This is a genomic window from Streptomyces sp. NPDC034037, assembly GCF_055575715.1.
On record NZ_JBVISC010000013.1, the window covers coordinates 115,343 to 199,686 of the forward strand.

The window sequence follows — 84,344 nt, forward strand, 5'->3', positions numbered from 1 at the left end:
CGGCGATGACCTCGCCGAGGTTGTGCGGCGGCATGTTCGTCGCCATGCCGACCGCGATGCCCGAGGCGCCGTTGACCAGGAGGTTCGGGTAGGCCGCCGGGAGGGCGGTGGGCTCCATCTCCTGGCCGTCGTAGTTCGGCTCGAAGTCGACGGTGTTCTCGTCGATCGACTCCGTCATCAGGGAGGTGGCGTCGGCCATCTTGCACTCGGTGTACCGCATGGCGGCCGGCGGGTCGTCGTTGCCGAGCGAGCCGAAGTTGCCGTGGCCGTCCACCAGCGGGAGGCGCATGGAGAAGGGCTGGGCCATGCGCACCAGCGCGTCATAGATCGACGCGTCGCCGTGGGGGTGCAGCTTGCCCATGACCTCGCCGACCACGCGGGCGCACTTCACATAGCCGCGGTCGGGGCGCAGACCCATCTCGTTCATCTGATAGACGATCCTGCGGTGCACCGGCTTCATGCCGTCGCGGGCGTCCGGCAGGGCCCGGGAGTAGATGACCGAATACGCGTACTCGAGGAAGGAGCCCTGCATCTCGTCGACGACGTCGATGTCGAGGATCCGCTCCTCGAACGAGTCGTCGGGCGGCGGGGTCTTCGTGCTGCGGCGGGCCATCGCTGCTGCGGCTCCTTCACCAACAAGTGCGGGTTCTGACGCCGACCATTGTGGACCGTCCCACTGACAACGCCGACCACGACCCGTGCGGCGGCGACGTCACGGCCGGGACTACGCCCTGAGCGGACCGGGAACGTCGTCAGGTGTCAGCACGCTTGCATACAGTGGCAGGACTGGCAGCAACGGTTCTGATCCAGCGAAGATCCAGCGATCGAAGGGACGTACATGCCCATGGGTCACACGGCCACAGCCGAGGCCGGCTCCGGCGGCCTGACAGCGACCGAGCACCGGCTGGCCAACGGCCTGCGCGTGGTGCTCTCCGAGGACCACCTGACCCCGGTCGCCGCCGTCTGCCTCTGGTACGACGTCGGCTCCCGCCACGAGGTCAAGGGGCGTACCGGCCTGGCTCACCTCTTCGAGCACCTGATGTTCCAGGGCTCGCAGCAGGTGCCGGGGAACGGACACTTCGAGCTGGTCCAGGGAGCGGGCGGCTCGCTCAACGGCACGACGAGCTTCGAGCGCACCAACTACTTCGAGACGATGCCCGCCCACCAGCTGGAGCTGGCCCTGTGGCTCGAGGCCGACCGGATGGGCTCGCTGCTCTCCGCGCTCGACGAGGAGTCCATGGAGAACCAGCGCGACGTCGTCAAGAACGAGCGCCGGCAGCGCTACGACAACGTCCCGTACGGCACCGCCTTCGAGAAGCTGACCGCCCTCTCCTACCCGGAGGGCCACCCCTACCACCACACGCCGATCGGCTCCATGGCCGACCTGGACGCGGCCACGCTGGAGGACGCGCGCGCGTTCTTCCGTACGTACTACGCGCCCAACAACGCGGTCCTCTCGGTCGTCGGCGACATCGACCCCGAGCAGACGCTCGCCTGGATCGAGAAGTACTTCGGGTCGATTCCCTCGCACGACGGCAAGCAGCCGCCGCGCGACGGCTCCCTGCCCGAGCGCATCGGGCGGGAGCTGCGCGAGGTCGTCGAGGAGGACGTCCCGGCCCGCGCCCTGATGGCCGCCTACCGCCTGCCCGAGGACGGCACGCGCGCGTGCGACGCCGCCGACCTCGCGCTGACCGTCCTCGGCAGCGGCGAGTCCTCCCGGCTCTACAACCGGCTCGTGCGCCGCGACCGCACCGCCGTCGCCGCGGGCTTCGGGCTGCTGCGCCTGGCCGGTGCCCCCTCGCTCGGCTGGCTGGACGTGAAGACCTCCGGCGACGTCGAGGTCCCGGTCATCGAGGCCGCCGTCGACGAGGAGCTCGCCCGCTTCGCCGCGGAGGGCCCCACCCCGGAGGAGATGGAGCGCGCCCAGGCACAGCTGGAGCGCGAGTGGCTCGACCGGCTCGGCACGGTCGCCGGCCGCGCGGACGAACTGTGCCGGTACGCGGTCCTGTTCGGCGACCCGCAGCTCGCCCTCACCGCCGTCCAGCGCGTCCTCGACGTCACCGCCGAGGAGGTCCAGGAGGTCGCCAAGGCCCGCCTGCGCCCCGACAACCGCGCGGTGCTCGTCTACGAACCCGTGGCCACCGCGGACGGGCCGGCCGAGGACGCCATGGAAGAGGACGCCGAAGAAGAGGAGGCGGCGAAGTGAGCGAGGCCGCGACGATGCAGTTCCACCCGCAGCCCCAGGCCGGCACGGCCAAGCCGTGGGCCTTCCCCGCCCCCGAGCGAGGCGCCCTGCCCAACGGCCTCACGGTGCTGCGCTGTGACCGCCCCGGCCAGCAGGTCGTCGCCGTGGAGGTGCACCTGGAGGCGCCCCTGGACGCCGAGCCCGAGGGGCTCGACGGCGTCGCCACGATCATGGCGAGGGCCTTCAACGAAGGCACCGACAAGCACTCCGCCGAGGAGTTCGCCGCCGAGCTCGACCGCTGCGGTGGCACGATGGACGCGCACGCCGACCACCCCGGCGTCCGGGTCTCCCTCGAAGTCCCGGTCTCCCGCCTCCCGAAGGCGCTCGGCCTGCTCTCGGACGCCCTGCGCGCCCCCGCCTTCGCGGACAGCGAGATCGAGCGCCTCGTGCGCAACCGCCTGGACGAGATCCCGCACGAGGCCGCCAACCCGGCGCGCCGCGCCGCCAAGGAACTCTCCCGGCAGCTCTTCCCGGCCGGCACGCGCATGTCCCGGCCCCGCCAGGGCACCGAGGAGACGGTCAGCGCCATCGACTCGGCGGCCGTACGCGCCTTCTACGAGAAGCACGTCCGCCCCGCGACGGCCACCCTGGTGATCGTCGGCGACCTCACGGGCACCGATCTGGACGCCGTGCTCGCGGACACCGTCGGCACCTGGACGGGCGGCACGGCGGAGCCCCGCCCCAGCCTTCCGATCACCGCCGACGACACGGGCCGCGTCGTCATCGTGGACCGCCCCGGAGCCGTCCAGACGCAGCTCCTGATCGGCCGCATCGGCCCGGACCGGCACGACCGGGTCTGGCCGGCCCAGGTCCTCGGCACCTACTGCCTCGGCGGCACCCTCACCTCCCGGCTGGACCGCGTCCTGCGCGAGGAGAAGGGATACACCTACGGAGTGCGGGCGTTCAGCCAGGTCCTGCGGTCCGCTCCGGACGGCACGGGCGCCGCGATGCTCGCCATCAGCGGATCGGTCGACACCGCCTCCACGGGCCCCGCGCTCGACGACCTGTGGAAGGTCCTGCGCACGCTCGCCGCGGAGGGCCTGACGGACGCGGAGCGCGACGTGGCGGTGCAGAACCTCGTGGGTGTGGCCCCGCTCAAGTACGAGATGGCCGCCTCCGTCGCCGCGACGCTCGCCGACCAGGTCGAGCAGAACCTGCCGGACGACTTCCAGGCACAGCTGTACCGGCGGTTGGCCGCCACCGGCACCGTGGAGGCCACCGCGGCCGTCGTGAGCGCCTTCCCTGAGGACCACCTGGTGACGATCCTCGTCGGCGACGCCGCGCAGATCGAGGAGCCCGTCAGGGCGCTCGGCATCGGCGAGGTGAGCGTGGTCAGCGGCTGAACGACAGGTTGCGGCTGAACGAGAGGTTGCGGCTGAACCAGAGGCTGTGGCTGACCAGAGGTTGTGGCCGAATGTGAGCCGCGGCTGAGCGGGAATCAGCGCGTTTCGAGGCCCCGGTGACCGGTTCGGTCGCCGGGGCCTCATATGTCCGCCTTTGTGTGGCGGTTGCCCGTCTGCCGTGTGGCGTGCGCAACAAAAGTGTCGATCCGTTTGTCGATTGAAAGAGGGGGCGCTTAGCTTCGATCCGGCTGTCCGTCACACACCACGTCGCACCCGCGGCACCGGGCAGTCATCGCCGAGTCCCCGTACGGCGCGAGCCAGGGGAGCCGGGGACCCACAGTCCCTTGGGGTGAATCGGGCACCTTGCCGTCAGGTGAGGGGCTCGTAGGAGACCTTCCTGCTCCGAACCCGTCAGCTAACCCGGTAGGCGAGAAGGAAGGAAAGGATCAGCCGCTTCATGGCGTTCACCCGTGCCACCGGGAAGCACCGTCGTCCCAGCCGCCTCACCCGCACGACCGCGAACGTCGCGGGCGTCGCCGCGCTGACCACCACCGGCGTCATCGGCGGCATGGCCGCTCCGGCGCTCGCCGCCGTCGACGAAGGGGCCGTGGAGCACACCGGCCTCACCCAGGCGATCTCCGTGGGCGGTTCGCTCGCCGAGACCATCGACGCCCAGGCCGCCGCGCAGCGCCAGGCGGCCGAGGACGCCGCCGCCGCCAAGCTGGCCGAAGCGGCCGCCAAGAAGAAGGCCGCCGAGGACAAGCGCAAGGCCGAGGCCGAGGCCAAGGTGAAGGCCAAGGAGGAGCGCGAGGCCAAGGAGCGCGCCGCCCGCGCGGCCGAGCGCAAGCGCCTGAACGCCTACGTCTCCCCGATCTCCGGCTCGTACGTCTCCACGGGCTACCAGACCGGTGGCGCCATGTGGTCCTCCGGCAGCCACACCGGCGTCGACTTCCACGCCGCTTCCGGCACCCCGGTCCACGCGGTCGGCGCGGGCACCGTCGTCGAGGCCGGCTGGGGCGGCGCGTACGGCAACAACGTCGTCATCAAGATGAACGACGGCACGTACACCCAGTACGGCCACATGTCCTCGCTCGGTGTCACCGTCGGTCAGACGGTCACCCCGGGCCAGCAGATAGGCCTCTCGGGCTCCACCGGCAACTCCAGTGGCCCGCACCTCCACTTCGAGGCCCGCACCGGCCCCGAGTACGGCTCGGACATCGACCCCGTGGCGTACCTGCGCTCGCACGGCGTCAACGTCTGACCTCCCGGCACACCGAAGGCCCCGGCTCCTGCGAGCCGGGGCCTTCGCGCTTTTCCGGTCCTTCCGCGCTTGGCCAAAAGATATCCATGGATTGCGGCCCGCCGTCGGTAATTCCGGCACTCTGCAATAGAGTTGCCGAACGAGCGTCGGTCGACCGCGTTTCGCGGGGATTAAGGCGGAGGTCCGGTCATGCGTATTCCCGCGCATTCGGTGTGCACGGCCATCCGGGACGACATTGTCTCCGGTGTCCATGAAAGGGGCGGCCGGCTCACCGAGGAGCTTCTGGCCCGCCGCTACGGCGTCTCGCGCGTTCCGGTGCGCGAGGCACTGCGCACCCTGGAGGCCGAGGGGTTCGTCGTCACGCGCCGACACGCTGGCGCCTGCGTCGCCGAGCCCACGGAGCAGGAGGCGGCCGACCTCCTGGAACTGCGCATGCTGCTCGAACCGCTCGCGGCCGCCCGCGCGGCCCGGCGCCGCACCGAGGCGCACCTCAAGGTCCTGCGCGGCCTCGTCAGGCTCGGCCAGGAGCGCGCGCGGCGGGGGCAAGGGGAGGATCTGCGGTCACTGAGCGGCTGGTTCCACGAGACGCTCGCCCAGGCCTCCGTCAGCCCCGGCCTCATCGCGCTGCTCGCCCAGCTCCGGCACAAGATCGCCTGGATGTACGTGGTGGAGCCGCCGGCGGCGCCGTTCGACGCGTGGGCGCAGCGCGCGGCGATCGTGGACGCGGTGGGCCGCGGGGACGGCGAGCGGGCCAGGGCGCTCACCTGCGACCACATGGAGCGGACCGCGGGCGCGCACCGATTGCGCCGTTCGGCGAGCGCGGGCCGTGTGAGGGAGCCGCAACATCCCGTCAACACGGTGAGCCTTCGGAATTAACGCGCGTGCCGTATACAAGTCGTAGGGCGCCTTTACTCGGGGCGGCGCTATTCGGGGACATCTACTCGGGGCGGCGCTATTCGGGGACATCAATTCTGCGTGAATTTTGGAACGCGGGGCACGCGCCGCACGCGCCGGATCACACCGAACCGCGCCGGATTTCCTTTAAGAGCTCGTCACACGATTACGAACCGGGCTTCTTGGGCGTGTCCACGCATACGCGGGTCGTTGGTGGTGCGCGCCCCGAAGGCGCGGTGTCCTTCGGGGCGCGGGGCAGGGGTTCGGGTTCAGGCGTTGTAGCCGCCGTGGGCGTCCAGCACTGCGCCCGTGACGTACGACGCGGCGGGGCTCGCCAGGAAGGCGATCGCCGCGGCGATTTCGTCGGGGTGCCCCATGCGTTGCAGGGACAGCGAGCTGACCAGGGCCTTGAGGGTCTCGGGGTCCGGCGGTTGCATGCCGCCCTCCATCAGTCCGGCCTCCACGACGTTGGCCGTGATGTTCCGGGGCCCGAGGTCGCGTGCGACGCCCATGGTGTACCTCTCGATCCCGGACTTGGTCGCCGCGTAGTCGGCAAGGCCGGGGGCGCCGACCCGGGAGCCCAGTCCGGAACTCACCGTGATGATGCGACCGCCCGTACGCAGCACTCGGGAGGCGGCCCGGATGACGGCGATCACGCCGAGGTAGTTGGTGGCGTGCATCCGGTCCAGTGCGGTGGTGTCGGCATCGGGGTCGTCCACCGTGCCGGCCACGGAGATCGCCGCGTTGTTGACGAGGATGTCCAGGCCGCCGAAGTGCGCGATCACGTCGTCGATCAGCGCTGGCGCCCGGCTCGTGTCCGCCTGGTCGGACTGGAAGGCGACGGCCTTGGCTCCCTTGGCGTGCACCTCGTCGACGACGGCCTGCGCCCGTTTCTCGGAGCTGACGTAGGTGAAGGCGACGTCGGCGCCCTGCTCGGCCAACAGTCGTACGGTCGCGGCTCCCAGTCCGCGCGACCCCCCGGTGACCAGGGCGACTTTGCCCGTGAGTGGTTTGCTCATTCTTCTCACCTCGTTGATTGACCCTTCCCGGCAGTCGCAACGTTAATTGTTACGACAGGCTGTTGCAACCTTCACTGTTACGACTGCGGGTAACATGGAGCGTCGCGACCGAGAGGAGGAGTCCATGAGCGCCAACAGCAGGCTGACCATCGCCGCCCACGCGCTGGTCTGGATCGGCCTCTACCAGCGCCAGGGCCATGAGGTCGCGACCTCCGAGCAGATCGCGACCAGCGCGAAGACCAATCCGGTGGTGATCAGACGGCTGCTCGGCGAGCTGCGCGGGGCCGGGCTCGTGGAGTCCCGGCGGGGCGTGGGCGCGGGCTGGTCGCTGGCGCGCGAGCTGGAGTCGATGACCCTGCTCGACGTGTACGAGGCAGTGGAACCCGGCCCGCTGTTCGCAATGCACCGCACCACCCCGGACCAGGGATGCGTGGTGGGCCACGGCATCCAGCCGGCGATGCGCAGCGTCTACGAGGGCATCGAGGAGACCCTGAGGCACGAGCTGGCCCGCGTCACGCTCGCGAACGTACTCCGGGACGTACTCGCGGCACCTCGCTAGCCTCCCCGTTGCGCCCTGACATCACCAAGGCCCCCATCCATGCCCAGGCCGACGAACAGCCATCTGCTGGAGACGCCTCAAGAAGGCCCATCCACGATCGCGTTACGAGCTCTAAGGGCCGCCCTGAACAAGGCGAAGGGCCCGCCCCGTGTTCCGGAGCGGACCCTTCAAAGTGCTGCGCGATCAAAGGCGCTGTGTGGCTCAGACCGTCTCCGGAAGCTCCTCGAGGCCCTCCGCGACCAGCTTCGCCAGACGGTCCAGGGCGGCATCCGCACCCTCGGCGTCGGAGGCGAGGACGATCTCCTCGCCGCCCTGGGCGCCGAGACCGAGCACCGCGAGCATCGAGCCGGCGTTGACCGGGTTGCCGTCGGCCTTGGCGATCGTCACGGGGACGCCGGCGGCCGTGGCCGCGCGGACGAAGATGGAGGCGGGTCGGGCGTGAAGGCCCTCGGCCCAGCCGACGTTGACGCGGCGCTCAGCCATGTGTTGCTGCCCTTCCAGGTGTCTCACACTTGTCTAGACCATTGTCGCATGCCGTCGCGGGTGCTCCGTCGGCCGGACGCCGGTCCTCCTCGACCGTACCCGGACCGGGCGGCCCCGCGACCCGTACGCTGGCCCCATGCAGACCCCGTCGGATCAGCAGGATCGGCATCGGCAGGACCGGCACGACTACCCGTCGCACTGGGAAGCCGACGTGGTGCTGCGCGACGGGGGCACCGCGCGGATCAGGCCCATCACGGTCGAGGACGCGGACCGCCTGGTCAGCTTCTACGAACAGGTGTCCGACGAGTCGAAGTACTACCGCTTCTTCGCGCCCTACCCCCGGCTGTCCGCCAAGGACGTGCGCCGCTTCACCCACCACGACCAGGTGGACCGGGTGGGACTCGCGGCCACGGTGGGCGGCGAATTCATCGCGACGGTGCGCTACGACCGCATCGACGAGCGCGGCATGGCCGCCAGTGCGCCGGCCGACGAGGCCGAGGTCGCCTTCCTCGTGCAGGACGCCCACCAGGGCCGTGGCGTGGCCTCCACGCTCCTCGAACACATCGCGGCGGTCGCGCGGGAGCGGGGCATCCGCCGGTTCGCCGCCGAGGTGCTGCCCGCCAACACCAAGATGATCAAAGTCTTCACGGACGCGGGCTACCGGCAAAAGCGCAGCTTCGAGGACGGTGTCGTCCGCCTGGAGTTCGACCTGGAGCCGACCGACCGCTCCCTGGCCGTGCAACGCGCCCGCGAACAGCGCGCCGAGGGGCGCTCGGTGCAGCGGCTGCTGACGCCGGGGTCGGTCGCGGTGATCGGCGTGGGGCGCACCCCCGGCGGCGTCGGCCGCAGCGTGCTGCGCAACCTCCGGGAGGGCGGATTCACCGGGCGCCTGTACGCGGTGAACAGCGCCTTCGACGAGGGCACGGAGATCGACGGCGTCCCCGCGCACCGCTCCGTGACAGCCATCGAGGAGTCCGTGGATCTCGCGGTGATCGCCGTGCCCGCGGAGAAGGTGGCCCACGTCGTCGCCGACTGCGGCGAGCGCGGCGTGCGCGGCCTGGTGGTGCTCTCCGCCGGGTACGGCGAGAGCGGCCCCGAAGGGCGTGCGCGCCAGCGGGAACTGGTGCGCCAGGCGCGCTCGTACGGCATGCGCATCATCGGCCCCAACGCCTTCGGCGTGATCAACACCTCGCCCCGGACCAGGCTCAACGCCTCGCTCGCCCCGGAGCACCCCGCGCGCGGGCGCATCGGTCTGTTCACCCAGTCCGGCGCCATCGGCATCGCGCTGCTGTCCGGGCTGCACCGGCGGGGCGCGGGCCTGTCCACGTTCGTCGGCTCCGGCAACCGCGCCGACGTGTCCGGCAACGACCTCCTCCAGTACTGGTACGAGGACCCCGACACCGACGTCGCGCTGATGTACCTGGAGACCATCGGCAACCCGCGCAAGTTCACCCGCCTCGCGCGCCGGGCCGCGACCGCGAAGCCGCTCGTCGTGGTCCAGGGCGCCCGGCACAGCGGGATCGCGCCCACGGGGCACGCGGTACAGGCCACGCGTCTCCCGCACGCCACGGTGTCCGCCCTGCTGCGCCAGGCGGGGGTGATCCGCGTGGACACCGTCACCGAGATGGTCGACGCGGGGCTGCTGCTCGCCGGGCAGCCGCTGCCGGCCGGGCCCCGGGTCGGCATCCTCGGCAACTCCGAGTCGCTGGGGCTTCTCACGTACGACGCGTGCGTCGCCGACGGACTGCGGCCGCTGCCGCCGCGCGACCTCACGACCGGCGCCGCGCCGGCCGACTTCCGCGCCGCTCTCACTGAGGCGCTGTCGGACGAGGGCTGCGACGCGGTCATCGTCAACGCGATCCCCTGGGTGCGCGAGGACGGGGTGGCCGCCGACCCGGAGACGCTGGCCACGGAACTGCGCGCGGCGGCCGCGGGGTGTCCCGCGAAGCCGGTCGCCGTCGTCCACGTGGAGCTGGGCGGCCTCGCCGAGGCGCTGTCCGCCGCCACAAGCACCGGGCCCGACGCCCCGCCGAAGCCGCCGACGGACGCCACGGACACCCCCCGCCGCCCGCCCACGGCGACAAACGGACCGGAGGCCCCCGCAGCCCCTATGCGGGCCACAGGAACCACCGCGCAGGCCACCACGGCCACCACCCCGGCTCCCGCAACCACCGCGCAGGCCGCTGCGGCCACGACGCAGGTCACAGGAGTCACGACGCAGGCCCCCACAGCCACCCCGCAGGCCACCGCCGCCCCCACAGCCACCCCGCAGGCCACCGCCGCCCCCACAGCCACCGCCCAGGCCACCGCCCCCGCCCCCGCCGCTGAGGCCACCGCCACCGCCACCGCCCCCGACCAGTACCGCATCCCCGCCTACCCCGCCGCCGAGCGAGCCGTCCGGGCTCTCGCCGAAGCCGTCAAGTACGCGCAGTGGCGCCGCGAGGCCGCCGAGCCCGGCAAGGTGCACGAGTACGACGACATCGACGAGAGCGGCGCCGCCGACCGCATCGCGGCGCTGCTGGCCAAGGACGACGACCCGCGTGGCGCCACCCTCGCCCAGGCCGACGCCCACGAACTGCTCAGGCACTACGGCATCCGCGTACGCCGTGCGCTGCCCGCCCCCGACCCGGACGCGGCGGCGCACGCCGCGCGCACCCTCGGCTACCCCGTGGCCCTGAAGACCACGGCCCCGCACCTGCGCCACCGCGCCGACCTCGGCGGAGTGCGGCTCGACCTCGCCGACGAGGAGCAATTGCGCCGCTCCTACCAGGAGTTGACCGACGCCTTCGGCAAGCCCGCCGAGCTGCGCCCCGTGGTCCAGGGGATGGCGCCGCGCGGAGTCGACACCGTCGTCCGCGCCGTCATCGACCCGGCGGCCGGGGCCGTGCTCTCCTTCGGGCTCGCGGGAGCCGCCTCCGAGCTGCTCGGCGACACCGCCCACCGCCTGATCCCGGTCACCGACCGGGAGGCGGCCTCCCTGGTCAGATCCATTCGGACCGCCCCCCTCCTCTTCGGCTGGCGCGGCTCGGCCCCGGTGGACACCCCGGCCCTCGAAGAGCTGCTCCAGCGGGTCTCCCGGCTCGTCGACGACCACCCCGAGGTGGTCGGCGTCACGCTGGAGCCCGTGGTCGTCGCCCAGCGCGGACTGTCCGTCCTCGGCGCCTCCGTCAGGCTCGCGCCGCCGCCCGCCCGCGACGATCTCGGCCCGCGTACGCTCCCCGGATACTGAAGGGCGTACGCCCCGGGCACGAGCGCGCCATGGGGGCACCGTGCGCCCCCCGCCGGGCCGTAGGATGGACGGCATGGCAAAGACCGGTACGACGACCCAGGGGCTGCGCGCGGCGATCGAGCGCAGCGGCTACTACCCGGCCCTCGTGGCCGAGGCGGTGGAGGCCGCGATCGGCGGCGAGGCCATCGGGTCGTACCTGGTCCACCAGGAGACGACCTTCGACGCCAACGAAGTGCGCCGGCACGTGACGGTCCTCGTCCTGACCGGGACGCGCTTCATCGTCAGCCACACCGACGAGCAGGCGGCGGACAGCACGTCCCCCGCGCCCTACGCGACGACCTCCACGGAGTCGGTCAAGATCGGCCGGATCTCCTCCGTCGTGCTCAGCCGCGTCGTCGCCAACCCGGAGAAGTACGTTCCGGGCACGCCGCCCCGCGAGGTCGTCCTGACCATCGGCTGGGGCGCCGTCTCCCGCATCGACCTGGAGCCCGCGGCCTGCGGCGACCCCAACTGCGAGGCGGACCACGGCTACACGGGCAGCTCGACCGCCGACGACCTGAGCCTGCGCGTCAGCGAGGCCGGCGACGGCCCCGACGCCGTGCGCCAGACCCTCGCCTTCGCCCAGGCCCTGTCCGAGGCGACCGCGGACACCGCCCGCTGATGTCCCTGCCCGCCTGGGACGACGTGGAACCGATCGCCCTCGACACGGCCCCCGTGCCGGCCTACGGCTCGGGTTCGCTCGCCGACCTGCTGCCCACGCTCGTCGCCCACCAGGGCGTGCCCGGCTACGAGAACCCGGCCATCGCCGAACTCGCCCCCGCCGACCGCAACTGCGTCTTTCTGATCGACGGTCTCGGCTGGGAGCAGCTCAAGGCGCACCCGGACGAGGCGCCTTTCCTGCACTCGCTGCTCCCCAGCTCGCGCGGCGGCACCGGAGCGCCCATCACCGCGGGCTTCCCCGCCACCACGGCGACCTCGCTGGCCTCCGTCGGCACGGGCCTGCCGCCCGGCTCGCACGGCCTGCCCGGCTACACCGTGCGCAACCCCGCCACCGGCGAGCTGATGAACCAGCTCCGCTGGAACCCCTGGACCGATCCCCACGCGTGGCAGCCCTACCCGACGGTCTTCCAGCAGGCCCACGACGCGGGTGTGCACACCGCCCAGGTGTCGTCCCCGACCTTCGAGAACACCCCGCTCACCAAGATCGCCCTGAGCGGCGGCACCTTCCGGGGCAAACTCTCCGGAGAGGACCGCATGGACCTCGCCGCCCGGCAACTGGCCGCGGGGGACCGGTCCCTGGTCTACACGTACTACGCGGAAGTGGACGGCAAGGGCCACCGCTTCGGCGTCGACTCCGACGCCTGGCGCGGCCAGCTCATGTACGTCGACCGGCTCGCCGAGCGGCTCGCCGAACGGCTGCCGCCGCGCAGCGCCCTGTACGTCACCGCCGACCACGGCATGCTCGACATCCCCTTCGACGACGCCTCCCGCATCGACTTCGACGAGGACTGGGAGCTGCGCGCCGGCGTCGCCCACCTCGGCGGCGAGGGCCGCGCCCGCCACGTCTACGCGGTGCCGGGTGCCGTGAACGACGTCGTGACGGTCTGGCGCGAGGTGCTCGGCGAGCAGTTCTGGGTCGCCTCCCGCGACGAGGCGATCGCCGCCGGATGGTTCGGTCCACACATTGATCAACGTGTGTACGAGCGTCTCGGCGACGTCATCGCCGCCGCGCGGGACGACGTCGCGATCATCGCCTCGGAGCGCGAGCCCAAGGAGTCCGCGCTCGTCGGCATGCACGGCTCCATGACCCCCGTGGAGCAGCTCGTCCCCCTCCTCGAAGTACGCTCGTAGACATACGCCCTTGAGGCGCCCCCGCCGGCGCGCCGACTCCGCACGCCCCCGAAAGGTCCGCAACCCCCCATGCCCGAGCTGGTGTTCTTCTCCGGAACGATGGACTGCGGAAAGAGCACGCTGGCTCTGCAGATCGAGCACAACCGCTCGGCCCGCGGACTCCAGGGGATGATCTTCACGCGGGACGACCGCGCGGGCACGGGAAAGCTCTCCTCACGCCTCGGCCTGGTCACCGACGCCATCGAGGCCGCGGACGACTTCGACTTCTACGCCCATCTCGTCGATCACCTCTCCCAGGGCGGCCGGGCCGACTACGTGATCGCGGACGAGGCGCAGTTCCTCGCGCCCGAGCAGATCGACCAGCTCGCGCGGGTCGTCGACGACCTCGGCCTGGACGTCTTCGCCTTCGGCATCACCACCGACTTCCGCTCCAAGCTCTTCCCCGGCTCCCAGCGCCTGGTCGAGCTCGCCGACCGCGTCGAGGTGCTCCAGGTGGAGGCCCTCTGCTGGTGCGGCGCCCGCGCCACCCACAACGCGCGCACCGTGGGCGGCGTGATGGTCGTCGAGGGCGCCCAGGTCGTCATCGGCGACGTCGACCAGTCGTCGGACGTGGGGTACGAGGTGCTGTGCCGCCGCCACCACCGGCGCCGCACGACGGCGGCCACCGCACGGGCGGGCGCCCTCTCCCCGGACGTCCTGCCGGTGGACACGGCGGCGACCGCCCGCGCCTGACCTCAGGCCCCGGCGCGGGAACGCACGACGGTGAAGACCGCGCCCTCCGGGTCGGCGACCGTCGCCACCCGGCCCCGGGAACTGTCACGGGGCGGTTCGACGGTCCGGCCGCCGAGCTCGGCCACCCGGGTCACCGCCTCCTCCACGTCGGCGACCTCGAAGTACGTCATCCAGTGCGGGCCCCGGTCACGCGGCAGCGCGTCGCCCACGCCGCGCACGGACGCCACCGGACGGCCGCCGACATGCAGGGTCAGACAGTCCGAGTCGGCGGATCCGGCGGCCTCTTCGGTGAAGCCGAACACGGCCCGGTAGAACGTCACGACGCTCGCGGTCTCCCGGGTCACCAGCTCGTTCCAGGCCGGCGCGCCCGGCTCCCCGACCACCGCGCTGCCCAGGTGCCGCGCCGCCTGCCAGAGCCCGAACACGGCGCCCGTGGGGTCCGAGGCGACGGCCATCCGGCCCGCCTGGCCCGCGGTGATCGGCCCCACGCCGACCGTGCCGCCGCAGTGCCGCACCGTCTCGGCCGTGGCGTCCGCGTCGTCCGTCGCCAGATAGGGCGTCCAGGCGATGGGCAGATGCCGGTCCGCCGGCAGCTGGCCGATGCCGGCGACCTCCCGGCCGTCCAGCAGCGCCCGCACATAGGGGCCGAGCTGCTGGGGGCCCGGCTTGAACTCCCAGCCGAAAAGCGCTCCGTAGAACTCCTGGGTCGCTGCCAGGCCATGCGCCATCAGGCTCACCCAGCAGGGTGTGCCGGGGGCGCTCCGACCGGCTCCCGCGCCGTCGCGCCGCCCTGCGGACGCCTGTGCCTCGGTCATCGTCACCCTCTCCTCGGCCCTCGTGGTGGCCGCTCTCTTCTGATTTTCCGAACGCGCGTACCTTCGCCGCGCGCCGGCGCGCCCCTGCAGATGCTCGCACCACCTGCCGCACCGCGCGCCCCGGCCGTGCCACCCGGCTTCTCGCGGAGGATGCCCGTTTTGCGGTGTCTCACCCCTTGTCGCGGGAGGGCCGTGCGGTGTCCGTCCATCGCACGAAGCGTGCGGGGTCCCATACGCCCCGTGTTCGGGCGTCGTCCGGCGGAGCAGGGTAGCCGGACCCGGCCCGGACGGCCACCCCATGCGCGAGGATGGGCCCCATGAACGCCATCATCTCCGCATCCGAACTCGCGAGCGACCTGGCGGGCGAGAATCCGCCGGTCCTCCTCGACGTCCGCTGGCAGCACCAGGGCTCGCAGCCCGCCGCGTACGAGGAAGGGCACATCCCGTCCGCCGTCTTCGTCGATCTGGACGCCGACCTGGCAGGACCCGCGGGATCCGGTGGCCGCCACCCGCTCCCCGACCTGGACCACTTCGGGGCCGTGATGCGGGCGGCCGGGGTCTCCCCGGACCGGGACGTCGTGGTGTACGACGGTGGCCAGAACTGGGCGGCCGCACGTCTGTGGTGGATGCTGCGCTGGACGGGACACACCTCCGTCCGCGTCCTCGACGGCGGCCTGGCCCTGTGGACCGGCCCCCTGGAGCGCGGAGCCGGGCAGAGCCCGCGGCCCGGATCCTTCGAGCCGGCTCCGAACAGCACGGACTTCCTCGACGCCGACTCGGCCGCCGCCCTGGCCCGCTCGGGACTCCTCCTGGACGCCCGGGCGGCCGAGCGCTACCGCGGTGAGGTCGAACCGATCGACAAGGTGGCCGGGCACATCCCCGGCGCGGTGTCGGCGCCGACCACGGAGAACGTCGCCGCGGACGGCCGCTTCAAGCCCGCCGCCGAGCTGGCCGCCCGTTTCGAGTCACTCGGCGTCTCGCGGGCCGGGGAGGTCGGCGTCTACTGCGGCTCGGGTGTCTCGGGCGCCCACGAGGTGCTGGCCCTGGCCGTGGCCGGAATCCCCGCCGCGCTGTACGTCGGCTCGTGGTCGCAGTGGTCGGCCGACGGCTCGCGCCCGGTCGCCACGGGCCCCGACCCGCAGTAGGGCGCGCGCAGACGAGGGAGGGGCCCCGCATCCGACGGATGCGGGGCCCCTCCCTCGTGCCCGGGCGTACCCGGGGTGCTACTCCTGCTTCTTGCGGCGCGTGCCGAAGACGATCTCGTCCCAGCTGGGCACCGCGGCGCGGCGCCCCGGGCGCACTCCGTCGGCCTCGGCCTGACGGTCCGTGGAGCCGACGAGTCGGTCGCGGTGGCTGGCCACCGAGCGCGGCATGAGTACGTCCGCGTACGCCGAACCGGCGCCGGCCGATGCCGCCGGGGCCTCTTCGGCGTCGGTCTCCTGCTCGCCCTCCTCCGCGGCGGGTGGCGCCAGTTCCGCGGTGACCACGGGGCGCTCCGGGACGACCATGTCGCCGCGGAAGCTGGGCACGGCCTCCAGGAGGCTGGTCAGCGAGTCGCGCTCCTGCTCGGCGGCGACCACGGTGCCCGCGTCCTCGCCGTCCTCCGTGGCGTCGCCGGGAGCGGGCGGGATGCTCTGCCGTTCCAGCTGGCGGTCCAGGGCGCGGTCGAGCGGGCGCTCCGGCGGGCGGTCCCGGGGGAGCCGGGCGATGCGCGGCACGAACGGGAAGCTGGGCTCGGGCGCGGCGATGTCGTCGCTCTCGCCGATCAGCGAGCGCGCCTCGTCGTCCACGGCCTGGACGAGCCGCCGGGGCGGGTCGTACGTCCAGCTCGCGGAGTGCGGTTCGGTCGCCACGCGGTAGACGAGCAGGACCTCCCAGGTGCCGTCGTCGCGGCGCCAGGAGTCCCACTGGACGGAGTCCTTGTCGGCGCCGCGCAGCAACAGCCGTTCCTGGACGGCGTCGCCGAGCTGGGGGCCGGTGTTCTCGCCGGGGCGGCGGACAGGGGTCTTCCTGGCGCGCTCGGCCATGAAGGCGCGCTCGGCGAGCACGGGGCCTTCGAAGCGCCGCACGCGATCGACGGGGATGCCGGCGAACTGGGCCACTTCTTCCGCGGTCGCACCGGCACGTATCCGTGCCTGGATGTCGCGGGGGCGGAGGTGGCTCTCCACCTCGATCTCGATCTGGCCGAGTCGGGGCCGGTCGCCGCGGACGGCCGCACGCAGCCGTTCATCGATCGGAAGCGTGTACTCCGTGCTGTCCGCAGCTTTCAGCACCAGCCGTGTGCCGTCGTTGCTGACGGCCACGACACGCAGTTCGGGCATGGGGACCTCCCGGGTGGTGCCTGCCGACGTCACGTGCGTCGCTGCTTCCGCTAGTCGAGTGTGGCCTGCCCGGGTGCAGCCTGCCACAACCTTGCCGAGTTGCCCGGCGTGTCGGGCAGGGGCCCTGGATCGCCGTTATGACACGGTCACCTCTTCGCAACTCCAAGTGACGACGTTCGTCACCCTGTGCAGTGAGCCCCCCACCCGGCGGTCCTGGAAGGCCCCGGGCACCCTGGCGGGAGACCGGACCCAGGGCTCGCAACAGTACTCCATTCGGGCCACGCGGGTGGACCGCCGCGCCGCCGAACTTCTCCCCGAGGAAGGGAGTTGGTCGCCTTTTCCGGTCCGGTGACCGGCGCATGGGTGGCGCACTTCACGGAAACAGCAGAAACGGAACTAATCGTTTCGGCCATACGTCCCCCTCTCGTGTGGTGAGCCGAAAAGGTGAGAAAGGCAGGCAAGGGTCGAAGATGCGAGTAAAGCCGGATTCCGGCCAGGAGTCGAAGGACCAGGAGGAGCCACAGGAGAAGCGGCGCCTCGATCTCAGCGTGCCGCAGGTGGCGGGGAGCGCCATCGCCGCGGTCGTGGCGGCGAAGCTGGCCTCGAACCTCGGCGTCTACGGGACGATCCTCGGCGCCGGTGTCGTGAGCGGCATAGCGACCTGTGGCGGCACGATCTTCCAGCACTTCTTCAAGCGTACGGGTGAACAGATACGCGTGGTGGCGGTGCAGGCCAAGCCCAAGGCGCAGCAGGTGCCCGTCCCCAGGGGGCACCAGGCGCCCGTGACCGCATCGCCGGCGGTGCCCGAGACCTTCAGAACCGCCTCCTACCCGGGAGCCGTGTCCGCCACCGGGCCCGTGACCACCACGTGGGGCAGGCCGCAGACCACCGGCGCCACCGCCCCCGGCGGTGAACCGGCCGCGACGACGGCGCTGCCCGGCGCGGCGGACGCCGATCCCACGACCGTCATGCCCCTCGCGGCGGACGCGGACCCGACCGCCCCGGTGTCCGGAGCCGCGGACGCGGACCCGACGACCGTCCTGCCGTCGGTGGCCTGCGACCTCGACGCCGACAGGACCCAACTGCTCGGCCCGGCCGACGCCACGCGGTTGCTGCCGGGCGACGACGCCACCCGGCTCGTCCCCCGCGAGGACGCCACGCGCGTGCTCCCCGTCGGCGCCCCGGCGTCGCCCCCGGGCGTGCCGATCGAACCGCCGCTCCCGTCGGACGAGTTCACCGAGGGCACCACGCACCGCGCGCGGATCCGCAGCTGGAAGCGGCCGTTGATCGCGGGTGCCGTCGTGTTCGGGGTCGCCATGGCGGGGATCACCACGTACGAGCTGGTCTCCGGCAAGGACTTCAGCGGCGGCAAGGGCACCACGATCAGCAACCTCACGGGGAACGACTCCTCCCGCAAGGAGCAGCCGTCCACGCCCCCCACCGGTCCGTCAGGCGTGCCCTCGGACAACGGCACTTCGGGGACGGGCGACCCCGATTCCCCCGAGGGCGACGGCGGCGCGACCCAGGATCCGGGCGGGGCCGGCGGCCGGACGCCCGGTCAGGGCGAGGGCACCGGCCCGACGGCCGACCCCGACAAGAGCACCGGCACGGACACCGACAAGGACGACGGCACCGACTCCGGAGACGACGGTTCCAAGACGGACCCGACGCCGACGCCGCCCCCGGCCCCCACGCCGTCGAGCGGCACCGGGACCGGCAGTGGCAGCGGCACGGGCGCCGGTGGCGACGCGCAGCAGGGCGAGACCACCAGCCCCTAGAAGTCAGTCGCCGAGAACCCGCCGCAGATAGGCGTTGCCGAACAGACGGTCCGGGTCGAGGCGGTCGCGCAGGGCGGTGAACTCGCCGAAGCGGGGGTAGGCCTCGGCGAAGTACTCCGCGTCGCGGGTGTGCAGCTTGCCCCAGTGCGGCCGCCCCTCGTGCGCGGTGAAGATCCGCTCCGCCGCCGCGAAGTACGCCTGATAGGGCGTGCCCTTGTACATGTGGACGGCGATGTACGCGCTCTCCCGGCCCGAGGCCGTGGAGAGCGCGATGTCGTCCGCGGGCGCCGTGCGGACCTCCACGGGGAAGCTGATCCGCAGCCGCGAGCGGTCCACCATGGCCTTCAGCTCGCGCAGGGTCTCCACGAGGGCCTCGCGCGGAACGGCGTACTCCATCTCCATGAAGCGCACCCGGCGCGGGCTGGTGAAGACCTTGTAGGGAATGTCCGTGTACGTACGGGCGGACAGGGCCTTGCTGGAGACCTTGGCGATGCCGGGGATGGTCGCGGGGAAGGCCCGGCCGAGGGAGTTGACCACCTGGAAGAGGCCGTTGGAGAGCAACTCGTCCTCCACGAAGGCGCTGATACGGCCGGGCGGGGCCACAGGGCCCGGACTGCGGTTGTTCCGCTTGGTGGTGCAGTTGCCGGTGTGCGGGAACCAGTAGAACTCGAAGTGCTCGTTCTCCGTGACGAGCGCGTCGAAGTCGCTCGTGACCTCGTCGAAGGTCATCGGCTCCTCACGGGCCGTCAGGAAGAAGACCGGCTCGACGGCGAAGGTGATCGCGGTGATGACACCGAGCGCGCCCAGCCCGATACGGGCGGCGGCGAAGACCTCGGGGTTCTCCTCGGCGGAGCAGGTCAGCACCGTGCCGTCCGCGGTGACCAGTTCGAGCCCCTTGATCTGCGCGGCGATCGAGGCCGAGTCACGGCCCGTGCCGTGCGTGCCGGTGCTGACGGCTCCGGAGACGGTCTGCTCCATGATGTCGCCCATGTTGGTGAGCGACAGGCCCTCGCGGGCGAGCGCCGTGTTCAGGCGCTTCAGGGGGGTGCCGGCCTCCACGGTCACGGTGCCCGCCGCCCGGTCGACGGCGCGGATGCCGGTGAGGAGGCCGGGGCGTATGAGCAGGCCGTCGGTCGCGGCGGCCGCCGTGAAGGAGTGACCCGTGCCGACCGGCTTCGCCTTGAGGCCGTCGGCCTTCGCCGCGCGCAGGGCCTCGGCGAGTTCGTCCACCGTGGCGGGCGTGACCTCCCTGGCCGGCCGCGTGGCGACGTTGCCCGCCCAGTTACGCCACGTCGCTGTGCTCTTCCCGCTGCCCGTGCCCGTTGCCGTGCCCATGGGTCCCTCCCCGTCGCGGAACCGGCCGCTTCAGCCGGCGGTAGCCGAGGAACCCGACCACGACCGCGGCGGCTCCGGAGATCCCCGGAACCGCATACCCGGCGTCCGGACCCGCGGCGTCGATCACCCAGCCGGCCGCGGAGGAGCCGAGCGCGACACCGACCGCGAGCCCGGTGCTCACCCAGGTCATGCCCTCGGTCAGTTTCGCGCGAGGTACGTGCTGCTCGACGAGGCCCATCGTCACGATCATCGTCGGCGCGATGGACAGGCCCGCGAGGAACAGCGCCACGGCCAGAAACAGCAGGTTCCCGACCAGTTGAAGCGGGATCATACTCACGGCCATCGCACAGACACCCAGCAGCCACCTGCGGGCCGGCGCCCCCTTGAAGTGCAGCAGCCCGAAGACCGCTCCGGCGAGGCAGGAGCCGAGCGCGTAGAGCGCGAGCACCAGGCTCGCCGCGGACTTGTGACCGTGGTCCTCGGCGTACGCCACGGTGACCACGTCGATCGACCCGAAGATCGCGCCGGTCGCGACGAACGTCGCGACGAGGACCTGGAGCCCGACCGAGCGCAGCGCCGAGCCCCTGGTGTGGTGCTCGCGCGGATGCGGCACCGGCTCGGTGGCGTGCTGGGCCGTCAGCCAGAACACGCCCACGGCGAGAAAGGCACCGGCGAGCAGCGGCCCCGCCTCGGGGAACCACACCGTGGAGAGGCCGATCGAGATGATCGGCCCGAAGATGAAGCACGCCTCGTCCACCACGGACTCGAAGGAGTACGCGGTGTGCAGCTGCGGGGTGTCGCGGTAGAGCACGGCCCAGCGGGCCCTGATCATCGAACCCACGCTGGGCACACAGCCCACCAGGGCGGCGAAGACGAACAGCGTCCAGTCGGGCGCCTCGAACTTGGCGCAGAGCAGCAGCCCCGTCACCGCGGCCAGCGAGACCAGGGTCGCCGGCCTGAGCACCCGGCGCTGGCCGTGCCGGTCCACGAGCCGCGATATCTGCGGGCCGATCGCGGCCGCGGACAGCGCGACGGTCGCCGACAGCGCGCCCGCCAGGCCGTACCGCCCGGTCAGCTGGGACACCATCGTCACGATGCCGATGCCCATCATGGATATGGGCATGCGGCCGAGGAACCCGGCGGCGGAGAACGCCTTGGTGCCGGGGGCGGCGAAGATGGCGCGGTAGGGGCTGGGCACGTGGACTCCGCTGGGGCGCCGGCGCCGCGTGCCGGGAGGGACGCGGGCTCCGGTAAGGCGTAAAGGTGGCTGATACAGCTTACGGCTCCCCGGGTGCCGGACGCACCGTGCTGAGCGTGTCGGACGCGGCGTGCGCTCCGTGCCGGACACACCGGGGTTTTCCGGCTGTCGGTGGCGGGTGGCAGGATCGGTCGCATGTCCGATGCGCGCGATCCCTCTCCCTACGACGCCCTGCTGCTGCTCTCGTTCGGCGGCCCCGAGGGCCCCGACGACGTCGTGCCGTTCCTGGAGAACGTGACACGGGGCCGCGGCATCCCCAAGGAGCGGCTCAAGGAGGTGGGGCAGCACTACTTCCTGTTCGGCGGGGTGAGCCCGATCAACGACCAGAACCGCGCCCTGCTGGACGCCCTGCGCAAGGACTTCGCGGAGCACGGCCTCGACCTGCCGGTTTACTGGGGCAACCGCAACTGGGCGCCCTACCTCACCGACACCCTGCGCGAGATGGCTACCGCCGGCCACCGCCGCGTCCTGGTTCTCGCCACCAGCGCGTACGCCTCGTACTCGGGCTGCCGCCAGTACCGCGAGAACCTCGCGGAGGCCCTCGCCGCGCTGGAGGCCGAGGGACTGGAGCCGCCGAAGGTCGACAAGCTCCGGCACTACTTCAACCACCCGGGTTTCGTTCGCCCCATGATCGACGGCGTCCTGAAGTCCCTCGCCGAGCTGCCCGAGGAGGTCAGGGACGGCGCCCACCTGGCCTTCACCACGCACTCGATCCCGAACGCCGCGGCCGACACCTCCGGCCCGGTCGAGGCCCACGGCGACGGCGGCGCCTACGTCGCGCAGCACCTGGACGTCGCCCGGCTCATCGCCGCGGCGGTGCGCGAGGAGACCGGCGCCCCGCACCCCTGGCAGCTCGTCTACCAGTCGCGCAGCGGCGCCCCGCACATCCCCTGGCTGGAGCCCGACATCTGCGACCACCTGGAGGAGCGGCACGCCGCCGGGGCCCCCGCGGTCGTCATGGTCCCGATCGGCTTCGTCTCCGACCACATGGAGGTCCTGTACGACCTCGACACCGAGGCGAAGGCCAAGGCCGCGGAGCTGGGTCTGCCGGTCCGCCGCTCGGCGACGGTCGGCGCGGACCCGCGGTTCGCCGCCGCGATCAGGGAGCTGGTCCTGGAGCGCGCGGCGCGCGAGAGCGGCGCGGCCGTCACGCCGTGCGCCCTGGGAGCGCTGGGCGCGAGCCATGACGTGTGCCCGGTCGGCTGCTGCCCCGCCCGCGCCCCGAAGCCCGCGGCCGCCGGCGCCGACAGCCCCTGCGCATGACCCCGAGATCGCGGAGCACAAGGAGCACCATGACGGACCCGCTGAAGGCGCTCAAGGCCGAACTCCTCGACGTCGCCCTGGAGGCCGCGCACCGAGCCGGGACGTTCCTGCGCGACGGCCGCCCGGACGACCTGGGCGTGGCGGCGACCAAGTCGAGCGCCGTGGACGTCGTCACCGAGATGGACATCGCCTCCGAGAAGCTCATCACCGAGTTCCTCGCCGAGCGCCGCCCGGCCGACGGCGTGCTGGGCGAGGAGGGCGCGAGCCTGGCGGGCACCAGCGGCGTGCAGTGGGTCGTCGACCCGATCGACGGCACCGTGAACTACCTGTACGGACGCCCCGACTGGTCCGTGTCCGTCGCCGCCCGCAAGGACGGCGAGACCCTCGTGGGGGTCGTACACGCGCCGATGCGCGGGGAGACGTACCGCGCGGTCCTCGCTCAGGGCGCCTTCGTCGGCGACCGGCCCGCGCACGTCCGCCCGGCGCCGCCGTTCGAGCAGGCCCTGGTGGGCACCGGCTTCGGATACCTCACCGAGCGCCGGGAGCGGCAGGCCGAGGTCGCCCGCCGGCTCGTCCCGAGGGTGCGGGACATCCGGCGCGGCGGGTCGGCGGCGATCGACCTGTGCGACGTCGCGACGGGCAGGCTGGACGCGTACTACGAGCGCGGACTGCACCCCTGGGACTTCGCGGCCGGTGACCTCATCGCCCGGGAGGCGGGCGCGCTGACCGGTGGCCGCCCCGGAGAGCCCCTCTCGGGCGAGCTGGCCATCGCGGCCCCACCCGGCCTCTTCGAGGTCCTCCAGGGCCTCCTGGAGGACCTCGGCGCCTGGCACGACTGACCGCACGCCACGACCACAGCACAGGGCCCCGGCATCGCGTCCAGATGCCGGGGCCCTGTGCTCTGTGCTGAGCCGTGCGGGAGCGCTCAGGCGGGCACGGCGCCTACTTCGACTCCGTGCTCGGCCGCCAGACGGTGGAGGTCCTCGAGCTCCGCCTGCTCGACCTCGGCCAGGAAGTCGTCTCCCGTCTCACGGGCCATCGTGAGGTCGGACTCCGTGGCCTTTATGCGCTGCAGGAGACCTGCGGTGAATGCGTCCATGGTTGCGCCCCCTCGGCTGGGTCGTGGGTCGATGGCACGGGGGTGTGCCCTCAAGAAGGGGCGATCACGTCTCAAGCCGCCCTGGAGAAAGCGGGTTGGTGGTACGCCACATGCAAGCGTGATCGCGGGTGTAAAGCCGTCCTCCCCCCGCTCCCCTCCGCAGAAACCTCGGAGGGCGGAGAAAATCCCGCGTTCCAGGGGCCGACGACCGCCTTACAGCCGGTTTATGGCCGAAAGGGGCAGGATGGAGGCCTACCCCAAGACAGACCTGCCCGCAGGGGCACAGCGGAAGGACAGCGACGTGCGCGTACTCGTCGTCGAGGACGAGCAGCTGCTCGCCGATGCGGTGGCCACCGGACTGCGCCGGGAGGCCATGGCCGTCGACGTCGTGTACGACGGGGCGGCCGCCCTGGAGCGCATCGGCGTCAACGACTACGACGTGGTGGTGCTCGACCGGGACCTCCCGCTCGTGCACGGCGACGACGTCTGCCGCAAGATCGTCGAGCTCGGCATGCCGACCCGCGTCCTGATGCTCACCGCGTCGGGCGACGTCAGCGACCGCGTCGAAGGGCTGGAGATCGGCGCCGACGACTACCTCCCCAAGCCCTTCGCGTTCAGCGAGCTGACCGCACGCGTGCGTGCCCTCGGCCGGCGCACGAGCGTGCCCCTGCCGCCGGTCCTGGAGCGCGCGGGGATCAAGCTCGACCCCAACCGCCGCGAGGTCTTCCGGGACGGCAGGGAGATCCAGCTGGCCCCCAAGGAGTTCGCCGTCCTCGAAGTGCTGCTGCGCAGCGAGGGCGCGGTCGTCTCCGCGGAGCAGCTCCTGGAGAAGGCCTGGGACGAGAACACCGACCCGTTCACGAACGTGGTCCGGGTGACCGTCATGACGCTGCGCCGCAAGCTCGGTGAGCCGGCCGTCATCGTGACGGTGCCCGGCTCCGGCTACCGGATCTGACCCCGGTGGCCGCGACCCCGGCGCAACCAGCCGCGCCCCCCAAACCGACATGGGACCCGAGGAAGGTCGAAGCGCCCTTCCCGTGGCTGCGTCCCACCATCCGCATACGGCTGACGCTGCTGTACGGCGGCATGTTCCTGATCGCGGGCATCGTGCTGCTCTCGATCATCTACCTGCTCGCCGCCCAGGCGTTGAACGTGGGCAGCGACCTGCCGTTCCGGGTCACGGGCAGTTCCTCGGTGAGCAGCGAGAGCTGCGCGAACTTCCGGCTGCTGCCCGCGCACCCCACGGAGACCCAGCTCAACTCCGCGCTGAACGAATGCGTCAACCAGATGCGCCGGAACGCCCTGGACAATCTCCTCAGCCGCTCACTTCTGGCCCTCCTCGGGCTCGCGGTGATCGCGTTCGCCTTCGGGTACGCGATGGCGGGCCGTGTCCTGTCGCCGCTCGGCCGCATCACCCGTACCGCCCGCAGGGTGGCCGGCACCGACCTGACCCGGCGCATCGAGCTGGACGGCCCGGACGACGAGCTGAAGGAGCTGTCCGACACCTTCGACGAGATGCTGGACCGCCTGGAGCGGGCCTTCACCGCCCAGCAGCGGTTCGTCGGCAACGCCTCGCACGAGCTGCGCACGCCGCTGGCGATCAACCGCACGCTCCTCGAGGTGCATCTCTCCGACCCCCAGGCGCCGCCCGAGCTCCACCAGCTCGGCAAGACGCTCCTGGCCACCAACGAGCGCAGCGAGCAGCTCGTGGAGGGCCTGCTGCTGCTCGCCCGCAGCGACAACCAGATCGTCGAGCGCAAGCCCGTCGACCTGGCCGAGGTCGCCGACCACGCCGTCGACCAGGTGCGCTCCGAGGCCGAGGCCAAGGGCGTGGAGATCCGCGGGCAGCGGGCCGAGGCCGTCGTGCAGGGCAACGGCGTGCTCCTGGAGCGCATCGCCCTGAACCTCGTCCAGAACGCCGTCCGGTACAACGTGGCGGACGAGGGCTGGGTCGAGGTCGTCACGGAGGCCCAGCACGGCCAGGCGGTCCTGGTGGTGTCCAACACGGGGCCGGTGGTCCCCGCGTACGAGATCGACAATCTCTTCGAGCCGTTCCGCAGGTTGCGGACCGAGCGGACGGGCAGTGACAAGGGCGTCGGGCTCGGCCTGTCGATCGCCCGGTCGGTGGCGCGGGCCCACGGGGGCCGTATCATCGCGGAGCCGCGTGAGGGGGGTGGACTCGTGATGCGTGTCACGCTCCCCATCTGAGACGCTGCCGTGAACGTGTCGGCGTGTTCGCTTTGCGCGGAATTCTCGGGGCTCGACCCCTTGGAGTTCGTGTGTGATCGATCACAAAGGCGATTTATCGGCTCTCTACTCTCCGTGATCGCGAAAGTCGTCGGAAAGCCGGGAAAATCCGGGTTTTCAGGGGTCTTGATCACGGGAAGTACACGGGGTGGCGCCCGTGAGTGCGACATTCGGACCGTGTACGGTCCCGATCGCCATCCAAGCCGATCACCTCTTCAGGGGTGCGGTTGGGTGTCGATTGAGTAACAGACCTTGATGTGAGGCAAAATCTCCGCCTCGGGCCGGGCACAAGCCCGGCCTCTCACGCGTTACGTGCGCTGAGACACCGCAGACACCCAGAGGGGGAGAGCGACATGGCAACGGACTACGACACCCCACGCAAGACCGATGACGACCTCAACGAGGACAGCATCGAGGAACTGAAGGCCCGGAGGAACGACAAGTCGACTTCGACTGTCGACGTCGACGAGTTCGAGGCCGCCGAGGGCCTTGAGCTGCCCGGCGCGGACCTGTCCAACGAGGAGCTCGCCGTCCGGGTGCTCCCGAAGCAGCAGGACGAGTTCACCTGCATGAGCTGCTTCCTGGTGCACCACCGCAGCCAGCTGGCCAAGGAGAAGAACGGCCAGCCGATCTGCCGCGACTGCGACTGAGGCGGGGTCGGCCATGACTGGCTCGACCCCGTTCAGGAAGCGCCGTCTCCGCAACCGCGGAGCGGACGAAGCCGGCGCCCTCGGCGACGGCGTGCGTGACGACGAGCGGGGCTCTTCCGCCAGCGGATCAGCCTCGCTCGAACCGGCGAACGCCCTCGAGGTCGCGTCGGACGAGACGGCGGCCGGCAAGGCCTCCGGGACCACTCGGACACCCGGGTCCCGGAGCCGCGTTGCCGCCGTCACGGACGGAATGAAAGAAGGCGTGCGCAAGGGCGGGCGCGCCGGCCGGGCCGGCATCGGCTATCTCGCCGACCGGCTCATCGAGAACGCCCCGCGGATCCCGGTCCGCGATCTGGCGACCCTCCGCAAGCAGTTCCCGGGCCTTGGCCCCGAGCAGCTGGCGGACAAGCTCGTCTCCGGCGCCGCCAACGCCTCGTCCACGGTGGGCGCGGGAGTGGGCGCGGCGGCGATGATGCCCGTGCCGCCCGCGATGCCGGCGGAACTGGCGGCGGAGATCACCGGCGTCGCCGCGGTCGAACTGAAGATGATCGCCGAACTGCACGAGGTCTACGGCCGACGGCCCGAAGGCAACCTCAAGCAGCGCAGCACGGCCTATCTGACCTCCTGGACGCAGGAGCGCGGCGTGGACGTGGGCAAGCCCTCGACCCTGAACGCGGCGCTGGGCGGCCAGGTCAAGCGGGAACTGCGCCAGCAGATCATGAAGCGCATGGTCCGCAACCTCCCGAACCTCATGCCCTTCATGGTGGGCGCGGCGGTCGGGGCGGTGATGAACCGCCGGGACACCAAGAAGCTCGCCGAGAAGATCCGGGCCGACCTGCGCAAGCGGCAGGTTTCGTGGGACGCGCTGCCGGAGCTGGCGCCCCTGGAGACGCCGGACGATCCTCTGCGGGTGGCCGGCGGCCCCAAGGAGCTGGAGAGCTGACCGGCCGGCCGTCCGGCCGGTCTACGGGGTGTTCTGGCGCACCGCGTCCAGGGCCTTCGCCAAGGCCTCCGGGTGCCGCGTCGAGACGTACGCGTACGGCGTCGGGTCGGCCGGGTCCGTGATCGGCACCCGCAGGGCCGTCGGGATGTACGCGCGCAGCAGCATGAAGGCGCGCGGGTCGGCCTTGTAGGAGCGCCAGGCACGGGTCTCCTCGCCCCTGAGGACCTCTGCCTCGCCGAGGGCGGAGACCGGGATCCTCGCGTCGCCCGCGACCAGCGAGCCCGCGACCACGCGGATCCGCACCGAGCCGTACGCGCTGGTGACGACCGCCGCCACCGCCGTACCGCCGACCAGGCCGCCGAGGAGCGGCAGCGTGCCGAACGGCAGCATGATCAGGCCCATCGCCACACCCACCAGGACCGAGGCGAACCACCACGAACGGGGCGCGGTGAGGCGTTCTTCGTAAGGCTGCATGGAACCAAGCTTGGCACGGGGAGCTGTGAGCGCCGACGCGGAGGTAAGGTCTGCGCCTGTGAGTGGTACATCTGCGGCTCTGAAGCCCCCGGCCGACGCCATGGCGCCCGTCCGGCACCCCGACGCACCCGCCCCCGGCGAGCTGATCGGCGCACACTACGAACACTGTTTCGGCTGCGGCGACGGGCAGGCACATGGGCTGCACCTCGCCGCGCGGGCCGGGGACGGTGTGACCGTCACCGCCGAGTTCACCGTGCGCGAGGCGCACCAGGGCGCCCCGGGCCTCGCCCACGGCGGCATCCTCGCCACCGCGCTCGACGAGACGCTCGGCTCGCTGAACTGGCTGCTGCGGGTGATCGCGGTGACCGGCCGCCTGGAGACCGACTTCGTGCGGCCCGTGCCGCTGGGCACCGTGCTGTTCCTGGAGGCCGAGGTCACGGCGGTCGCCGGACGGAAGATCTACTCGAGTGCCACCGGCCGGATCGGCGGCCCCGAGGGGCCCGTGGCGGTCCGCGCCGACGCCCTCTTCATCGAGGTGAAGGTCGACCACTTCATCGACAACGGCCGCCCGCGGGAGATCCGGGCGGCCATGAACGACCCGGACCAGATCCGGCGCGCCCGCGCCTTCGAGGTGAACCCGTGACGTCCCACACCCCTTCCGGCGAACTGAACGTGCTGATCAGGCGCGTCGACCCCGAAGTACCCCTGCCGTCGTACGCGCGGCCCGGCGACGCCGGCGCCGATCTGTGCACGACACAGTCCTGCGAGCTGGCGCCCGGCGAGCGGGCCGTGCTGCCCACCGGGGTGTCCATCGCGCTCCCGGAGGGGTACGCGGCCTTCGTGCACCCCCGTTCGGGGCTGGCCGCGCGCTGCGGTGTCGCTCTGGTGAATGCCCCGGGGACGGTGGATGCCGGGTACCGTGGAGAGATCAAGGTGATCGTGGTGAATCTCGATCCGCGCGAGAGCGTGCGGTTCGAGCGCTTCGACCGGATTGCCCAACTGGTCGTCCAGCAGATCGAGAAGGTGCGCTTCCAGGAGGTGGCGGAGCTTCCCGCGTCGGCGCGGGCCGAGGGGGGCTTCGGGTCCACCGGTGGCCATGCCGCCGTGGGCGTCGGCCCGGGCGAGAGCGCGGGCGAACCGGCGGGCACGGGCGGACAAACGGGTGGGAATCGATACGCATCGGTCGTATCTGACCGGGAAGGACAGTGACGTGTTCGGACGTCGCAAGAAGGACAGTGCCGCCGAGGACGCGGCAGGCGCGGACGAGCAGGTCGTCGACGGCGTGGACAGCAATGACCAGCCCGGCGTCGCGCGCTCGCGCGTGAGGCTGGAGCCGGAGCCCCGTCCCGACGGTCCCTGGGACATCTCCGAGGTCCGCGAGCCCGGCGAGGGCCGGGTCGACCTCGGCGGACTCTTCGTGCCGGGGGTCGAGGGCATGGAGCTGCGGGTGGAGGTCGCGGGGGACGCCATCGTCGCCGCCACCGTCGTGCTCCAGGACAGTGCCATCCAGCTCCAGGGCTTCGCCGCCCCGAAGAAGGAGGGCATCTGGGGCGAGGTCCGCGAGGAGATCGCGGGCGGCATCACGCAGCAGGGCGGTGTCATCGACGAGGTCGAGGGCCCCCTCGGCTGGGAGCTGCGCGCCCAGGTCCCCGTGCAGCTGCCGGACGGCACGGGCGGCGTGCAGGTCGTGCGCTTCGTCGGCGTCGACGGGCCGCGCTGGTTCCTGCGCGGGGTGATCTCCGGGCAGGGCGCGGTGCAGCCGCAGGCGGCCGGTCTCCTGGAGCAGATCTTCCGGGACACCGTCGTGGTCCGCGGCGAGGGCCCGATGGCGCCCCGCGACCCCATTGTCCTGAAGCTGCCGGACGACGCGCAGATGGTCGCCGAGAGCAGCGTCCAGCAGGACCAGCAGGAAGGCTCGCGCTTCTCGGGCGGCATGGGGCAGCTCCAGCGCGGCCCCGAGATCACCGAGGTGCGCTGACGCCGTCGGCGTCCTGACCGCCTGACGGCAGCGCAACTGCCGTGTGGCCCGCAGTGGTTCCGGTTCGTCCGGACCGCCGCGGGCCACTTTCGCATGCGCCCGTGCGGATCCGCCGCCGTCTCTTGACGGCAGGCAGGTCCGTACCTATGGTCACGGGCCAACGCGCGCGTTCAGAAAGGCACGTGAAGTTCACATACGAGAACGTACGAGAACCCACGAGAACGTACGAGCCAAGTCGAACGGATGGTCCCCCCCCATGCCGGATGCCTCCTCTCCCGTACGCCGCCACCGCCGCCCCAGAACCCGTCGCTCCCTCGGCGCGGCCCTCGCCACGGCCGCCGCCCTCGTCGCCGCGCTCCTGTCCTGGCCCGGAACCGGGAAGGCCGAAGCCGCCCCCACGACCTTCGTCCACCCCGGAGTCACCGTCTCCCGGGGCCAGTTGGACTTCACCCGCACGAAGGTCGCCGCGGGCGCCGAGCCCTGGAAGTCCGCCTACGACCAGATGATGGGCAGCCGCTACGCCTCCCTCTCCCGTACCCCCAAGCCCCGGGCGGTCGTCGAGTGCGGCAGCTACTCCGACCCGAACCACGGCTGCACCGACGAGCGCGAGGACGCGATCGCCGCGTACACCACCGCCCTGGCCTGGTACCTCACGCGTGACGAGCGCTACGCGAAGAAGTCCATCGAGCTGATGGACGCCTGGTCGGCCGCCATCGAGGACCACACCAACAGCAACGCCCCCCTCCAGAGTGGCTGGGCCGGCTCCAGCTGGCCGCGCGCCGCCGAGATCATCAAGTACACCTACACCGGGAACTGGGCGAACTCCGGGCGCTTCGCGACGATGCTGCGCACCGTCTATCTGCCCGAGGTCATCAACGGCTCGAACTCCAACGGCAATTGGGAGCTGTCGATGATGGAGGCCGCCATCGGCATCGCCGTCTTCCTGGAGGACAAGGCCTCCTACGACAAGGCGATGGCCACCTTCCGCACCCGCACGGCCGCCTACGTCTACCTCGCCTCCGACGGACCGCTGCCCCGGACCGTGCCCCGGCAGAACCTCGACACCCGGGAGAAGATCGTCAAGTACTGGCAGGGGCAGGGGACGTTCACCACCGGCCTCGGCCAGGAGACGTGCCGCGACTTCACGCACACCGGATACGGCCTCTCCGCGATCTCGCACGTCGCCGAGACCAGCCGCATCCAGGGCCAGGACCTCTACACGACGGACGTCGGGGAACGGCTGCGCCAGGGCCTCGGCTTCCACGCCAGGTACGAACTGGGCGAGGCGCCCCCCGCCACCCTCTGCGGGGGCACGGTCCACCGGGGCCTCGGACCCGTCACCGAGGTCGGCCACAACGCCCTCGCCGGACGCCTCGGCCACTCCATGCCCCGCACCCGGGACCTCACCGAGCGCAACCGTCCCGCGGGCTCCAACAACCTCTTCGTCGCCTGGGAGACCCTGACGCACGCGGACAATCCGCGCTGATCCCGGCCGCGCCGGGCCGTCGGCCCGCATCAGGGTTCTGTCAAGGACGCGGACCGCACGCCCCCTTGTCCGTAATGCCGTAATGGTGCGCCGTAAGGTCGATGCTGCGTACACAGTTGTTTCGGGAAGACAATGGGGCCATGGCACGCGGCAAGCTTCGGATCTACCTGGGCGCGGCACCGGGCGTCGGCAAGACGTACGCGATGCTCTCCGAGGCCCACCGGCGCGTCGAGCGCGGCACCGACTGCGTGGTCGGCTTCGTGGAGCACCACGACCGGCCACGCACCGAGGTGATGCTGCACGGCCTCGAACAGGTGCCCCGCAAGGACCTGGAGTACCGCGGCACGGCCTTCACCGAGATGGACGTCGACGCGGTCCTGGAGCGCGCCCCCGCCGTCGCCCTGGTCGACGAACTCGCCCACACCAACGTCCCCGGCTCCCGCAACGCCAAGCGCTGGCAGGACGTCGAGGAACTCCTCGCGGCGGGCGTCGACGTCGTCTCCACGGTCAACATCCAGCACCTGGAGTCCCTCGGCGACGTCGTGGAGTCGATCACCGGCGTACGCCAGCGCGAGACCGTGCCGGACGAGGTGGTGCGCCGCGCCGACCAGATCGAGCTGGTCGACATGTCGCCCCAGGCGCTGCGCCGGCGCATGGCGCACGGCAACATCTACCAGCCCGACCGCATCGACGCCTCCCTCTCCAACTACTTCCGCCCCGGCAACCTCACCGCCCTGCGCGAACTGGCGCTCCTGTGGGTCGCCGACCGCGTCGACGAGTACCTCCAGCAGTACCGGGGCGAGCACGACATCCGCTCCACCTGGCAGGCCCGCGAGCGCATCGTCGTCGGACTCACCGGCGGCCCCGAGGGCGGCACGCTGATCCGGCGCGCCTCCCGGATGGCGGCCAAGGGCTCCGGCAGCGAGATCCTCGCCGTCTACATCGCCCGCAGCGACGGCCTCACCGCCGCCTCGCCCAAGGAACTCGCCGTCCAGCGCACCCTGGTCGAGGACCTCGGCGGCACCTTCCACCACGTCATCGGCGACGACATACCGGCCGCCCTGCTGGACTTCGCCCGCGGCGTCAACGCCACCCAGATCGTCCTCGGCTCCTCGCGCCGCAAGACCTGGCAGTACGTCTTCGGGCCCGGCGTCGGCGCCACCGTCGCCCGCGACTCCGGTCCCGACCTGGACGTCCACATCGTCACCCACGGCGAGGTCGCCAAGGGGCGCGGCCTGCCCGTGGCCCGCGGCGCGCGCCTCGGCCGCTCCCGGATCATCTGGGGCTGGCTCGCCGGCGTCGCGGGACCCGCGCTCCTGACCCTGCTGCTCACCCACGTCGACGCCGACCTCGGGCTCGCCAACGACATGCTGCTGTTCCTGACGCTGACGGTCGCCGCCGCGCTGCTCGGCGGCCTCCTGCCGGCCCTCGCGGCCGCGGCGTTCGGCTCGCTGCTGCTCAATTACTACTTCACGCCGCCGCTGCACCTGTGGACGGTCTCCGACAACAAGAACATCCTCGCGATCGTCGTCTTCGTGGGTGTCGCCGTCTCCGTGGCCTCCGTCGTGGACCTCGCCGCCCGGCGCACCCACCAGGCCGCCCGGCTGCGCGCCGAGTCGGAGATACTCTCCTTCCTCGCCGGCAGCGTGCTGCGCGGCGAGACGAGCCTGGAGGCACTCCTGGAGCGGGTCCGCGAGACGTTCGCCATGGAGAGCGTGGCGCTCCTGGAACGCGCGGGCGACACCGCTCCCTGGACCTGCGCGGGCAGCGCCGGCGACGGCCGCCCGGCGGGCCGCCCCGAGGACGCCGACGTGGACATGCCGGTCGGCGACCACATGGCCCTCGCCCTGTCCGGCCGCGTGCTGCCCGCCGCGGACCGCCGGGTCCTCGCCGCGTTCGCCGCGCAGGCCGCCGTCGTCCTGGACCGCCAGCGCCTGAAGTCCGAGGCCGACCAGGCCCGCGCCCTCGCCGAGGGCAACCGCATCCGCACCGCGCTGCTCGCCGCCGTCAGCCATGACCTGCGTACCCCGCTGGCGGGCATCAAGGCGGCCGTGACCTCGCTGCGCTCCGACGACGTCGACTGGTCCGAGGAGGACGAGGCCGAACTCCTCGCGGGCATCGAGGACGGCGCCGACCGCCTGGAACACCTCGTGGGCAACCTCCTCGACATGTCCCGCCTCCAGACCGGCACCGTCACCCCGCTGATCCGCGAGATCGACCTGGACGAGGTCGTCCCCATGGCGCTCGGCGGCGTCCCCGACGGCAGCGCCGAGCTGGACATCCCCGAGACGCTGCCGATGGTCGCCGTGGACAAGGGCCTGCTGGAGCGGGCGGTCGCCAACATCGTCGAGAACGCCGTGAAGTACGCGCCCGAGGGCGAGCCCGTCAAGGTCTCCGCCAGCGCCCTCGGCGAGCGCGTCGAGGTCCGTGTCGTGGACCGGGGCCCCGGCGTCCCCGATGCCGCCAAGGACCGCATCTTCGAGCCCTTCCAGCGTTACGGTGACGCTCCGCGCGGCGCGGGCGTGGGCCTCGGCCTCGCCGTCGCCCGCGGCTTCGCCGAGGCCATGGGCGGCACCCTCGCCGCGGAGGACACCCCGGGGGGCGGCCTGACCATGGTCCTCACCCTGCGGGCGGTGGCCGGGCGGCCGCCGGAGCGCACCGCCCTCCCCGAGCTTCCCGCCCAGGTCACCCGGTGACCCCGAACCAGAAGTCAGAAAGGCAGGCCGGCATGACCAGGGTGCTGGTGGTCGACGACGAGCCGCAGATCGTGCGCGCCCTCGTGATCAACCTCAAGGCGCGCAAGTACGAGGTGGACGCGGCCCCCGACGGCGCCACGGCGCTGCAACTGGCCGCCGCCCGCCACCCCGACGTGATCGTGCTCGACCTCGGACTGCCCGACATGGACGGCGTGGAGGTCATCCGCGGCCTGCGCGGCTGGACGCGCGTGCCGATCCTCGTGCTGTCCGCCCGGCACAGCTCCGACGAGAAGGTCGAGGCCCTGGACGCGGGCGCCGACGACTACGTCACCAAGCCCTTCGGCATGGACGAGCTGCTGGCCCGCCTGCGCGCCGCCGTCCGCAGGGCCGAGCCCGTCGGCGCCGGCGAGGGCGACGTCATGGTCGACACCGAGGACTTCTCCGTCGACCTCGCCGCCAAGAAGGTCAACCGCGACGGGCGCGACGTACGCCTGACCCCGACCGAATGGCACCTCCTCGAGGTCCTGGTCCGCAACACCGGCCGCCTGGTCAGCCAGAAGCAGCTGCTGCAAGAGGTGTGGGGGCCCTCCTACGGCACCGAGACCAATTACCTGCGCGTCTACATGGCGCAGCTGCGCCGCAAGCTGGAGGCGGACCCGGCGCATCCGCGGCACTTCATCACGGAGCCCGGCATGGGGTACCGCTTCGAGCGGTGAGCTGTGCGGTGAGCTGTGTGCGACGAGCTGTGCGGCGAGCTGTGCGGTGAGCGGGCATGAGCGCAGGTGAGCGCACCGCTTTCCGGTGCGTCGGCGGCCCCCGGTAGGCTTTCTGTATGAGTGCTGTTCCTGGTTCCGAAAAGCCGGCGGGCCGTTTCCGGCGCATGCTCGACCGGCTGTCCTCCTCCCAGGAGGACCTGGAGTCCGAGGAGCTGCGCGAGGACGCCGACACCGCGGGCTGCGTCCGCATCGGCGACTGCCAGGACCGCCAGATAGTGACCGTTACTGGTACCTTGCGCACGGTCACCCTGCGACCACGCGCCGGGGTTCCCGCCCTGGAGGCCGAGCTGTTCGACGGCTCCGCGGCGCTGGACGTGGTGTGGCTCGGCAGGCGCTCCATCGTGGGCATCGAGCCGGGGCGCAAGCTGCTCGCGTCGGGCCGGATCTCGATGAGCCGGGGCCGCCGGGTGCTGTTCAATCCCAAATACGAACTCAGACCGCTCGGACGGGAGTAGCCGGTGACGTCCCTCGACAAGCCGACGGACCAGGGGAAGACGGATCAGGACGCCGATTCCCGGGCCGTGACCGAGGCAGCGCTCTTCGAGGCCTTCGGCGGCGTGCGGGGCATGGTGGAGACGGTCGTTCCCGGCCTGCTCTTCGTGACCATCTTCACGATCAACAAGGACCTGCACATGTCGGCCATCGCGGCCCTCGCGGTGTCCCTGGTGCTCGTGGTGGTCCGCCTGGTCAGGAAGGACACCGTCAAGCACGCCTTCAGCGGCGTCTTCGGCGTCGCCTTCGGCGTGGTCTTCGCGATGATGACCGGCAACGCCAAAGACTTCTACCTGCCGGGCATGCTCTACACCCTCGGCCTCGCCCTGGCCTACATCATCACGACCCTCGCGGGCGTCCCCCTGATCGGCCTGATCCTCGGCCCGGTCTTCAAGGAGAACCTCTCCTGGCGCACCCGCAACCCCGGCCGCAAGGCGGCGTACGCCAAGGCGAGCTGGGCCTGGGGCCTGATCCTGCTCGCCAAGTGCGCGGTCCTCTTCCCGCTGTACTGGTGGGCGGACACCACGCAGTTCGGCTGGGTCCTGATCGCCCTGAAGATCCCGCCGTTCCTGCTCGCCGTCTACCTCACCTGGGTCTTCCTGGCGAAGGCCCCGCCGCCGATCGACGTCTTCGCGGAGATGGAGGCCGCCGAGAAGGCGGAGGAGGAGCGCAAGGCCGCGGAGCGCGCCCCGTAAGGGGTGCGGGGAACCGCGCGCCCGGCCACGAAGGCCCCGCAGCGGACGTGTACGAGAGGGGGCGCCCGGTAAGTCACCGGGCGCCCCCTCCACGTAAGAGCCCCGGGGCTAGCTCTCGCGCCGCACGGAGAGCAAGTCCTCCAGCTGCTCCTCCCGCGCCTGCGCGGCCACGAAGAGCAGCTCGTCGCCCGCCTCCAGGGAGTCGTCCGGGGACGGCGCGAGGACGCGCGTACCGCGGATGATCGTCACCAGCGAGGTGTCCTCGGGCCACTGCACGTCGCCGACCAGCGTGCCCGCGAGGGCGGACTCGGGCGGCAGCGTCAGCTCGACGAGGTTCGCGTCGCCGTGGCTGAAGCGCAGCAGCCGCACGAGATCGCCGACGCTCACCGCCTCCTCCACGAGCGCGGACATCAGGCGCGGCGTGGAGACCGCGACGTCGACGCCCCAGGACTCGTTGAAGAGCCACTCGTTCTTGGGGTTGTTCACGCGGGCGACGACGCGCGGGACGCCGTACTCCGTCTTGGCGAGCAGCGAGACGACGAGGTTGACCTTGTCGTCGCCGGTCGCGGCGATCACGACGTTGCAGCGCTGGAGCGCGGCCTCGTCCAGGGAGGTGATCTCGCAGGCGTCGGCGAGCAGCCACTCGGCCTGCGGGACGCGCTCGACGGAGATGGCCGTCGGCGCCTTGTCGACCAGCAGGACCTCGTGGCCGTTCTCCAGCAGCTCACCGGCGATGGAGCGGCCCACGGCGCCGGCTCCGGCAATGGCGACCCTCATCAGTGACCGCCTTCCTCGGGGCCTTCGGCGAACGCCGCCTCGACCTTGTCGACCTGGTCGGTGCGCATCATCACGTGCACCAGGTCGCCCTCCTGCAGAACCGTCTGCGAGGTGGGCAGGACCGCCTCGCCCAGCCGGGTGAGGAAGGCGACGCGGACGCCGGTCTCCTCCTGGAGCCGGCTGATCTTGTGCCCGATCCAGGCCTGGGACGCGTGCACCTCGGCGAGCTGCACGCCGCCGGTGGGGTCGCGCCACAGCGGCTCGGCGCCGGAGGGGAGCAGACGGCGCAGCATCTGGTCGGCGGTCCAGCGGACCGTGGCGACCGTGGGGATGCCGAGGCGCTGGTAGACCTCGGCGCGGCGCGGATCGTAGATGCGGGCCGCGACGTTCTCGATGCCGAACATCTCGCGGGCGACGCGCGCGGCGATGATGTTCGAGTTGTCGCCGCTGCTGACGGCGGCGAAGGCGCCCGCCTCCTCGATACCGGCCTCGCGCAGGGTGTCCTGGTCGAAGCCGACGCCGGTGACGCGGCGGCCGCCGAACCCGGAGCCCAGGCGGCGGAAGGCCGTGGGGTCCTGGTCGACCACGGCGACCGTGTGCCCCTGTTGTTCCAGGGTCTGCGCGAGAGCGGAACCGACTCTCCCGCAGCCCATGATGACGATGTGCACGACCGTCCTTCCGGCTGTGTCAATACTCTGTGCTCAGGCTGAACGGTAAAAGCGTCTCAGACCGGAGCCCAAGCTACACACGCGCGGTCGGCGCGGGGCACCCCCGTGCACCTGTCGGACGGGTCGCCCGCGGCTCAGTCCACGCTGCGCAGCAGGCCCTCCACGGTCTGCAGCCGGTGGCCCAGCTCGACCAGCTGCAGGCGGGTCGCCTCCTGCTCCGACCTGGCACGTTCGGCCACCTCGCGGTACTGCTGCATGGCCTCGGCGTACTGCCGGTCGCGCTCGCGGTTGCGCTGCGACTGGAAGTAGGCGACGGCGACGACCGCGCCGGCGAGTATCAGGAAAAATGCGATCGGAATGATCACGTCTTCCACTAGGGCGTCCCCTTTGCTGAGTGCTGTTCGTCCTCGCCCGTCCGGTCCGACGGATCCGCGGGGCTCGCTTGGTCCGCCGCACCCCGCCGGGCGGCCGCGGTGATCGTATCCACGTTCAACCGCACGTCGAAGGGCGCCAGTTTGAAGTACTTGAGTGCCTTGCCGTCGTCGGAGAGCTCCAGCCGGCCGACGACGAGGCCGGCCTTCTCCATGCGTTCGAGGTGCATGTAGAGCAAGGGGCGTGACACGCCGAGCCGCCGGGCCAGCTCGCTGACGTAGAGCTGGCCGGACGCGAGCTCGCTGATGATCCGGATGCGCTGGGCGTGGCCGACGGCCGCGAGAAAGGCCAGGAGCTCCTCGCTGTCCATGGTCCGCCCTCGCGTTGGTCCCCACACCTGTCCCTACCTGTCAGTCAAGGCTTACGTATGGCGGGTTCCGCTGTCAATCCACGTCCCGACGCCTCGGCATAACAGTTGACGGTTCATTCCTTCACCTGTCAGTCTCCACTTACACATGACAGGCAAGGTCGAATTGGTGGGGGCGGGACGGACATGAGAAAGCGATCGGTCACGGTGCGCGTGGCCCGGTGGAGCGCGCTGCACCCATGGCGGGCGATCATCGGATGGCTCGTCTTCGTGGTGCTGTGCCTGGGCGGCGGGATCGCCGCCGGCATGAACAGCGCGACGTCGCAGGACTTCCGCGTCGGTGAGGCGGGCCGGGCCGAGGCCCTGGCCGTCGAGGGCGGCGTCCAGCTCAGGTCCACGGAACAGGTACTCATCCGGGCCGCGTCGGGCCCGCTGGACGAGACGGCCGCCGACGCCGCCGTCAAGGACGTCACCGCCCGGATGAAGGCCCTGCCGGAGGTCGCCTCGGTGGCGGAGCCGGTGCGCTCGGCGGACGGGCGCGTCCTGCGGGTCCAGGTGGAGCTCAACGGCTCCGAACAGGAGGACCAGGAGAACGTCCCACCGCTGCGGGCCCAGACCGAGGAGGCCGCGAAGGCCCATCCGGACCTGGTCATAGAGGAGGCCGGCGACGCCTCCGTGAGCGCGGGCGTGGACGGCCAGCGCAACGACGACCTCAAGTTCTCCGAGGCGATCACGCTGCCCATCACCCTGATCACGCTGGCGGTGGTCTTCGGCTCGGTCGTCATGGTCGGCGTACCGCTGCTGCTCGCCGTCACCTCGATCATGGCGACCATGGGCCTGGCGATGGTGGCCTCGCATCTGCTGCCCGACACCGGCGTCGGGATGAGCATGATCCTGCTCATCGGCATGGCCGTCGGCGTCGACTACACGCTCTTCTACCTCAAGCGGGAACGCGAGGAGCGGGCGCGGGCGGGCGGCCGTCTCACCTCCGAGGCGCTCGTCGAGGCCGCCGCCGCGACGGCGGGCCGCGCGATCGTCGTCTCCGGGCTCGCCGTGATCGTCTCCACGACCGCGCTCTACCTCGCCGGTGACGTCATCTTCGACTCGCTCGCCACCGGCACGATCCTGGTCGTCGCCGTCGCCGTGCTCAGTTCGGTGACCGTCCTTCCCGCGCTGCTGGTCAAGCTGGGGCGCCGCACCGAGCGCCGGGCCCAGCGCCGCGCCACCAAGCTCCGCGACCAGGGCAAGCCCGTACGGACGTACGAGGAGAAGAAGCCCGGCAAGGTCTGGCGTGCCCTCCTCACACCCGCCCGCAAGCACCCCGCGCTCACCCTGGGCCTGTCGGTCCTGGTCATGCTGGGGCTCGCGCTGCCCGCGCTGAACATGACCCTCAAGAACCCGGCGCGCGACAGCTTCTCGCGCGAGATACCGGCGATGAAGGAGTACGACCGGCTGCTCGACGCCTTCCCGGAGCAGCGCGTCCGCCACCTCGTCGTGGTGCGCGCCGAGGCCTCGCGGGCCGGCGAGGTGACGGCGGCGCTGCGCGAGCTGGCCCGCGAGGCGCAGGCGGACCCGCTCTTCTCGAAGCGCTCCGGTGCCCCGCTCATCCGCACCTCCGACGACCGCGGGACCACGACCCTGGAGCTCAACACCCCGCATCCGACGTACTCCGAGGAGGCCGAGGACTCGCTCGAACACCTGCGCGCCGACTACCTGCCGGCGACCGTCGACACCCTGCCCGGCGTCGAGACGGCCGTCACCGGTGAGGTGGCACGCGGCGTCGACTACGTGGCGCATCAGAACGACAAGCTGCCGATCGTCCTCGGCTTCCTGCTCCTGATGACCTTCCTCATGACGCTCTACGCGTTCCGCTCGGCCGTCCTCGCACTGCTCGGCGTCGGGCTCAACCTGCTCTCCGCGGCCTCCGCGCTCGGACTGCTCGTCCTGGTCTTCCAGGGCCGGTGGGCCGAGGACCTGCTGTCCTTCGTCTCACTCGGCGGGATCTCCTCGCGCGTACCGCTGTTCCTCTTCGTGATCCTCTTCGGGCTCTCCACGGACTACCAGGTCTTCGTGGTCAGCCGGATCCGCGAGGCCGCCCTGAACGGCGTGCCCACCCGGCAGGCGGTCCTCGACGGCATCGCCTCCTCCGCCAAGATCGTCACCAGCGCGGCGATCGTCATGGTCACCGTCTTCGCGAGCTTCGTGATGCTGCACATCCTGGAGATGAAGCAGATGGGCTTCGTCCTCGCGGCGGCCGTCCTGCTCGACGCGTTCGTGATCCGCGTCATGATCCTGCCCGCCGCGCTGCTGCTCCTGGGCCGCCTCACCTGGTGGCCGTCCGGTGCGGTCCGCCGTGCGCAGGAGCGGTCGGCCGGCCGCTTCGAGGGGCCGGGCGGGGGCTTCGAGGGGCCGGGCGGGGGTTTCGCCGCCGAGGGCGCCGGGGAGGGCCCCGACGACTGGTTTGAGCGGCGCTCTAAAGAAGGCAGCCTCCCACACAGCGGATAACCGAGGCGGATGGGGGTGGTGGGTGGGCGGGTGTCCTTGCGAACGCTTACGATCCTCTGCGTGTCCAAACTGACCGACGTGCCCAAACGGATCCTCATCGGGCGCGCACTGCGCAGTGACCGGCTCGGAGAAACGCTCCTGCCGAAGCGCATCGCACTCCCCGTCTTCGCGTCCGACCCGCTCTCCTCCGTGGCCTACGCGCCTGGAGAGGTCCTCCTGGTCCTCTCCATCGCGGGGGTGTCGGCGTACCACTTCAGCCCGTGGATCGCCGTCGCGGTCGTGGTGCTGATGTTCACCGTCGTCGCGTCGTACAGACAGAACGTGCACGCCTACCCGAGCGGTGGCGGCGACTACGAGGTCGCCACCACCAACCTCGGGCCCAAGGCGGGGCTCACCGTCGCGAGCGCCCTGCTCGTCGACTACGTCCTGACCGTGGCCGTGTCGATCTCCTCGGGCATCGAGAACCTCGGCTCCGCGGTCCCCTTCGTGGTCGAGCACAAGGTCCTGTGCGCGGTCGCCGTGATCATCCTCCTCACGCTGATGAACCTGCGCGGCGTGAAGGAGTCCGGGAAGCTCTTCGCCATCCCGACGTACGTCTTCGTGGCCGGCGTCTTCATCATGGTCGCCTGGGGCGCCTTCCGGGGGATCGTCCTGGGCGACAGCATGCGGGCGCCCACCGCCGACTACGAGATCAAGCCCGAGCACCAGGGCCTCGCCGGCTTCGCGCTGGTCTTCCTGCTCCTGCGGGCCTTCTCCTCCGGCTGTGCCGCGCTCACCGGCGTCGAGGCGATCAGCAACGGCGTCCCGGCGTTCCGCAAGCCGAAGTCCAAGAACGCCGCGACGACCCTCGCCCTGATGGGCGCCCTGGCCGTCACCATGTTCTGCGGCATCATCGCGCTCGCCATGGTCACCAAGGTCCGCATGGCGGAGACCCCGGCCAAGGACCTCTTCCACAACGGCGTCCCGGTCGGCGCGGACTACGTCCAGAACCCGGTCATCTCCCAGGTCGCCGAGGCCGTCTTCGGCCACGGCAGCCTCCTGTTCATGATCCTGGCCGCGGCCACCGCGCTCGTGCTGTTCCTCGCCGCCAACACCGCGTACAACGGCTTCCCGCTGCTCGGCTCGATCCTCGCCCAGGACCGCTACCTGCCGCGCCAGCTGCACACCCGCGGCGACCGCCTCGCGTTCTCCAACGGCATCGTGCTCCTCGCGGGCGCGGCGGCCCTGCTCGTCGTCATCTACGGCGCCGACTCCACCCGCCTGATCCAGCTCTACATCGTCGGCGTCTTCGTTTCCTTCACGCTCAGCCAGATCGGCATGGTCCGGCACTGGAACCGCCACCTGGCCGCCGAGAAGGACCCGAACAAGCGCCGGCACATGATCCGTTCCCGTGCGATCAACACCTTCGGCGCCTTCTTCACCGGCCTCGTGCTGGTCGTCGTGCTCATCACCAAGTTCACGCACGGCGCCTGGGTCGCGCTGCTCGGCATGTGCATCTTCTACGTGACGATGACGGCGATCCGCCGCCACTACGACCGCGTGGCCGAGGAGATCGCCGCCCCGGAGACCCCCTCCGACGACAACATGCGCCCCTCCCGGGTCCACTCGATCGTCCTGGTCTCCAAGATCCACCGCCCGACGCTGCGCGCCCTGTCGTACGCGAAGCTGATGCGCTCGCACACCCTCGAGGCGCTCAGCGTCAACGTCGACCCGGCCGAGACCAAGGCGCTCAAGGGCGAGTGGGAGCGGCGCGGCATCACCGTGCCGCTGAAGGTCCTCGACTCGCCCTACCGCGAGATCACCCGGCCGATCATCGAGTACGTGAAGAGCCTGCGCCGGGAGAGCCCCCGCGACGTGGTCAGCGTGATCATCCCCGAGTACGTGGTCGGCCACTGGTACGAGCACCTGCTGCACAACCAGAGCGCCCTGCGCCTGAAGGGCCGCCTGCTCTTCACACCGGGCGTGATGGTGACCTCCGTCCCCTACCAGCTGGACTCCTCCGAGGTCGCGAAGAAGCGGGCCCGCAGGCGCCAGGAGTGGAACGCGCCGGGCGCGGTGCGGCGGGGGCCGGTGGAGAAGCCGAGGCGCGCCAAGGACAAGGACCGGGAGCCGAGCAAGAAGGCCTGAGCCCTCGGCCCCCTGGCCGGGGCGAACGGCCGGCTGAGCGGTCGGCGCCGTGGTGAGCGGCTGGCGCCGTGGTGGGCGGTCGGGCGACACCCACGTAGACTGGTGGGCTGTTGTCCGGCTGTTCCCCTTTTACGTTGTGGAGTCACCCCGCCATGCAGGCAGAACCGAAGAATTCGCAGGCGGGGGACGTGTCGGCCGAGCCCGCCGGCGAGGCCGTCTCCCTGGTCGGCCAGGAGCACGAGGTCGAGGTCGGCCCTGTCGCGCACGGTGGCCACTGCGTGGCCCGCACCGCCGAGGGCCAGGTGCTCTTCGTGCGGCACGCGCTGCCCGGCGAGAGGGTCGTCGCCCGGGTGACCGAGGGCGAGGAGGGCGCGCGCTTCCTGCGGGCGGACGCGGTTCAGGTGCTCGAGGCGTCCAAGGACCGCGTCGAGGCGCCCTGCCCCTACGCCGGCCCCGGCCGCTGCGGAGGCTGCGACTGGCAGCACGCGAAGCCGGGCGCGCAGCGCCGCCTCAAGGGCGAGGTCATCACCGAGCAACTCAAGCGCCTGGCCGGGCTCACCCCCGAGGAGGCGGGCTGGGACGGCACGGTCATGCCGGCCGAGGGCGACAAGCTGCCGCCGGGCGAGGTCCCGGCATGGCGCACGCGGGTGCAGTACGCGGTCGACGCGGACGGCAACGCGGGCCTGCGCCGCCACCGCTCCCACGAGGTCGAGCCGATCGACCACTGCATGATCGCGGCCACCGGGGTCTCCGAACTCGGCATCGAGAGCCGCGACTGGTCCGGGATGGCCTCCATCGAGGCGATCGCGGCGACCGGCTCCCAGGACCGCCAGGTGATCCTCGCCCCGAAGCCGGGCGCGCGCCTGCCGATCGTGGAGCTGGACAAGCCGGTCTCGGTGATGCGGGTGGGGGAGAAGGACGGGGGCGTCCACCGCGTCCACGGCCGCGCCTTCGTCCGCGAGCGGGCGGACGGCCGCACGTACCGCGTCGGCAGTGGCGGCTTCTGGCAGGTCCACCCGAAGGCGGCGGAGACGCTGATGCTGGCGGTCATGCAGGGCTTGCTGCCCCGCAAGGGCGACACGGCCCTCGACCTGTACTGCGGCGTCGGCCTCTTCGCGGGCGCGCTCGCGGACCGGGTCGGGGAGCAGGGCGCGGTCCTCGGCATCGAGTCCGGCAAGCGCGCGGTGGAGGACGCCCGGCACAACCTCGCGGGCTTCGACCGCGTCCGCATCGAGCAGGGCAAGGTCGAATCGGTCCTCCCGCGCACGGGCATCACCGAGGCGGACCTGATCGTCCTGGACCCCCCGCGCGCGGGCGCGGGCAAGCAGACGGTCCGCCACCTGACGGGCCTGGGCGCCCGCCGCATCGCCTACGTGGCGTGCGACCCGGCGGCGCTGGCCCGTGACCTCGCCTACTTCCGCGAGGGCGGCTACCGGGTGCGGTCGCTACGGGCGTTCGACCTGTTCCCGATGACCCACCATGTCGAGTGCGTCGCGATCCTTGAGCCCGCCGCAAAGGGTGTCTGACCTGCGGTTTCGTCGAGTGTGCGTTATGTGCGCTGTGGGCGTTACGGGCGATATCTTGACGCATATTCGACGCACGTTGGGCCCTTCTGACGCACGTTTGACGCACGTTCTGATGAGGTGCCAGATGCCCGTTTCTGCAGGTGACGGTGTGTCGAGTACGGCTTGAGGGGGCTCCCTCTTTGCCGCTTCTTGGTGAAGCCGTGCTCGATATGGCCTGATTTGAGGATCAGTAGGAACGGGGTCCGTAAGGGCTCCAGTGGCCGAGGAAAGGCTTGAGGTCGTCGCCGCTCGGCTTGGGTGGGGTGGGCAGCTTCGGGGCTGCGGCGGATTCGGTGAGGTGCTGGAGCCGGGCGTCCGTGAAGGCGAGCCACGCCTCGATCTCTGTCCTTTCCTGTCCGGGTGGCAGCGATGTGGCGTGGTCGCGTACTGCTGTGACGTATTCGGTCAGGCGCTTGGTCTGGTGCCAGGCGTCTGCTTGTTCTTCGAGGTGCTTGACGCGATAGGCGTAGGCGTATGCGGTGCGCGCGTCCTCCATGGCGGTTTCCCAGCGCCTCTGCTGGGCTTCCCTGGCTTGCTGGTCTGCAAGGCGTTTGTGTTCTGCGGCTTTGCCGCGGAGGTCGACTTCTTGTGCGATTTCGGCGAGCTGGTCTTCCAGCGGCCGGTCGGGGACATCGGCCCATTCGCTCGCACGGTGCGGGCTGCCGCCGCGGAGGATGAAGCGCAGGCGGTTTGAGGGGGTGTAGTCGAAGCGGGCGATGCGCATCCATGAGTGCTTCTTGGCGTCGGCGAGTTCCTTGTCGGTGGGGATGTGTTCGCTGCGGTCCTGTTCTTGAAGGACGAGGAATCCGACGCTTTCGCCTTGGGCGGTGATGGTGAAGTGCGGTGGTGCGCTGCGGCGACGGTGGGGTGGGGGAGCGCCTTGCGTGGTTCCGAGTGCTGCCTTATGGCCTTGTGGTTCGGTGACGATGATGAGGGCTTGGATGATGCGTAGTGCTCGGCCTTGGATGGATTTGGTGAGCCCCATGGGCTGTGGTCGTTGTTGGAGGGCGGCCACGAGGGAGTGGGGTTTGGTGAGTCTGGCCGGAACGGGGAGCGGGGTGAGTTCGGCGAGGCGCCAGGCGGGGATGTCGACGAGTTTGATTTCGTAGCCGCGGTGGGTGCGGTATGCGTGGAGCTCTTGTGTGCGCGGGATCTTGCCGGACTTGCGGGCGGTGTTCACCCGTGATGTCCCATTCACTGAGTGTGGGCCGGGTTCGATGGGCTTGATGAGGCAGCCGTCGTTCGCGGCCAGTTCTTCGAGGAGTTGGTCTGTGTAGTTCGTACGGGCCCTGGGTGCGGTCTTGGGGCGTGGCGGTGCCGGCTTGCGGCTGGGCTGCGCGGGTGGTGCAGCGTTCTGCTCGACGGGGCAGATGCGGCGGTCGGTGAGATGCTGCCGCCCTCTGTCGGTGAGGTTGGCGCTCCAATGTCCTCGGCGTTTGGTGACTTTGATGAGTCCGCGACTCTGCAGTGCCTGAGCGCTGACCTTGTAAGTGCTGTCCTGCCAGACTCCGTCGGGACACCCCTGGCCCACCCAGTCGAGCACGGTCTGCTGTCGCTCGTTGAGGTCCCCGTGCATGTCGTCCTCCTGTGGTTCCCCGGGCATGCTGCCTGAGAGGCAATGCCCATCGCTTCCGCAGGAATTCCGGGGATCATGAGAGGATCTTCGTTCGAATGAGACGTGCCGCACGGCTGTTTACAGCGACGTGCACACAGTCAGAAATCGGGCTCCGCGAAACGACGAACGAAGAAGTCAACGGACCCACGTCCGCGCCGCACAGGGCAAAGATCAATAGTCGACTCCATCTGGGAGTCGTTAGCCGCGTGATGATGGCCATGCGGGAGGGGCTCTGCAGGGATGCAGTGCTGTGAACTCAGTCAATGATTGCCCTGGCCTGGTTGGCTGGACTACGGTGGTGGTACGCCCGTCAAACCCGTCCGAAAATCGCCACGAGCTCGGAGAATCGCATGCCCAACGCCATCGATGCGCCTGTCACACTGGCTGGAATCGCACGGATCGCGGGTGTTGGTCGAGCAGCAGTAAGCAACTGGCGGCGTCGGCACGATTCGTTTCCGACTCCTGTCGGTGGGACGGATGCCAGCCCGCAGTTCTCCCTAGCCGACGTCGAACAATGGCTCCACGCGAACGGGAAGATCGAGCGGATCCGGCTGCGGGAGCGTTTGTGGCCGCTCTACGAGGTTCTGGGAGACCGTGCGGTGATGGGCGCGGCGCTTGCGGAAGCCGGTCGGCGCCTCCTCGCCGCGGATGGCGTGGACCAGGCGGTTCCTGTGCAGTCCTCCCTTCCACAAGAGGCCGCCCAGGTAGTGGATGAAACGGTCGACGCCGCACGCTATGAGGGAGGCCGCGAGACCTTCGACTTCCTGCTGTCGCGCTGGCTCGATGTTCATGTGCGGCAGGTCAGCACGACTCCAAATCAACTTGGTCAGCTAATGGTGGACATCGCTCTGGCCGTCAGGGCCGACGGGGCCGGGGGCAGGAGTACGCGAACGGTCGTACTCGACCCCGCATGTGGCGTCGGTGGGCTGCTCTTGGCTGCTGACGAGGGTATGAGAGAGCACGGGGCGGAGGCTGACTCCGCGGCTCTGGTCCTTCTCGGGACCGACGTCGATCCTGTGCTTGCCGCGCTAGCAGCGGCCCGCCTGGGTTTCGCCCGGGCGGGCAGGGGCGGTGTAGTCGCCGAGATCAGGGCAGGCGACTCGCTTCGCGCAGACCCACAGGATGCCGAACAGGCCGACATCGTTGTGTGTAACCCTCCGTTCAACGCGCGCGACTGGGGTCACGAGGAACTGGCCACTGATCCCCGTTGGGTCTACGGACTGCCGCCGAGGACCGAGCCCGAACTTGCCTGGATCGAGCACGCACTGGCGAGACTTGCATCCGGCGGTGTGGCCGTCCTCCTCCTGCCGCCGGCGGTAGCCTCCCGGCGTGCGGGCAGGCGTATTCGCAGTGCGCTGCTGCGCACGGGCGTCTTGCGGGGAGTGGTTGCGCTTCCGGCCGGGGCCGCGCAACCACACAGCGTCTCACTACAGTTGTGGATTCTCCAGGCACCATCAACCGCCGACGGGCCGGTTTCCGGCGACGGTCTGTTCTTGCTTGACGCGGCCACTTCGCGGGGGGCGTCCCGGAGAGCTCAGAGCATCGACTGGCCGAAGTTGAGCGGACGCGTACTCGATGCGGTGCGCGCTCATTCTTGGTCTGGGGAACATAGGAGGGGAGCGAAGGAGCACCTGCCGGAGGGGTGCGTCATCATCCCCGTGATGGACCTACTCGACGAGCAGACAGATCTCACGCCCGCCCGCCATGTACCAGAGACGGCGATGGAGGCCCAGGCCAAGCTCCATGAATCCTGGGGCCGCCTGGACGGCCTGCTCGACGAGGTGCGCAGCTATTCCCGGTCCCTCGCGGCGATCGCCCTGTCGGCGGACGACGACGTTGCGTCCACTGTCACGGTCTCGGACCTGGACCGCGCTCGCGCGCTCAAGCTATGGCAAGGGCAGACGCTTCCCAGCGAGCTCCTACACCGCGACGCACTACCGGACGGTGCGGTGCCGGTCGTTAGCGTTCCCGACCTCATCCTGGGAGTCTGGCCGGGGAGCTGGCTGGCAGCAGCCGAGGTGCAGGAGGGCCTCAGCGCTGGATCGCTCACTGTGGCCGAGCCCGGGGATGTCATCGTGGCGGGTGTCGAGCGGGCATATCGCGTCTGGGTCCAAGAAGACACGCCCATGGTGCTGGGACCCCAGCTCTACGCGTTGCGACCGGATCCTGAGATCCTCGATCCCTGGTTCCTCGCAGGTTGCCTGCGTGCTCCGGCAAACGCGCGACAGGCCGGCTCCCACACTTCCAGCTCGGCCCGTATCGACGTACGCAAACTGCAGGTGCTGCAGCTTTCTCTCGCCGAGCAGCGGGAGTACGGGGCGGCCTTCAAGGAACTGCTGGCACTTGAGGAAGCATTCCGCTCCCTGGCAGCGGTGGGCGAGGACCTTATTCGGGGTCTCGGGGACGGGCTCGCGGGCGGAAAGCTGCGCCGATGAGGCGGCCACCCCGTGTCGCAGAGGGGGGTATGGAGGGCACTGGCACAACACCACCCTTCCTACGCCTCAAAGCCCAACTCCTCAAGCTCGATGCCAACCTCGCGGCACCGCTCTTCCAGCACTCGGGCACGAGGGCCTGTGACGCGGGCCAGCTCTCCGAGTACCACGGCCCGCGCCGCCGCGGCGGGGAGCAGGTCACCGAAAGGGATGCGGCACTCCGCCGCGCCTAGAGTCCCTTCCAGGTGGTCGGCCAGATCGTCCGGACTCCCGCTGCCCTCAGCTCGCACGGCCAGCGCCTCGTAGAGTGCGATCGCTTCCTTGCAGCGCCCCGCGATACGCATACCGTTCGCGGCTACGCGCAAGGCCGCCCGGACCCGCGGATCGAAGATGCCCCAGTCCCGCCGTGCGGCGGGCAGCAGCTCTACCAGCTTGTCCACCGCGCTAGCGGGATCACCGGATTCGATCTCGGCCTCGGCTTCGGCAACTACCTCCTGAAACATTCGGCGACTGAGGAACACAGAACCGCGGCGCCTGCCGCTCGGCTTGATTACGGGTGCTGTTGTCACCGGCTCGGCGGGCAGATCGTATTCGTCCGGCAGTCGCAATGGGCGCGTGGGGTCCGGTTCCAGCCGAGGGGAAGGGGCCGCGTCACCCGGGCGAGGAGCGTGCCTCCGCAGGACCTCCGCGACCGTGCGAGCGCACTCCGGCCGGTCCTCCGGCTCCTTCGCCAGCAACTTCAGGACCAGCTCGTCTAGCTCCGCTGGGATGTGCCCGACATGGCAGGTCGGCGGGATCGGCTCGGCGTGCACGTGCTGGTGCTTCAGACCGTCCCCGGAGAAGGGCGGATGACCGGTCAACAAGTGATAGAGGACGCAGCCGAGCGCGTACAAGTCGGTCTTCGGCGTGATCTGGCGCTCCAGGATCGCTCTGGTGCCTCATACCCCCTGCTTCCTACAGTGGAACCATGCTGGGTGTAGTCAGTGACGCCAGGCCAGAGCGGCTTGGCGATGCCGAAGTCGATAAGGACGACCACGCCGTTCTCGTCGATGATCAAGTTGTACGGCTTGAGGTCGCGGTGCACTACCGGCAGGTCGTGCGCGCAGGCCAGAGCCTCGGCGATCTGAACCCCGATGGCCGCGCTGACCTCGTTCGTGGGGGTGTATTGGTCGAGGAAGAGGTGTAGGGGCTTGCCAGCGACGTAGCGCATCACAAGGTAGGGCTCGGAGGCATGGGCGCCTTGGTCGTACAGCTCAGGAATGCTTCTGTTGCGCAGCCGTCCGAGGAGGGAGCCCTCACGCCGGAAACGGCCTCGCATGCGCCGCAGCTCGCTGTGCGCCTCGTCCTCGTCGAGTGAGTCCAGGAGCTCGCTTCTAGTGCGCAGGCACTTGACGGCTACCAGGCTCCCCTTCTGCAGGTCCTCCGCCTGCCAGACGACGGCCATGCCGCCGCTGCCCAGGTGCCTGAGCAGTTTGTATCGACCGCCCAGCACCTCGTCCTTCTTCATGCCCGCCCCTCGCCTTTGAAGCGTCCCGCATCCGACACGCAGAGAGGTCCGCGCCGGTGGCAGGGTTCCGGTTTCCGCCAGGTCGTTGATCGACGGATGCTGTCAGTGTAAAACGGACGGAGCGTGTTTCATGCATGGACTGAGTTCACAGCGTTTCTGTGTCATGCTGGAGGCAGTCGAAACCCGGCTATCTATGTGATGTCCGCTGGACGTCGTTGTCGTATGGCTTGGAGGAGAGCATGAGCAGCTGGCCTCGCCCCGCCGGGACGATCGGTGACATCAAACTGGTGCGCACGAACCTCGGTGCGGCGCGGCTTGACCCCCGAGATTGCCCCACGAAGCGCGGGAGTGACGCCCGCCCGATGTTGGTTCCCGATCCCAATCCCCCTGAACACGGCGAGCGTCTACAGGACTTCACGCTCAAGGTTTTCATGGATGCACTCGACCTGATTGAACACGAGGGCAACGACCTGGAGTGGGTGATCGGAGAACTTCAGCGAACGAAGGGAACTTTCGGGCTTTACCGTCGGCGGGAAGCGCACCCCTTGCTGCTGTCATGGTCAGCCGAAGCGGTCCGGCGTTATCTGGCGGCCCGGGTGGCGGACCAGAGCGCCCGCCAGGCCGCGCACCTTCCGCTCAGCGTCCCGGTCCGTGACATGTGGGTGCTCGGCCAGGATCCTGGGCCGGTTGACGAGCGAGGTGTGGACACCTACGAGATGACCGCTTGGGGACGCCGCTACGCGGCCCTCGACGACTCCACGAGGGAACTGTGGTTGCTCAGCTTCGGCGCAGCCAAGGAAGATCGCCCTAAGGGGGAGAAGGCCGCAGCCGCCTACGTCGCGGCACGCGGGCGGCCGGCGGGTGGAGGATGGCGGAAACGGCACATTCCAGTCCCCTTCCATGAACTCCCGCAGTTTCGCACCGCCTTGCCTGAGAAGGTCAGGGTCATCGAATTCGGCTGTGGAGACGGCAAGCACAACGAGCTGCTCGACTGGAACAGGTATGAGGCCCGGCAGCATTTCACAGCGGAGGGGTGGCCTGCGTTGCGCCAGGCCATCGATGGGACCGGGACCCATCCCGGAAGCAGTTGTGTCGACTGCAAGGCGCTAAGTGGCTGCAGTGCCCTCCCGCGCACCCCGGAACTGCTGAGGATCACCTCTCCTGAGCGCAAGCGCCCTCGGCGCAGTCTCTCGGTCACCGATCTGCGCGCCTATCGGGACTGTCCGGCGAAGTATCACGCGACTCGGCAGCTCAAACTGCGATCCGCGAAACCCGAAAGTCCAGAAGTGCGACGTGGCCGCGTGGTCGACGACATCCTGAATCAACGGCACGGCATCACGCCTTACCAGGCGTGTCAGGTGCTCCCTGGTCCTGTAGATCCTGCGTCTTGGGGCGCGGGCGTCCTGCACCTGAGCGGGAAGGAAGCACTCGACGGCGCCGCCATGCTCGAGCAGCACGCCTTCTACTGTCCGTTGGACGGCCTCGCCGCAGAGGAGGAAGTGCGTGTTCAGTACCAGGCGGTCTGCTACGACCCTGAACTCGATCTCATCCTGATAGCCACCCCCGATCTGCTCCACACCCGCCGCGGGGGCTGGATCTGGCGGGAGACCAAGACCGCGAGCCGATACCTCTACGAGGGGGAGTCGCTGTTGTCGCGCTACCCCCAGCTGGCGCTAGGCGTGGTGATGCTGGCCGCAGGAGTCCTGGGCGGTGACGTGACGCGTTCCAGGGTCGAGCTCGAACTACTACACACCGACGACGTGACCTTTGAGGAGCTGGACCCCTCGCGCCCAGGGACCGTCGACGAGGCAAGAGACGTGATCGCGCAGCTCGCCCAACCCTGGGTTGAGGATCAGGACTACTCGGCCAATCCAGGCCGATACTGCAGCAGTTGCGAGGCCCTCGAATGGTGCCACCCGGGCATCGAGCATCTAGCCACGAAAAAGGAGGGACCCCGATGACCACCGCCTCCGACGCACACGCCACCCACCGAGGCGACTGGCTCGATTTCCCCGACGTGCGCCTGGTCCGCACGCTGGCCGGCGCGGTCATCCAACTCGCAGACCTCGGGTCCCTCTCCTCGTTCAAACTGCCCTACCCGGCCGAAGCCCAGCGCGCGCTCGACCGGACCGTCCTCGCCTGCCTCCTCAGGGGTGCTGAGGAGGTACCCCGTAGCCTCCCCGAACTGCTCTTCTGGTGCCACACCCGTCCTCTGGAGGACTGGCCCCTCGACCTGCCGCCGGATGCCTTCGGGCCGGACGACTACCTGGTGGATCCAGAGGCGCTGGTTCCCACACAGCTTTGCCACGAGTGGTGGATCAGAGGCAAGGACGCAGGCGCCGCGCAATTCGACCGGGAGGTCGTCCACACAGCGATGCGCCTCTGCCGCAAGGCGTCGTCGCCCGAGTCCTACGTAGCCTTTCGGAGACTCCTGGTCGAGCGTCCGGTACTCACCGGAGTAGAACGATTCGAGACTGACACCGACCTGTTCCTTGCCCCGGTACAGGAGCTCCTGGACCAGTGCTATGCGCCAGTTCCGGCCTCCTACGAATTTGAGGGCACCTACGTAACCTGCGGTCGCTGTTTGACCATGCTCACGCCGGTAGCCGGCGGAACGTGGTGGTGCGAGCGGGACCGGTGCCGGCGCAGGGGAGCGCCCCCGCATGGACGGACACTGGGCGGGACCGAAGCGGCTGGACTGCTTCAGCTGGTGCGGCCACTGCGGCAGTTCGTCACCAGCCCGGGGCGTGCCGAGGTGGCACTGGAGGCCCGGCTGAGCGCCCTCGGGCTGGAGGTTCAGCTATGGCCCGGCTTCGACGCCTACGACTTGCGCGTGACCTTCCCCGACGGGTACGTCTGGGCCATCGACGTCAAGGACTGGAAGCATCCCGGCCTGCTCGGCAGGTCCGCGAAACCCGTCCGCCCAGAGCCGCCGTACAACGAATCGTGCTGGGTGGCCCCCCGCGAACAAGTCGAATCCCACCGCGACTACATCGGCACGTACCGGCGCAACCGCCCCCTCTCAGCCGAGGGCCTTCCTCTGCTCACCGACGACCGGCTAGTCACACTCGCCACCGCCCGGCTCCGTGAGGCAAACGACCCCCACCTGACGGACCCCGCACCGACGAACGGAACCGACCGTGCGTAATAGCAGCGAGTGGTACCAGCCACTGGCCAAAGCCCTGGAGCCCCTCTGGCCCCTCGAATATCAAGATGTCAGCCCCTCTCTGCTGTGCCAGGTGGAACTCGGCCTCTATCTGATGGAGGGTCTCGACCCGTCCCGCGACGCCCGGGGTGTCTACACCCTCCTGGGTGGCTACCCCTTCGCTGCGGCCGCGGGCATCGCGTCCACCCCAGCACAGAACGCCCGCCTGGGGGCAGCACGTCACCTGCTATGGAAGCTGCGCCGTCGCCGCATGTGGCATCAGTGCCTGGATACGTATGTTCATCTGCCCGAAAGGCTCCGCGGATACCGGCTCCCCACCGGAGGAGGACCGGCCCGGCGGGTCGAGCCGACAGTCGCAGGGGACCGCTTCGACAGGTTTGAGCGCGCACTGTCCCAGCTTCCAGACTTTGACCAGCGCCAGCTGCAGCTTGCCCCAGCAGGTCAGTCCCGGTTCACCGAGCGGCACCGGCCAGCCTCCGTGACCATCCCCGAGCAGCTGTGCTTTCCGCCAGCGACCGGACACGACCTGAGCCGGTTCCCCGAGACCACGGGCCAGCCCTTGGACATCCCACTGGCTGAACTCGCCGAAACCGCACGCTGGATGGAGGAGACCGAGACTGCTCGCGGCCTCCCCTCCGCCCATTGGGTGCGACGCTTGGAGGATCTGCAACTCGACGTCCTGACTGCCGATGGGCTGCGCTTCGAGAAGACGACGGTCTTGCCCCTGGACCGGCTGCTCCACCTGGTCGGCATGGTGGGTGCAGGGAAGAGCACCCTGATGAATCTCATCGCCGTCTGGGGTGCCCGGAAGGGATTGCGTACGACTCTGGTCGTCGGTGACGTCGCAGAACAGCTCACCTTGGTCGGCCAGTTCCAGGACCTCGGGCTGAATGCAGCTCCTGTCATCGGCGGCACGACCCGCGAGCAGCATGCCTCCCGGCTACACCGCCGGCTTGCCGCACGCGGCCAGGCATCTCTGCTTCAGCACGACGATCCAGCCTTCGACATCCTGAGCACAGTGTGCGTACTCGACGCGCAGCGCGGACTGGAAGCGGCTGAACCCCTCCGCTACGTCGATGCCCCATGCACGGAACTGAGCCCCGTCAAAGAGCCCACTCGGACCGTCGCCGGGAACATCCAGATGCCCGTGTATCGGCACGACATGAACGAGAAGCCCGCGGAAGGAAGGACGAAAGCGGCGGAGCCGAAGGCTTCCCCGTTCGACCACGGCTGTCCGGTGTGGAGCGTCTGCCCCCGGCACGCCACTGACCGAGATCTGGTCGATGCCGTGATTTGGGTGGCGAACCCTGCCAGCCTGTTGCAGAGTGCCGTTCCGAACCACCTCAACACCGAACGTCTGCGACACCTCGAACTCGCTTGCCTGCGTAGCGACATCGTCATCGTTGACGAGGCAGACCGCGTACAGATGCAGCTCGACACTGCCTTCGCCCCGTCCGCGACTTTGATCGTGCGTGGTCCGGAATCCTGGCTTGACCGACTCGGCATCCACAAGATCGACGAGCTCGCCCGGCAGGGCCGCTTGCCGCTCTCGGCGCGTGATGTCGAACGCTGGTCAGCCTCCCTGGACCTCGTGCACGTTGCCGCCAATCGCCTCTACCGCAGGCTGATCACCGACGACGACCTCCGTCGGTGGGCGGACATCGAGTACTTCAGTGCCTGGACACTCCAGGAGAAACTCGTCAACGAGTGGTACCCGCGCCCGCGCACCGATGGTTCCCTCCCCGACGGGATCGCCTCCGACGCCGAGGTCTACGACTCCGACGACGAGCCCGAGGGCCTCACATCCATGCCGCGGACACCGGGCACTGAGCCGTGGGACCCCCGCCGCACCACCGTGACCGAGGCCCTCGACGCCTTCCGCGACGACCCGATCGGTGATCGGGGCCCGCACAACGACCTCACCGACACCCTGATCCGCAGGGCCGGAGACCTACTCCACCACCTTGACCAGGCGGTGACCAGCCAACGCGTCCGCTCCCTTCTCGATGACCTACTCACCGGATCGCCCCTGCTGGACGGTTCACTGCGCCAAGAGGCACCCGAGCCGGGGAAACCTCCCCGCGACCCCGTGGACACCTGGGGCAGCGAGCCCTGGCTGGAGCGTGAGGGGCGGCGCCTCGAATTCACCCTGGTACTGGCCGCACTGCACCAGCGACTCGAACGCGTCACCTTTCTATGGCCCCAGGCCGAGGCCGCTCTCCACCTGGACACCGCCGACAACGAACTGTCCCGCAGACCGCCCCTGGATTACGCACCAGTAGTGCCAGAAGCCCCGATGGGGAATGTCCTCGGATTCCAGTACCTGCCCGAAGACCCAGAGCGAGGGCCGGACGGTGACGAACAGCGCAGCGGCACCCTCCGCTTCTTCCGCTGCGCCGGCGTCGGTCGGGAACTGCTACTCAACCTTCCCGAACTCGGGGCCGACCCCGCAGCGGGGCGACTAGGACCCCACGTGCTGCTCATGTCCGGCACCAGCTGGGCCGGGACATCGACCCGTGCCCACGTCATGGCCCCGGTCAAGGCGATCCTCAAACCCCACCAGGCTGCGGTCGACTCCATTCGGCAGACCCGCTTCACGACTCTGTTCCTCTACGACGGCGAAGGGGCCCCGCTCACGCTTTCCGGAGCCAAACTCGACACCCGTGAACGGATCCTGGCCCAGATGGTCACCCAGCTCGGGAAGTCGGCCCCGGGCAGTGCATCGCTCCTCGATAGAGAACTGCGCCGAATCGAGGACGGCGAACGCCGGCGGGCATTGCTCCTGGTCGGCAGCTACCAGGACGCCAGGATCGCCGCCGACCTCCTCGAACGCATGCCGCGCTGGCGCGGAAAAGTCCGAGTTCTGGCCTCCGACAAGGCCGAACTCGATCACACAGGCCCCGGCGACACAGCCACGGGTGACACCACAGTTGCCTCTGCCGTACGCCGTGGTGACCTGGCTGCCTTCGCCAAGGACGACGACGCCGAAGTCTTGGTCGCCCCGCTGATGGCGATCGAGCGCGGTCACAACATCCTCAATCAGAGCCACAAGGCCGCCTTCGGCACGGTTCTCTTCCTCGCCCGCCCCCACCCGCGACCCGACGACCTCTCGCTCGCCGTTTTCGCCGTCAACGACTGGGTCACCAGGTTTGTCCGTGACCAGCCGGGTCTCGAATCAGGAACCTTCGGCAAGCTCGTGGCCGACGCGGCAGAGCTGGATGCCGCCGGGCTCGGCTTCCGTCTCGCAGCCCGCCAGGAATGGCGTCGCCTGCTATCCCGCCGGTACATCTACTCCCGGCTCAGCGACGTGGAGAAGACATCTTTCGCCTGGGACCAGCTCGTCACCATCTGGCAGGTCATCGGCCGTTTGGTGCGGGGAGGAGTGCCCGCACGAGTGGTGTTCGTCGACGCGGCCTTCGCACCCGCACTCGCCGAGGCCGGAGCCCCGCCCACCGCTGCGACCCGGAGCGGACGCCGACGCAACGACGACGGTCTGCTCATCAAACTCCGTGACGTCCTCGCGCCCTACTTCGACGCGGAGACCGCCCCCGAATCGTTTCCCGACCCCGCCGACCCGGCCCTGGTGCGCACGCTCTACCACCCGCTCTACGACGCCCTGTGCGGCTTGAGCGCCGGAAACTGACTCGCCGAGAACTGCAAGGAGACTGTGAAGACCATGGCCGCGAAATATCGCGAGACCAGCAGGGCCGCCTACCTCCTCAAGCCTGGTGCCGCCCCCTGGACCGCCCGTTACCGCACGTTGCCCTTCCCTGAGCAGTGGCACGAAAGTGTTCTGGAACTCTGCAACCTCGGCCGCGCTCCCAAGGCTGAGCCATACCGAACCGCGCCCGTCGCCCGCTTCAACGGAGTCCTGCAGAGCCTCGCCCCCGACTTGATCGTGCGAGGCCGCCCTCGCGACCCGCGTCAACTGGCCGAGGACTTCTGGCTCTACGCCCCGTACGACGTCCCACACCCGCTCCCCGGCGACACACTGGACCGGCTCAACGGCGCCTGGCTCCAAGACCTGCGCCCCGAACCCGAGCACCACCGCGCAGTCCTGAACGCATACACAGCGCTGCACTCAAGCCCGCCGCGATGGCAGGACGTCACTGTCGACCTCCTAGGTTGCCCCACAACCGAAGGTGGCGGAACCGCCGCCCCACGTGACCGGCAGTACCAACTCGCGACCGACGCCCTGGCCCGGCGCATCCTCGCCCTCGGCCCCTACGAACACAGCGCCGGAAGTCTGCACTTCCGGGCCGTACCGCGTGGCCCGCGCCAACAGGGAGCAGAGCTCCTCTCCCAGCCTCTCTCACACGTAGTCAAGGGGCGGAAATGGTGGTTCTCCATCGTGATCAACATTTCGCTGCACACTGTCCCCTTCGACCCCCGGCCCCGGCTCCACCTGCACACCGGAGTACGCCGCTGGGCAACTCGCCTCGACCCAAAGAAGCAGCGGCTGCGGCTGCCATCCGGGCGCGACACATCCGTCTATCTGCTGCCGGGCATCCCCTGGCTGTCAGGAACGCCCACCAGCGACCGTTACGCGGTGGCACGTCTGACCTGGGACCGCACCAGCCAGGGCTACGCCTGGAAGAACAACGGACCAGCTCAGATTCTCGGCAGGCTGGCGCTCAACCGGCCCTTCCCCGACCCGGTCAGACTGCTTACCGAACCCGAGGAATGGATCGGCGACGGAGAAGGCACCCGTGCCTCGGTCGTGCACAGCACACATTTGGGTGCGCACGGCGTCGGTACCGGCCTGATGTCACACCAGCGTTCACAGATCGTTGAATGGGCCGAACAGGCGTTGCCCGAGCAGATGCGTCGGGTTCCTGCCCTCAGCCGGGCCAGCGTCGGCAGCAGTGCTCCTGCGAACGTCCGGCCCAAGCCGAAAGCGGCGGAGAAGGACGCCGAAGCGGAACGCGAAGCCCGTGCCCGCCGGACCGCCCTTGCGGTGGCCGCCAGGATCAACAAGGGACAAGAGACCGCCGAGGCGTTCGAGCGGACGGGAGACGCTGGCCTGGTCGAAGCACGGCTGGTGTGGCAGAGCCCTTCTTTCCGGGAGGCGGCTATCGAGGCCCTCACTGATGTCCTCGGGCTGGACGGCGACGGCGGACGTCCTGCAGCCGCCGGCGCCGAGGAAGAATACGAGCGGGCCGCACCCGGAAGCGCAGTCATCCTCGAGTGGAAGTCATCCGAACTCATCCTCCGCCTGCGCTGCCTACGCGCCACCGGCGGAATCACCGACACCCTGGGCATCGACGCCAAAGCGCGGCCGAGAGGCAAAGCACTGGAGGCTGGCATCAGCACCCGGCGCAAGGCGGTCGGGGCATTTCTGGCAGCCGACGGAGCCGACCTGCTCCACCCCGGTTTCGCACTCGTGGAGATTGACCGCCGGCAGGACTTTGCGCACCCGCTGGACGACCCCAAGTACGCGCTTCGGCTGGGCTGCGCGGACGTCGGCGTTCTTACGCAGTTCGCGCTGGTCCCAAAGAAGGCCAAGGGGCACAACACCGAGAAGAACCTCATGCACCGGGTCCGATCGGGATGGGAGGACGCCCTGCGTCAGTTCGGCGTCCGCGTCCTGCCCGAGCACACGCTCGGCGAGGCCCTCCCCGAGAACCTGCGCTACGTCGCCACGTACATGGTCAAGCGACGAAAGGACGGTCCCACGCGCCTTCCTCGCCACACCCCTGTGGCCGTCATGGTCACACCGCTCGCACCAGGCAGCGGTCTGGCGGCAGTCACCGGCTGGGACGAGCAGAAGGGACGCTGGATCCCCTACTCCCACTTCCTGCTCGGCCTGGTCAAAACTGCCGAAATTCCGGAGGTTAGTGAACACGCAGGGGCTGAGCCCGGGACCATCAGAAACACTGAAGCGGTAGCTGCCGTACCCCCGCAGCGTTCGTACAGTGTCTGGCAGCAGGACATGGACGAGCAGCGCAGGACCACCGCCCGCTACCTCCAGAAGATGGTCCGCTCACTCCGCGGTCGTCCCACCGTGCTGTTGACCCATTCTCAGAACAGCAGGTTGCACTGGCCCTGGCTCCAGGACGGCCGAACCGAACAGGACCTGATCAAGACCGGGCACGCCCAGCCAGCGGGTCTGGACCCCGATCTCCGGTTGATTCGCGTACGTACCGCTGCAGGTAGGGAGACCCCACAGTGGTGGGGTAACGCCGCTCCCGGCGAGGTCAATGGCCTGCCCCAGGGCCTCTGGGTTGAGGACGAGGACGCGCCTCGGTCCTCAGGGCGGATCTTCTACAGCACCACTCCGAAGGCAGGCACCTTCCGGGACTCCGCCGTCGAGGCTGACAAGATCGCCCCCCGCCCTCTGCGACAGGGACCCAACAGAGGCAAACCCACTATCGACACGCACATCCCCGCCTGGAACCCTGGGCTGGTGGAAGTTGCGGTCCTGGGCTGCCACGAGGACGCCGGCGATTCGCCCGAAGCGCTTGCCCTCGCGGTGCACCAACTTCGCCAAGCCCCCGACTATCTGGACGCACTATCGCTTCCGTTGCCCCTGCATCTGGCGAGCCTCGCCCAGCACTACGTACTGCCGACGGTCACCGAGGGAGAGGCTGAGGCTGAGGAACCCTTCCCGGCCGAGACAAAGGGCGGTGTCGATGATCAGCGAGTGGCGGAGGTGCTGGGCGTGATCGCGGAGGCTGTAAACATCGAACCGGTAGATGTGGACCCGGAGTACGCGGAGGAGCCTGGCCTCGCGCAAGCTCCGGAGGAGGAGCAGCTCGCCCTCTTCTCCTGAATCACGCACCAGTTCGTAGGAAAGCTCCGCTGCCGGTCCACCGGGATCACCGCCGTCATCCGTGCCGTAGTCACCCTCAAACTCGCCACCTGATCAAGATGAGAAAGGGCGGCTCCGCCGCGTCAATCACTCGCTGAGTGCGCACGGCCGGGCGCCAGCGTGAGCCCCGTCAGCGTGGACCGAACCTCTGACAGTCCAAACAGGCGTGCTGACAGGAATTCCTTGGTGCGGTGACCCCCGACGGGTAGATCGCCTCACCCACGCGAAGGCCGTGCGGGATCTCGGCAACTTCCCCCAACTGGAAGGCTGTTCCGGGCACCCACCAGAGTCTGGAAAGGTAGTTGAGATGGGTCGATAGCGCGACCAGAGGATGGTGCGGGTGCGCGGCCTGGAAGCACATGAGGACTTCCTTGCCGGTGGTGGGCCAGGGGACGGCGTTTCCCGATCGGGGGTCGCACCACATGAAGTGGCCAAGGTCGGCGATGGTGACGAACTTGGGCCACTCCTCCGGGGTGCGGTCACGGCACCAGCCCTCGATCCAGCGGGTAACTGTTCTTACGCGCTTGGACTTGGAGCTGTACGCGAATACCCCTCCCGAGGTCGGCACGTAGTTCAACTGCCCGGCGCTGGAAGCGAAGCGAAGATGGTGAACCTCGGCCTGCCGGCGGCGTGGCGCCGTCTGCACGTTCGCGATCGACTGCATGGCGCCAGATAGAACCTCGCTGTCCACCGTGCTCTTGACTTCGATGACGGTGTGCACTGCCGATGGATCGATGTACACCCGACCGTCGTCCTTGAGGATGCGGTGGGGCTCTACCGTTGGGTCAGCCAGTACAACATCCTGCTGATGGAACCAAGCCCCGGTACTGGAATCCTCGACTCCGGCACGCTTGTAGATCGCGGCCCTACGATGAATATACTTGCCGACCGTCGTCCGGACAGCGTGCTCGCGCTCGTTGCCTTGATCGGTAGGGTGCTTCAGCGTCGAGGTTTCCTGAAAGGTCGCCTTCAAGAACATGGCGTCCTGAATGAAAGCGTCGAGGACATCCATCCCCGTACTCATGCATCGCCCTCCTGGTTAGGCTCTCGGGGCAAGCCTACGGAGATGCACCGACAGCGCGAGGTAGTTGAGGTCACCAGGCGCGAGCGACGGCGATCACGAGGGCGATTGCTACCGTACGGGCAGGTGGAGTCAGGGCAGTGCAAACCGTGGCGACGTGCGTCAGACCTCTGCACGTAACGCACGCAGCGCACGCAATGCACACCGTCAATTTGCCCCGATTTCCTCGAGTGGGCCGCTGACCTGCGACTCCTTGCACACGATTTTGTTCCACATGTTTCGCGATGACGCATCATGTGGAGTGCGTGGCGATTCTCGAGCCTGCCTCGAAGGGGGCCTGAGCTGCGGGCTCCGAGAGGTGTCCTGACGCTCGTTCTGGTGGAGTGTCAGGCGCCCTTCGCCCCTGTTCGAACCGCCTGTCGGACCGCAGGGGCGTGCCGTGGGCCGGTGAGTCGGTGCCTGGATATACCGCACGCTCACGCAGGACCTGGTTTCGGAGACGATCCACAGTGCTTTCCCTGGTGTCGATACGACGGTGGCCGACTGGCGGTGCGCCCACGCCGATCGGTACTCCCGGACGACCTGATCGTCGATCACCGGTGCCGATGGCCTGACCGGCATTGGCGCCGCGCGCCCGCCCCCATGCGTCCCGGACCGCGAACCGCCCCCGCGCCGGGCCTCCCCGGCCCGCCCGCGCCTCACCCCGGGCCGCGCCGTGCACCGCCCCTTCCCCCGCCTTCGTCCGGGTTCGCGTCATCGTGGAAGAGCAGCCAGAGGCCGAAGGACGTGTCCGGGGCGTGGAGCGGGGCGCCGAGGAGTCGCTCGCAGCGGCGCAGGCGGTTGTTGAGGGTGTGGCGGTGCACGCCCAGGGCTGCGGCCGTGCGGTCGTTGCGGTACTCCTCGCGGACCCAGGTGCGCAGCGTCGTCAGCAGGACGTTGCCGCCGGGCGCCGTCTCCAGGGTCTCCAGCAGGCGCGCGCGCAACAGCGCCACCCCGGCCAGGTCGATGGTCGCCGGCACCAGATCCCGCCACTCCAGTTCGCCGTGGGTCACCAGGGGAACCTGCCGGCGAACGGCCTGGCGTGCGGCGGAGCGGGCCTGTTCGTAGGCGACGCCCATTTCGGAGCGGTGCTGGAGGGCGGCCAGGCCCGCGTGCACGGGGCGGGTGAGGTGGCCGGCCAGCCCGTCGACCAGGGTGCGGGCGTCCAGGAAGACCTCGGCGCGGGCCACCAGCAGCATCCCCTCGGGAACCTCGCACGGCGTCACCCAGCGCCCCAGGCCCCAGCACTCCTCCAGCGCCGCGCCGAGCAGCGTGGGCGAGGCACCGGTGAGCACCAGCATCGCGTACGGGCCGGCCTGCGGGAGCCGGAACTCCTCGACGACCTTGCTCCACACACCGCTCCGCAGCGCGTGGCCGGCCAGCAGCCGTATACCCGCCTGGAGCATGAGCAGTTCGTGCGGGGCGGGCGGGCGGCGCCGGTTGAAGTGGTCGGCGAGCTCGGCCGCGGCACGGTCCAGGCGCTCCAGCCGGGCCGTGTCCAGGGAGCGGCCGGTCACCAGCAGCACCGCCCGGACACCGCCGCCGACGGCGATGGACCGCACCCGGACCCGCGCGCCGCCGGAGTCCAGCACCGTGCGGAACATCGGGTCGTGGCCGGCTGCGGGCGGCAGTTCGCCGCGCAGCCGACCGAGCAGCGAACCGCCCGCGTCGGGGTGTCCGGCCAGAGGCCGCAGCCCGGCGTCGAGGACGTGGACGTGCGCGTCGAGTTCGGTGGCCAGCGCGCGGGCCCAGGCACCCAGCTCCGGGACAGCCGGCCGGACGTGGTGCAACGCGGCATGGATCTCGGCCGCCGGGTCCTGGCCGTGCGCCGGGAGCCAGCGCACCACCGGCACCTCGTACTGCTCCGCCAAGGCGAGGAAACCGATGGGGACGGGCTGGGCGGCATCGGCCACCTGGACGACCGCGAGCGGTACGTGGCGCAGGCGGGCGATCAGGGCGCGCTGCGCGGCCCGGCAGGTCGGGATGGCCGCGGCGTCCAGGGCCACGGCGTGTCCGGCCGGCGGCGGGTCCGGTTCCGTCAGGGAGCGTCCGCGCAGGTCGGTCAGGCCGGTCACCTGCCGCTCCACACCCCAGGCGCCGACCATCAGACGGGCCTGCGGGGCGAGATTCGCCAGTAATTGCAACGTCTGTACCGCCATGCCCCCATTATTTCGGCCGGTGCGCGCACCGCGGTACCGCCGCCCGGTGACGGGAATCACCCAGGGTCTTCCGTCTCGCCGGTTTCGGGACGTCCGGCCGGTCTCCGGGGCGGGCCATCCGCCCTGGACGCGTGGCCACCGGCGGCCGTCCGGGACGGTGCGGCACCGCCTCCGGTGCGGCTCGCGGGTGGCGGTGGCTGGCCGCGTGGCCACAGGGGGCCGGCCTCACCCCGGCACACCGTCGGCACCGGTCCGCGAGGTGGGACTTTCGCCGGAAATTCCGCCGGCCCGGGCGGCCCAGGCTGGGGGCACACCACACGAGCACTCCGCCGGCCCGGAGAACGCCGCCCACTTCGCGGCACCGGGAACGGGCGGACCCCGTAGAGGAGATGACCGACAATGCCTGGTCCCGCGGTTTCCACCGTTCCACCGGTGCCGCAGAACTGGTCGCCCCGGATGCTGCGCAATCCGCGGCGGCGGGAGGCGGCCCTCCTGGGAGTCAGCGCGGTCTCCACGATCCAGATGGTCGACCCGAGCCTGAACTCCACCGCCCTGCCGCGGGCCGCCGAGGGCCTGGGCATGAGCTCCGGAACGATGACGCTGGCGGCCAGTATCGCCACGCTGCTGTTGGCGGCCTCGATGCTGGGCACCGGGTCCCTGGGCGACCTGCGCGGACGCCGCAAGGTCCTGCTGGCCGGCGCGCTCGCCGCGGTCGTCGGCTGCCTGGTGACCGCCCTGGCCGGCAGCGGCGTCGTCTTCCTCGTCGGACGCGTCGTCACCGGTATCGGGACGGCGGCGGCCTTCGGCATGAGTCTGGCGATCATCCCCTTGCTGTTCCGACCGCGCGAGCTGCCCCGGGCGTTCGGGATCTGGCTCGGTGTGCAGGGCATCATGATCGTGGTCGCCTGTATCGGCGGTGGTCTGCTGGTCACGCATTTCAGCTGGCGGATCGGCTACCTCGTCGTCCCGGTGATCGGCCTGATCGCCACCGTCTGGGCGTACCTGACGGTGCCGGACAGCCGGGCCGAGAAGGCGCGCCGCTTCGACACGGTCGGGGTGCTGCTCGCGGCCCTGGCGCTGATCTGCCTGATCGAAGGGTTCAGCCAGGTCAGTGCGCACGGCTGGCTGTCGCCGGTCACGCTGGGGCTGCTGTCGGCCGCGATGGTGCTGTTCGGCCTGTTCGCCGCCTGGGAGCGGCGGGTGGACGAACCGGCCTTCCCGATGGAGCTGTTCACCTCCCGCCCGTTCGTCGCGGCGATCGTGGTCGGGGTGGTCTTCAACCTCGGCAACGCGGCGGTGACCATGCAGTACCCGCTGATGGTCCAGGGGACGCTCGGCAAGTCGGCCTTCGTCTCCTCGATCGTGATCGCGATGTTCGGCGCGGGTTCGATCGGCGGTGCGTTCGGGGCCGGGGCCTTCCAGACCCGGCGGGGCATCAGCGACCGGGCGATGTTCGTCAGCGGTCTCGGCATCATCGCGGTCGGCCTGCTGGCCATGGCCTTCACCACCGAACACACCCCGCTGTGGCTGTTCCTGGCGACCTCGACGGTGATCGGATTCGGCGTCACCTGGGCACAGAACCCCCAGTCCGCGGTGATGATGCGGTCCGCGCCGTCCTCGATGGTCGGGTCCGTGGGCGCGGTCAAGCCCGCGGTCGGCCAGATGGGCATGGGGCTCGGCCTGGGCGGTCTCATCCCGGTGGTGAACTCCTTCACCGCCGCCTCCTCCGGTACGCCGCGGCACGCCGCCGCCCGCGGCTTCGGACTCGGCATGCTGCTGGTCGCCGTCTTCCTCGCGGTCGCCGCGCTGGTCGTCTGGCGGATGATGCGGCCCCGGTACGACGACGGCCCCGCAACGCTCCCGAACCGGGCCGCCACCGAGCCGGCCGAACGGGCCGAGCCGGCTGAAGCGGCCGAGCCGGCTGAACCGGTCGAGCCGGCTGAACCGGTCGAGCCGGCTGAACTGGCCCAGGCGGCTGAACTGGCTCAGGCGGCCGAACGGGCTCAGGCGGCCGCGCGGACCGACGAACCTGCCTGACCTCTGGCGCGCCCGGCTCCCCTGGCCCGCCTCCCTTCCCCCCACCCGTACCACCCGTACCGCCCTAGGAAGGTCCCCCATGAGCACCACCCCCGCGATCGAGAACGCCGACCAGGCACCCGAGCGGATCTTCGTCAACGCCAACCTGATCACCGTCGACCCGTCCCGACCCCGGGCCGAGGCGCTCGCGGTGAACGGCGGCCGCATCACCGCCCTCGGCGACAGCGACGAGATCCGCGCCCTGGCCGGCCCGGACACCGACATCGTCGACCTCGGCGGACGTACCGCGCTGCCAGGCTTCATCGAGGCGCACGGCCACCCGAGCGTCAGCATGACCACCGACGGCCCCGACGTGGTGGACATCCGCCCGATGACCTGCCCCACCGCCGAGGCCGTGCGGGCACGGATCAACGAGACCATCGCCGCCGCCGAACCCGGTGCGCCGCTGGCCTTCGTCGGCTGGGACACCCTCCTCCAGGAGGGCCTCGGAGAGCCCACCCGCGCCTGGCTGGACGAGCTGGCCCCCGCCAACCCGGTCGCGATCCTCCAGAACTCCGCGCACATGTCCTGGGGCAACTCCCTGGCCATCAAGGCGATCGGGCTCACCCGCGACACCCCGGACCCGGCCGGCTGCCACTTCGAGCGCGACGCCGACGGCGAACCCACCGGGAAGGCGGTCGAGGCCCCGGCCTCCCTGATGATGATCGGCACCCCGCTGAACCCGCCCGCCGACCGCGCCCCCGCGCTGCTCGCCAACGAGCACGAGGTGCTCGCCGCCCGTGGTCTGACCACCTGCGGGGACCTCGGCCTCAAGGCCGGCATGCGGGAGGTCTGCGCCGAGTTCGCCCGGAGCCCGCAGGCCCGGGTGCGGGTCCGGGCGTACGAGATGTCCAACGCGGAGCTGCACACGGACGCCGTCCCCGGTCAGGGCGACGCGATGTTCCGCCAGATAGGCATCAAGATGTGGGCCGACGGAAGCCCGTGGATCGGTAACATCGCCACCAGCTTCCCGTACCTCACCAACGACCGCACCGCCGCCATCGGCCTTGGCCCCGACCACCGCGGCTGCGCCAACTACACCGCGGAGCAGGCCCGCGCGATCGCCGAGGCGTACCTGCCGCGCGGCTGGCAGCTGGCCTGCCACGTCCACGGTGACGTGGCGGTGGACATGATGCTCGACGTCTTCGAGAAGGTGCTGGACGAGCACGGCCGCCCGGACCACCGCACCCGCTTCGAGCACTGCGGCACCATGACCCGCGAGCAGTACCGGCGGGCCGCCAAGCTGGGCATCACCTGCAGCCTCTTCGTGGACCACATCTACTACTGGGGCGACGTCCTGGTGGAGAGCCTGTTCGGGGAGCGGGCCGAGGACTGGGCCAACGCCCGGGCCGCCCTGGACGCCGGCATCCGGATCTCCTTCCACAACGACTCGCCGGTCACCCCGGTGGAGCCGCTGCGCAACATCCAGGTCGCGGTCACCCGCCGCACCCGCTCCGGCGCCCGCGTCCTGGGCCCGCGCAACCGCGTCACCCTCGACGAGGCGATCCGCGCCGAGACCATCGACTCCGCGTGGCAGCTCCAGAGCGAGCACGAGGTCGGCTCCCTCGAAGTGGGCAAGCACGCCGACCTGGTGGTCCTGAACGACGACCCGTACGCGGTGGACCCGGACACCATCGGTGACCTCCAGGTGCTCGCCACCTACCTGGACGGCCGGCCGACCTACACTGCCTGACCCCGGCCAGGCACCGTCCCCATGCCCCGCGACCCGGCACCGACCGGCGTCCGCGGGGCCGCGGCGCTCAGCGTCCCGTAGTCCGCGTCGGCGCCGGGGCAGCCGCGGACCGAGCGATCCGCCGCAGGGCGACTTCCGTTCCGCCACCGCAGCTCCGTTCGTTTCCGTACGGCCCGACCACCAGCATGCCGGACGCTGCCGCCCGCCTCGTACTTGGCCTGAAAGGCCTGGCCGGAAGGGCAGTTCGCCTCTACCGGATCGCCTGTTCCGGGCACCACGATCGGCAGAGCGATCACCGCGACGAGGGGCGCAGAACCGCTCTCGTCGACGCTCACCCACGTTCCCATCACCCCGGGGAGACCCATGCTGTCGTCCGACTCGGCCGCCGTTGTCCGCGCCACCCTGCCCGCCGTCGACGCGGCCCTGAACGAGATCACGGGCCGCTTCTACTCCGCCATGTTCGGCGCGCGTCCCGAGCTGCTGGACGGGTTGTTCAACCGCGGCAACCAGGCCAGCGGCGAGCAGAGCCAGGCACTGGCCGGATCCATCGCCGCGTTCGCCAAGGCGCTGCTGGCCGACCCCGACGCCCACCCGGACGCCCTGCTGTCGCGGATCGCGCACAAGCACGCCGCGCTCGGCGTCACCGAGGACCAGTACACGATCGTCCACAAGTACCTCTTCGGCGCGATCGCCGAGGTCCTGGGCGAGGCGATCACCCCGGAGGTGGCCGCCGGCTGGGACGAGGTGTACTGGCTGATGGCGGGCGCACTGATCGCGCGGGAAGCCCGCCTCTACCACGAGGCGGGGGTCGATCCGCGGGGGCCTTGGCGCCGGTGGACGGTGGTGGAGCGGCGCGAGGAGACCCCGGACGCGGTCTCCTTCCTGCTGCGCCCCGCCGACGGCGGCCCGCTGCCCCGGGCGCGCGCCGGCCAGTACGTCAGCGTGAAGGTGCTGATGCCCGACGGCATCCACCAGACCCGCCAGTACAGCCTGTCGGACGCGCCCGGCGACCGGCTGCGCCGGATCACCGTCAAGCGGGTGGCGAGCGTGGCCGACGCCCCCGAGGGCGAGGTCTCCAACGCGCTGCACCGCACCGTACGGGCCGGCGACGAACTCACCCTGTCGGCACCATTCGGCGACGTGGTTCTCGACGGCGGCGACGCTCCGCTGCTGCTGGTCTCCGCCGGGATCGGCTGCACCCCGATGGTCGGCATGCTCGCCCACCTCGCCGCCACCGGCTCGTCCCGCCCGGTGCGCGTCCTGCACGCCGACCTCAGCCCGGCCGACCACGCCCTGCGCGCCGACACCGAGCGCCTGGTGTCCCAACTCCCCAACTCTCAGGCACACTTCTGGTACGAGCGGGGCGCGGACGAGGAGGCCGGCGAGCGCCCGGGCCGGATGGCCCTGGACGGCCCGGGCCTGGGACCGGACCTCGACCTGTCCGCCGACACCGACGTGTACCTGTGCGGCTCGCTGCCCTTCATGCGCGCCGTCCGCACCGGTCTGCTCCGGGCCGGCGTCCCCGCCCGCCGCATCCGTTATGAGGTCTTCGGACCTGACCTGTGGCTGGCCCACGCCGACAGCTGAACCCGCCCACCGCCGCCTCCCGTTGCCGTCCGCAGCCGTCCACGGCTGGCCAAGGGGGCCGGAAGTCCCGGCGGTTGTGGACCTTCAGCGGATCCGGCGCGCGGGGGGATCTGTGAGGCTCTCGTTGCAGGCGCAAGATCATCGGCTGTGGCCCCGCCACCTCGACGCATCGCCGCAACGACACATCACCACCACGACACACGCCGGGGCCGGCGGGGCACGGACCGCGCCGCGAGCGCGGACGGGCGCGACACCGCGCGCCCGATGACGCCGGAGACCGGAGACGGAGCGAAGCACTATGGCAGCCGCGAACAGGGGAGAAGAGGGGACGCACCGCCCCGACGAGGCGCGCGCATCGCAGGACGACACCGAGGAACTGCCCTCGGTGGGCGTGGCACCGCCGCGCCCGGAGATCACCGGTCCGGCGCACCCGCCCGTCCCGACCGAGGGCCGGGCGCGCCCGCAGGACGTGGCCGTGGCCGGAATCGCTCTCGTCAAGGAGCTGTTGGAGCCCGCCGCGCCCGCCGCGCCCGCCGCGCCCGCCGCGCCCGCCGCGCCCGCCGCGCCCGCCGCGCCCGCCGCGCCCGCCGCGCCCGCCGCGCCCGCCGAACCGGCCGCCGCGGGCGGCGCCCCGGCTCCGGCCCCAACCGCTCCGCCACCGGCCCCCGCCGACGCCGGAACCACTCCGGCCGCAAGCCGCCCGAAGAAGCGCCCGGCGGCCGCGCCCCCTCCCGGCCCCCACCGCGTCGGCGAGAACCCCTCACAGCGCCGCGCCCCCTCCGCCGACCCCGGCCTGGTGGAACGGCGCGGCCGCTCGTTCTCCGGCTGGGCGGCCATCCTCCTCGCCGTCCTGGCCTCGGCCTGCTGCGCGAGCGTGCTCTGGTGGCACGGCCTCCTCCCGGAGCGTGCGGTACGCGCCGCGGGCCTGCCGCTCGTCCCGGACCACGGCCCCGTGCGGCGGTGGGAGTGGACGCTGGTCGGGTGCGGCGGAGTCGTGGTGCTGCTCGCGGTCGGCGGGCTCACCCGGGGGCGGGCCGGGAGCGCCTGGGTGCTCAGCTTGTTCGGACGGTACCGGGGCAGCGTGCGGCGCACCGGGCTCGTCTGGATCAACCCGATGGTGCTGCGCCGCAGAGTGGACGTCCGGCTGCGGCACTGGCGCAGTGAGCCGATGCCCGCCGTGGACGCGGCCGGCGTCCAGCTCCGCGTCGTCGTCCTGGTGGTGTGGCGGATCAAGGACACCGCGCGGGCGCTGCTCGCCGTCAACGACCACGAGGCGTATCTGCGCGAACAGGTGGAGGCGACGATGGCCCGGGTGCTCTCCCAGCTGCCCGCCGACGCCTTCCACGAGGACACCCCGACCCTGCGGGACGCGGAGGCGGTCGGCGACACGCTGACGAAGACCCTGTCCGCCGGCTGCCTGCCGGTGGGCATCGAGGTCTTCTCCGCCCAGCCCACCCGGCTCGAGTACGCGCCGGAGGTGGCGGCCGCGATGCGGCGCAGCCAGATCGCCGCCCTCGACGCCAAGCACCGCGGCACCGTACTGACCTCGGTCATCGACGCCGTGGCCGAGACCATCCACGGGCTGACCTCGCGCGGCCTGGTCGAACTGGACGACTACGAACGCCGGGCGCTGGTACGGGACTTGACCGTCGCCTTCTACACCTCGCGGGGCAGCGCACCGGCGGAGTCCTGAGCGGACCTCTGACACACGGAATACCGAACACCACGCAACACGGAAGGCAGGTGAGCGCATGCGCACCCCCGAATTCACCGAGGAGACGCCCACGGACTGCGCCTGTGCGTTCTGCGCGGGCGCGGCAGGCACTGAGGCCGGCGGGGGACGGCACGGCGGACGGCGCGCCCGCTGTGCCGTACGTGGCGCGGTCGTGGCCGCGGTGGGCGCGGCCGCCATGATCGGCGCGGGCACGGCCGCCGCCGAACCGGCGCCGAGCCACGTCGGCTGGGACGGCAGCAAGTACTGGTATCAGGACGCCACCGGCTGGTGGCGCTGGACCAGCCACTACGACAAGTACCTCCGTCACACCGGCGGTTCGGCGTCCGGCGCCGGCGCGTCCGGGGTCACGCACCCCGCGCCCTCGTCCTCCTCCGCCGGTCACAACCCCCGTCCCACCTTCCGGGGCCGGGCCGGCTGGGACGCCACGGACCGGGTGTACTGGTACCAGCAGGGCGGCAGCTGGTGGTGGACCAGCCACCAGTGGAAGTACGAGGCCTGCACCGGCCGCTCCGGCTCGACGGCCCGGACCGGCTCCCCGGCTCCGTCGTCCGGGAGCCGCGCCAGGCCTGCCGACCGTGGCAGCCATGGCAGCCACGGTACGGAGGCCGCGATCCGCTGGGCGATGGGCCAGCTCGGCAAGCCGTACACCTGGGGCGGCAATGGCCCGTACGGGTACGACTGTTCGGGCCTGGTGCAGCAGGCGTACCGCCGTGCGGGCATCTCGCTGCCGCGGGTCGCTGACGCCCAGTACCGCGCCGCCGCGAAGCTCTCCCGTTCGCAGCTGCGCCGCGGCGACCTGGTCTTCTGGTCCTCCGACGGCTCGCCCTCCGGTATCCACCACGTGGCGATCTACCTCGGTGGCGGCCAGTATGTGGAGGCCCCGCGCCCCGGCAAGTCCGTGCGGATCTCCTCGTTCTCGTACTACAACCCCACGCTCTACGGCCGGGTCGGCTGAGGGATTCGATGGGCCGGGGTGCGCCGGGGTGAACGGTGTTGAGCCGGGCGCACCTCAGCACGCTTGCCCGCCGTCCGCCGCCGTCGTCGTCGGCAGTACGGGTGGTAGCCGCCCCACGGGCGCAGCAGTGCGCGGTGGTAGGGGCCCGGACCGGCGAAGCCGGCCAGCCGTTCCGACCCACTTGCAAGGTAGGGCCCGACCGTGACGGATTCCGCCGGATCGAAGCACGCGAGCGGAGCGGGCGTCGTACCGCGACTGCGATGGGATGCCGCGCGGACGGACACCCGGGTGCGACCGGGGGCCCGTATCTCGCTCGCGGGGTGGACCGGCGCGTCCCGGCCCGCCGGTCCGGTGGACGTCTTCCTGGTGGCTCAGGGTGCGACGTACGGCCTGGCGCGGATCCGCGTCGGCGGGGCGGGCGGCGGGCCCGGCCACTTCCGCCGCAGCGGGGTGGCCGTTCCCGGCGATGTGCCGCCCGGCGCGGCCGTCCTGGTGGTGATCGATCCGGGCAACCCGATGGAGATCGACTCCATCCCCGTGGCGGTGATGGGGCTGGTGGGCTGGTGACGGCGACCGGTCCGCGGCCGCCGTCACGCTCAGCGAACCGGCGGGCCGACGAGGCTCCGCCCCTGCTTCTGGCCGGGACTCTCGTACGGCCCCCGGCCGCTCCTCATGAGAACAGCCGCCCGCCCGGCGATGGCGGCCGCCTGGGCGCGGCGCTCCACCCCCAGCTTGTCGAACAGCCGTGAGACATAGTGCTTGACCGTCTTCTCGGCCAGGAACAGTCGCTGCCCGATCTGGCGGTTCGTCAGCCCCTCGCCGATCAACTCCAGGATCTGCTGGTCGCGTTCGGTCAGGTCGGGGAAGGCGTCCAGGCCCCGTTTCGGCTTGCGGCCGCAGCGCACCCGTTCCATGAGCGTGGCGACCGCGCCGGGACCGAGCAGCGAGCGCCCCGCGGCCGCCTCCCGCACCGCGCCCACCAGCTCCGGCCCGCGTACCTGCTTCAGCAGAAATCCGCAGGCCCCGGCCGTGAGCGCGTCGAGCTGCACCTCGTCGTCGGCGTATGTGGTCAGCATCAGGCACGCCACCCCGGGCGTGGCCCTGTGCAGCGCGCTGCACACGGCCACGCCGTCACCGTCGGGCAGGTGCACGTCCAGCACGGCGACGTCCGGACGCAGCGCGGGGGCGCGGGCCAGCGCCTCTTGCGCCGTCGCGCCCTCGCCCACCACCGTGAGGTCCGGCTCCGCGTTGAGCAGACCGGCCACCCCGCGGCGCACCATCTCGTGATCGTCGAGGACGAACACCCGGATCGGGCCGTCAGCGCTTGTCATCGGCGGTGGCCTGGGTGGGCGTGGGCGAGGGGGTCTGTGCGGGCGCGGGCGCGGGCGAGGGGGCCCGCGTGGGCTGCGCGCCGAGCGTCGGCTCAGGGGCCGGCGTGGAATCCGAGCCCTGCGCGGACTGCGGGCTCCGCGCGGGGTCGGGGGTCGGAGCCTGCGCGGGCGCGGGGGTGTGCTGAGCCGGAGAGGCGGGGGTGGCCTTGCCGGTCCAGTCGTCCACGAAGCGGACGGCGAAGGTGGCGCCGAGCTTAGCGGGGTCGACGTGCAGGGTGAACGAGCCGCTGCCGGAGTACCCGCCCTGGTCGAACCACGTGCCGTCCGCGCCGAGGACCTGCATGCGCCCCTTGCCGTCCTCGTCACCGAGCGTGGTGCCGGTGACGGTGACGTCCTTCTTCGTGCGTGCCACCTTGGAGATTTCGGGGGTCGGGAAGGCGACGGGCACATCGACCGCGGGGCCGGTGTCGCCGTTCGGGTAGAGCTGGCGGGCCGTCAGATTCCGCCAGTCCCAGGAAGGCTTCCACTTCGGGTAGCGATAACTGTCCTCGACCGTTCCGTCGTCTGAGGGGGCCGTGGTATCGGGGGCGGTCACCCAGCTGCCGTCCGGCTTCTGGAACTGTATCGCCGTGCCGGACTGCCCCGAACCGGCCAGTGTCCGGTTCTTGTCTCCGTTCTCGGCGGTGAGCTTCAGCTTCAGTGGCGTGCGGTACCGCAGTTCGGCGGACGGCGGTGTGGGGCGCTTCGTCCAGTCGTCGACGAATCGGACCCTGAAGGTCTCGCCGAGGCGGGACGGGTCCAGGGAGAGGTTGAAGGAGCCGTCGGAGCTGATACCACCCGCGTCGAACCAGGTGCCGTCGGCCGCCTGGGCCTGAACGGTTCCCTTGCCGCCTTGGTCACCGAGGGTGGTCCCCTTGACGACGACCTGCTTGCCGGACCAGGTCACCGAGGAGACGGACGGTGCCGGGAATTCGACCGGGACGTCGATGGCGGGGGTGCTCTCGCCGCTGGGGTATACCTGGCGGGCCTTGAGGTGTGCCCAGTCCCACGTGTCCTTCCAGGAGGCCCCGATCCGGTACTCGTCATGGATCGTGCCATCGGCCGAGGGCTGGGTGTCGTCGGCGGCGTCCGTCCAACTGCCGTCGGTGCGCTGGAACTGGAGAGTCGAGCCGGGCTGTGCGGTCCCCGAGAACACCCGCCCGCTCGCGCCGTTCTTGGCGGTGAGCTTCAGCTTCAGCTCCATGGAGGGCAGGATCTCGACGGGGATGCTGTCGAAGTTGCCGGGGTTGCGAGGGTCGGTCACCACCAGATTCGCCATGCCCGCGGGCACGCCGACCGGGACGGGGACACCGCTCACGTCGAAGATCGCGGAACTCGTGCCGTTCCCGTAGGGCTTGGTGGTGAACGTGCCGAGGGGGAACCGCCGGCCCTGGGTCGTCAGCTGGACCGCCACGTCACCCACGGGGTCCATGGAGTTGGTCCAGACGTAGAGCCGCATGGTGCCGCCGGCCCGGACCCGGGTGGTGGTGCTCGTCACGTTCCACTGGAGCTGGGACGCGTTCCGGTCGGTGATGAAGGTGATGGTGCGCTTGTCCTCCTGGCCGGGTGCGGCGTCCTCGCTGACGTAGATGTCGTGCGTACCGGCGGGAACGGAGTACTTCTCCGCGGTGGCGGCCCACGTACCGTCCGCGCCCACCCGCGGGCTGTTCCTGAGCGCCATCGGTGTGCGGTCCGGGCCGTAGGACAGGGAGATCCGGGCGCCGGGCTCGCCGATGCCGCCGAAGTCGAGGAAGAACGCCTTGGACAGCGAGACCCCCTCGCGCGGCGTCGTGAACTGGGCCGGCTGAATGCCGAAGTGGATGGTGAGGGTGATCGGCTCCGAGGTGCGTTCCCGCTGATCGCTCTGCTGGATGACGCGGAATTCGAAGGAGCCGTCCGTCAGCTCGCCGGCGGCGAAGCGGGAGGTGACCGCCCACTTCCTGTCCGGGCCGACGAGGCCGGTGAAGCTCGTCAGCGTCTTCCAGCTCGCGGCGTGCGCCGGGCGGTACTGCAACGCCAGGGTGGCGCCGGGCTCGCCGGTGCCGGCGAAGTTGATCCGGGGGCTGCGCCGGCCCACCTGCACGGTGGAGCCGTCCGCGGGCCGGGTGATCACGGGAGCGACCACACGGGAGCCGGGCGTGTCCGCCGAGCCGAAGGTGCCGGTGACGGCGCTGGCCGTCGCCGTCACCATCGGCGCGGCGTGGCCGGGCGCGGCCGTGGCACTGGTCAGCAGGAGGGCGAGCGCGGTGGCGGTGCCCAGGCTCGTCGCGGACGGGGCCCGGTGCGGTCGGGCGTGCCGCGGGCGGCGGGGAGCCGTCTTCCGGGCGGTTTCCGCCTCTCCGTGATGTTTCATGCTGCTGTCGCTCCTTCGTATGAGGCGGCGGTACGGCGCGGCCCGTGGGGGAGACCCGTGGTGGAGAGGCCCTGGTGAGGTCCGCCGCCTGGGCACGGCGGCGGGGCGCGGTGCGGCAGGGCCTGGGTACGAGCGGCCACCCGGGCGCTGCCGGAGCACCGCCCTGCGACGAGAGCGGTGCGTTTCGCGCGTACTTCGCCCAGGGTCATGCCCCCGGGTTGCTGCAATCGTTGCACATCTGCGAGCGCGCACCAAAATAAGCGCAGCACGTAACGATCGAACGGCGGGAAGAGGGGGCGGGGAGGGCTGTCGGGGCGATCACCGCCCCGCACCGCTCACTGGCCCGGGTCGGGCACCACGGTCGACGGGGCCATGAGATCCATGTCGCCCCACAGCGCTTCGATGTCGCTGGTCGCACGGGCGGCCTGCTCGGGGCGGCCGGCGGCGAGTTCGGCGAGCACGGCCTGGCTGACGGCGACCGCCGGCGTCAGGGTGGGAAAGATCGACGTGCTCTCGCTGGGGATGGCCACCACGACATCGGCGACCTGCGCGAGCCGGCTGGTGCGGCGGTCGGTGACGAGGCAGACCGTGAGATCGCGGCGCGACGCGGCCTGCGCCATCGTGATCAGCTCGCGCGGGGTGCGCCAGAAGTTGAAGATCACCAAGCAGCCGCCCGGGGGCAGGCCCACCAGCTGCGTCACCCGCTCCGTCCCGGCCTGGGTCTCCAGGCGCAGGTCGAACCCCATGCCCGTACCGACGTAGGACAGCACGATGGCCGGCGCGGCGAAGCTGCCGGACGCGGCTACCAGAGTGCGCGGCGCCGCCATGATGGCCGCCGCGAGCGCCTTGATCTCGTCCGGATCCAGGCTGTGCGCCATCCGCGACAAATGGTCGGCGTCCTGATGGAGCGCGGCCCGCGCCGGGGTCTCGGTCATCTCGGTGGAGTGCCGGTCGAGCAGCTCCGGCGTCGACAACGCGGAGAGGTACTGGCTGCGCACCTCCAGCTGGAGGTCGGGCCAGCCGCCGAACCCCATCTGGCGGGCCGCGCGGGTGACCGTCGAGGCGTTGACGCCGGCCCGCTGGGCCATGTCACGCGCGGAGGCGTAGGAGGCGAACTGCGGGTTGGTCTGGACGACTTCGAGGACCCGGGCAGCCTGGCTGCCGCGCGGCAACTTCGCCAGCTGCTCCGCGATACGTACCTGGAGCGACCTTCCCACCTCCACTTTGGGGCCGCGCCGCGGCACGGATGTGCGCCCTCAGTCTACGGGCCGGGGCAGCAGGGCATGGCGGTGCGCGACGCCGAAGCCCGATCCCAGGCTCGCATCCCGCTCGCATCCCGCTCGCGACCCGACGCAACAACCGTTGCACCTCCGCCTGCGCTCCTGAGCGTTCCGCACGCCACAATCGTTGCGTATGGATTTGACTGCAATGATCTTCGCGTCTCTAATGGTTCCCGAACGCCGGATCTGCGGACATAAACCGCAAATCCTGACGTGACGGCCCTGGTGCCGCGCTTCCTGGCGCCGGGCCCCAGCGGGGCGGGCATCGAAGAGGGTGACCTCGGCCGGCCCGCTCCCTCGCCGGAGGCGCATGTCACCTCACCTCCGTGCGCCTCCGGCGAAAAGCCTCCAATCAAAACCCCTGCACAAAAAGAAGTTGGGATCCTGTGGAAACTGAGAAGAACACCAAGCCGGCCTCGCGCAAGAAGAAGGCCATCGCCGGTGTCGCCGTACTGGCCGGCGCGGGCCTCCTCGCCGCGGGTGGTTACGCACTGAGCACCTCCACCGGCCTGGCGACCTCCGGCCTCTTCGGCACCACTACGCAGAACGGTCCCGACCCCGACACCAACGCCGACGTCTCGCTGCTGGTCAACGGCCACCAGCGCGCCGACCTGGCCGACGAGCTGACCAACGCCAAGATGGCCAACGACGGCGAAGGCGCGCAGACCACCGTCAAGCTGACCGCCGGCGGCAAGACCGACATCGACACGGTCGGTCTGAAGGTCAACTACGCCAAGACCGACGCGAACGAGGGCCTGGCCAAGCAGCTGGTCGTCGACGTCGACGCGGACGGCCGGCGTGTGGCGTCCGGCCTCTCGGCCGCGGACATCGCCAAGAAGACCACGCTCCCGGTCTCCCTCTCCGCCCTGCCCGGCGGAAAGCTGACGCACGACGGCGGCAACGAGCTCCCGGTGACGCTGCACGTCCACCTCAAGGACGGCACCGAGAAGAACTGGGACCAGGTGAAGGACCAGACCATCAAGTCGATCTCCTTCGGCTTCACCGGCAGCGGTACCCCGTCCGCCGACGGGAAGTGATGACCGGCCTCACGGCACGGAACTCCGGGGGCGGGCATCGAGCGGCCTCAGGCCCGCCCCCGGTTCCCCGCGCCGCGGTGGCTCGTACCACCGCGGCGCGGATGGCCCGCCGAGCGTTCAGGACCATGATGACCCTGCTGGTCACGGCCCTGGCGCTCGGCGCGCTGGCCGCCGGCATCGCCTGGCTGGCATACGGCGTCCGGTTCGTACCCGTGCTCACCCCGTCGATGCGGCCCGGTATGCCGCCCGGCTCGCTGGCGGTGACCAGGCCCCTCGCTCCCGATGACATCCGGACCGGCCAGGTCCTGGTGTTCCGGCCCCCGCAGCCGTGGACGCCCAAGGACGGCCGGCCCGTTCTGCACCGGGTCACCGCGATCGATCAGTACGCGGCGGGGCGGGTGCTCACGACCAAGGGCGATGCCAATCCGGGCCCCGACCCCTGGAAGGTCGACCTCTCGGGCCCCGGCGAGTACGCCCGGGTCGTCGCGGTCGTCCCCCACGTCGGGACGGTGGCCAAGGCCGCGCATCAGGCCGGGCCGGTCGCGCTCGGCGGTGCGCTGCTGGGCTTGTACTTCCTGGGCTGGGGCGCGCGGCGGCTCGTGCCCCGGAGCAGTGGACGACACAATCGAGGAGCGTGAAGCGTGCGTCTCGCACGGCATGAGAAGCGGCCGGTGCGCCCGGCCGCGCGGAGGGGCGCGGCGGCGGCCCTGGGGGCGCTGGCGGTACTGGGCGCTGCGGTGCCGGCCGCGGCCGCCGGCCACGACGGGTCCGCCGGCAGCCCGCAACTGGTCTACGTCCGCTCGGGGCCCGGCGTCTCCTGGACGGCCGACACCCTTGGCCTGCACCCCGGCGACCAGGTGGACCGCTACCTCGACGTGGTCTCCGCCCACAGCGCCCCGCTGGCGCAGTCGCTGCGGCTGTGGGGCACCGGCCGGCTCACCGACGGCGGGGGCCTGGTCGCCGGTGTACGCGAATGCTCGATCGCCTGGAGCAACGGAAAGTGCGGCGGCCGCGAAGTCCAACTCTCCTCCTTCGGCACGTCGTTGGCCAAGCCGGCCGGACTGGGCGGCGCCCGTACGGTCCCCGCCCGCGACACCCGCCACCTCAAGCTGACTTTGGCCGTCCCCGCCGACCTGCCGCCCGCCCTCGCCGGTGCCACCGCCCGCGTCACCCTCCAGGCGACCGGGGCGGCCCAGGGGGAGGAGTCCGGTACGGGCAGCGCCACCGGGGCGGACGCCACCGCCGGCTCGGGCGGCGGCACGGACTCCACCGGCGGCTCGTCACTCGGCGGGGCACTCGCCCACACCGGCGCCGGCGGCCTGTGGGGCCTGCTCCTGCTCGGCGTCGGCGCGTTGTGCGCCGGCACCGCCATCCTGGTCAACCGCCGCCGGACCACACCGGAAGGTACCGACGCCGCGCCCGCCGCCTCGGCCGAGTCCTGACGCCCGCCCGCGTACCCCTCGCTCCGTACCGGCGCGCCCGTGTTCTCGCGCGCCCGTGTTCTCGCGCGCCCGTGTTCTCGCGCGTCCGCGCGCCCGCGCGCCCGCGTGTCCGCCTGCCCACGGGACGCGCGGCGGTGCCCCCGCCCCCACCCGAAAGCAGTGTTCATGTCCCTCCCCCTCTTCGAGGAAGTCCTCGTCCCGTCCGACTGCGGCTGCCCCGGCTGCGACGCGCGCCGGTGCGCGGCGCGTTCGGCCCGGGTGGGGCGCGCCACGACCGGCACGCTGATCGTCGCGATGGCGACCACCACCGTCGCCGGCGCCGTCCAGATGTGCGCCGCCGAGCCCGCGGCCGCGGCGCCGGGCCCGGCGGCTGCCGGCCACACCGCGGTACAGGCAACCGCCCGGCAGGGGGCGGTGAGGAACCGGGCGGAGATCCTCCGCCGCGCCCAGCACTGGGTGGACCGCGGGGTGCGGTACAGCATGGGCAGCTACTACGAGGGCTACCGGCAGGACTGCTCGGGGCTCGTGTCGATGGCGTGGGGCCTGTCCGGCAGCCAGTGGACCGGGAGCCTGGCCTCCTACGGGGTCCGGGTGAGCAAGAGCGCCCTCCAGCCCGGCGACATGCTGCTGTACCACAACGCGGCCAACCCCGTTCACGGTTCACATGTCGTGCTCTTCGGCGGCTGGACGGACGCCACCCGCACCCATTACGTCGCCTACGAACTGACCCCGCCCCACGCGCTGCGGCGGGTGACCCCCTTCCCGTACTGGAACCACACCTCGGGGTACGTGGCCTACCGCTCGCGGGCGGTCGCGGCCGGCGGCGGTGGCCAGGGCGGTGGCGGTGGCCAGGGCGGCGGAGGCGCCCCGGCGCGGCCCGCCCAGGGCGCCTTCCCCGGCGCGGGCGTCTTCGGCCCCGGCCAACACAACGCCTACATAACCCAGTTGGGCGAACTGCTCGTACAGCGCGGCGGCGCGCGCTTCTACTCCGTCGGCCCCGGGCCGTCCTGGGGGCAGGCCGACCAGCAGGCCACCGCGGCGTTCCAGCGCGCCCAGGGCTGGCACGGCGCGGAGGCGGACGGCATACCGGGGCCGGGCACCTGGCGGCTCCTGGCCAACGGAACCGGCCACGACATCCCGGCGGCATCGGGCGGCGGCGGGACGGTGGACGGTGTCCCCGCTTTCCCCGGGCGCGGAGCCTTCCGTCCGGGACAGTCCAATTCGTTCGTGACCCAACTCGGGCGGCAACTGGTGAAGAAGGGGTTCGGACAGCACTACGCGGTGGGCCCCGGCCCCAGTTGGTCGGAGAGCGACCGCCGCAACGTCGAGGCGTTCCAGCGCGCCCAGGGCTGGCGCGGCGCAGACGCGGACGGCTGCCCGGGCCCGGAAACCTGGCGCCGCCTCTTCCACTGACGGGCCCGCCCCTGCGCACCCCTCGGCCGGGAAGCCCGCGTCGGACACACGGAGCGGTAGGACACCCTGGGCGGGCGTGCCCGGTTCCTCGTTCCGGGACCGAAGAGCCCTCGCCGGGACGGCCGGAAGGCCCTCACCTTTGCGGTGCGTCCGGGCACCAACGGCCATTCCACCGGGCCGGTTCGTGCGTACATCCTTGAAAGAGTCTCAGAATTCCATGACTCATTGGGGAACTGTTGTGTTCGTTGTCGATTCCACCCGCGCGGATGTGTCCGAGGCCAGGAGGGCGGCGCGCGCGTACGTGAAGAGGCACTGTCCCTGGGTACGGGAGGACGACGTGCTGCTGGTGATCAGTGAGCTCGTGGGGAACGCGGTACGGCACACCGGGGGTTTCTGGCGCCTCAGCCTCCAGGCCCGTCCGTACGCGCTCGTCGCCCGGGTGGACGACCACAGCACGCGTATGCCCGCACCCCGCGTCCCGGACGTGACCGGCTCAGGCGGTTACGGATGGCACATCGCGCGCAGCCTGTGCGGGCAGCTCACGGTGCTGCCGCGCAGCGACGGCAAGACCGTGGAGGCGCGTTGGAACCGCGCGGACGCCCGGGCGGACCCCATCCCCTTCGAGGGCGCCGTCCCCGCCCCGGACGCCACCCGCCTCGCGCACCCTGCGGGGCGCGTCGCCGCGTGAGGCGTCCGCAGGCGTCCGCCACCACCCGGTCGTACGACCGAGATGGTGGCGTCGCCCCAGCTTCAGCGCGGACCGGTGTACCGGTCGCGGCGTCCGCTGAGCCAGAGGTCGCCGCGACCGAGCCGGAAATCGGGTTCGGCTCCTTGGGGCACTCGCCGGATCGGGTGCGAGTCGTCCGCCCCAAGCCCATGAGCCGAGCCACGCGCCCGGCCGCCGACTGGTGGTGTGGGATCAGCAGGGGCAGACGCGTGCCGCGTCCATGACCCGCTCGACGAGGTCGGCCTGGAGGACGGCGTCCGCGTGGTGCCGCGCGAGTTGGCCGGTGTCTCGCCTCGCGGAGAGGGCGAACTGGCGGACCAGGTTGGCGAATTGGGCGTCTGCCGGCAGGGTGAGCACCTCGTTGGTGTCCTGACGGGTGATCTCCAACCGCGGCAGGTGGGTCTCCGGCGGAGTGAAAGCCCGGTCGAGACGGAGACGGCCGGCGGTGCCGTAGAGGGTGTACTCCGCGCGGTAGGCGTGCTCCATGCCGAAGGCCAGATCTGCCACCACGCCCTGCGGCGTGGTGAGCAGCACATGGCCGGAGAGCACCACGTCGCGGCGCCGCTCGTGGCGCAACACCGCGCCGACGACCTCGAGTTCGGGGCCGAGGATGTGCAGTGCGGCCCGCAGCGGATAGATGCCGATGTCGAGCAGAGCGCCACCGCCGACGTCAGGCTGGTATCGGATGTCGCCCTCCGCCTTGGGAGGGATGGTGAAGGCCGCGGAGAGGGAGCGTAGTTCGCCGATCGCGCCCTCACCCAGCTGCTTCATGACGGCGGCGTGCTGCGCGTGATGCAGCGACGTGAAGTTCTCCATCAGGACCAGGCCGCGGGACCGGGCGAGGTCGATCAGCTCCTCGGTGCGCGAGCGGGTGGCGGCCAGGGGCTTCTCCACCAGGACGTGTTTGCCCCGGAGCAACGCGGCCTCCACCCATTCCGTGTGCAGCATCACCGGCACCGGGATGTACACCGCGTCGATGTCGTCGCGGCTCAGCAGCGCGTCATAGCCGGTGACCGCCTCGCACCCGAACCGTTCGGCGAACCGGGCGGCCTTGGCCGCGTCCCGGCTGGCTATCGCGGTCACGTCGATGTCCGGGTCGGCGATCAGCGCCGGGATGGTGCGGCGCAGGCCGATGTCGGCCGCGCCGAGCACTCCGAATCGTAGGCGGGACGAGGACATGCGGTTTCCCTTCGGGCCGTGCTCAGCGCAGCGCCTGAATACAGGCGACGAGGCTACGGGCTTCTACGTTGAGGTAGTTGCTGTGGGGCAGCAGGGCGAGGAGCTGGTGCAGGGTGAGCCAGCGGAAGTCCTGGTCCATCTCGACCGGGAAGTCTTCCTCGGCCTCCACCACGACGTAGCGGTTCTCGGCGTGGTGGAAGCGGCCTCCCTCCTCGGACTGCGCGGTGTCGTACCGAATGCGCTCCGGTTCGGCCGACAGTACGTAGTCCAGGTACGTCGGCCGGTGCTCGTGGGGGACCGACTGGTAGTTGGACGGCCGGCACTGCACGGTCGGCGCCATCTCGGGTCCGTTGAGGGAACCGGCCTCGGTGCGGGCCTGGATCAGGACGTGCAGCACGCCGTTGATCCGTTTGGTGACGAAGGCGGCGAGGCCGGGACCGGTGGGGGCCAGCAGCGGCTGGGTCCACGATGAGACCTCGCGGCTGCTGGCCTGGACACTCACCCCGATGACACGGAAGAAGTCGCCGTGCTCGTGGGCTATGGAGTCCTCGTCGCGCCGCCAGCCGCTGCGTTCGGTCTCTTTCAAGGGGACGCGCTGCTGTACCAGTTCCCGCTGGGACCGGACATCCGTCAGCCAGCTGAGGATCTCGCGCATGTCGTGCAGCGCGGCGGAGTCATCGGCCAGGGACTGTGTGACGGCGGCGGCGAACGGATCCACCGGGGCCGGCACTCCGTCCGCGTGGGGCGACACGTCCGACGGGAAGCAGGACAGCACCGTACGCGTGTCCATGTTCACCATGTGCGGAGTGAGCAGGAGCTCCCGCAGTTGGGCGAGGCTGAGCCAGCAGAAGTCGTCGTCCAACGGCACGTCGTCCAGGGCCTCGACCACCATGTTGCGGTTCCGCTTGTGCAGGAACCAGGAACCCTGCTCGGATTGCAGCACATCGACGAGGATCCGGCCGCGCCGACGCGAGGTGAAGTACTCCAGATACTTGACGCCGCTGCCCCGGTGAACTCGGGTGTAGTTGCTACGGGTCGCCTGAACTGTCGGGGAGAGCTGGAGGCCGCTTATGTTGCCGGGCTCGTGCTTGGCCTGGATCAGGACGTGCAGCACGCCGTTGAACTTCTTGACCAGCAGCCCGAGAATTCCGACTTCCGGCTGGACGATGATGGGCTGGGTCCAGCTGCCGAACCACGCGTGATCCGTCCGTACCTGGAGGCCCTCGACCGAGAAGAAACGCCCGCTGGTGTGACGTAGATTCCCCGTGCTGTCGTCGAATCCCCATCCGGCCAGCCTGTCGAAGGGAATGCGGTCCACCGTCAGCCGATTCGACCGCTGGCGATCGGCGAACCATGACCGGAATTCTTCGGGCGACGTGACCTCGTCCCCGGTCGCCGAAAACGAACCCATTGATTCGCCCACTTCTGCCATCTTCTCCCGGATCAGGCGACCGGTACCGGGAGATGCGGTACGGAGGTCGACTCGGAACACCATCGGAGGCGCGATGGAGCCCGGAAAGGCGTGCGGGCTCCGCAAACGGCTGTCAGCCGCAAAGCGGTAGACGGCCCCCCGTGGCCCGGTCACACCGGTTCGATTTTGTGACGTGCGGTACATCATGGACTGATGTCCCGACTACTGCGTTGCGTCAGGATGATCTACGAAATTGGTCATGTCAAGCCTTGATCAAGTCCGAGCGCCACACTACCGTCATAGCGCGCGGCCGCTTTTATCCTGCGGGTCGTTCGGGGTGTGAGCGGGGCGAATTCCCTTGAACGGTAGGTTCCGGCGCGGGACGTTTCCGCCGACGCCGCCGCCCGGTTTGTCCACGGGTGTCACCGGCACTTACGGGGTCGTGCGCGCGCCGTCGTCGACGTGCCTTAGGGCTCGCGCGCCTGCGGTCCCGGGGCCCCGTCCCGCTGCGCGACGGAGCACCGTCGGAGACCCTCCCGCGCCGTCCTGAGTGGGCCCCGTCCATGGCCTGACCTGTGCATAAACCGCTCCTACGGAGGCCTGTGACTGACCTCACAGGGGTGTGGGGTGCCGAGCGTGATCACTTTCGATCAGGATGGCCGGGGGTGCGCTCGACGATCTTGTGGGCGTGGTCCGAGCTTCCTTTGACCCAGTTTTCATTCGTCATTCCATCCATCCTTGACTGCCGGTGATGGATTTAGTGTGACGCTTTTTTCGACCGAGCGGGGGCCGTCGATCGTGTTGTCGGATGCTGGTTTGGTGCGGGATGACGCTGTAGCTGTTGTTGGTGTGTCGTGTCGTTTTCCTGGTGCGTCGGGTCCGGGTGAGTTTTGGGGTTTGTTGCGGGGTGGGGTGGATGCGGTTTCGGAGGCGCCTGCTGGTCGGGTGGGTGTTGAGGGTTCGTGGTGGGGTGGGTTTTTGGATCGGGTGGATGGTTTTGATCCGGGGTTTTTTGGTATTTCGCCGCGTGAGG

68 protein-coding genes, 1 pseudogene and 1 riboswitch (1 of these 70 cut by a window edge) are annotated in these 84,344 nt (G+C 70.7%); of the genes and pseudogenes, 45 read left to right on the forward strand and 24 right to left on the reverse strand.

The window, feature by feature from the left end; all coding sequences use genetic code 11:
- Positions 1–613: the beginning of a DNA gyrase/topoisomerase IV subunit A gene (locus ACZ516_RS32250; protein ID WP_361076601.1), read on the reverse strand. 1,841 nt of this gene lie to the left of the window's left edge; the window shows 613 of its 2,454 coding nt (coding positions 1–613); it begins with the start codon at positions 611–613; its stop codon lies beyond the left edge, outside the window.
- A gap of 225 nt (positions 614–838) precedes the next feature.
- Here ACZ516_RS32250 and ACZ516_RS32255 point away from each other — a divergent pair, with 225 nt between their 5' ends.
- The 4 genes from ACZ516_RS32255 to ACZ516_RS32270 all read left to right on the forward strand — a co-directional run bounded on the left by ACZ516_RS32255 (position 839) and on the right by ACZ516_RS32270 (position 5,725).
- Positions 839–2,206, forward strand: coding sequence for a M16 family metallopeptidase (locus tag ACZ516_RS32255; RefSeq protein WP_358912344.1), 1,368 nt, complete (start codon positions 839–841; stop codon positions 2,204–2,206).
- A complete protein-coding gene (locus ACZ516_RS32260; RefSeq protein WP_469013152.1) occupies positions 2,203–3,588 on the forward strand; it encodes a M16 family metallopeptidase in 1,386 nt (461 codons plus the stop codon). Before ACZ516_RS32255 ends, ACZ516_RS32260 begins: the two co-directional genes overlap by 4 nt.
- A gap of 283 nt (positions 3,589–3,871) precedes the next feature.
- Positions 3,872–4,032, forward strand: a riboswitch (cyclic di-AMP (ydaO/yuaA leader).
- A gap of 13 nt (positions 4,033–4,045) precedes the next feature.
- Positions 4,046–4,849, forward strand: coding sequence for a M23 family metallopeptidase (locus tag ACZ516_RS32265; protein ID WP_358581490.1), 804 nt, complete (start codon positions 4,046–4,048; stop codon positions 4,847–4,849).
- Between the two features lie 189 nt (positions 4,850–5,038).
- Positions 5,039–5,725, forward strand: coding sequence for a GntR family transcriptional regulator (locus ACZ516_RS32270; RefSeq protein ID WP_469013154.1), 687 nt, complete (start codon positions 5,039–5,041; stop codon positions 5,723–5,725).
- A 287-nt stretch (positions 5,726–6,012) separates the two neighbouring features.
- Here ACZ516_RS32270 and ACZ516_RS32275 read toward each other — a convergent pair whose 3' ends face one another.
- Positions 6,013–6,762 (reverse strand): SDR family NAD(P)-dependent oxidoreductase, encoded by a 750-nt coding sequence (locus ACZ516_RS32275; protein ID WP_469013156.1) that lies wholly within the window; start codon positions 6,760–6,762, stop codon positions 6,013–6,015.
- Between the two features lie 124 nt (positions 6,763–6,886).
- Here ACZ516_RS32275 and ACZ516_RS32280 point away from each other — a divergent pair, with 124 nt between their 5' ends.
- On the forward strand, positions 6,887–7,321 hold the full coding sequence (locus tag ACZ516_RS32280; RefSeq protein ID WP_469013157.1) for an Rrf2 family transcriptional regulator: 435 nt from the start codon (positions 6,887–6,889) through the stop codon (positions 7,319–7,321).
- Between the two features lie 201 nt (positions 7,322–7,522).
- On the opposite strand, the gene ACZ516_RS32285 is transcribed toward ACZ516_RS32280, so the two are convergent.
- Positions 7,523–7,804 carry an HPr family phosphocarrier protein gene (locus ACZ516_RS32285; RefSeq protein ID WP_358581480.1) on the reverse strand — a complete coding sequence of 94 codons (282 nt, stop codon included), beginning with the start codon at positions 7,802–7,804 and terminating at the stop codon, positions 7,523–7,525.
- Positions 7,805–7,940: 136 nt separating this feature from the next.
- On the opposite strand from ACZ516_RS32285, the gene ACZ516_RS32290 reads away from it, so the two are divergent.
- From ACZ516_RS32290 to ACZ516_RS32305, 4 genes are all read left to right on the forward strand, one after another.
- Positions 7,941–11,033 carry a bifunctional acetate--CoA ligase family protein/GNAT family N-acetyltransferase gene (locus ACZ516_RS32290; RefSeq protein WP_469013158.1) on the forward strand — a complete coding sequence of 1,031 codons (3,093 nt, stop codon included), beginning with the start codon at positions 7,941–7,943 and terminating at the stop codon, positions 11,031–11,033.
- Positions 11,034–11,106: 73 nt separating this feature from the next.
- Positions 11,107–11,694 carry a DUF5998 family protein gene (locus tag ACZ516_RS32295; RefSeq protein WP_358581474.1) on the forward strand — a complete coding sequence of 196 codons (588 nt, stop codon included), beginning with the start codon at positions 11,107–11,109 and terminating at the stop codon, positions 11,692–11,694.
- Positions 11,694–12,884, forward strand: coding sequence for an alkaline phosphatase family protein (locus tag ACZ516_RS32300; RefSeq protein WP_358581472.1), 1,191 nt, complete (start codon positions 11,694–11,696; stop codon positions 12,882–12,884). The genes ACZ516_RS32295 and ACZ516_RS32300 overlap by 1 nt, the downstream gene beginning before the upstream one ends.
- Before the next feature lie 69 nt (positions 12,885–12,953).
- On the forward strand, positions 12,954–13,616 hold the full coding sequence (locus tag ACZ516_RS32305; protein ID WP_361076619.1) for a thymidine kinase: 663 nt from the start codon (positions 12,954–12,956) through the stop codon (positions 13,614–13,616).
- Positions 13,617–13,618: 2 nt separating this feature from the next.
- Here the strand turns inward: ACZ516_RS32305 and ACZ516_RS32310 are convergent, their stop codons facing one another.
- The gene (locus ACZ516_RS32310) at positions 13,619–14,431 is read right to left on the reverse strand and encodes a VOC family protein (protein ID WP_361076622.1); all 813 of its coding nucleotides are present in this window, start codon (positions 14,429–14,431) and stop codon (positions 13,619–13,621) included.
- 317 nt (positions 14,432–14,748) lie between these two features.
- Here ACZ516_RS32310 and ACZ516_RS32315 point away from each other — a divergent pair, with 317 nt between their 5' ends.
- The gene (locus ACZ516_RS32315) at positions 14,749–15,576 is read left to right on the forward strand and encodes a sulfurtransferase (protein ID WP_469013162.1); all 828 of its coding nucleotides are present in this window, start codon (positions 14,749–14,751) and stop codon (positions 15,574–15,576) included.
- Positions 15,577–15,654: 78 nt separating this feature from the next.
- Here ACZ516_RS32315 and sepH read toward each other — a convergent pair whose 3' ends face one another.
- Positions 15,655–16,752, reverse strand: a complete 1,098-nt coding sequence (gene sepH / locus ACZ516_RS32320) for a septation protein SepH (protein WP_469013164.1) — start codon at positions 16,750–16,752, stop codon at positions 15,655–15,657.
- 470 nt (positions 16,753–17,222) lie between these two features.
- Here sepH and ACZ516_RS32325 point away from each other — a divergent pair, with 470 nt between their 5' ends.
- Complete coding sequence (locus ACZ516_RS32325; RefSeq protein WP_469013165.1) at positions 17,223–18,530, forward strand: hypothetical protein; 1,308 nt, start codon at positions 17,223–17,225, stop codon at positions 18,528–18,530.
- Positions 18,531–18,533: 3 nt separating this feature from the next.
- Here ACZ516_RS32325 and ACZ516_RS32330 read toward each other — a convergent pair whose 3' ends face one another.
- A complete protein-coding gene (locus ACZ516_RS32330) occupies positions 18,534–19,865 on the reverse strand; it encodes a D-arabinono-1,4-lactone oxidase (RefSeq protein ID WP_361076633.1) in 1,332 nt (443 codons plus the stop codon).
- Positions 19,813–21,063 carry an MFS transporter gene (locus tag ACZ516_RS32335; protein WP_469013167.1) on the reverse strand — a complete coding sequence of 417 codons (1,251 nt, stop codon included), beginning with the start codon at positions 21,061–21,063 and terminating at the stop codon, positions 19,813–19,815. The genes ACZ516_RS32330 and ACZ516_RS32335 overlap by 53 nt, the downstream gene beginning before the upstream one ends.
- A 195-nt stretch (positions 21,064–21,258) precedes the next feature.
- Between ACZ516_RS32335 and ACZ516_RS32340 the strand changes: the two genes are divergently transcribed.
- Both ACZ516_RS32340 and ACZ516_RS32345 read left to right on the forward strand, forming a co-directional pair.
- On the forward strand, positions 21,259–22,386 hold the full coding sequence (locus ACZ516_RS32340) for a ferrochelatase (RefSeq protein WP_358581454.1): 1,128 nt from the start codon (positions 21,259–21,261) through the stop codon (positions 22,384–22,386).
- A 29-nt stretch (positions 22,387–22,415) separates the two neighbouring features.
- Positions 22,416–23,225 carry an inositol monophosphatase family protein gene (locus ACZ516_RS32345; RefSeq protein WP_469013168.1) on the forward strand — a complete coding sequence of 270 codons (810 nt, stop codon included), beginning with the start codon at positions 22,416–22,418 and terminating at the stop codon, positions 23,223–23,225.
- An 86-nt stretch (positions 23,226–23,311) separates the two neighbouring features.
- Here the strand turns inward: ACZ516_RS32345 and ACZ516_RS32350 are convergent, their stop codons facing one another.
- Complete coding sequence (locus tag ACZ516_RS32350; protein WP_358581449.1) at positions 23,312–23,485, reverse strand: hypothetical protein; 174 nt, start codon at positions 23,483–23,485, stop codon at positions 23,312–23,314.
- A gap of 301 nt (positions 23,486–23,786) precedes the next feature.
- On the opposite strand from ACZ516_RS32350, the gene ACZ516_RS32355 reads away from it, so the two are divergent.
- The 4 genes from ACZ516_RS32355 to ACZ516_RS32370 all read left to right on the forward strand — a co-directional run bounded on the left by ACZ516_RS32355 (position 23,787) and on the right by ACZ516_RS32370 (position 27,325).
- Positions 23,787–24,440, forward strand: coding sequence for a response regulator transcription factor (locus tag ACZ516_RS32355; RefSeq protein ID WP_030778701.1), 654 nt, complete (start codon positions 23,787–23,789; stop codon positions 24,438–24,440).
- Positions 24,441–24,445: 5 nt separating this feature from the next.
- Positions 24,446–25,693: a sensor histidine kinase gene (locus ACZ516_RS32360; RefSeq protein ID WP_358581447.1), complete on the forward strand. Its 1,248-nt coding sequence runs from the start codon at positions 24,446–24,448 to the stop codon at positions 25,691–25,693.
- A 392-nt stretch (positions 25,694–26,085) separates the two neighbouring features.
- Positions 26,086–26,382 carry a DUF4193 domain-containing protein gene (locus ACZ516_RS32365; protein ID WP_205035431.1) on the forward strand — a complete coding sequence of 99 codons (297 nt, stop codon included), beginning with the start codon at positions 26,086–26,088 and terminating at the stop codon, positions 26,380–26,382.
- A 13-nt stretch (positions 26,383–26,395) separates the two neighbouring features.
- Entirely contained in the window at positions 26,396–27,325 is a 930-nt protein-coding gene (locus ACZ516_RS32370; protein WP_361076644.1) for a hypothetical protein, read from the forward strand.
- A 21-nt stretch (positions 27,326–27,346) separates the two neighbouring features.
- Here ACZ516_RS32370 and ACZ516_RS32375 read toward each other — a convergent pair whose 3' ends face one another.
- A complete protein-coding gene (locus tag ACZ516_RS32375) occupies positions 27,347–27,799 on the reverse strand; it encodes a DUF3093 domain-containing protein (protein WP_358912324.1) in 453 nt (150 codons plus the stop codon).
- Between the two features lie 58 nt (positions 27,800–27,857).
- On the opposite strand from ACZ516_RS32375, the gene ACZ516_RS32380 reads away from it, so the two are divergent.
- From ACZ516_RS32380 to ACZ516_RS32415, 8 genes are all read left to right on the forward strand, one after another.
- A complete protein-coding gene (locus ACZ516_RS32380) occupies positions 27,858–28,442 on the forward strand; it encodes a PaaI family thioesterase (protein ID WP_358581439.1) in 585 nt (194 codons plus the stop codon).
- Between the two features lie 23 nt (positions 28,443–28,465).
- Positions 28,466–29,008, forward strand: coding sequence for a dUTP diphosphatase (gene dut, locus ACZ516_RS32385; protein WP_358698835.1), 543 nt, complete (start codon positions 28,466–28,468; stop codon positions 29,006–29,008).
- Between the two features lies 1 nt (position 29,009).
- Positions 29,010–29,777, forward strand: coding sequence for a DUF3710 domain-containing protein (locus ACZ516_RS32390; protein ID WP_358581437.1), 768 nt, complete (start codon positions 29,010–29,012; stop codon positions 29,775–29,777).
- 256 nt (positions 29,778–30,033) lie between these two features.
- The gene (locus tag ACZ516_RS32395; RefSeq protein ID WP_469013171.1) at positions 30,034–31,263 is read left to right on the forward strand and encodes an alginate lyase family protein; all 1,230 of its coding nucleotides are present in this window, start codon (positions 30,034–30,036) and stop codon (positions 31,261–31,263) included.
- A gap of 140 nt (positions 31,264–31,403) precedes the next feature.
- Entirely contained in the window at positions 31,404–33,959 is a 2,556-nt protein-coding gene (locus ACZ516_RS32400; RefSeq protein ID WP_469013173.1) for an ATP-binding protein, read from the forward strand.
- Between the two features lie 32 nt (positions 33,960–33,991).
- Positions 33,992–34,675 carry a response regulator gene (locus ACZ516_RS32405; RefSeq protein ID WP_358581429.1) on the forward strand — a complete coding sequence of 228 codons (684 nt, stop codon included), beginning with the start codon at positions 33,992–33,994 and terminating at the stop codon, positions 34,673–34,675.
- Between the two features lie 116 nt (positions 34,676–34,791).
- Positions 34,792–35,190: an OB-fold nucleic acid binding domain-containing protein gene (locus ACZ516_RS32410; RefSeq protein WP_358581427.1), complete on the forward strand. Its 399-nt coding sequence runs from the start codon at positions 34,792–34,794 to the stop codon at positions 35,188–35,190.
- A 3-nt stretch (positions 35,191–35,193) separates the two neighbouring features.
- Positions 35,194–35,922 carry a DUF3159 domain-containing protein gene (locus tag ACZ516_RS32415; RefSeq protein ID WP_361076660.1) on the forward strand — a complete coding sequence of 243 codons (729 nt, stop codon included), beginning with the start codon at positions 35,194–35,196 and terminating at the stop codon, positions 35,920–35,922.
- Positions 35,923–36,030: 108 nt separating this feature from the next.
- Here the strand turns inward: ACZ516_RS32415 and ACZ516_RS32420 are convergent, their stop codons facing one another.
- The 4 genes from ACZ516_RS32420 to ACZ516_RS32435 form a co-directional block, all read right to left on the reverse strand.
- On the reverse strand, positions 36,031–36,699 hold the full coding sequence (locus ACZ516_RS32420) for a potassium channel family protein (protein ID WP_358583578.1): 669 nt from the start codon (positions 36,697–36,699) through the stop codon (positions 36,031–36,033).
- Positions 36,699–37,367: a potassium channel family protein gene (locus ACZ516_RS32425; protein ID WP_358583576.1), complete on the reverse strand. Its 669-nt coding sequence runs from the start codon at positions 37,365–37,367 to the stop codon at positions 36,699–36,701. Before ACZ516_RS32425 ends, ACZ516_RS32420 begins: the two co-directional genes overlap by 1 nt.
- A 134-nt stretch (positions 37,368–37,501) precedes the next feature.
- The gene (locus ACZ516_RS32430; protein ID WP_469013178.1) at positions 37,502–37,732 is read right to left on the reverse strand and encodes a hypothetical protein; all 231 of its coding nucleotides are present in this window, start codon (positions 37,730–37,732) and stop codon (positions 37,502–37,504) included.
- Positions 37,733–37,740: 8 nt separating this feature from the next.
- Positions 37,741–38,109 (reverse strand): ArsR/SmtB family transcription factor, encoded by a 369-nt coding sequence (locus tag ACZ516_RS32435; RefSeq protein ID WP_469013181.1) that lies wholly within the window; start codon positions 38,107–38,109, stop codon positions 37,741–37,743.
- Positions 38,110–38,292: 183 nt separating this feature from the next.
- Here ACZ516_RS32435 and ACZ516_RS32440 point away from each other — a divergent pair, with 183 nt between their 5' ends.
- From ACZ516_RS32440 to ACZ516_RS32450, 3 genes are all read left to right on the forward strand, one after another.
- A complete protein-coding gene (locus ACZ516_RS32440; RefSeq protein ID WP_469013183.1) occupies positions 38,293–40,611 on the forward strand; it encodes an MMPL family transporter in 2,319 nt (772 codons plus the stop codon).
- Positions 40,612–40,671: 60 nt separating this feature from the next.
- The gene (locus tag ACZ516_RS32445; protein ID WP_469013185.1) at positions 40,672–42,738 is read left to right on the forward strand and encodes an APC family permease; all 2,067 of its coding nucleotides are present in this window, start codon (positions 40,672–40,674) and stop codon (positions 42,736–42,738) included.
- A gap of 152 nt (positions 42,739–42,890) precedes the next feature.
- Positions 42,891–44,264, forward strand: coding sequence for a class I SAM-dependent RNA methyltransferase (locus ACZ516_RS32450; RefSeq protein WP_469013188.1), 1,374 nt, complete (start codon positions 42,891–42,893; stop codon positions 44,262–44,264).
- Between the two features lie 226 nt (positions 44,265–44,490).
- Here the strand turns inward: ACZ516_RS32450 and ACZ516_RS32455 are convergent, their stop codons facing one another.
- Positions 44,491–45,879: a hypothetical protein gene (locus ACZ516_RS32455; RefSeq protein WP_469013190.1), complete on the reverse strand. Its 1,389-nt coding sequence runs from the start codon at positions 45,877–45,879 to the stop codon at positions 44,491–44,493.
- A 389-nt stretch (positions 45,880–46,268) separates the two neighbouring features.
- Here ACZ516_RS32455 and ACZ516_RS32460 point away from each other — a divergent pair, with 389 nt between their 5' ends.
- Complete coding sequence (locus ACZ516_RS32460; RefSeq protein WP_351094651.1) at positions 46,269–48,353, forward strand: N-6 DNA methylase; 2,085 nt, start codon at positions 46,269–46,271, stop codon at positions 48,351–48,353.
- Positions 48,354–48,412: 59 nt separating this feature from the next.
- Here the strand turns inward: ACZ516_RS32460 and ACZ516_RS32465 are convergent, their stop codons facing one another.
- The 3 genes and pseudogenes from ACZ516_RS32465 to ACZ516_RS32475 form a co-directional block, all read right to left on the reverse strand.
- The gene (locus tag ACZ516_RS32465) at positions 48,413–48,853 is read right to left on the reverse strand and encodes a hypothetical protein (RefSeq protein ID WP_469013251.1); all 441 of its coding nucleotides are present in this window, start codon (positions 48,851–48,853) and stop codon (positions 48,413–48,415) included.
- Positions 48,854–49,102: 249 nt separating this feature from the next.
- Positions 49,103–49,243: pseudogene (locus ACZ516_RS32470) on the reverse strand (serine/threonine protein kinase); the annotation flags it as partial.
- The gene (locus tag ACZ516_RS32475) at positions 49,207–49,857 is read right to left on the reverse strand and encodes a serine/threonine-protein kinase (RefSeq protein ID WP_469013194.1); all 651 of its coding nucleotides are present in this window, start codon (positions 49,855–49,857) and stop codon (positions 49,207–49,209) included. The gene ACZ516_RS32475 and the pseudogene ACZ516_RS32470, both read right to left, overlap by 37 nt.
- A 239-nt stretch (positions 49,858–50,096) precedes the next feature.
- Between ACZ516_RS32475 and ACZ516_RS32480 the strand changes: the two genes are divergently transcribed.
- The 4 genes from ACZ516_RS32480 to ACZ516_RS32495 are packed head-to-tail and all read left to right on the forward strand — an operon-like array spanning position 50,097 to position 59,795.
- Positions 50,097–51,818: a PD-(D/E)XK nuclease family protein gene (locus ACZ516_RS32480; RefSeq protein ID WP_469013195.1), complete on the forward strand. Its 1,722-nt coding sequence runs from the start codon at positions 50,097–50,099 to the stop codon at positions 51,816–51,818.
- On the forward strand, positions 51,815–53,005 hold the full coding sequence (locus ACZ516_RS32485; protein WP_469013198.1) for a pPIWI_RE_Y domain-containing protein: 1,191 nt from the start codon (positions 51,815–51,817) through the stop codon (positions 53,003–53,005). The genes ACZ516_RS32480 and ACZ516_RS32485 overlap by 4 nt, the downstream gene beginning before the upstream one ends.
- Complete coding sequence (locus tag ACZ516_RS32490; protein WP_469013200.1) at positions 52,998–56,666, forward strand: pPIWI_RE_Z domain-containing protein; 3,669 nt, start codon at positions 52,998–53,000, stop codon at positions 56,664–56,666. The genes ACZ516_RS32485 and ACZ516_RS32490 overlap by 8 nt, the downstream gene beginning before the upstream one ends.
- Before the next feature lie 33 nt (positions 56,667–56,699).
- Entirely contained in the window at positions 56,700–59,795 is a 3,096-nt protein-coding gene (locus ACZ516_RS32495) for a pPIWI_RE module domain-containing protein (protein ID WP_469013248.1), read from the forward strand.
- A 169-nt stretch (positions 59,796–59,964) separates the two neighbouring features.
- On the opposite strand, the gene ACZ516_RS32500 is transcribed toward ACZ516_RS32495, so the two are convergent.
- Positions 59,965–60,858 carry a DUF6602 domain-containing protein gene (locus tag ACZ516_RS32500; RefSeq protein WP_358193435.1) on the reverse strand — a complete coding sequence of 298 codons (894 nt, stop codon included), beginning with the start codon at positions 60,856–60,858 and terminating at the stop codon, positions 59,965–59,967.
- 695 nt (positions 60,859–61,553) lie between these two features.
- A complete protein-coding gene (locus ACZ516_RS32505) occupies positions 61,554–63,053 on the reverse strand; it encodes a helix-turn-helix domain-containing protein (RefSeq protein ID WP_469013203.1) in 1,500 nt (499 codons plus the stop codon).
- 432 nt (positions 63,054–63,485) lie between these two features.
- On the opposite strand from ACZ516_RS32505, the gene ACZ516_RS32510 reads away from it, so the two are divergent.
- From ACZ516_RS32510 to ACZ516_RS32535, 6 genes are all read left to right on the forward strand, one after another.
- Positions 63,486–65,090 (forward strand): MFS transporter, encoded by a 1,605-nt coding sequence (locus tag ACZ516_RS32510; RefSeq protein ID WP_469013204.1) that lies wholly within the window; start codon positions 63,486–63,488, stop codon positions 65,088–65,090.
- 79 nt (positions 65,091–65,169) lie between these two features.
- Positions 65,170–66,822 (forward strand): amidohydrolase, encoded by a 1,653-nt coding sequence (locus tag ACZ516_RS32515; RefSeq protein ID WP_469013206.1) that lies wholly within the window; start codon positions 65,170–65,172, stop codon positions 66,820–66,822.
- A 363-nt stretch (positions 66,823–67,185) separates the two neighbouring features.
- Positions 67,186–68,409, forward strand: coding sequence for a globin domain-containing protein (locus tag ACZ516_RS32520; RefSeq protein ID WP_469013208.1), 1,224 nt, complete (start codon positions 67,186–67,188; stop codon positions 68,407–68,409).
- Between the two features lie 298 nt (positions 68,410–68,707).
- The gene (locus ACZ516_RS32525; RefSeq protein ID WP_469013211.1) at positions 68,708–70,102 is read left to right on the forward strand and encodes an SPFH domain-containing protein; all 1,395 of its coding nucleotides are present in this window, start codon (positions 68,708–68,710) and stop codon (positions 70,100–70,102) included.
- A 58-nt stretch (positions 70,103–70,160) separates the two neighbouring features.
- Positions 70,161–71,099, forward strand: a complete 939-nt coding sequence (locus ACZ516_RS32530) for a C40 family peptidase (RefSeq protein ID WP_469013213.1) — start codon at positions 70,161–70,163, stop codon at positions 71,097–71,099.
- Positions 71,100–71,300: 201 nt separating this feature from the next.
- The gene (locus ACZ516_RS32535; RefSeq protein WP_469013215.1) at positions 71,301–71,666 is read left to right on the forward strand and encodes a hypothetical protein; all 366 of its coding nucleotides are present in this window, start codon (positions 71,301–71,303) and stop codon (positions 71,664–71,666) included.
- Positions 71,667–71,695: 29 nt separating this feature from the next.
- Here the strand turns inward: ACZ516_RS32535 and ACZ516_RS32540 are convergent, their stop codons facing one another.
- The 3 genes from ACZ516_RS32540 to ACZ516_RS32550 form a co-directional block, all read right to left on the reverse strand.
- Positions 71,696–72,430 carry a response regulator gene (locus tag ACZ516_RS32540; RefSeq protein ID WP_469013217.1) on the reverse strand — a complete coding sequence of 245 codons (735 nt, stop codon included), beginning with the start codon at positions 72,428–72,430 and terminating at the stop codon, positions 71,696–71,698.
- On the reverse strand, positions 72,417–74,822 hold the full coding sequence (locus tag ACZ516_RS32545; RefSeq protein WP_469013220.1) for a hypothetical protein: 2,406 nt from the start codon (positions 74,820–74,822) through the stop codon (positions 72,417–72,419). Before ACZ516_RS32545 ends, ACZ516_RS32540 begins: the two co-directional genes overlap by 14 nt.
- A 335-nt stretch (positions 74,823–75,157) precedes the next feature.
- The gene (locus ACZ516_RS32550) at positions 75,158–76,039 is read right to left on the reverse strand and encodes a MurR/RpiR family transcriptional regulator (RefSeq protein ID WP_361076727.1); all 882 of its coding nucleotides are present in this window, start codon (positions 76,037–76,039) and stop codon (positions 75,158–75,160) included.
- Positions 76,040–76,488: 449 nt separating this feature from the next.
- On the opposite strand from ACZ516_RS32550, the gene ACZ516_RS32555 reads away from it, so the two are divergent.
- From ACZ516_RS32555 to ACZ516_RS32575, 5 genes are all read left to right on the forward strand, one after another.
- The gene (locus ACZ516_RS32555; RefSeq protein ID WP_358588341.1) at positions 76,489–77,139 is read left to right on the forward strand and encodes a hypothetical protein; all 651 of its coding nucleotides are present in this window, start codon (positions 76,489–76,491) and stop codon (positions 77,137–77,139) included.
- 125 nt (positions 77,140–77,264) lie between these two features.
- Positions 77,265–77,777, forward strand: a complete 513-nt coding sequence (locus ACZ516_RS32560; protein WP_469013223.1) for a signal peptidase I — start codon at positions 77,265–77,267, stop codon at positions 77,775–77,777.
- A 3-nt stretch (positions 77,778–77,780) separates the two neighbouring features.
- Positions 77,781–78,581, forward strand: coding sequence for a hypothetical protein (locus ACZ516_RS32565; RefSeq protein WP_469013226.1), 801 nt, complete (start codon positions 77,781–77,783; stop codon positions 78,579–78,581).
- A gap of 165 nt (positions 78,582–78,746) precedes the next feature.
- Positions 78,747–79,994 (forward strand): peptidoglycan-binding protein, encoded by a 1,248-nt coding sequence (locus ACZ516_RS32570; RefSeq protein WP_469013227.1) that lies wholly within the window; start codon positions 78,747–78,749, stop codon positions 79,992–79,994.
- A 238-nt stretch (positions 79,995–80,232) separates the two neighbouring features.
- On the forward strand, positions 80,233–80,682 hold the full coding sequence (locus tag ACZ516_RS32575; RefSeq protein WP_469013229.1) for an ATP-binding protein: 450 nt from the start codon (positions 80,233–80,235) through the stop codon (positions 80,680–80,682).
- A gap of 231 nt (positions 80,683–80,913) precedes the next feature.
- On the opposite strand, the gene ACZ516_RS32580 is transcribed toward ACZ516_RS32575, so the two are convergent.
- Positions 80,914–81,900, reverse strand: a complete 987-nt coding sequence (locus ACZ516_RS32580; protein WP_469013232.1) for a Gfo/Idh/MocA family protein — start codon at positions 81,898–81,900, stop codon at positions 80,914–80,916.
- Positions 81,901–81,922: 22 nt separating this feature from the next.
- On the reverse strand, positions 81,923–83,518 hold the full coding sequence (locus ACZ516_RS32585; RefSeq protein ID WP_469013233.1) for an NDP-hexose 2,3-dehydratase family protein: 1,596 nt from the start codon (positions 83,516–83,518) through the stop codon (positions 81,923–81,925).
- A gap of 531 nt (positions 83,519–84,049) precedes the next feature.
- Between ACZ516_RS32585 and ACZ516_RS32590 the strand changes: the two genes are divergently transcribed.
- Positions 84,050–84,344 (forward strand): beta-ketoacyl synthase N-terminal-like domain-containing protein (locus ACZ516_RS32590; RefSeq protein WP_469013235.1); only part of this gene is annotated, 295 nt, incomplete at its 3' end.

What these genes read in the sequence shown, in the direction of transcription:
- ACZ516_RS32255 (WP_358912344.1), top strand. Translation starts at nt 839, where the DNA reads ATGCCCATGGGTCACACGGCCACAGCCGAGGCCGGCTCCGGCGGCCTG.
- ACZ516_RS32265 (WP_358581490.1), top strand. Translation starts at nt 4,046, where the DNA reads ATGGCGTTCACCCGTGCCACCGGGAAGCACCGTCGTCCCAGCCGCCTC.
- ACZ516_RS32270 (WP_469013154.1), top strand. Translation starts at nt 5,039, where the DNA reads ATGCGTATTCCCGCGCATTCGGTGTGCACGGCCATCCGGGACGACATT.
- ACZ516_RS32275 (WP_469013156.1), bottom strand. Translation starts at nt 6,762, where the DNA reads ATGAGCAAACCACTCACGGGCAAAGTCGCCCTGGTCACCGGGGGGTCG.
- ACZ516_RS32280 (WP_469013157.1), top strand. Translation starts at nt 6,887, where the DNA reads ATGAGCGCCAACAGCAGGCTGACCATCGCCGCCCACGCGCTGGTCTGG.
- ACZ516_RS32285 (WP_358581480.1), bottom strand. Translation starts at nt 7,804, where the DNA reads ATGGCTGAGCGCCGCGTCAACGTCGGCTGGGCCGAGGGCCTTCACGCC.
- ACZ516_RS32290 (WP_469013158.1), top strand. Translation starts at nt 7,941, where the DNA reads ATGCAGACCCCGTCGGATCAGCAGGATCGGCATCGGCAGGACCGGCAC.
- ACZ516_RS32295 (WP_358581474.1), top strand. Translation starts at nt 11,107, where the DNA reads ATGGCAAAGACCGGTACGACGACCCAGGGGCTGCGCGCGGCGATCGAG.
- ACZ516_RS32300 (WP_358581472.1), top strand. Translation starts at nt 11,694, where the DNA reads ATGTCCCTGCCCGCCTGGGACGACGTGGAACCGATCGCCCTCGACACG.
- ACZ516_RS32305 (WP_361076619.1), top strand. Translation starts at nt 12,954, where the DNA reads ATGCCCGAGCTGGTGTTCTTCTCCGGAACGATGGACTGCGGAAAGAGC.
- ACZ516_RS32310 (WP_361076622.1), bottom strand. Translation starts at nt 14,431, where the DNA reads ATGACCGAGGCACAGGCGTCCGCAGGGCGGCGCGACGGCGCGGGAGCC.
- ACZ516_RS32315 (WP_469013162.1), top strand. Translation starts at nt 14,749, where the DNA reads ATGAACGCCATCATCTCCGCATCCGAACTCGCGAGCGACCTGGCGGGC.
- sepH (WP_469013164.1), bottom strand. Translation starts at nt 16,752, where the DNA reads ATGCCCGAACTGCGTGTCGTGGCCGTCAGCAACGACGGCACACGGCTG.
- ACZ516_RS32325 (WP_469013165.1), top strand. Translation starts at nt 17,223, where the DNA reads ATGCGAGTAAAGCCGGATTCCGGCCAGGAGTCGAAGGACCAGGAGGAG.
- ACZ516_RS32330 (WP_361076633.1), bottom strand. Translation starts at nt 19,865, where the DNA reads ATGGGCACGGCAACGGGCACGGGCAGCGGGAAGAGCACAGCGACGTGG.
- ACZ516_RS32340 (WP_358581454.1), top strand. Translation starts at nt 21,259, where the DNA reads ATGTCCGATGCGCGCGATCCCTCTCCCTACGACGCCCTGCTGCTGCTC.
- ACZ516_RS32345 (WP_469013168.1), top strand. Translation starts at nt 22,416, where the DNA reads ATGACGGACCCGCTGAAGGCGCTCAAGGCCGAACTCCTCGACGTCGCC.
- ACZ516_RS32350 (WP_358581449.1), bottom strand. Translation starts at nt 23,485, where the DNA reads ATGGACGCATTCACCGCAGGTCTCCTGCAGCGCATAAAGGCCACGGAG.
- ACZ516_RS32365 (WP_205035431.1), top strand. Translation starts at nt 26,086, where the DNA reads ATGGCAACGGACTACGACACCCCACGCAAGACCGATGACGACCTCAAC.
- ACZ516_RS32370 (WP_361076644.1), top strand. Translation starts at nt 26,396, where the DNA reads ATGACTGGCTCGACCCCGTTCAGGAAGCGCCGTCTCCGCAACCGCGGA.
- ACZ516_RS32375 (WP_358912324.1), bottom strand. Translation starts at nt 27,799, where the DNA reads ATGCAGCCTTACGAAGAACGCCTCACCGCGCCCCGTTCGTGGTGGTTC.
- ACZ516_RS32395 (WP_469013171.1), top strand. Translation starts at nt 30,034, where the DNA reads ATGCCGGATGCCTCCTCTCCCGTACGCCGCCACCGCCGCCCCAGAACC.
- ACZ516_RS32400 (WP_469013173.1), top strand. Translation starts at nt 31,404, where the DNA reads ATGGCACGCGGCAAGCTTCGGATCTACCTGGGCGCGGCACCGGGCGTC.
- ACZ516_RS32405 (WP_358581429.1), top strand. Translation starts at nt 33,992, where the DNA reads ATGACCAGGGTGCTGGTGGTCGACGACGAGCCGCAGATCGTGCGCGCC.
- ACZ516_RS32410 (WP_358581427.1), top strand. Translation starts at nt 34,792, where the DNA reads ATGAGTGCTGTTCCTGGTTCCGAAAAGCCGGCGGGCCGTTTCCGGCGC.
- ACZ516_RS32420 (WP_358583578.1), bottom strand. Translation starts at nt 36,699, where the DNA reads ATGAGGGTCGCCATTGCCGGAGCCGGCGCCGTGGGCCGCTCCATCGCC.
- ACZ516_RS32435 (WP_469013181.1), bottom strand. Translation starts at nt 38,109, where the DNA reads ATGGACAGCGAGGAGCTCCTGGCCTTTCTCGCGGCCGTCGGCCACGCC.
- ACZ516_RS32440 (WP_469013183.1), top strand. Translation starts at nt 38,293, where the DNA reads ATGAGAAAGCGATCGGTCACGGTGCGCGTGGCCCGGTGGAGCGCGCTG.
- ACZ516_RS32450 (WP_469013188.1), top strand. Translation starts at nt 42,891, where the DNA reads ATGCAGGCAGAACCGAAGAATTCGCAGGCGGGGGACGTGTCGGCCGAG.
- ACZ516_RS32455 (WP_469013190.1), bottom strand. Translation starts at nt 45,879, where the DNA reads ATGCACGGGGACCTCAACGAGCGACAGCAGACCGTGCTCGACTGGGTG.
- ACZ516_RS32460 (WP_351094651.1), top strand. Translation starts at nt 46,269, where the DNA reads ATGCCCAACGCCATCGATGCGCCTGTCACACTGGCTGGAATCGCACGG.
- ACZ516_RS32465 (WP_469013251.1), bottom strand. Translation starts at nt 48,853, where the DNA reads ATGTTTCAGGAGGTAGTTGCCGAAGCCGAGGCCGAGATCGAATCCGGT.
- ACZ516_RS32475 (WP_469013194.1), bottom strand. Translation starts at nt 49,857, where the DNA reads ATGAAGAAGGACGAGGTGCTGGGCGGTCGATACAAACTGCTCAGGCAC.
- ACZ516_RS32480 (WP_469013195.1), top strand. Translation starts at nt 50,097, where the DNA reads ATGAGCAGCTGGCCTCGCCCCGCCGGGACGATCGGTGACATCAAACTG.
- ACZ516_RS32485 (WP_469013198.1), top strand. Translation starts at nt 51,815, where the DNA reads ATGACCACCGCCTCCGACGCACACGCCACCCACCGAGGCGACTGGCTC.
- ACZ516_RS32495 (WP_469013248.1), top strand. Translation starts at nt 56,700, where the DNA reads ATGGCCGCGAAATATCGCGAGACCAGCAGGGCCGCCTACCTCCTCAAG.
- ACZ516_RS32500 (WP_358193435.1), bottom strand. Translation starts at nt 60,858, where the DNA reads ATGAGTACGGGGATGGATGTCCTCGACGCTTTCATTCAGGACGCCATG.
- ACZ516_RS32505 (WP_469013203.1), bottom strand. Translation starts at nt 63,053, where the DNA reads ATGGCGGTACAGACGTTGCAATTACTGGCGAATCTCGCCCCGCAGGCC.
- ACZ516_RS32515 (WP_469013206.1), top strand. Translation starts at nt 65,170, where the DNA reads ATGAGCACCACCCCCGCGATCGAGAACGCCGACCAGGCACCCGAGCGG.
- ACZ516_RS32520 (WP_469013208.1), top strand. Translation starts at nt 67,186, where the DNA reads ATGCTGTCGTCCGACTCGGCCGCCGTTGTCCGCGCCACCCTGCCCGCC.
- ACZ516_RS32525 (WP_469013211.1), top strand. Translation starts at nt 68,708, where the DNA reads ATGGCAGCCGCGAACAGGGGAGAAGAGGGGACGCACCGCCCCGACGAG.
- ACZ516_RS32530 (WP_469013213.1), top strand. Translation starts at nt 70,161, where the DNA reads ATGCGCACCCCCGAATTCACCGAGGAGACGCCCACGGACTGCGCCTGT.
- ACZ516_RS32540 (WP_469013217.1), bottom strand. Translation starts at nt 72,430, where the DNA reads ATGACAAGCGCTGACGGCCCGATCCGGGTGTTCGTCCTCGACGATCAC.
- ACZ516_RS32545 (WP_469013220.1), bottom strand. Translation starts at nt 74,822, where the DNA reads ATGAAACATCACGGAGAGGCGGAAACCGCCCGGAAGACGGCTCCCCGC.
- ACZ516_RS32560 (WP_469013223.1), top strand. Translation starts at nt 77,265, where the DNA reads ATGATGACCCTGCTGGTCACGGCCCTGGCGCTCGGCGCGCTGGCCGCC.
- ACZ516_RS32570 (WP_469013227.1), top strand. Translation starts at nt 78,747, where the DNA reads ATGTCCCTCCCCCTCTTCGAGGAAGTCCTCGTCCCGTCCGACTGCGGC.
- ACZ516_RS32580 (WP_469013232.1), bottom strand. Translation starts at nt 81,900, where the DNA reads ATGTCCTCGTCCCGCCTACGATTCGGAGTGCTCGGCGCGGCCGACATC.
- ACZ516_RS32585 (WP_469013233.1), bottom strand. Translation starts at nt 83,518, where the DNA reads ATGATGTACCGCACGTCACAAAATCGAACCGGTGTGACCGGGCCACGG.